We start from the raw sequence: 115,343 nt of genomic DNA on the forward strand, positions 1-115,343 counted from the left end.
GACCTCGGCGCTGCGCCCGCTATTGCCCACCACCTCGATAGGAGGATACCAGCTGGCCTTGCAAACCCGTGCTGCCACCGTGGGGGGCGGGGACTTTTTGCTGGTCAAGGAGCGGGTGTTGTGGCTCGGGGATGTGATGGGCCACGATGCAGAAGCCAAGTTTTTTGCTCATGCCTATGCCGGTTATCTGCGTGGCTTGCTGACTGCGCACGATCTGGAGCGCGCGCCCGCCCGCTTATTGACCATCTTGTCCAATGCGGTTCACAGTGATCCGCTCCTCGGGGCCACCCTGCTCACCACCCTCTGCATTGAACTCGGCAACGAGGGGCGGGTGCAGTGGGCCAGCGCGGGCCACCCGGCGCCCTGGCTGGTCGGACCCGGTACCATCCGTCAGGTCGGCGTCACCGGCCCCTTGCCAGGTTTGCGTCCGGATCCCCATTTCGTGACCAATGAGCGTCAGCTCAAGCCCGGCGAGATCCTGCTGTTCTGGACCGACGGCCTGCTCGATAGCCGTGATGCCGCAGAGCGCCAGCGTTGGGAGTCGCAGCTCAAGGAGATCTGCCTGACCTCGGGGCCCGGTCTTGAACAGCTGGCTCATCGCATCGCCCGCTGGTTTGATGAACGCATCAATGATGCCGCCCTCGATGACATGACCCTCTTGCTGGTCGCTTGTCCCGGAGCCTGATCCTGCCCCTCTTTGTCTGACTGGCCCGCTCTATGCAACGCCTCATTTCAGGTGGCATGGAGCCACGGGAGGAGGTGCCTATGTTACCCATGCAGCAGATCTGGCTGGCCATCGATGCGCGTCAGGTCGGTGGAATTGAAGTTCACATTATCCATCTGGCCAACGATCTGCTGGCCAGGGGTTTTCGCCCCACCATAGTGCTGGTGAGCAACCACGGCATGACCCCGTTTACGGCCCTGCTCAAACAACAGGGCTTGCCCTATGAGGTGTGCCAAAACAGCCGCGATTTTATGCGCCGTCTGGCCCGTCAGCCTGCCTCAGTGCTGATCCACACCCACGGCTATAAGGCCGGGGTGCTGGGGCGGCTGACGGCCTGGTTCACCGGTAAATCGGTGGTGTCGACCTTTCACAGCGGGGATGACGGGGAAGGCTTGTTGAAGTTTTACAGCTGGTTGGATCGCACTACCGCGCGTTTTGCGAAGTGTATTGCAGTGAGCGAGCCCATCGCTCGCAAATTGCCTGTGCCGAGCACGGTGATCAGCAACTTTGTCCCCATGCCTGCGACGCCGGCTGCGGTGGCTGGCAACCGGATTGCCTTTGTCGGTCGCCTCTCGCCGGAAAAGGGGCCGGAGGCGTTCTGTCAGCTGGCCGCCTTCTGCCCGGAGGGAGCGTTTCATCTCTACGGGGATGGCCCCATGAAAAGCGCCTTGTGGCAGCAGTATGGGGATCGCGTCCAGCTTCATGGTTTCAAGAACATGGCCAATGAGTGGCACAACATCGACCTGCTCTGCATCACTTCCCGCTTTGAAGGGTTGCCGCTGGTGGCCCTTGAGGCGATGGCCCACGGCATACCGGTCTGTACCTTTGCGGTGGGCGGCCTGGTCAACCTGATCGACCATAAATCCAATGGCTGGCTGGTGGAGCCCGGCCATGTGCGGGATATGGCAGAGCTGGTCAACTATTGGCTGCGCAGCGATGAGGTGGTACGCAGCAAAATGAGCCAGGCTGCCCGCAACACCATCGCCCGAGGTTACAGCGTCAACAACCGAGTGACCGATATTCTGGCCGTCTACGGCGCCTGAATCACGGAGAAACCTGTCAAAACGAGTGGCCGCTGGCCACTCGTTTTTTTATGTGTCGGTGTTATGGGGAGCGGGGGGCGGATTGCTTCTGTGATCACGCAATGCTTGGATTTCTGCGGTTGGTCAAGCGGACATCAGACCTGTGGATGGGGCCAGATGATGGCGATCAGATCGCTGACTTCTCTGTGATCACCGCTGATACGCCACAAAGATGCGCCATAAAAAAGGCCATTGCAGTGGCAATGGCCTGATGGGCGTTGAGATGAGGTTGAGGTTGGCGCGGCGGGATTAGCGCCCCTTCTTGCCGACCATGATGGCGATCGTCTTGCCGATGATATGCACATCCTGCACCAGCCAGCGCCAGGGGTGGAGCAGGGCGACCGAGTAGGCCAGATCGAACGCCAGCTTGCTTCGTACATCATCCAGCGACTCGTCGTAGCCCTGATTGACCTGCGCCAGACCGGTGATGCCGGGGGCCACTTCATAGGTGCGTTCGATAAAGAAGGGCACCGCAGCTTCCAGCCGGTTGGCGATCCCGGGTCGCTCCGGGCGGGGGCCGATCAGCGACATCTCCCCCTTGAGCACATTGATAAACTGCGGCAGCTCATCGAGTCTGGTTTTGCGCAGGAAGTCACCGCTGCGGGTGATCCGGCTGTCCCCCTTGCCGCACCAGACCGGCCCGGTGGCCGCCTCGGCGTCGGCGCGCATGGTGCGAAACTTGATCATGAAAAAGAGCTCGGTATGGGTGGCGTGGCTGCGCCCGATCCGCAGCTGACGAAAGAACACCGGCCCCGGGCTGTCGAGCCGGATGGCCAGCATGATCAAAGGCCACAGTGGCAGCGTCAGCAGCAGGCCAAGAGTGGCACCGAGCAGATCCATGCTGCGTTTGACCACCAGGGTCAATCTTGGAATGGGGTGTGTCATACGGCTTTCTCCTGTGACATGAAGCGAATGGGGGCTCGCAGGCAGTAGCGCAGGGTGCCCATGCCGTTGTACCAGTGTCCGAGTACCAGATAGTGGATTTTGCGAAACAGATTGGGCCAAGGGTGCAAGGGGGTCAGCTGGATCAAGATGACCAGCAGATACCCCAGCAGTTGCAGCGCCAGCAGCAGCTGAAACAGCAGGGATTGGGTGGCCAGCGGGATGGCGCAGAGCCACAACAGGGTCAGGCAGAGCGGCATCAACACCCGAAGCCCCTTGCCACTGGCAAAGTTGAAGGCAACCCAGCCGAATTTGGGGTGCAGCAGGGGCAGCAACCGCAGCAACTGCTGGGTGTTGCCAGCCCCGATCCGCTTGCGCCGTGTCGCCTCCAGCGCGGCATCCGAAATTTCCAGCTCCAGTGCGGCGCAGCGATTGTCATAGACCGCCCGATACCCCTTGGCGATGGCCTGCATCGGCAGGATGAAATCGTCGTTGATGGTATCGGCGGCCAGCGGGGTGAGGCACTCCCGGCGCATCATGTAAAACGCCCCGTGGGCACCCAGCATGCCGCCAAGGGCCGACTCGCAGAGCTTGATCTGGCTTTGATACTGCCAATAACTCTCCTCGCCCTGGGAGCCCGGTTGCCAGAAGCGGTAAGCTTCCCCGACCACCCCTACCTTGGGATCGGCAAAATGGGCGACCGCCAGCAGCAGGCTGTCGATGGGCAGCAGGGCCGAGACATCGGTGAGAGCTACCAGATCGCTGTGAACCTGAGTCATGGCCTCGTTGAGCACGGCGACCTTGCCGCGATTGCGGGGGTGATCAAACAGCCTGATCTGCAACTGCTGCAGGGCGGGATCACCGAGCTGGCTCAGCGCAATAGGGTAACTGTTGTCGCTGCAGCCATCGAAGTGCACATGCACCCACAGCTTGTCGGCGGGGTAATCGAGGCTGGCGAGGTTTTGCAGCTTGGCCGCGATGGTCGCCGCCTCGTTATAGACCGGCATCAGCAGGGTGATGGTCGGCAGCGCCTCATCGGCTGCGTCTGCTTTGAATCCCCGAGCCATGGGGCAGGGCGGATTGGCCACCTTGCGTGCCTGCCGACCGCTGAATTTGAGCAGCAGGGGATAGCCGACATGGTGGTAGACCACCAGTACAGCGCACAGCCAGAACACGATCATGATCCACTCCATGGGATGCTCCTCTGGTCATCGGGTCGCTTGATCAGCGGCTGTAAAGCTGCTGATAGGCCTGAGCCATCCGGCTCAAGCTGCTTTGCTGGCACACAAACTCTCGGGTGACGGCACGCAGGCTATGGCACTGCAGCAACCCTTGTGCCAGAAGCTGGGCAAGGCGGCCGGGATCCCGTCCCGACAGGATATGGCCGCTGGCCTGGCAGACGATCTCTCTGGCCGCCCCCACATCGCTCATCACCACCGGCACCCCGCAGGCCTGCGCTTCCAGCACGCAAAGCGGCATCCCCTCCGCCAGCGAGGGGAGGCAGAAAAGATCCAGCCCCTGATAGAAGCGCGGCATGTTTTCGACCAGCCCCAGAAAATGGACCCGATGGGCGATCCCCAGTTGCTGACTCTGTTGTTGCAACGCATTTTGCAAACTGCCGACCCCTGCCAACGCAAGATGCACCTCCTCCGGCAGGGCGCGGATCGCCTCCAGCAGCAAGTTATGCCCCTTGACCGATTCAAGGCGGGCGGCGCAGCCAATCAACTTGACCCCTTGCGGCAATCCCATCTGCTGACGGGCGAGGGCGGCGGCGCCCAGGGCAAAACGCTGCTCATCGATGCCGTTGGGGATCACGGTTGGCGACAGCTGGCCCAGCTTGGCCAGCAGCTGGTTGGCCACCGGCGTGGCATCGGCCACCAGAATGGGTTTGAAGGCGCGCAGCCCCCACAGGGCCAGCGTGCGCTGATGGGGATCATCGAGATACCAGGCATCGTGCTCTGTGTGTACCAGAGTGGACACCCGGGCCAGCCGACTGGCCAGACCGCCATAGAGCATGGGCCCCAGATGGTGGGTATGTACCGCGACGGGCTTGAGTTGGCGCAGCAGTCGGGTGAGCCGCCAGAGGGTCGTAAGCGACCAGCCTGCGGGCTTTTCCAGACAGTGAATATTGCCCGCGAAGGGATGCAGGGCGGGCCATGCCCTTAGCACATCCCCTTTGCGCCCTTCGAGGGAGATGATATGCACCGGCTGCTCGGCAGGGCTCGCCTGCGTGAGGTTGAGCACCATGGTCTCCAGCCCGCCGGGCTGCAGGTGCTGCACGATTTGTACGACAGGTTGCAGGGCAGGTTGCACGATGGGCTTGGCGCTGGCGCTCCCGCGGGGATGGGGTCTGTGCGACGGGGTTGATGACAACATGGTTCGCGCTCCGGCAAGGGAAGGGGTAACACCCCGGATAGCGGGAGAATGCGAATCTTGTACCACTCTTGCGATCTGCCCACAGAGGCATTCTGCTCCTCTGGTGGCACTGCCTTTGCATCATGCGGGGGAGGGCTTTTCTCAGGGAGTGATGCCATGCCTGTCCAGTTCTATTACAACCTCTACATCATTCTCTTTGCCGCCTGGCGTCGTCGCTATCTGCTGGTGATCCCGGTGCTGGTGATGCCGCTGGTGGGCGTGACGGTCGGCCTGCTCACCCCCAAGGAGTATGAGAGCCGCACCACCTTTATGGTGCCGCAAGATGCCAACCAGACTCCGACCCTCAAGGATCTGATCACCCAGGAGAGTCTCAAGGATCGCTTTGCGGTGCTCGAAGCCCTGCTGCGCAGCCGCTATGTGCTGGACGGGGTGGCGCGGGATCGTGGTCTGGTCAATGACGAGACCCCACCGGCCAAGCGCGATGCCATCATGGACTGGCTCTCGAGTGCCGTCTCGCTGCGGTTGATCGGCGATGAGGTGATCGAGATAAAGGTAAAAGCGGATTCGGCGGCCAACAGCGCCGGTTTGCTTGAAGCCATTTCGCGGCGCTTCTTCTTCAATCTGCTCAGCAAGGGGCGCCAGTCGGCGGAGTCGTCCGAGCGTTTTCTGCAAAGCCAACTCGATAGCCGCCGCAGCGAACTGCAAGCGGCCGAGCAGTTGCTCGCCGACTTCAAACGGGAGCATGCCAGCGCCTTGCCCCAGCAGCAAAGTACCAACGTCGCCCGTCTCTATGGCTTGAAGGAGCGCTATGCCGAGAGCCAGATCGCCTTGCAGCAGGCCAAGGCTCGGCTCGATCAGCTATCACAGGGTCAGGAGAGCCAGCTCGCTCGCCAACTGGATGAGAAGCTGCAACTGATGCGCACCGAGCTGGTGTTGCTGCGGGCCCGCTACAGCGACGAGCACAGCAAGGTGCAGAGTCTGCGCTATCAGATTGACCAGTTGCAGCAGGAGTTCGAGCAGCTCAAATCCCAGCCGGATATGGCGCGCGGGCCCGAGTGGCAGCTGGCCCAAACGCAGCTGACGGAGGCGGAGCAAAACGCCGCTGGCTTGAAGACCCAGCTCGATGGGCTGGACAAGGTGGTCGACTCCCAGGGGGATACCGAGCGCCAACTCGCCGAGCTGGAGCGGGATCTGGCGGTAAAGCGCACCCTCTATCAGGACCTGCTGCTGCGCTATGAGAAGGCCAAGGTGACCGGCGATCTGGGCAACTTCGAGCAGGGGGAGCGGATCAAGGTGATCGACAAACCCTTTGCCCCCAGCAAGCCGAGCAACTACCCGCTCTGGCTGTTTTTGCTGGCGGGCATTGTCGGCGGGTTTGGGCTCGGCTGCGGTCTGGCGCTGGTGGCCGAACTGGCGGATGCCAGCCTGCGCCGCTCCGATCAGCTGGCCGCCCTGGTCAAGGCGCCGGTGCTAAGCCGCATTCCCTACTGCGAGCCGGTGCCGGACTATCCATCCAACAGTTATCAGGCGCTGAATGGCCAGGTGCTGCCCCTGGCTCCCGAGCCGGGTTGATTACCACAAAGCTTGCTGCCAGCCGGAACTTGGATATTTCTGAAAAGGCCTTGTGATAAGGCCTTTTTTATATGATGCAGGTTGTGGAGTAAAAATCGTATCAAGCCAATAAAAGAGGATAGAGGCTGCATTTTCTATTTCCGTTTCTTGACTGTGGTTTTACCAAGTGATACAAGTGGAGCCGGCATAAGGCGTTAATAATACACTTATGAATTAGAAGTTGGTTGGTCATATAATGACTTATAAAATTATTTCTGGGTTGTAGTGACATGTGATAGGGCGGAGATAGATGGAAGGTACTATTAATTTGTTGGTGACGCTTTCCATCTAATTACTGTTAGGCTAATAAATTATGGCATGCATCTTTGAGATTAAATTGGGCACACCAGAAGTTATCGCAATTCTGGCTCTGCTCGTAGCTGGCCTATCTGCGCTGTATGCTCGCTGGTCATGGCGCGAGGCTATAAGGGCTAATCAAATAAGTTTACTTGGCCATAAAAAAGAAATTTACGATGCTTTTTTCGAACTAAAAATGCACATGACACAAAAAGCGGAGTATGCCGAACCAGGGCGAGATCGTGAACATTTTGTTAAAAATTAAAAATAGTTTTTTGCCTACAAAACAAATACTTATAGGCCTGTGATATGCAGTTAACTTTATAGTCAGGATCGCCTTCACACTTTTTAATCGTCACTGCACGTCATTTCAGCTCAAAAAATGCGCATGAAATCCAAAAAATGATAATTTCCATGATTTCCATAGTTAACAATTTGCTCACATCCTCACCCTGAAATTTGACCTGGTGATCCGGCTGTGATCTCATGCTCCTTTTCAGGAGTGCTCTCATGTCTATTGATGCCGTTTTCGCTCAGTTCTTCGACAATATTCACGACCCTCGCCAGCATGCCAAGATTTATTATCCCTTCTACGATGTCCTGTTTCTCACCGTCTGTGCCGTGATCGGCGGGGCTGAGGGCTGGGAAGATATTGAGGATTTCGGCGAGGTTCATCTTCCCTGGTTTCAATCCAAGGGACTGTTTAAAAACGGCATTCCTGTCCATGACACCATTGCCAGGATCATCTCCGGCATCAAACCAGAGCCGTTTCAGGCCGCCTTTGTGCGGTGGACTCAAGCCATTAACCAGCACACCGATGGCGCCCTGGTCGCTATCGATGGCAAAACCCTGCGCAGTTCCTATGACCGTGAGGATCGAACGTCGACCATTCACATGGTCAGTGCCTATGCCGCCGCCAATAAGCTGGTGCTCGGACAGATAAAAACCGACGCCAAGTCCAATGAAATTACCGCTATTCCCGAGTTGCTGGCGCTGCTCGACATCAAAGGCTGCCTGGTATCCATCGATGCGATGGGGTGCCAGACCGAGATCGCCGAGACCATCCTTCAGCAAGGTGGCGATTACTTATTGGCCGTCAAAGGCAACCAACCCAAGTTGTTCGAGGCGGTTCGACAGGCCCTCGCCCCGCTGGCGGCCACCCCGTTATGCGCAGAGACGATGACGCTTGAGAAGGCTCATGGCCGCATCGATGGTCGTGAGTACCATGTCATGGCGGCGGGCGAGTTGGCCGCCCAGTTTCCTCATTGGAAACAGTTGCACAGCATTGGCGTGGCCATCTCCTATCGCGTTGAAAATATGCAAAAAATTACCATAGAGCAGCGTTATTTCATCAGTTCCAAAGCGTTGGTGCAGGATGAGTTTGCGCGAGCGGTGCGTGGGCACTGGGCCATCGAAAATAGCCTGCACTGGGTGCTGGACGTCACGATGGGCGAGGATGATTGCCCGATTTATCGCGGTGATGCCGCAGAGATTTTGGCGTGCATCCGGCACATGGGGCTGAACATGCTCAGGGCCGAGACTTCACGCAAGGCGAGCGTAAGACGGAAGCAAAAAATCGCAGGAATGAGCAGTGAATATCTGGAAACGGTACTCAATGCGGGTCTCAAAAAACTGGGTGAAATTTAACAAAATGTTCACGCTCTCACCCTGTATGCCGAACTGAGTGAAGTATCTAAGTTTTACTATCATTCGAAAAATTCCAAAGTTTATCTCCCAAATGATTTAGCTAAAAATATTGAAAAGTACTACGATGCATGCTTCCGGATCGCAGATATTCATCGAAAACATGGTGGCATATCAATAGAAAATATCGGTGAGTTCAAGCAACACATAGATGCAGAGAAAGAGCTCTCACCAAGGATCGAAAAAGAGATAATTAAACTACTTAAAGAAGTACAGCTTTAATGCTCACTTCGTTCGTTGGACACGTAAAGGATCCGCTTTTTCGTATAGGTTAGCTCAGCGTTATTAATTTCCTTGCCATAGGAGTAATGCATGAATGAGTTTATACAAAAACTAAGTGCTTATGCTCGTGGATTGAATGAAGTAATGAACGACCCTAAGTTCATAGATGGTATTAAGAAACTTCATAATGAAATGAGCTATCTCGTTAATGATCTTCCCGGTGATATAGCTGAAGTTTCCGTCGAATTGATGGGGCGAGGATGGTTCATTTACTTTCTTGACGATGACACTGATCATTTCCAAGAGAAGCGAACTGCTCTTATTAATCAATCTGAAGCAAGTCAAGAGAATTACCTTACATAATATATTAGACGTTATGGTGGTAAGATCAGGCAGTTTTTAATTGAAGAGTTTCCCAATAGAACAGCACAAATAAATGATGCTTTTAAGGCTCATGACTCGGGCTTGTATTATTGCTCAATACCGACATTGTTAGCTTTGTCTGAAGGGATCGGAAGAGATCTTTATGGGGTAGGCTTATATGCAAAGGTTAATATGCAGCCTGCATTTAATAAGGTTATAGAACAAGTGGATGGTTTGGAGGTTTTCCATGAAATGGTGTTAAAGCCGCTTGCTGTAAAGAGTAAATTGACCGAGGCAATTAATGAGCCAACAGATGAAGATAAACGTTTTTTGAACCGTCATTTGATTATTCATGGTAGCTCAGACAAATATGGTAGTGAATTGAATAGTCTCAAGTCTATTAGCCTTGTTTATTACGTTGCATGTTCCTTGCTCCATTTGCGAGAACAAGATACAGCTCGTAGGTTCGACTAGCCGGTAGGCGTAATCGGATGCTCGCGATGAAACTCCACGTCAATATGGCAATAGAGTTACGACCGGTGCCAGTTCGATAGAGAGTTTTTTGGTGGCGGAGGGAAAATGGCAAGATGGGAGATTTTTGGCGAGTTAAATAGAAATATTGCAGAAAGACCGCGAACGTCCGATTACGCTTCGCTAATCGAACCTACTGCCCTTAAAAAACCGTAATGAGGAGAGGCTGTTTTGATAAATCATCTGTTGTCACGCTCTGCTGAACTTGAAAGAAATTTACTGGAATTTTTAGTACTGCCTCCCTTCGATGATTCACAAAGGCTCATGGTGAGCAGAGTCATGTGTAGTATTGCTTTCGAGCATGCTGAAAGTGCCAAAATTCTTATATCAGCAGGTAATCTAACCTCGGCTACGGGGCTTGTTCGTCTTCAATATGAAGCACTGGTTCGGGCAATGTGGCTGCTCTACGCTGCAACCGATACAGAAGTTTTAAAGTTAACCAGCGAGCTGACGCAGGAGACGGCAGATAAGGCAAATAAGCTTCCTATGCTCAGCGAAATGTTAGAAAAACTACAAGGAAAGTCCCCTCAAGAACCGTTGGATATGCTGCGAGAGTTCAAAGAGTATTCTTGGAAACCTCTTAGTTCGTTCATCCACGGTGGACTTCATGCAATCCACCGCCACAGTAAGGGTTATCCACTTCCTTTACTTGAACAGATGGTCAGGATATCCAACGGGGTGTCGTTAATGGTGGGCATGCTGTTAGTTATATTGCATAGTGGTGGTGAGCAGGTAGGTAAAATCCCACGTATTCAAAGAGAGTTTGCTGATTGTCTACCTGATACCAAGTTGTAAATTTCAATAAGAAGTGTCGTAAAGAGCCGCCAGCCCCATGTTTTAGTCGAGTAGCCTGCCTCAGCCCAATCATGAGCACAACTGCTGTATATGCTCAGCCACTTATCCTTGTTTCCAGATAAAAATCAGGGAGCCATGGCTCCCTAATCGCGACACACGGGGTGATTAACTAGCCGATGGCGGGGGTCTGCTGCCAGTTGGCTTGCTGCGGACGGCCTTGAGTCCGGCGTTGATAGCGCCAGGCCAGCAGTAGCGGCATACCGAGCAGCAGCTGGGCGGCCAGCGGGATCTCCTCGATGGGGGCTGCCAGTGCACCTTCCGGAATAATGCCCCCCTCAATTTCGGCTGCCAGTTTGAGCTCCAGCGCATTGCCAAAGTCGGCGAAGGTAGTGGCGTTGATCACAAACGCATCCTGACCACCGGCGATGTTGTTGAGATACCAATCTTGCAGTACCCCATCGGGATAGTCCTGTCCGATGGTGATGCCGTTGATGGTATCAATGCCGGAGGCGAGCAGTTGATCCCGCACGGTAGAGGTATCCAGCCCGTTGTTCTGGATCCCGTCACCTGACACATCCATCACCTGGCGGGCGGCGGTGAAGTTGTTGGTATCAAACTGCTGGGCACCAAAGGCCATGGCCGAACCGGGGGCCGTCATCCCCGCATAGGGGCGGACCAGGGCATCCAGGGTGGCGGCGAAGTTGTTGATGGAGGTCATGTCGTAGAGGTGGAACCAGTCAGTCATCACGCTCTGCTGGTTGCTGCTGCTCCACATAATCATCTGTACGGCGATGGACCCGAGTTTGCCGCCACTGGTGTCGAGGATGGCGCTCTGTACATCCTGACTGTAAAAGGCGTCCACATACCCCTGTAATTGCAGATTGAATTCCGATGAACTGACGCTGCCCGACACATCCATCAGCAGTTGCAGTTCGGTATCGACTTCGGTCAAGGCGTATGCGGGGGAGGTTACCAACAACATCCCCAGCAGCCCTGCCAACGGTTTGAGTTTCATTGCTCACTCCTTCTCCCTGGCTGTAGTGCCAGCAGGGGGAATGAATAAAGCGTGCCAGCTTTGTTGCATCCTCTGACTTGGCTTGGTCCGGGTGAGGCCGGGCAGGCATGGAACTTGCGACAGCGGTCAAAAGCGCTGATAACCGGCAGGAGTTGCGATGGAGATCCGTCCCTGGCAGTGGGCACCCAACTGGCTGCTACTTGGTTTGGCCAATCAGTGGGGCATGGTGTGGCTCAATATGGGCCACTTCAACCTGCTGGTGGTGTTGCTGATTGCTATCTGGTGGCAAATTGCATCGCGGGTTGCACCGAGCTGGCGCCCGCATCCACTGGCGCTCGCCCTCTTTATCCTGCTGATCCTGATCCCCAGCGCCAGCTGCAAGGCGCTGGCCTGTCTGTTGCTGGTGGCCTCGCTATGGCGCCGTCATCAGAGTGGCGATGAGCGGGCGGTGTTGCAGATTGTGCTCGCCTTTACCGTGGCAGTGTTGTGGGGGCAGCAGGTGTTTGCGTTGCTCTCCGGCCCTGTGTTGGCCCTCGATGCCTGGGGGGTGGGCCAGTGGTTGCAGCTGCTGGGCTGGGAGACTCGCCTTGATGGCAATCGCATCGAGCGGCTGGGGGGCCATGCCCTGATTGTGCTCAAGGGGTGCTCTTCGTTTTCTCAACTCTATCTGGTGGTGCTCTCCTGGCTGGTCTCCTGCTGCTGGCTGGCGCCGGAGCGCCCCCTCTACCGGCAGTGGCCCATGTTGCTGCTGGTCTGCCTGCTCTATATCGGGGCCAATCAGCTGCGGTTGGTGCTGATGAGCCTGGATCTGCGCTGGTATGGCTGGCTGCATACCGGCTCGCTGGCCCAGCTCTACCAGTGGGCCATTATGTTGCTGGTGATGACCATCCTCTTTATCCGGGGGCGCCGTGATGCGTCTGTCTAAGGGATATCTGCTGCTGTTGCTGGTGGCGCTGCTCAGTGCTGCTGCCATGGGGTGGCGTTATCACAACCGGGCGCTCAATGAGGGAGCCAAGCCCATGTTGCTGGAGCTGGTCCAGTTGGGATGGCGCTTGCGGGTGGCTACGCCGGTACTAGGCGGCACTTATGTCAGCTATCAGCTGGCCCATCCTCGTTGTGATGGTCTGCTGCAGGCCATGCTGGTGGCGCCGGATCGGGAGGCGATGTCAGTGACGCTGGCGGGTGAAGGGATGAGTCAGGGGGTGATGTTTTTAGGTGAGCTGCACCAGAGTCCGCCGCTGCTCTCTTACCGTCTCAGCCAGGGTTGGCGCAAATTGTGGGGGCTGACCCCTTATCCCCTCTATCGGGTTGCTTTGCCTAGCACCTGCCTCGGCCTTATTGCGCCGCCGTTGGCGTGACTGACCCCGATTCGCCGTTTGGCAGAATGCGGATCAGCAAGGTATTGGGGGCCAGCATGGGGTCATAGCGGGGCTCCAGCTCAATGGCGCGAGAGCCCAGCAAACGGGTGAGGGCCGTCAGTCGCAGGCTTGCCATTCGCGCACTCTCCAGCATATCGGTTTGCAGCCCGGGGCCGCTTATCAGCGCAATTCGGGCCGGATCCTTGCGTCCCAAAAACTGATGCAACTGCTGCTCCTGCTCCGTCGGCAGTTGTGTCTCCGCTTGCTGGTACTGTAGTTGCAGCTGGGGCTGTTCGGCCATTTGCTGTTCCCGCAACTGGTTGAGGATTGGCAGGGTCTCATTGACCGGCTCCTGACGGGCGCAACCGGTGAGGAGCAGTAGCGGCAGCATCAGGGGCAACAGGCGGCGCAGGGCGCAGTCTTTGGCTGTGGAGCGGGGAGTCTGGTTGGCCATACGCAGTCACTTCAGGAGGATGATTTGGCTCCAGTTTGCAATGTTTTCAATCCCTTGGCCAGTTGTTCAATCTCGCGGCGCCACTGGATCCAGGCGGCAGAGGGCAGTTGCTCTGCCACCTGCCAGCGGGTCGGCAGCTGTTCGCGCAGGCGCTCCAGTAGCAGGGCGGCCTCTACCTGATAGCGGGCCTCCTGCTCCAGCCAGGCGAGCCAGCGCAGATCCTCGATGGCTTGCTGCAACAGCAACAGATCGTGGGAGAGGCGGTGCGCCTCGCAGGCTTGCGGGCCGAGCAGCATAAAGTCGCTCTCCCGCCCGTCGGTGGGGTCGTAGGGCAGGGCGGTGGGCATGCGGCCATGCCACTGCAAATAGCCCTCGGCGCCGCTTTGCCACAGATAGAATCCGGCGGCTCTCGGGGTGCCCAGATTGTAAAACCAGGGGGTGACCTTGTGCTGGCGCACCCGCGCCACATCGGCCTTGTCGGCGCCAAAGCCTGCGTTGATGAGGGCTATCTCCACCTCTGCCAGCAGACCAACCTGACCCGGATGATTGAAGTGGCCTGCGCGGATCACCGCCGGATCCCGCCGTTTCATCTCCCGCGCCAGGGTGGTGATGGCGGGCAGGGTGGCGAGATCGGGCTCATCAAACAGGCTCCATGCCAGCGGCGGCAAGCCGCTGGCGGTCAGCCCCTGTTGCCGCGTCTGCCATTGATCAAGCTGGCTGGCAGGGTCGCCCCCCCAGCGTTTGAGCGGGGTATAGGCCAGCAGCGGCGGCACAAAACCGAGCCCCATCGCCTCTCCCATGATCTCCCGCATCCCCGCTTCATCTTGTGGCAGGGCGGGCGAGAGGCCGCTGATCCCGAGCTTGGCGAGCCGCTCCAGATCGCAGCGACTGGCCGCGGCGATCTGCTCTTTTAGCGCCTCGGGGTTGGGGCTCAGCCAGTTGAGATAGGGAGGCGCTTCGACATAGATGCCGACCGGTTTGCTGGCCGCGGGCAGGGTCAGCGGCAGCACCTCGATAGTCAGTGGCAACTGCACCAGTTGCTGCTGGCTGAGTAGCTGAATATTGCCGAGATAGCGACCGGCAGGCGCATCGCGAGGGACTGTGATCTGCAGCACCAGACGCCGAGGTACGCCTGCCAGCAGGGTGAGCCCGGCGATCCCCTCGACCAGTTCCTGATCCGAGGGGGCTAGCAGGGTTCCGCTCGCCTGCGGGCGAACCAGATGCCACTTGCCGTAATAGGGGGTCAACGCCAGCGGCGATCCTGCCTGCTCGGGGGGCTGGATCACCAGCAAGGGGGCCGGATCGTCGGTGGCGGTGTGGATGGCAAACTCCAGCAACAGCTGGCTGCCACGGGCCGCCAGCACGGGTTGCGCAGCCTGCTGCAGTGCATCTGCCGCAGATAGCGGGGCGATCTGCAGGGTGGGGGCGGCATCCGTAATCGGCGTGAGGCTCAGTTGCTGCGAAGTTGGGGCTGGGGAATAGGGGGCCAGAGTCCACTTTTCCAAAAACAGCTGGCGCTGCTTGGTCAGTACGATTGCGGTCGCATCGGCCAGCCTCTGTGTGTCAGCCTCGGTCTGTAGGCCGTGGCCTTTATCACCATTCGAGGGTGCTGTCTTGTCGGTGCTGTCTGGATAGGGGGCAAGCAGCAGCCCTGCCAGGTATTTGGCATCCGGTGAGTGGCCCACCAAGGTTATGGTGAGCGGGCCGCCGGGGTGGTTCAGGGTGACATGGACTGGGCCGCCCTGTCGTGCCCCGAACAGCTTCCAGGGATCCGGATTTGGCAGTACCTCGCGGGATTGTCCCGCCAGATAGCGCTGCGTTAGCCACTCCTGCGGTTGCCACTGCTCGGCCCAGATGGGCTCGCCATTGACCAGCACGCTGCGCTCGAAGGGGTGGGGTAGATACTCCCACTCGCCGGGGTCATCGAGCCAGAGGGTGAGCTGGTAGCGCCCCTTGGCCAGGTTCAGCCGTACTCCGTCGAGATTGCGCAGTCCATCGCGAACCAGAGCATTGCCGGAGGGACGCAAGATGGGGGTGGGGTGGCCAATTAGTCGGGGATCCCCCAGGCTCAGGGCCTCAAAGCCGGTAAAGCGGGGCGAAGCCGCCGCCCCCAGATCCAGCGCAATGGTGCCCTCAGGCAGAGTCAGACCGGGCTCCCAGTACCAGCGGTGAATGGTCATTGAGGGGGCGTTATCGGCCATAAAGAGATAGAGCTTGGTGAGCTTTTCCAGCGCCAGCGCTCTGGGCTGGCTGGTGCGCCACTCGCTTAAGGAGAAGCGCTGGGTAAAGGGGCCGGGCGCGACAATTCGCTCCAGATTGACCCGGCTGCGGTAGTTGACCGACGCGTCATCGTCGATACGCAGGATCAGGGTTTGCGGGCGGGTGCTGGGGTTATTGCCCTCGATCACCAGTTCATCGTCGCTGCCCACCGGCCAGCTGTGGGTGCTCAGATCGAGCCGCTGGGGTGTCTGGTTGCCCGTCAGGGGTAGCGGGGTCTGCCCCTCCAGCCGGGTCGCGGCCATTGCTGCATGGCAGCAGAGCAGGATAGCCAGCCAGAGCCCTCTGCTCATCCGGGCAGCCCCTTCAACCAGTTGCTCAGTTCGGCAGCCTTGTGATCCCAGCTTTGCAGGGTAACCTGCTGTTGGCGAGTGTGGCGCCCTTCGCTGCGGGTGAGCCCCTCCCAGCCACTCTCCTGAAACCAGCCCGGATTGGGTTGATCAAAGGCGGCCCGATTGATGGCCTCGGCCAGGCTCTCCCCGCAGCGGGGGAGCTGGATCTGATCCCGATAGCCATCGAGCGCCGGAAAATCGGTGCTGACGATGGGTCGCCCTGCAGCCAGATACTCGCGCAATTTCAACGGATTGCAGGCGCGGATCTGGGCGTTGTCGACAAAGGGCAGCAGGCTCACCTGCCAGTGCTGGGCATAGGCCGCCAGCGTGTGGTGGGGACGGGGCCCCAGCAGATGGATATTGGGGAGCCCCTTGAGGGGGGAGATATCGGTCTGGACCGGGCCAATCAGCACCAGATCCCAGTGGGGCAGGGCGGTGGCCGTCTCTGCCAGCAGGGGGATATCAATCCAGTCGCTCAGACTGCCGTAAAATCCGGCAATGGGGCGACCGGAGGGGAGATCAGCCGGGCGCTCTCGGGGGGGCATAAACAGCTCGAGATCCACGCCGTGGCTGAGAAGCCGGGTCTTATGGGGGGGAAAGCGGCTGGCCAGCGCGGGGCTGGCGGCCAGAATGAGATCCGCTTTCTCCACCAGTCGGGCCTCGCTGCGGGCGATGGCCTGATGATCCACCCCCGCCAGCGCCGAGAAGTCATCGCCGCAGTAGTAGATGACCGCCCGCTCTTCGAGCTTGCCAATCAGATCGACGGCGCTTGGCAGGGAGATCCAGAGCAAGGGTCGATCCAGCTCGGGCAACTGGCGCCGGATCTGCGCTGCCAGCCAGTGGCCATTGAGCTTGCCCGCCAACCGACTGCCGGGCAGTGGCAAGGCGAGCGGCGGCAGTACCTGGGGGCGGCTGGCGTCGGATGGCGCAACTGACTGGCCGCCAGAATGGCGCGCACCGCGCAGCACTGCCCCCAGTTTGCGGCCGATGCGGGTGAGGTCATGGAGGGTAAAACGGGGGCATCGCATGCCGATGGAATTGACCCAGAGCACCTGATAATCGGGCAACAGACGTTTAATCAGATGCTGGGTGCTGGAGGGGTGCTGGCCCCAATCCTCGCCCAGCACCACCAGTTGCGGCAGTGAGTGTGGTTTCATGCAAAGGTCTCCGAAGCGTGTGCGGGGTCGCTGTGATCCTGTGGTTGCAAGGGGCGCAGTACGGTGGCCGGTATACCCGCTGCCAGCACGCCTGCTGGCAGATCCCGGGTGACTATGCTCCCTGCGGCGACAATGGTGCCGGCGCCTATAGTGACACCGGCCATCACCATTACGCCGGTGCCGAGCCAGACATCCTGCTCCAGCACAATGGCCCCCACCTGTTCATCGCGATCCGGTTTGCCAAGAGCGCGATCGCGGGCATTGACGGGGTGCCCAGGGTAGCCCGCCAGAAAGGCACGGCCTGCAATTCGGACGTTATCCCCCAGTACTATCTTGCTGCCCACCGCCAGGGTGGTCTGCCAACCAATGCCGACATTGCGGCCAATCACCAGCCGTGCTGTCTGGCTCGATGCCCGGCCGCTGATGGTCATGGCGGCGCTGAGGCGGCAGTCGGCACCAATCTCGATGGCGACCGGACCGCTGATATAGGGGATACCGCCATAGAGATAGAGGCGCGGGGCGGGGGCCGTGAGGCGAGATTGAAACAAGGGGGTCCACCAGAGGGTGCGGGTCAGGGTCGCCAGCGCGTTGCTGCCCAGCAGATAGAGCCGATAAAGCAGCCGATGCAGGGGAGGGATAACGGGGAATGACCAGTGGCGGGCACTTTTGGCCAGCCGCCATACCCGGCGGGCCAGTGGCGTCTCCCCCTGTTTGGCCCAGCTTTTCATCCGGTGCAGGTTGATGGTGTTCATGGCGACCTCTCCCTCTGGTGCAGTCCGTTGCTCGCTAAGCAGAAAGCAGGGATCGGGCCAACAGGATGATCCCCGTGAGATCGGGCTTAGTGGGGCTAAGAGAGGGAGCAAATTGTGCCGGTCGGTGCAATTTGCAGCCAGCGTTGTGCAAAACGCAAATGCCAGTCTCATTCTGGGCTTGTTCTGGCCGGTTATGCCACACAGAGGGGCTATCGCTTCAGGCTAAGAGTAAATGGCGTGGGCTTTGCATTAGCGGTAGCTGACCCAGAGCGGGATGCTTCGGGTGGCTGGGAGGCCCTATGAAACTTGGTGTGAACCAGATTGCCATGCTCTATTACGCCGTCGGCTTGCTCTTGATGAAGGGGATCTCCCTGCTGATGCTGCCGGTGCTGACCCATCAGCTGCTGCCTCGCGAATACGGCCAGCTGGAAGTGCTGCTCACCCTGATCAATCTGGGCTCCCTCATTTTGGGTTTCGGGCTGGTGGATGCCCTCTACCGCTTTGCCGGACTGGCGAAAGATGAGCAAGAGCGCCAGCAGGTAGTGGCCCGCATGTTTGGTCTGGTCTGGCTGATCGCGCTGGCCAGTCTGGTGCTGCTCTGGCTGCTGGCGCCTGTGGTACAAGCCTGGCTGCCGGTTGAAACCCGCCTTGCGGATGTGCGCTGGGTGCTCTGCGCCCTGCCGTTTGAAGGGGTGATTGGCGTGCCACTGGCATGGCTGCGGATGCGCAATCAGGCGCGCCTCTTCTTTGCTGCGACCGCAGGCAAGGCGGTGATCCAGTCGCTGCTGACCGGCTGGTGGCTCTGGCTCGGCTGGGGGGTAAGCGGCGTGCTGGCCTCCGGCACCCTGACCTGCGTCGCACTGGCGCTGCTGCTGAGCTTGTGGCAGTGGCGAGATAGCGGGATCCGTTTTGACTGGCAACACTATCGGCCGCTACTACGCTATGGGCTGCCACTGGTGGTGAGTGGGCTGGCAGGGTTTGCCCTGAGCGGGCTGGATCGGCTGCTGCTGGCCGATGTAGTGGGGGAGGCGCTACTCGCCTACTACGCGGTGGCGGGCAAGCTGGCGCTGGCGGTAGGACTGCTGCTGCAACCCTTTGCCCTCTGGTGGTATCCCCGCCGTTTCATGCTGTTGCGCGAGCCGGATGGCTTGCGCCTCAATGCCCACTACAGCGTGATGGGGTCGGTGCTGGGGTTTGCCACCGCGGGCATCGTCGGGCTCACTGCCCCCTTGCTCATTCGCTGGCTGACCCCGGAGAGCTATCACGGGGCGATCGCCTATATTCCGCTGCTGGTGCTGGGCATGGCGGTGCGCAATGTTTCGGACTTGCTCAACGTCGGCTGCTTTAGCGGCGAGAAGAGCAATGCCCAGATGGTGATCAATCTGGGCTGCAGCGCCCTTGGCGTCGCAGGCTTTCTGCTTGCCATCCCGCCCTTCGGGGTTGCCGGAGTGATCTGGACTCTGCTTTTGGTCTATCTGGTGCGGGCGCTCGCCTTTTATCTGGTGAGCCAGCGGTTGCTGCCGCTGCCGTATCGCCTCTCGACCCTCTGGGCCAGTTCGCTCGGGGCGCTGGCGATGGTCTGGCTTGGCCAATGGTGGGCAGGATCATGGCTCGTCTAACGCCAGCCATTTGGGCAAGCGCCATCTGTCTGGTGCTGGCTCTGCTCTGGTGGCGGCTGCCCCATCCCTTGCTGCTGCCGGTGCTCGGTCTTGCCATTCCCGCCATCTGGTTTGCCCTGCGCTGGCCTTTCTTGATGGTGCTGGGGTTTGTCACCTTCTCCTTTTTTCGGCTGCATGAGGTGTTCCCTCAGCTCTATCCCCTCAAGATCCCGCTGCTCTTCTCGCTGGCCGCCATCGGCGCGCTGGTCTGGCACATTTTGCTGACTGGCCGGATCAAGCCTTACTGGAGCCAACCCCTGAGCTGGTTGACGGCCTTCTTTGTGATGGTCTCCATCGGTGTGCTGTTTGCCAGCAACCGGGGCGAGGCGATCGCCACTTGGACCGGCAGCTACAGCAAGATCTATCTGATGACCCTGGCGACAGCCTGGCTGGTGCGCACCCCGGGGGATTTTGCGCTGGCGGTGCGCACCTTTGTGGTAGCGGGCTGTCTGGTGGCAATGGTGGCCCTCTACAACAAGGCGAGCGGGATTGGGCTGGTGGAGGGGACCCGGGTGACCATAGGGCGCGAGCTGGGCTCTGTGCTGGGGGATCCCAACGATCTGGCGTTGGTGCTGCTCTTTCCTGCCGGCTTTTCCCTGAGCTTGTTGCTCAATCAGGGCAATGGGGTGGGGGGGCGTTTGCTGGGGGGACTTGGCTTTGCGCTGACTGCGGCCGCCATTATTGCCACCCAGAGCCGCGGTGGCTTGCTTGGCGTGTGTGCGGTCAGCGGCCTGTTTGCCTGGCAGCGGGTGAAGTCCAAAGTCTTGCTGATGATGGTGGGCGGGTTGGCACTTAGTGTGTTGTTTGTGGCGGCCGGGATCAGCGACCGGGCATCTGGCGGCGCCGCCGAGAGCGGGGTGGATGCCTCGGCCATGGGGCGGATCTACGCGTGGCAAGCGGCCTGGGGCATGGCACTAGGCCATCCGCTGGTGGGGGTGGGGTTGTCCAATTTCTATTACAACTACTTCTTCTACAGCCCCCATTGGGATGGGCTTAATCATGCGGTGCACTCCACCTGGTTCGGGGTGCTGGCTGAAACGGGATTTGTCGGATTAACCCTGTTTGTCTGCATGGTTGCGGTTACCTTGCGTCAGGTGTGGTGTTGCCAGCTGGCTGGCATGCCTCCTGCAGTGATCACGGCGATGCAGGGGGTGATGGCCAGCATGGTGGGGTTTGTGATTTCGGGATCCTTTCTGACCCAGGGCTTTACCTGGCCCATCTATCTGGAGCTGGCGCTGGCCGTCGCCGCCATCAAGTACGTGCAGCAGGCGGCCATAGAGTCGAAGGCCACTGCAGATGTTCACCAAGAGGCAACCCGGTTGCCGGTAGTGCCACCCAAGGGAGCAAGAGGATGAACGCAACCCCTGTTTTGCTGGTTCACTATGGAGAGGAGTGGATCCGCGGTAGCGAACGTTGCCTGCTGGATCTGCTGGCCCACCTCGATCGCAGCCGGTTTACGCCGTTGCTCTGGTGCAATAGCCCGACTCTGGCGGCAGAGGCCGCAACCCTCGGGGTTGAAACTATGGTTGAGCCGTTCACCCTGCTGTTGGGGTGGCAGGCGCCCCGTTTTGATCTTGCTGCCCATCGGCGCTTCTCCCGGCGAACCAGAGAGCTCATCACCGAGCGGCAGATTGGGCTGGTGCATGCCAACAGCGCGGCCCCTTGTCAGTGGCTGGCGGGGGTCTGTCGGGCGTTGCAGGTACCGCTGGTGTGCCACCTCCATGCCCGTTATCAGCCTAGAGACAGATTCAGCCTGCGGGTTCATCAGGCAAGCGTGTTGATCGGGGTGAGCGAGCCGGTGTTGACCGGTTGGCGCCAGGATGGCTGCGCGGCCGATCGGTTGATCCGGGTACCCAACGGGGTGGATGCCGCTCGGCTGAATGAAGGCTCTCACTGGCCGGTCGTCGGCATGCTGGGCTTGCCACCGGGGGATATGATCATCGCCACCGTCGGCTCATTGATCAAACGCAAGGGGATTGATCTGCTGATCCGCTCGCTGGCTGCCCTGATGGCATCGGGGGAGGAGACCCAGTTGCTGATCATTGGCAGCGGCCCGGAGCGGGAAGCATTGATGGCGTTGGCTGTCGAGCTCGGGGTGGCCGAGCGCGTCCACTTTCTCGGCGAGCGACCAGACAGTGCGGCTATCTTGCGGGGTGGGGTGGATCTGCTGGTCTCCGGAGCCCGTGAGGAGGTGTTTGGTCTGACGTTGGCGGAGGCGGGCATGTTGGGGCTCCCCGTCAGTGCCTATCGGGTGGGCGGCATCCCCGAAGTGGTGGAGGAGGGGGTGACCGGCTTGCTGGCAACCCCGGGGGATTGGGCCGAGATGGCTGATCACTGGCGGCAATTGAGTAATCCGCAGCGCCGATGTGCGATGGGGCGGGCAGCTCAGCTACGTGCCGCGCAGCTGTTCACGGTGGCGCGCTATGTCGACGGGGTAACGGCAGTGTGGGACGCCGCGCTGGCTGGTCGTTGGCACTCAACGGCCCCCGCTCCCTACCGCACACTCATTCACTGGGCGGGGCAACGACTCCTTGCCAGCGGGCGCAACACGCTGGCGAGTGGGATAGCAAAAGTGGCGCAAAAAGTGCAGATGGGGTTTGGCCGCCGCAAGGTGCCAGAGTAAGGGAGCAGCAAAATGAGCATGCAAACTGAGCCGGTGTTTGGAAAGGTCATCGTCGTGGATCCCATCCCGTTTCGCGGTGGCTCCAAGGTTGCGACCGAAGTGCTGCTCGATGAGTTGGCCAAGCGGATGCCCGAGCTCACATGTCATGTGCTGACCCAGGATCCCGACTCCTGGCCCCGTTGCCAGCATCATCCTCTTTGGCTGCCCCACATATTGAAGGGGCGGGAGTCCGGCATCGGTTATCTGCTCAAACAGGCGTGGCAGACCCTGCTGATCCTCTGGCTTGTGCTGCGCTTGGGGGAGGTGAAGTGCCTGGTTGCGGCGTCCGGGCCAGGGGTGGATCTCTGCTGTTACTGGGCTGCCCGCTGGTTGCGGTGCCGGGTGGTTCAGCTGATCCATGGCCCTGTGGGGTGCTCGGGGCTCTCTGCCAGGGCCTTGCAACGGGCGAGTTTTGTGTTTTATCTGGAATCGACGCGCAGCTCCCTGGCGGCATTGCTGGCCCGGCTTGGCGAGATCGAGTTCCCGTCACACTGGCAGCCATTTACCAATGGTTTGAGCGAGATTGATTGGCCCAAAGCGACCCTGGGTGGTACCCGTATTTTGTGGGCAGCCTCGTTGCTGCGCTGGAAGGGGCTGGAGACCATGCTTGCCGCCCATCAAATGATCCCTGATGCTCGCCCCGAGCTGATGGTTTGCTATCTGCAGCCCAAGGGCACGCTGCAACCCTGCAGCCAGCCTCAGCCACAGCTGCCAGACACGCACTGGTATACCAACCCCGCCAATCTTGACGAGATCCGATCTCAATGCGGCATTTTTGTCTCCACCAGTCATCAGGAACCGTTCGGTCTCTCCATTCTGGAGGCCATGGCGGCAGGATTATGCGTGGTGATCCCGGCCGATGGGGCCTGGTGGGACCGACACCTCACCGATGACGTGAATTGCCGCAAATATCAGCCAAACGATCCCGGCGATCTGGCGCGGTTGCTGGCAAGCCTTAATGCCACGCCAAATGTGGTCAAGCAACTTGGCCATCATGCCCGCCTGCATGCCATGGCCCATTACAACGCGGCGGATACCTACCAAAGCACGCTGGAACAGTGGGAAGATCTGTTGCGATGGGATGCATTGAGCCGTTCAGTGGATAGTTAGCTCGGAACGATCCGTTGCAGGGATGATAGGAAGCTCACTCCTACTATGGGGAGGCTTATGGGCAGGTTGGAAACGGGAGACTGGGTGGCTCAGCCAGCTCAGGCAGGTCAGCCACCCCCCAGTTGGTGCTGGATCATTAAAGTCTTCAGGACAGCAATACCCGGCTCCACGCCTGCTAAAGCCTTGTTGAAGTCGGCGAACTCGTCAGCCCGGTCTTCCCAGCGCTCGATACTGGTTGCAAGCAACTGAGTTAATTGCTTATTGGTTTCATAGTCATCGATCAGCTCGTCCATCAGCTTAAGAGCTCGTCCATAATCGTCCTGATTATTGATCTGGGCGATGTAAGGCACTTGAGCTAATGCTTCTCTAATCTGAAGCAGGGCAGGATCTAACATGATGGTTACTCCTTGTGTCTCCGGTACTTGCCGTGAATAGCGACTATCTGGAGCTGGTAATTCTGTCAGAAATGGGAGCGCTGAACAAATATTAGTACCTATGATCTCACTCTACTATGGGTACTTCTAAATATCGGATTACTGCTAAGGCTCATAAAAATTATTTTTTGACAAAATCAGCAAGCAAGCTATGTCTTCCCCAGCCCTAGCTACTACACTCGGAACCTTTTTTACTGACAAATACATCCAAAGGCAGGGGATTATTTTTATCTTATGAGTTTATTGATGGTCAGAAAATAATGGCCTTTAAGAACCCTGATTAACCGATGCCCGATAGAAGACGGCTCATCTCTGCTTCAGGATCATACTTTTTGGCGGATTCTTGGGTTTTTAGTGTGTGGTTTATTTTACGAGTTAGACCAAGATGCGTATTGTCAAAGTCTTGCTGGCAACGATCAAGAGCCCGCTCTATTGCGATCTGTGCCATTAGCAAGTCCTTGCCAGTTAGTATTTTCTCTACTTTCTTTAAGGCACCTTTATACATTACATCAAGGGTCTCTTCTGATTTAGCCCTTTTGAAACGAGTTACTAGTTCGTCATATTTAAACGATATGATACTTATTTCTTTGAGAGAAGCTACTTTGCTATTGCTGGTTTTGGGTGCTTTCATAGCTATAAAATCTTATATTTAGGGACTATAAACAACTGACTTATGTCTTCACGTTGAAATCGATAAAAATATAAAGATTGCATTGCGCTGACTCATTAGTGGTTCAAGTTAAAGAAATGGTACTTGTTATTCCTTCTGCAATTCATAGAGTATTTGTTTATGACGCTTACCTCATGAGTTTAGATTAAACATTTCAATCAGTTTTATTTATTTATTTATTTATTTATGAAATAACACCATTTTTAATTTGCCCGATAAGGTCCATAACAGCCTCAACTCCAGGAGGGGTGCTCAACATTAGCATGGGACTCTCATTTCCCAAGGTTTTTGAAGGCGACTTAAGCCACTGGATTGCAGTTAAAACATCTCCATCAAAAAGCTGCAAAGCCGCATCCAATGTTCTTATGAAGATGTATAGCCTCATGCTTTGGTCTGATGATAAAACGTTATTGCTCTGTACTTTTCTCTTGGTAAAGGTGGCATAGCTGATTTTCGTCAATTGGCAAATCGTTATTTCATCGATCTGTGTCATGATGGATAGTTTTTTCACGACATCATATGAAAATCCAGCTAGAGTCACTTTGTATGCATCAACAGGCTGCGTAGGCAATGATAAAGTTGCCAGAAGACCATCTGGCTTTCCAACAAATTTTTTAGGGGGGATGTAAGATGTCCCAATATTCATAGCTGCCTCGTGTGCATCACAAAATTCATATTATATAGAAGTGGATTTACCCATTCTATTCTAGACACACTTCCTGTTTAGGTTGTTTAAGCGACTTCCTCATCAGGTAATGTGCCACATTGAGCTTAGATGGCAACATTGCCAATATCCTATACGAAATATCAACCTAGAGAAGATTTTCCGTTGATATGAGCAAGGCGCAGCTCCTCGGCGTCGAGCACGAATTCTGGGTTGTCGGTGAGTCGCTCGACAGCCAGATCGATGAAACGTCGTACCCGGATGGGTTGTGCCGCGCGGCTGCCGTAGTAGAGAAACAGGCTGAATCGCCCCCAGCTCCCTAGACACCTCACAGCCTTAAAATGAGGCAACTATTGGAGGTGTTATGACCCGTCAGCGTTATCCAGAAACATTCAAAATCGAAGCCGTTAAACAAATCACCGAGCGCGGACGGCCGGTGGCTGACGTTGCACGAGCCCTTGGGGTATCCAGTCACAGTCTGTATGCCTGGCTCAGGCAGTACGGCAAGCCTGCTGACCAGCAGCGCGAAGAGTCTGCCTTGCAAGCCGAGATACGCCGCCTGAAAGCCGAACTGCGCCAGGTCACCGAGGAGCGCAATATCCTAAAGGAGGCCGCCGCGTACTTTGCCAGCGAGTCAAGGAAAGGTACGCGTTCATAACCTCCCGACTCGACCAGTACAGTGTCGTTACCCTGTGCCAGGCCCTGGGGGTTCACCGAAGTGGCTTCTACGCGTGGCTGAAACAGCCCACATCGCCACGCCATCAGGAGGACGAACGACTGACCGGATTGGTCAAACAATCCTGGCTGGAAAGTGGTGCTGTCTACGGTTATCGCAAGATCCATCGCGACCTTCGTGACGCAGGGGAGGCCTGCGGCAAGCACCGTGTGGCCAAATTAATGAGGCGGGAAGGGCTGCGTTCGCAAACGGGCTATCAACGCCGCAAGGGGCATTATGGAGGCAAGAGCCCGCAGGCTGCCCCAAACACGCTGGCACGTCAGTTTAAGGTGCCAGCCCCCAACATCTCCTGGGTGACTGACATTACCTACATCCGCACTCAAGAAGGATGGCTGTACCTGGCGGTGGTGCTCGACCTGTTCTCTCGCCAGATCGTCGGCTGGGCGATGAAGTCACGCATGACGGCAGACTTGGCGGTGGATGCGTTATTGATGGCCGTCTGGCGGCGCAAGCCCAAGCAGCCGGTACTGGTGCATTCGGATCAGGGCAGCCAGTTTACCGGTGGTGAATGGCAGGACTTTCTGAAGGCCCACAACCTGAGTTGCAGCATGAGCCGACGTGGCAACTGTCACGACAACGCTGTCGCCGAGAGCTTCTTTCAGTTGCTCAAACGTGAGCGGATCAAGCGCAGGATTTACGCGACAAGAGACGAAGCCCGCAGCGACGTATTTGATTATATCGAAATGTTTTACAACCCAATCAGGCGTCATGGTTCCAATGATGGGCTGTCGCCGGTAGAGTTTGAAAGGCAGTTTATTTTTCAGCAACAAAGTGTCTAGAAAACCAGGGGCGATTCAATCCTCAACAATAATGAACCCGCCTTTTACTGTGTGCCACCAAAACTCTTTGCCTACTATGTCGAGCTGGCCGAAGATGCGGAGCTAAACCGTATAGCTGATGAGCGAATAGCCTCACTCGACAGGGTCAGCATTTCGTTGGATGACCTATAATGTATGTCCTGTTCTTCGCCCGCTGGGCACAGAAGGTGACGAAACTGGCGCAACCTTAAAGTTAGGACAGGGAGCGATTCCAAAACCGGATATGGTAGCTTTGCTGGGATGCGAGGAATCCTGAAAAGGTACTAACCAAAATGCTGGCAAGCTCTTGAAGTTACGGAAGAAGGTCACGAATATCGCATTGCAGTATCTCGCAAAGCCGATAGGCTTTTTCAAGCGTGATATTAACCGTTCCTCGTTCGATACGTCCCACATAGCTCTGATCGATATCAGACATTAAGGCTAGCTGTTCTTGGGTGATGCCGAGGTCAGTTCGTTTTGCACGCAACTTATTCCCAAATTTCTTTGCTATATCATGCATTTATCGCCTCTCTTGAGGCGAAAACTATCTCTGGTTGCTGAACATATGTGAAGGGACTATAATCCCTATTTGTCAGTTATTAGTTTAATAATCATGCAAACAGATGGAGATAATCCATAACTATGTCGATCACTCATCTACCCACGCCTATTTACAATGCCTTGAAGAATAAAGGACTGAACGAGTTTACAGTGGTGGAATGTCTAAAGGCAGGATATGGTGAAGAAAATACCTCTTATAGCAATGCTGCTGGATATGGTTTTGTATATTTACAACTAATGAAGTTGGTTAATAAAGGATTACTTTCAAGAAAATCTGATGGGCGAAATTTAGTTTTTGCCAAGACAAGTAAATATTTTGATGAGACCATTGATAGTTGCAATTTACGAGAGGGTGAAATGTTACCATCAATGAATAATCCATTACGCCATCTAAATGAAAGATATAGCTACTATGAGAATCAAATAAAAATTCTTTCAGGAGAAAAGGAGGAATGCGATGAGTTAGCCCACATGTACCCACAGTTACAACATGTTATCAAAAATATATCAAGTCAAACAGATGAAAAAATAAACATTATTTTAGGGAGGATAAAGAGTGTTAAAGCAGTCATTGATGTAGTCTCATCATATCAGGAAGCAAAATAATAAAAGTCATGTGTGATTGTTATAGTGTGAATGCCATTTTACATATTAGTATCCTCTATTTTTTTTGAGGGGTGGTACGAAGTTCACGAATAAGAAATGGGCTAAGAATATCCTCTATCTTTATAGGTGTGCTAACTTGGATCTCTTTCACGAGATCTAACATTGCGAAAAGATTATCGTGATATTTCTGTTGCCAAATATCACGTTCACTTTCCATGCGAGCTGCTTTTTTTATATATGCCGCGCCAGTCCTCCTCCCGGTGACTAGGTCTATTTCCTGTTGATTTAAATCACTCAGGTTATGTTGGCGAGTTGCATATTTAACGATTAGATCTCTACGATGAGGTACCGATAGTGTACTCAAACCACCTGAAATTAGGCCTTTTGCCTTAAGGCGAGCATGCAGTGTAGAGGCTTTGATGGGGGCCCTATCAAGGCCTTCGCGCTCCATGGCCAATAATTCTGACTCAATCAACAGATCTAAGTCTTTGCCAGATACTCTGTGTTTACTTGTCATGTTTATATTCTCTCTGAATATCTAAAAAAATAACTATTTAAAGTACCCACAAAACGAACAATGTATGAGATTATTATTCATCTTCCGTAGTTAGCTTCCTTTTTTCGATTCTTAACTGCTCAATGTAAAATGCATCAGCAAGGGTTTTTGGCGTTTTACCAACTAGTTTTTGTGATTCAATTCTATTGACAATAGAAGCTAGAGGATTTGATTTATCCTGCGATATTAATGAAACTATTTCTCTATCAGAAAAAGATTTAATTACATTAGCTTGAAATGCTTCCAATAATAACAAAGCTTCACGTTGTTCTGAGAGCGCTAATTCGAAAGAGTTATCTTTTTCATTAAGTTGCTCTAATTGATAAACCTCGGCTCTTTTATTGGTAACTTTGATGTTTATAGCTTCATATTCATCCAGTCTGCCTGTCAGAGTGAAGTAACCACACGGACCTCCAGATTGGCATTTCATGCCAAATGGGCAGCCCCAGCGGGCAACATCTCGTGTACAGGCCCCAAGGGGGAGGGCATGTAACTGAGCATGCCGTTCAATGAGTTCTTTGGCTAACTCATTCCTCTTGACAGACAATAGCTTATCATGTGCCCGTTTTAAATCAGGCAAGAATTTGGATGAAAGAGTTTTCTCCAAATGGAGTGTGACCTCATCCCTCGACTCGCCGACTGTATGTAAATTAACTTTAAGATTATCTTCTGGGCTTAAATTTGGATCTACAACAATAGCCATGTATTTTTTAGCTGCATCTATACCAGAGTAAACAGTTTTAGACTTTGCTGCTTTGGCAAGTGCATTGATGCGTCGATCTCCAGATTCAGCAATTGCCGGTAATATTGATTGTGCTGTCACATTATCATTTTCATATGAAGCATTTCTATCATCACCGAAATTTTCACGAGTGGGGGATTTGAAAGACTCTGAGTTGTTATTAAGTGCCATAATCGCTAAGGATGAAGCTTTATAATTGAAAGATTCAACCCTATGCTGATAAAATTGATTTTGAGTTATATCAATTCGGCCCATCAACATAGCTTGTAAATGGTCAGTTAGTCCTGAAATTGCCAAAAATGTATTAATGTTGTGTCTTGGAATGTGGGGGTTTAATTCTATTCTTTCACCGTTATCCTCTGTTAGATTTAGCTTGTCAAAAATTGATATTCTTTGTTTGTTACCACCGAGTAAGCTTTGCAATATATCATGAGTAAGTGGTTCTGGATTGGTAATGGTAACAAGCGTATGATCCATTCCAAATGTACTTGTAGGTGAAATAAACAACAGATCTTCATAATTAAATTTTTGCTCAACCCCATTATCTCTTATGACCAGCGTACATTTGTAACCATCATGAAAACTCTTTGATTGCGCATATTTAAGTTCAACAAAATCGTTAATCTGTTTCTTTGTGAATAAAAATAGTTTTTCTCTACTTGTAACTGGATTGGATTTTGTTATTGGCTTAATGCCAATACCTTTTTGCAAAAAAGCATTTACCATACTCTTCCGCAAACCAGCATTTCCTCGTGTGCCACCAGAGCCAGAAAAAACAAGACCATTAAGCTCTGACACCTCAATTAAATCATGTGGCAACGCTCTTATTGACGGGGGAAGAAAATCTGTAAATCCAGAATTACGATATTGAATCAATATCTGTCTACTTTCATCAGTCAATGCCATTACAGCATCAAATATTGACTCAATTAGCTTAATTGTACTAGGCGCCGCCCAAAAAGTTCTCCAGCCAGATTTTTTTGCACCAAGATATTTAATGCCTAAGTTATATTCTGGTAGTTCATGTTCTTGGGCATATAGGAGTTTATCTCCTTTGAGGGACCGTTTTATTAGTGCATCGATTCTAATCGATTGCAATTCCTGAAATCGCCAGCCAGTAATGATGAGTAGCAGTATGCAATTATAAAAAATCTTTTCACCATTTGATTTGGCTAGATACAGTAGTTCAATGATACTAATGAAAGCACGAATGGAAATTAGCTTGTTATCATTCGTATCTTCTGGGTTACTGTCAGCAGCTTTTCTTTTTTTGGTATTGTTAGTATGGTTTCTACTGGGGAACTGATTTTGACATTCAATGTTAGAAAGTGTTAAGTTAAAGGGGCGAATTATCCTAGCTAAAGAGACGGCAATGTCACAGTAATCGCTGACATTGCTGCTACTAGCTGAGTTCTCGTTATGTCTCCTCATTGCACCGTGAATAATATCTGAATTTAAATACATCGGATGACTCTGCCCTGTCATCTTTACCATCTCATAATACCAGCGGCGAAGAATGTTCAATATTTTGTTCGTGGTTGCAACACTAGGTGGTCTGCTCCTACGAAAAGTTTCTAAAATTATGATGGCTTTCATAAACTGGGCATAGTTATCGTCAATATCAATGCGTTCAATCCCTTGCATTTCTGTATGAGAAAAAATCAACACCGCTCGCTTTGATTGCCGAAACCATGCAACGCCCTTGTCACCAGCAAGCCAAGATGGGTCATTCCAGGACATCAAATTAGTTGCCGCATATTCAGCAAGACGCTCATCAAAGACAGCTTGGTATGTTGCCACAAACTGCGTCAAATTCTCCATTTGTTCACGCATGACATTGCCCTACACGTTATTGATATATGAAATACGAGCCATAACAGCCTGAACATGTTGCTTACGACGACCTAGTTCCGGCAGGAGAGGGTGATGTTGGATAAACGAATCGTCAGTTAACTTAATGAGAGAAATGATTTCATTTTCAAAGCCCGCAAGAACATGCTGATGGTTACCATCTATGAATGGATGAAAATACAAGCAACCGTAGCAACAACGAACTTGTGCATACGGACACAAACCTTCCTCATAGCCACAACCACCGATGTGGTAGTGAGTCATATCACCCACAGAGCCTGCGGCCTTACGACCATGCCAGCAGTTGCTCTGGACTAAGTTACCTGTCAGCATCAATGTAATCATACTCTTAAAGGCCGGGTTTCGGCACAGCGCCTGTTCACGGATGCTAGCGAGATCTGGTGTTGATGCGATATAGCGATTCGCCACAACCGTACTGGAGTGGCCTAGTACGTAGGCGATTTCTTCAGCACTGACCCCACCCATAGCTAATGAGTGTCCAACATGGTGACGGAATTGAGTTGCTGTGTAGTGTGGTGCAAAAGCCTGACGTTTAGCTACTGCAGCCTGCATCTCCAGTGGGGAGAAACGTAGCAATTGACGTTTTATCGCATCATTGATCATAACAACAGCATTTCCGCATTGAGGTAATAGTGGGTCTCCATCATTCAGCCCTGAAATTCGCTTGTATAACTTAACTAACTTTCCGAGTTCTTCGGGTATTGCCACTATAACTCTTTGGGGATGGCTTTTGCTCTGCTTGGCGTAGGGAATAGCATATGAATACCTGATTAGATTGTCCCCCTCAGTATCAACAGCTATGTCTCCGACAGCCGTTCTAGCTAACTGCACTGGGCGAGCTCCAGTGGTCAATATAAGTCCGAGAATTACGCAATCGCGAAGCTCTTCGATGGAGACTAGGGAAGCAATATTTTCTATATGACGTTGCTTCGCTTCTTCCGTTGATAATCGAGGGGTCAGCTTGGCAGACCAAAGTTGTAGGCCATTATGAATCATCGAAACCATGGCATCTGGGAGCACATTATCTATTTCAGAATAAATAGACCATTTATCAGTAGCAGGGCGAGGAACTAGTAATAATTTATCCTCAAGGTCATCATTATGATTGGTGCTTTCAAAAAAACCTAAAACATCCAGTTTTCGAAGTACATATAGCGTTGAATAAAATCGACGGTGTGTGGCTTTACTTATGTATTGCTCGTGTAGTAGTGCAATAAATGTTTCATGATTTAGGCTAACAAGTCTGTTTATGGATTTTGCAATATCACAAGCAAACTCATATATCATCCTTGCATTGTTTTCAGATGTATACACTACGCATGCAAACTTAATTAATTTTGATATTTCTTCAGATAATGTGCAAAAATTTTTTCCGTTTTCAAAATCAATGGAACAATTTCGTCCCGAATGTCTAAACTTCCACACATCCGTACTCGTATCTAGATAGGTGTCATCAAACTCTGTGGCTGATTTCAAATATAATGGACATGGAATAACTTGATCGTTCAACCATCTAACCTGTGCGGCATTCAGTTGACTATCAGGCGAATGTTGAATGTCTTGCGGATTAGCTGAATTCATCGAAATCTCCATCGTCTAATAATGGGATGGGGAAGGGGGCCACTACATTTATTCCTGAAATTTCTTTCTCCTGTTGTATGCGCCTGATGTTGCTGTCATTGGCAAGTTTTTCTACAAAACGTCGTGCATATTTATAGGGCATGCGACTGCCGATTTCCCACCCCCCCAACAATCGCAACTGCTCAGCTGCAGCGTCTAACAGCCCTTTTATGCGACCGTCAAGGCCAAAGTCGCGAGAAAGTTGCAATTGTTCATCTAGTAACTCTTTATAAATATACTCCAATGTAAAATAAGCCCAGGTGTGGCGACCTACATGTGGAGTTAACTCCACCATGTCAGTGAATGGGTTGTTATTTCGAAAGGATGGATGTGTTTTTATATAAGCAGTATCGATGTAACGATAAACCTTTCTAATAGCAGCGTACCCTAATGGTTGGTAAGTGCCTCGGCTTGTCGTAAACATAAAGTCATGATTTAGTTTTTTAGAATATGGATTTCTGTATTGCTCTTTATAAATTTCCAGGTAATGGAAATCATTAACCTCTAACTTGATTGTACGACAAGAGCTTGGGGTTTTTAGAGTTAACGGTTTCCTCCTTGGATCATCAATTCCATCAGGAAGATTTTGCACCATCAACAGATACTCAACATTGCCATGGCTATCTGGCTGAGATAAACCAAATGAATCGACTGTCAGCAACAAAACTTCCCCTACACGAAGCCCATACTGGAACATAAGTCGATATATAAGGAAGTTGCGATATTGTAAACATTCAGTTTGAAATGGATTAATCGGGTTGATCACCTTTTCAAACATCTCCCCAGTATCTGGATCAACGACAGCGGGGGAGGAGGGTAACAGCATGTCGTTAAGCTCTAGATGCTGTTGGTACGTAATGCTCTTGTAGCGAGTTGCCGGTGTATGCTTTGCAGGTCCGAGTCTATTAAACTCCTTTACCTTGCTTTTGAGTCGCAGATCATTACTGCTGTAGTTTGTGTTGGCCTCAGCTAGAGACATGCTTTGATATTTTACACACATGTACCGCTGATTGAGATAATTCAGAAAACGGGCCACATTTTTAATATGTGTACAGCAAGTTGATTTATTAACTTGACTAACAGTATTGCTTACTGTGCTATCAGTAGGCGGTTCATTCTCCTTTTTGAGATGTTGTTTGCTGAGTAGATAGTGAAATAGGTTATCTAGCTCAGGGATGCAAGATGCGATATCAAAATTCGATCTATAAAAAAAATGGTCAAATGATTCTCCATGAGTTTTCAACCAAAAGCTGTAGAAAAATCGGAGCGAGATCAGGTCATTTCTCTGCGTACTAAATCTTGTCTTAGACAACTGATTGAGCAGGTAGAGCGTTCCAAACAACACAGGCAGAGTTGTTACATCATCGACCAGCACTGTGACATGTTGCCGATCACGCCTGATGTGGTAGTTGGTGTATGTCATCAGTTGCTCAGATCCAAAGTCGCTTTTCATGAAGTTAAGTTAAGTAGCAAAACTCAAAATCTGCAAGTGCTCTAGGATGTAGCTAAGTGATTGATCTGATCCAACTCATGAACTTATCTTAAGTTCAGTATATTTAACATAATATACATTATGCGCAATGAAGGGTGCAGGAGGACGGAATGAAGATAACTGAACAATAGAGCCGCTTTGATATGGCTGACGGCTTGGACACTGAGGCCGACATGGTTGCCTATCTGCAAGCAGCTCTTGAAGATGGTGATGGCGCTGCTGACAGCGGCGTTTGACGATGTGGAGCGTGCTCGCGCCAAACTGCGTGGCAAGCCGCGCTACACATTGGAAGAACTGTTGGCCCAGTGTGACCAAGTGTCAGTTATTACCGATAAAAAGCGGTAGAACCGCAACTATCAATGCAATTACAGCAATAACCATTGATACCACTGCTAACAAGAGACTGGCGGTAGTATTCATGCGAGCGTAGTAAAATTCTCGCATTTCCTTTATCAAGTCCTCCCTTTTTTCAGCTGACATTGAGTTACGGGCTTCCTCTGTGAACATGTCGTGGTAACCACGAAAGATCCTATCCTCAATGGCCTTATGGAAAAGGCTGTTCCATTCGTGAGTTACATCAACGAACTTAGTTACAAGTTTCTGCTTTAACGACATAAATTTTCCATCCAATAAACACATCTACTGGATATCAATCCAGCTACAGTATTTTGCAAGCACAGCAGTGGTGGCTATGCCGATAAATACGGTTATCGGCATCATTGCGAGAGATAACGAGGTGGTGTAATTATCTGTGGTACCAAACCCCTTATAAAGTCTGCTCATCCAAGATGAACCACCTTTACGGCCATTCTGCTTTGCAATGTTGCCCAAGTCACGACTCAAGTCGGTCAACCCAGCCATCCTGTTCCCCTGCCGCTTGATAATATAGAGGTCGGCCTGGCCAACTGATCCGGCAACGTCCCCTCGCCCACAATCGCTTTGCGCTCAACCAGAAAGTCAGGTGATGCCTGTTCCGGCTTGAAGTAATCATCCCGACGCTCAGTATGGGGCTGCGTATAAAACCTTCAGGCGCATCAGTAGTCATCGGGAGATGGGTGATATCCCCTCCCCCGGTTTGGACCTTGGTGTAAAGACGGGTCTATTTGAAACAATGCTGCCTGGCGAGCTGAGTCAATTCAGGCTCAAGGCCTGCTTGGCGATAGCCATAGTGGGAGGCTGGCAGGTTAAATAGAGGCTGGTATTGAATTGCTGCAAGATACGCTTGAGCTCGTTCATATCGTCGTGATGGAGGGTCAAGGACCAGAGTGCTCGCGGCTGACCGTGATGAAGGCCATTGGTATAGATAATGGTGCAATCTTCGATACGCAGCTGTTTGCAGTGGGCTTCCATCTGCAGTCCCACATCCGGAAACCAGATATGCAGCGTACCTGATGAGATAAAGGTGAACTGGGCTATTAGCGAACCTTTTCCGACGATCCTGAATGTCTTTTCCACCACTGCCACTTGCATACCTGCTCCTTGGTATCGGGTCATATTGATATCAATATCACCAATGATGAGTGGATATGCAAGGGCCATGTCAGTAATAAATATCAATGTTATTAAAGTGTTACATTTAGAGCGGCCAATCCGGATATTGCTGATCCCGCTACTCTGTTTGCTTTTCGACGCTGCGTCATGACGTGAAAAAGGCCGGTATCTTGCGATACCGGCCTTGCTGTTGATCCTTCAGGCGGTCAACCACCGTTTGCGTTTTGGCATGACGGTTGGTTGGTGCGCGGGTCGGCAATTATTGCACACCTCGATGATCAGTCTCTTCAGTTCACTCATATCGACACCATGAAGCGTTAGCGACCAGAATGCCCTCGCCTGGCTGTAGTGCATCCCATTGGTATAGAGCAGGGTGTCATTTTCAAAGCGAAGCTGACTGCAGGGGGCTTCCATTTGTAATCCGGTGTCGGGAAACCAGATGTTCAAGGTGCCTGAAGGGATCAGGGTAAATTGCGCCATCAGATCGCCTTGTCCGACAATCTTGTAGTTTTTTTTGATGATATCTAGCGGCATAGGGTGTCTCGGTATTTCAGCAAGCTATGTAGTTGTTTGTTTTCTCTCTGCTGCGGGATAACGGTTTATCCCGCTGATGGCAACGCACTCGTTCCTTACCGCCCCGTGTGAGCCACGAAAGTGTTCCCTGAACCGATTGCCATTTTGGAGAAGTGCAAAGTAACAGCTCCAGCTTGTATGAGACCTTAATGAACCACTCTTTGTGTCAAAAATAACCTGCAGAGAACAGGGCAATGTCACACTGGCCGTTGGTTTTTTATGGTTGTTATCTCTCACTTTTGCTGTTTAAGCGGTCCAGCGGTTTCTGCTGTGCACTCTCATGCCGTTCACTGTTGCTGGTGTGCAGATATTTCGAGGTGGTGTCGATGCTGTCATGCCCGGCATCGGCCTGTACGTGGGAGAGCGGCCGCCCGTGCAGGTTGATGTCATGGGTGATCCCGGTATGGCGAATGGCGTGGGGAGAGAGTTGCCGCATTTCGGCCGCATCCTGGGCAAAGCCATCCTGCTCGGCCAGCTCGGCCCCCTTGCCGATGATCACCATGATCAAATCCCGTAGCTGGCGAATGCCAAGGTTGGCATTGAGCTCGCCCTGCTCGCGGCCATGGGCGGCCGCTTTATGGCGAACGAATAGCGGCGTTTTCTCGTCCGGTGTCGGCAAGGGGGAGAGACCGAGGAAGTGGCGGTAGCGTTCGAGTGCGGCCAGCAGCGCCAGGGAGACCGCCACGGTACGCCGTTTGCCCCCTTTGCTCTGCGGGATGAAGTAGCCCCAGACGCCGGTTTTTCGATCCCGACGAAACTGTCCCATCACCGGCGTAAAGCCAGGCCTGGCGGCGACCTCCGAGATCCGCAGATAGCAGGCGTACATCAAAATGGTGAGAAAGCGGCTGCGTTCGTGTTGATCCGGGTGGTCGCTGGCCAGGGTATCAGCGGCCTGCATCACGTAGGACCATTGCAACTCGCTAAAGCATTGCACCTGCTCGCCCTCCTCCGGCTGCTGCGGTCGTTTGACACGTTGCAGAAGCAGGGCGGGATTGCGGTCCATGTACTCCTCCTGGATCAGGAACTGGAAGAAGGCCGACAAGATGGCGAGCTTGGTCTTCATTGCTTGCTCGCTCAGACGATAGGGCAAGGTGCGGCCCAGATCCCGCTTGCCGAGAAACGGTCGCCATTGCGGATTGGGCAATCGCTCTCCCCACTCCTTGTCGAGGACAAACTGCGCCACGTTGCGATAGGCGATCAACTCGTCAGGGGGTGACTGGCAGTAGTCGAGATAGTGGATCATGATGCGGCGAGTGAGATCTTTCGGGCTGATGGCTGCCTCGCGAAAGCACCAATGCAAAAAGGTGGTCAGCTCGCTGCGATAGGTTTTGTAGTTGTTTTCGCTGTTGCGCTGCTCCAGCAGCCAGTCGACCGCCAGTTCGTAAACCAGCCCAGCATCGGGCACATCGTTGAGGCTGAGGTTGGCAAGGTACTGATTGACCTGTGGGTTGCCTGCTTCCAGATAGATCAGGCTGTCAAACAGCGGCATGGCGGGCGGCAAAGATAGTGGGTGTTGAGTCATGGTGTTGCTTGTTGGTGATGAGATGAATCGATATGAGTCTGTGAGCCGAGACGATAGAAATGGGCTCGTAATGCATGAAGGCGACTTCTGTTGGTGTTTGTACTGTTCTTGTTGCTGCAGATTGAGGCTGTCTGGAGCGAGCAGGACGACTACCTCACTCTAGTTTGCTCGTTATTTTCTCGTTGATTTGGCTGACGTCGCTCATCGCCGCACGCTATTCAGTTATGCATGGGATATGCACGGTTGTTAAAAAATTCTCGGGGTAAATAGCCGTAAAAATGGTTTTAAATGCAAATCAAATGAATGGGGTGGGCTATCTACGCCGAGAAATTATGCCGAGAAATAGCAGGCCCGGGCAATCAGGCCACCTGTTTGAGTGGCTTCTCCTTGCGCTTAGCAGCTGGAGCCTCTTCCTCTTTCGCGCCAGCCTGAACCTTGCCGCCCCGCAGCAGGGTTTGCAGCACATCACGCTGCTCTGCCAGGTAGAATGCCAGACTCTCTTGCTGCTCTGGCGCCAGCTCGATCGGGGCGCCGGCCAACAGGGTCATCAACTCGTCGGCCGTATCCAGCAGCTTGTCATAGGCATCGGCCTCTTTTTTGCTGGCAAAGGTCATTTTTTCCACTCCCCCACGAACAACCACATATTTTATCTCGACAGCCATGATGGCCTCCTTTTGGTGATGATGGGTAGAGTGTATGTATGGATATACAGTATTGCAAGTAACCTCACCGGAAAAGAGTTCGCCGGGGTTTAGCGACAAAAGCGGCGCTGGATCAAGCTGTCTCAAAGTGCCATTTGACTTCCACGCATGACTGGTCGGATCATGGTCTTATGACGATCGTACGACACCTGTTTATCCTGCTGATGGTTGAGGTGCTGCTCCTCGGGAGCATCGCCCACTTGGTCGTGGGGCTCCCCTGGTTGATGACCCTGCTGTTTGTGGTGTTTGCCCTGTTGGGTCTGCGCTGTCTGGTGGTGCTCGGCAGCTGGCTGTTTACCCGCTTCTACCCCTCCCCGGCCATTGGCGCCTGGCGTAGGGTGAAGATGATGGCGCAGGAGATGCTGGCCTACCTCTACACCTTCACCTGGTTGCTGCCGTTCGAGCCTTTGCTGATGGCTCCCGATCGGCTCCGCCCATGCCCGCGCCCCATATTGCTGGTGCATGGCTACGGTTGCAGTCGCGGGATCTGGCGTACCCAGCGTGCCCGACTGGAAGCTGCAGGCCATGTGGTCGCCACCATTACCCTGATGCCGCCATTTGGTCATATCGACGAGATGGTGCCGCTGCTGGCCACCCGGATTGACGATGTGCTGGCGCAGACCGGCGCCGACCAGCTGGTGCTGGTCGGTCACAGCATGGGCGGGCTGGTCTGCCGCGACTATCTGGCTCTTCATGGCGGTGACAAGGTTGCGTGCCTGATCACCCTGGCCACCCCCCATCAGGGCAGTCAGCTGGCCGCCCTTGGACTGGGGGCCAACGCCCGCGAGATGGAGCCCGGGTCCGGCTGGTTGCAGCGTTTCGCCTCAGTGCCGCTTTGCGTGCCCGGCATCTCGGTGCGCACCAGCCATGACAACGTGGTGATGCCGCAGGAGCGGCAACGGTTGGCGGGGATGGACGATATCGAGTTGCCCGCCATCGGCCATCTTTCTCTGCTCTACTCCCGCCGCACCACCGATCTGCTGCTTGATCTGCTGGCTCGAGCCTGACCTTCCTTAATTGTTTTGCCAAATAAAACAGGGGCCTGATTGCTCAGGCCCCTGCTCATCTCTTTAGCGCATCATCCGGTTAGAAATGGATCCCCTTGATCAGGGTGGAGACGGCAACCTGATCGGCGGTGGCTTTGGATTTGTCGCCATCCTTGGGATCGGCAAAGGTGCGGAAACTGGTGTTCATGATCACTTGCGCGACCCGCGGCGCCAGCGCATGAACCACCTGACCGAACACCCCGAGGCGGGTTGCCAGCCGCACATGCTTGTTGATGATGGTATCGCACACCAAGTCTGCCGCCTCTTCTGGTGTCATCATCGGCACCTGCTCATAGACCTTGGTCGGGGCGACCATCGGCGTTTTCACCAGCGGCATATTGATGATGGAGAAGCTCACCCCCTTGTCGGCAAACTCGGAAGCCGCAGTTCGCACCCAGGCATCGAGGGCCGACTTGGAGGCAACATAGGCGGAGAAGCGCGGCGCATTGGTCAACACCCCGATGGAGGAGATGTTGATGATGTGCCCTTTCTTCTTCTCGATCATGGTGGGCAGCACCCCCATGATCACCTTGAGCGCCCCGAAGTAGTTGAGCTGCATGGTACGCTCCAGATCGTGGAAGCGCTCGAAGGAGTCCTCAATGGAGCGGCGGATGGATCGGCCGGCGTTGTTGATCAGGATATCCACCCCGCCGTGCTCCTCGACAATCTGCCGGGTGATCGCCTCACCCTGCGCCAGATCGGCCAGATCGCCCTGATAGACCTGCATGGTGAGCCCCAGTTCGGCAAACTCGGCCTGGGTTTCGGCAATTTTCTGCTCATCGCGGGCGATGGTCACCACGATGGCCCCCGCCCCCGCCAGCTTGCGTGCGGTGGCGCGGCCTATGCCGGAAGTGGCGCCGGTCACCAGCACCACTTTTCCTTCGACCCGACCGCGCAGGGAGCGATCGATAAAGAGCTCGGGGTCGAGATGGCGCTCCCAGTAATCCCACAGTCGCCAGGCATAGCTGTGCAGCGGCGGCACTTCGATGCCGGTGCCTTTCAGCAGCCGCTGGGTTTCCCGGCTGTCAAAACGGGTCGGGTAGTTGATGAGGCGGAAGATATCCTTGGGTAGCCCCAGATCGGCGATGGCGGCATCGCGAATGCGGCGCACCGGCGTCATGGTCATCAGCATCGCCGTCAGGTGGCGGGGAATGAAGCTGAACAGGGAGGCGTTGATGCGAATGGCCGGTTCCGGCGCATGGGCGGCACGGGAGAAGGTGCTGAGCATGTCGCCAACCCGCATCGGATTGGGATCGGTCAGGTGGAAGGTTTTGTTCTCCTCCCCGTCCTGATGGGCGATATGGGCCATGGCATCGACCACAAAGTTGACCGGCACGATATTGATGCGGCCCCCTTCCACCCCGATGGCGGGCATCCAGGGCGGCAGCAGACGGCGCAGCTTCTGAATGGTCTTGAAGAAGTAGTAAGGGCCGTCGATCTTGTCCATCTCGCCGGTATTGGCGTCACCGACGACGATGCCCGGCCGGTAGATGCGCCACGCAATGGTGCATTCGTTACGAACGATCCCTTCAGCTTCGTGTTTGGTCTGGAAATAGGGCATGTCGAGGTGTTCGGCCTCGTCGAACATGTCTTCCCGAAACAGACCGTCAAACAGGCCCGCTGCGGCGATGGAGCTGCAGTGGTGGAACTGCCCCGCCCCCAACCGCTCGGCAAGTTGCACCGCCTGGCGGGTTCCTTCGGTATTCACCTGTTGCTGGATGCCTGCCTTGGCGTTGAGATCGTAGATCGCCGCGAGATGGAAAAAGTGATCGATCTGGCCGCGGAGTTGTTCCTGCTCGACGGCTGAGACCCCCAGCAGTGGCAGCGTCATGTCGCCAATGATCGGAACGGCTCTTTGCTCATCCACATTCCAGAATGCAAACAACTCCGGCAATTTATCCTGATGAGAGGCGCGCATCAAAAAATAGACCCGATTCTCGGGCGCACGTTCCAGCAATTTTTTGATCAACCTGCGCCCGATAAAGCCACTTCCGCCTGTGATGAAATAGTTCATGTCATTGTTCCGCTACTGATTTGGCTGTTACTTACCGTTAGATATATCACGCTTCATATGGAAATCTGCAATTCGATTGCCGGTTCGTGAGCCATCCCTTATTTCCACCCATTCACTATTTCGTTATTAGGTAGAACCCTCTATTTTTTGTCCCTAGACTGGAGTTGAAAAATCAGTAATGCCACAACCGGATTGCAGTTGTCGTTGTCGCCATTACGTTTAACTGTCGTTATTCAAGGAGAAGATCATGGCTAAGAAATTGAAAGCACTGGCAGGGTCAGTGACCGACAACCAACTCACTTCCACCATCAAGGAGTCCACCCAGCAGATCTGGTTGGCGGGTCTGGGTGCCTATGCCAAAGCCCAGGAAGAGGGTGGCAAGATCTTTGAAGCCCTGGTGCAGGAAGGGGAAGCGCTGCAGGCCAAAACCCGTCAGAGCGCCGATGAGAAGATTGCCGCAGTGACCGACAAGACCGCCAATACCTGGGGCCGTCTGGAGCAGGTGTTTGAAGATCGCGTCGCCCGCGCCGTGGCCAGCCTTGGCATCCCCACCCGCAAGGATATCGACAAGCTCTCCAAGCGCATGGCCGAGCTGACCGATGTGGTGCAGCAACTGCTGGATGCCCAGGACGAAGAGGCCCCTGAAGCCGAAGCCAAGCCGGCAGCCGTCAAAAAGCCCGCCGCTCGCAAGCCGCCGGTAAAGAAAGCGCCGGTAGCCAAGGCTAAAGAGGCGGTAGTCGAGCAGGCCGCCGATCTGCTCTCCGCCGCCGAAGATGCGGTGAAAGAGGTGAAGGCCAAAGCGGAAAGCGTCCTGCCCTGATCCCTCACGGTGAAATAAGGTAGTTGATACCGGCCCATGCCCCTCGCTGGGCCGGTCTTGTCATGGAGAGAGTCATGGATAGGGAGGCGACGCTATGAGTACCATCGCAATTGCCCTTGCCGGCGGCGGGCCGCTCGGCGGCATCTACGAGATCGGTGCCTGTGCGGCGCTCTCCGACAGCATCAGCGGTCTGCGTCTCGACCATGCCGACATCTATGTTGGCGTGAGCTCGGGGGCCGTGGTGGCATCGGCACTGGCTAACGGCATCTCCCCGGCGAAGCTGGTGCGGATCCTGCTCAGCGATGATTCGGGTGAGATGTTTGACCCGGCTACCTTGCTGCGCCCCGCCTTTCGGGAATATGCCGAACGTCTGACCTCGATCCCGCCGCTGGCGTGGCAGAGTCTGACCTACTATCTGGCGGCCCCCTGGAAGCGCAGCCTGTTTGAGTCGTTGCAGGGACTTTCCAAGGCCATTCCGACCGGACTGTTTGACAACCGCGGGGTGGATCGCACCCTGACCCAGTTTTTCTCTCGCCCCGGCCGCAGCAACGATTTTCGCCAGCTGCGCAGCCGGCTGTTTGTGGTGGCCACCGAACTCGACACCGGTCATCCGGTTGCATTCGGCAGCCCAGGGCTCGATGACGTGCCCATCTCGGCGGCGGTACAGGCTTCGGCCGCCCTGCCCGGCCTCTTTCCCCCCTCGCTGATCAATGGCCGTTACTATGTGGACGGGGCGCTGATCAAGACTCTGCACGCCTCGGTGGCGCTGCAAGAGGGGGCGGATTTGGTGTTCTGCATCAATCCGCTGGTGCCCTATGATGCGGACATGGCCGCCGGCGCACCGACCAATCTGGTGGATAGCGGTCTGCCAGTGGTGCTGGCCCAGACTTTTCGCGCCATCATCCACTCCCGCATGCATGTGGGGATGGATCGTTACAAACATCAATATCCCGACGCTGACGCTCTGCTGTTTGAGCCATCCTCTGCCGATGGCGAGATGTTCTTTACCAATGTGTTCAGCTATCGGGATCGCCGCCGCCTCTGCGAGCACGCCTACCAGCACACCCGCCGCGATCTCTGGCAACGCCGTGACGAGCTGGCGCCGGTGCTGGCCAAGCATGGCCTGGAGCTCAATCTGGCGGCGCTGGCAGATGAACATCGTACCCTGCTGGCCCCCGGCAGTGGCTCGGTCGATGCGCTAGACAAGTCGCTGGAGCAGTTGCAGCACTGGCTTGCCAAACGCTATCGCCACGGCGTGCGTCGTTCACCCTCGAAGGAGTAGCATGGATCGCAAACCCAAACGCCGTACCCGGGAGCGGATCCTGACCACTGCCCTCGCCTGCTTCAACCTGCAGGGCGAACCCGGCGTCACCACCTCGGCCATTGCGGCCGAGATGGAAATCAGCCAGGGCAATCTCTACTACCACTTCCACAACAAGGAGGAGATCGTCAACGCCCTGTTCGGCGAATTCGAGCAGCAGATGGATCGCCTGCTGGATGCGGTCACGACCCCCTCCGATGAGGCGGAAGATATCTGGCTTTTCCTCCATCTGATGTTTGAGGCCATCTGGCAGTACCGTTTCCTCTACTACGATATCGCGACCCTGATGAGCGGTTATCATCAGGTTGAGCAGCGCTTTTCCGCCCTGCTGCGCCGCAAGGAGCAGACCGCAGCCGCCATTTGCAATCACCTGCAAACGGCCGGGCTGATGGAGGGCACGGCGCAACAGATGCGCACCCTGGCGGCCAATGTGGCGCTGGTGGGCACATTCTGGATCTCTTACCAGCGGGCACTGCACCCCAAGGCGGATGCCGATATCGCCCTCGGCGTCGTTCAGGTGATGCAGCTGGTCGCCCCCTATTTGCGGGCCGATGCCCGCGCTCATCTGGGCGCCCTCGCCCACCACTACACCGACAAGGTTTGATTCACATGCGACAGGGAGAATATGCATGACCACTTCACAACTCGAATTTGTCCCCTTCCCTTACGTGGACGCGGCCTATGACTATGCTGGCCAGAAGCTGGCGGACAACTGGGATCGCCTCCATCAGGGGGATGCCGAACCCTGGCCGGAAGACGAGCAGGTTCAGGATGCCTGGCGGGCCTATCATGCCGGCGATTTTGCCAAGGCCGTTGCCCTTGGCGAAGCGGCCACAGAGGCGGGCCTCAATGTGGCGAACAAGGCGCTGGTGATCCACGCCAGCTATCTGCTGGAGGACAAGTACGCCAAGCGCGCCGCCTTCGAGCGGGCGGCCAGCCATGCCGAGAAGCTGCAAAAGCGCCAGCCCGATAACGTCAATGCCTGGTATTTCCACGCCCTGGCGCTCGGTCGCTACAGTCAGGTCATCTCCATCACCAAGGCCCTCTCGCAGGGGATTGGCGACAAGATCAAGGCAAGCCTTGAGAAGGCGCTGGAGCTTGAGCCCGACCACGCCGAAGCCCATATCGCGTTCGGTGCCTGGCACGCCGAGATTGTCGACAAGCTGGGGGCCATGATTGGTGGCCTCACTTATGGCGCCAAGAAAGAGGAGTCAGAACGTCACTTCAAGGAGGCGCTGGCGCTCATCCCCGACTCCGCCATCGCCCGCATGGAGTACGCCAACGCCCAGGTGATGCTGCACGGCAAGAGCCGCCTGAAAGCCGCCGAAGCCCTCTATGCCGAAGCGGCCGAGTGTAAACCTGTGGATGCGATGGAGCGCCTCGATGTGGAGGCGGCGCGCGAGGAGCTGGAAGATTAACCGCCATCCCCGCCATTCATAGATAACAAAACAGAGGCCAACCCGCGGGTTGGCCTCTTTGCTGATGGTTGTTGAGTGTGGTTGAACGACTTGTCGCCAGTCGATTCAGCGTCAATCAACCGAGCAGGGCATCCAGTCCATGGGGATCGAACAGCAGATCCGGCTCCATCAGCACCAGCAACAACAGTTGTTCAAACTCCACCGCAAAACGCGCCACCACCCGATCCGGATCCGGCACCAGCTTCTTGTCGGTGATAAGGCCAAGCTGCACCTTGTGATCGTAAGAGAGGATGGAGACGCCGACGCCGATATCCCCCGATTGCGGCACCCAGAACAGCGGCTGGCGCAGCCGCGCCCCCGCCATATAGAGCGTCTGCTGCGGGCCGGGGACATTGGTGATCACCGCACTGGCCTTGGCCGTGAGCAGCTCGAGCGCCTGCTGCTGCACCGCATTGGGGGCCATACCAAGGGCATGCAACAGATTGAGCACCACCACGGGTTGCAGCGAGGTGCGCAGCGCCTGCATCCGATCTCGCACGGTATAGAGCCGTTGCAGTGGATGCTCGACATCCAGCGGCAAGTCCAGGGCCACCAGCCCGAAGCGGTTGCCCAGCGCCCCCTCGTCGTCCGGCGCACGCATGTTGACCGGCACCAGCGCGCGGATCTTGACCTTGTTGGCATCATCCCCCTTCTCTTGCAGGTAGTGGCGAAACGCCCCGGCGGTCGCGGCGATCAGCAGATCGTTGACCGAGCAGCCGAGCACCTTGCCCACCGCCTTGATATCCGGCAGATCAATTTGCTCCGACCAGGCTACCCGTTTGGTACTGGCGGTTTTGCCCCGCAAGCGGCAGGGCGAATCATCACTGAGGGTGGCGATATTGCACAGCTCGCTTGCCAGATCCCGCCCGGTCTTGAGGTAATCCACCGCCTTGGTGGGATGAGTGACCACCTCGACATATTTGGACCAGAGGGTGCCGGTCAGCTTGAGACCGGCCCGCACCAGTCGGCTGCCGTGGTGGCTGTCGTCTGCCTCCTCATCCTCACTGTCATCCAGTGGCTCAGGTGACGGTGGCCGTGGTGCGCCTTGCGGGGTGTTATCCATCATGGTCAGCATGGCCCGCACCAGCGAGAAACCGTCGCCCATGGCGTGGTGAATGCGTACCACCAGTGCTTGCCCGCCCAGCGAGGTGTCGGTCAGGTGCATGTCCCATAGAGGGCGCTGGTGGTTGAGCGGCGTGGAGGCGAGATCGGCCACCAGCTTCTCCAGCTCAAGCTTGCCTGCATTACCCGGTAGGATCACCCGCTTGAGGTGCTGATCGAGATCGAAATCGGGGTCATGGCGCCAGTAGTAGGAGCCCCCTTCCAGCACGGCCCGCTGGTGGAAGCGGGGTTGCACCGAAATGGTGTGGCGTAATCCGGCCCGCAACCGCGCCTCATCGAGCTCCCCTTCAAACATCAGGACGCCGATGATCTGCATCAGGTTGTTGGGTCTGTCCATGCGTAACCAGGCGGTATCGACGCAGGAGATAAATTCACTCGGTGGCATGGTTGTTTCCCTACAAAATGAATTTACCGAGGCGGCAAGTTGCTCATGCCCTCATATCCGGACGAGAGCATTGGGTAATCAAGATGACAATAGCGAGTGCCGACTCGAAATATGAAAATAGAAATGACGAATAACGTACAAAACAGAATTCGGATATCGCCGGTTAATCACGTTGGCAACCGATATGGCTTGCCTACTTATTTAAAACAGTCATCGTTCACCACAGGTTTATTTAATGCCAGTGCTACGAAAAGTTTTAAACACGTTTGGGACAAGGTAAGCGATTTTCCACATAATCGAGGATCTCCTGTTCCAGTACGCTGCGTACCGGTAACAGCATCAAGCCAAGATGCACTTCCAGTTCCAGGGTATCGTCGTCCAGGGTGAGAGTGCCATGTACCCCCGAGCCGCGAAAGCGCAGCTCGGTCTCATCTTCATCTGCCCATTCGCAGTCGAGTTGATAGCTCTCGCTCATATCCTGGGCGATGGCTTCGGCAGCGAGTCGGGCGGCGGCCAGTCCCAGCGGATGCTGACGACTGACCTGAATGGTGGAGAGTGCGCTGCTGCCAGCGAGGGAGTCGTAGAAGAACATGGTAGTTACTCTGGGTCATAAGATATTTATTGATATTAAACACATGTTCACAACAAGTGAAAGGATGGTTCACATAAATGGGACTCACTTAACAGAGTGGATGACGATGAACGCCCTCAATGGCGCACGGCATTTATTCCCTCCCCCTTGCACGCTACACTTGTCGCCAAACTGATAGAAAAAGCTGCTTGTTTTTCATTCACTTGTATCGCTATTTCTCAATTTTCCCATCAATGGGCCCAAGGCCGGAGAGCGGTAGATGACCCATCAAAAAGATGCCCACGATGACAATAGCACCCTGGGGCGGCTCTACCGCCAGCTCCATCGGGTCGCGGCCTTGCGCGAGCAGATGCGGGCTCACCCGGAAGACCAGCAGGATCGGGACCGGTTGCGCCAGTGGCAGGCCGACAGGTTGGGGCGTACCCATCGCGATCTGCTGGAGAGCGACCGCTACGGCCCTGCCGCCAAGTTTTTCCTGACCGATCTCTATGGCCCGGGGGATTGTGCCCGGCGCGATGCGGACGTGATGCGGGTGATGCCGACCGCCGAGCGACTGTTGCCTGAGTCCGGCCTCAAGGTGCTGGCACAGGCGATCGAGCTTGATGCCCTCTCCGAGGAGCTGGACTACCTGATGGTGGTGGCGCTGCGGCGCATTAACGGGCTCAACCCCATTACTGCGGAGCACTACGCTATCGCCTATCGCGCCGTGGGCGAGCAGGCGCGCCGCGAACATCAGATTGTGTTGGTAAGCGAGCTTGGCATGACGCTGGACAGGCTGGCGAGAAAGCCGCTGCTGGGCGCAACCCTCAAGCTGGTGTCAGGGCCCGCCCATCTGGCTGGGTTGGGCGAGCTCTTCTCCTTTGTCGAGCGGGGTTATCAGGTGTGTCACAAGATGGGGCGAGCTAACGAGTTTCTCGAGACCATCGCCAGTCGTGAGACAGCGATCATGACGGCGCTCTTTAACGGCGACAGCAGTGTGCTGGCCTAGTGTTGCGGTGAAGGATTAATCGCCAGAATGACAAAGCGGGCCGATGGGCCCGCTGTTCGTTTATAGCTGTTTGCCGTGGCCGATATGAGATCGGTCAGATCACCAGCAGATCCATAAAGGCATGCACCGGGGTGGCGGCAAGGCGCGGCCCGTCCTGACAGAGGGCGAGAATGTCTCTGACCCGTTTGGTCGGGAAGCGGGTGGCCAGATTGTGCTGGAATTTTTCCACCAGCAGCGGGATCCCCTCCTCCCGGCGGCGACGATGGCCGACCGGGTACTCCACCTCGACCTTGGCAGTGTGAGAGCCGTCCTTGAAGAAGATCTGGATGGCATTGGCAATGGAGCGCTTGTCTGCCTCCAGATATTCGCGGCTGTAGCGTTTGTCCTCCTGCACCACCATCTTGCCACGCAGCGCGTCGATGCGGGGATCGGCGGCCACATCATCCTCGTAATCCTCGGCGATCAGGCGCCCAAAGATCAGCGGCACCGCCACCATATATTGCAGGCAGTGATCCCGATCGGCGGGGTTGTTGAGGGCACCGACCTTGCTGATGATGCGAATGGCCGACTCATGGGTGGTGAGCTCGATGCGGTCGATCTCGTCCAGCCGTCCCTTCACCTGCTCGTGCAGCTTCATGGCGCACTCCACCGCTGTCTGGGCATGGAACTCGGCGGGATAGGAGATCTTGAACAGCACGTTCTCCATCACATAGCTGCCATACCCCTGATGCAGAGCGAACTGATTGCCCTTGAACAGCACGTCGTAGAAACCCCACTTGGGGGCGCTCAGTACGCCGGGATACCCCATCTCGCCGCTCATGGTGATAAGGGCGAGGCGCACTGCGCGGGAGGTAGCATCCCCCGCCGCCCAGCTCTTGCGCGACCCCGCATTGGGGGCATGGCGGTAGGTACGCAGGCTCTGGCCATCGACCCAGGCCTGGGAGACCGCATCGATCACCTGATCGCGGGTTCCCCCTAGCATATGAGTCACCACGGCGGTGCTGGCAACCTTGACCAGAACCACGTGATCGAGACCGACCCGGTTGAAAGAGTTCTCCAGCGCCAGCACCCCCTGAATTTCATGGGCTTTGACCATGGCCACCAGCACATCGCTCATGGTGAGCGGCGCCTTGCCTTCGGCCACGCGGGTACGGGAGAGCCAGTCGGCGGTGGCGAGAATGCCGCCCAGATTGTCTGAGGGGTGACCCCACTCGGCGGCCAGCCAGGTATCGTTGTAATCGAGCCAGCGGATGATGGCGCCGATATCCCATGCCGCTTTAACCGGATCGAGGCAAAGTTGGGTACCGGGCACCCGGGCGCCATGGGGTACCAGCGTGCCCGGCACAATGGGGCCAAGGTGCTTGGTGCACTCGGGGAAGCGCAGGGCCAGCAGGCCGCAGCCCAGGGTATCCATCAGGCAGTAGCGGGCGGTGTCGAGAGCCGCCAGGTTGGTGATGGGGTGGTTGCAGACATAATCGGCAATATCGACCAGCACCTGATCGGGCTCGGGTCTGTGGTTGACGTCGACGTTGGCGGACATCGTGACTTCCTTATCGTTGTTGTAGGGAGACAAAATGACGGGGGGCCGGGCCGACATAATCGGCGCTCGGGCGAATGATCCGGTTGTGCTCGCGCTGCTCCATCACGTGGGCGCACCAGCCGGTGACCCGCGAGCAGACGAAGATGGGGGTGAACAACTTGGTCGGGATCCCCATGTAGTGATAGGCGCTGGCATGGAAAAAGTCGGCGTTGGGAAAGAGCTCTTTCTCTTCCCACATCACCTTCTCCGCCTCGCAGGAGACGCGATAGAGGCGATTATCCCCTACCGCTTCGGCAAGTTTGGCCGACCACGCCTTGATGATAACGTTGCGTGGATCCGAGGAGCGGTAGATGGCGTGGCCAAAGCCCATGATCTTCTCCTTGGCCGCCAACTTGGCCAGCAGTTCGCGCCTTGCCTGGGCCTCATCCTGCCAGGGCTCGATCATCGCCATGGCTGCCTCGTTGGCGCCGCCATGGAGCGGGCCGCGCAGAGTGCCGATGGCGGCGGTGATGCAGGAGAACATGTCGGAAAGGGTCGAGGCGCAAACCCGCGCCGCAAAGGTGGAGGCGTTGAACTCATGCTCGGCGTAGAGGATAAGGGAGACATGCATCACCCGGCGCTCCAGCTCGCTCGGCGCTTTCTGGTGCAGCAGCGCCAGAAAGTGGCCACCGATACACTCTTCATCGGTATCGAGGGCGATGCGGACCCCTTCATGGCTGAATTTGTACCAGTAGATCAGAATGCCCGGGAAAGCAGCCAGCAGCCGATCCGCCACTTCATGCTCATGCTCGAAACCCTCTTCCGGCTCCAGATCGCCGAGCATGGAGCAGCCGGTGCGCAGCACATCCATGGGATGGGCATCGGCGGGAATACGCTCCAGCACCTCCAGCAGCGGCTGGGGCAAGGTGCGCAGGCGACGCAGCTCGCGCTTGTAGGCGTCAAGCTGCTGCTCACCGGGCAACTCCCTCTTGAGCAGCAGATAGGCGACCTCCTCGAACTGGGCGCTATCGGCCAGCTCCTTGATGTCGTAGCCGCGATAGGTAAGACCGGTACCGCTCTTGCCCACGGTGCAGATGCTGGTCTCCCCCGCACTCTGCCCGCGCAGACCTGCCCCGCCCAACGGTTTTTGCTGTCCCATAAGCTGCCTCCTATTCCTTGGCTGTAAACAGACGATCCAGTGTCTGCTCGTAGTGGTGATATCCGAGGAAGTCGTAGAGCGACTCCCGGGTCTGCATTGTCGCCACGACGGCTCGCTGATGGCCATCCTGGCGAATATGTTGATAGACGTTGAGGGCGGCCTGATTGGCGGCGCGGTTGGCACTCAAGGGGTAGAGCACCATGTCGACGCCGTGGGCAGCGAGCAGTTCCTTGTCAAACAGCTCGGTTTTGCCGAACTCGGTCATGTTGGCGAGGATCGGCACTCCAGCCGCCTGCCTGAACTGGTCATACTGGGCAAGCTCGGTCACCGCCTCGGCGAAGATCATGTCGGCCCCGGCGGCCACATAGGCGGCGGTGCGCTCAAGAGCCGACGCCATCCCTTCCACCGCCAGCGCATCTGTACGCGCCATGATGACAAACTCACTATTCTCGCGGGCATCCACTGCTGCTTTTATCCGATCACACATCTCCTCCAACGACACCACCGCCTTGTTGGGGCGATGACCACAACGCTTCTGAGCCACCTGATCTTCCATATGAACGGCGGCAACCCCGGCCCGCTCGAACGCGCGAATGGTGCGGGCGATATTGAATGCCCCACCCCAGCCGGTGTCGATATCGACCAGCAGCGGCACCCGGGTGGCCGCGGTGATCCGTTCTGCATCGATCAGCACATCGTTGAGGGAGGTCATGCCGAGATCCGGCAAGCCGTAGGAGGCGTTAGCCACCCCGGCACCGGAGAGATAGAGGGCTTGAAAACCGCTGCGCTCGGCCATCAGCGCCATATAGGCATTGATGGTGCCGACGATCTGCAGGGGCCGTTCATTGGCGAGGGCGGTGCGAAAGCGCAGGCCTGCCGAGGGGGACAAACTGGACATCATGACTCCTTTCACCTGTCTAGTCTGGCTATCTAATATCACGTTTACGTTAACGTCAATTATACTTTCGTAACATTCCGGCCGCAGGCAAGACAGGAAACCGGTTTTAGGGTAAATTTCACCAATTCCTTCAACAGGTTGAATTGTATGATGGAGCCCGGTTCCGTGATTGTCTGTCCGGCGTGCGACTTGCTGATCCAGCGCAAGGCGCTGCCGTTGCGTCGTCATGCCCACTGCCCACGTTGTCACCAGCATCTCTATGGCCGTTATGCCTTTCGTCCCTCCCAGTTGATGGCGCTGACCATCACCGGTTTTTTGTTGCTGCCCTCCGCGTTTTTTGAGCCGCTGATCTATCTGCGGCTGGCGGGGGTCAACTCCGATGCCGATCTGCTGCGCGGGATCCTGGTGCTTTTTGGCGAAGGGGAGTTTTGGGTGGCCTCTTTGGTGCTCTGGTGCGCCGTTCTGGCGCCGGTAGGATTGTTGGCGGGGATCTTTGCGCTGGCATCTGGCATGGCCAAGCGTTGGCATATCCTTGCGCCCACCTTGAAGATGGTCGAGGTGTTTCGCCACTGGGCCATGCTGGAGGTCTATATCGTCAGCCTGCTGGTCGCCCTGTTCAAACTGATCGATATCGCCGATGTGCGCCTCGGTGGCGGGCTGCTCAGCCTCGGCATTCTGATGCTGCTTAACATGACCCTGCTGATCCTGTTTGACCCCGCCCCCTACTGGGCGCGGATCCCGTTAAAGGAGCCGGAACATGACCAGCGCCCGTGAGATGGGGCTGTGCGGCTGCCAAACTTGCGGCCTGCTGGTCCGTTATCGGTTCCACGCCGTTTGTCCCCGCTGCGGCAGCAAGCTGCAGGTGCGCATCCCCCGCTCCCTTGCCTGGTCATGGGGCTTGCTGGCTCTCGCCACCTTCATGTTGCTGCCTGCCAACCTGCTGCCCATTACCCACTTCTATAACAAGGGGCTGCTGCAATCCGATACCATCTTCAGCGGTATCATGATGCTCTATCGCAGCAAAATGAGCGGGATTGCCACTATCGTCCTCACCGCCAGCATACTGGTGCCGGTGGGCAAGATATTGGGGCTGGGCTGGATCTGCTGGCAACTGCAGCGGACCAAACCGGTGCGGCGCAAGCGCCAGCTGGTGATGTACCGGGTGATCGATTTTATCGGCCGCTGGTCGATGCTGGACCTGTTCGTGATCTCGCTGATGGTGGCGCTGGTCGATCGGGGCGTCCTGCTGAGTGTTCGCGCAGGCCCCGGTGCCACCGCCTTTGCCGGTGTGGTGGTGTTGACCATGATGTCGGCCCGCATGCTCGATACCCGTTTACTGTGGGACAAGGCGGCCCGTTGATGAATTCTCTGTTTTTGTGTGATGTGCTGTTTAATCCAGCCAATAAGGAGTCGGTATGATCGGGGCTGAACCCGTCATTGAAAAGCGTCGCTGGTTATCGCCGGTCTGGCTGTTACCCCTGATTGCCCTGCTGCTGGCAGGTGGCTTTCTCTATCAGCAGGTATTGAGCCGTGGCCAGCTTATCCAGATCAACTTCGCGCAAGGCAACGGCATCTTGCCGGGCAAAACCCAGATTCGTTATCAGGGGGTGGCCATCGGCGTGGTGCAGGAGCTGGAGCTGGCCGAAGATGGTCGCAAGATTGCGGTCATGGCCAAGATTGACAGCCGTGCCAGACCGCTGATCCGCAAGGGATCCGATTTCTGGCTGGTGAGCCCCAAGGCATCGCTGACCGAGATCTCCGGCCTCGATACCCTGGTCTCCGGCAACTACATCAACCTGCAGCCGGGGCGTGAAAGCAATCCGCTGGAGGAGACCTTCGATGCGCTGGAGGGTCCTCCCCCCGGCTATCAGGCTCAAGGGCGGATGCTGCACCTGACTGCCGATTCGCTGGGCTCGGTGGGGATTGGCGCCAAGCTCTATTTCCGCGGCATCGAGGTGGGCAGCGTCATCAATACCCGCCTTGGTCAGGACAACCAGAACGTCATTCTGGATCTGGTGATCGAGCCGCGTTTCGAACATCTGGTCAAAGCCGACACCCGCTTCTGGAACATCAGCGGCATCAAGGGCTCCTTCAGTCTGGCCGGGGTGAGCGTGGAGGCTGGCAGCCTCACCTCCATCCTGAGCGGTGGCATCGCCTTTGATTCGCCCAAGGATTCACCAGAGCCGGAAAAAGGGCAGCTGTTCACTCTCTACAAAGGGCTGGCGGAAGCGGCGCGCGGCGAGCGCATCGAGATAGCTGCAGGCGATCTCCCGATCAAGGAGGGGATGCCCATCCTCTACGAGGGGATCGAGATTGGTCGTATCGACCCCATTCGTCTCACCGACAAGGGACGGGTGGTAACGGCGCTGATCAACCCGGAGCAGGCTTACCGCATTACCGACAAGAGCCAGTTGGTGTGGGAGAGTGTCGCCCTCTCCGCGACCGGCGTGCAGCATGCGGATCGCCTGCTCTCCGGCCCGGCCATTCGCCTTGACTATGTGGCGGGCAAACCGGCACACCAGATGACCCTGACCGATCGCGCCCCCCAGAGTGGCACCAAGGTGACGCTGCAGGCTGACGATCTGGCGGGGCTCAATCAGGATGCGCCGGTCTGGTACAAGGGATTGCAAGTGGGCCGCATCAGCCAGCTCACTCTGGATGCGCGCGGCAATGCCAGTGTCGAGCTGGTGATGGCGCCGAACTACGGCCATCTGCTCAACCGTGCCCGCTTCTATCGCGCGGCCCCGCTGCAGATCGATGCCGATCTGAGCGGTATCAAGGTAGAAACCAGTCCGGCCAGTGCCTGGCTGGGAGGCGGGATCAAGCTGCTCCAGGCCAGCAGTGGCGAGCGGATTAATCGTCTCTACCCGAGTCAGGAGCTGGCTCTGCTTGGTACCCGTGATGCCAAGCCCCAGCGCTGGTTGCTCAAGGCAGATCAGGCCGATGGCATCGGCATTGGCTCACCCGTGCTCTATCTGGGGCTGGAAGCGGGCAAGGTCAAACAGCTGCGCGCCGCCAAAGAGGGGGTCGAGATCGAGCTAGAAATTGATGGCGTGTATGCCCCCCTCCTCGCCCAACAACCGCAATTCTGGAAGAAAGCGGCCATCGATACCCGGGTCGGGATTGATGGCGTCAAGGTCAAGGTCGGTAATCTGGCGACCCTGTTGCGCGGTGCCATCGAGTTCGACCGGCTGGTCAATGGCCGTAGCAGCCATCAGCTGTTTGACAGTAAAGAGCAGGCCCGTGCGAAAGTACGCACCCTCTCTCTGGTCGCTGATAACAACCCGGGGCTCGGGATTGGCAGCCCGATCCGCTATCGCGGGGTCGATATCGGCAAAATTGAAGAGATTGAGCTGGAGCCGTCATTGGGCCAGGTGATCTTCAAGGCGGAGCTCGATGGTCACTACGCCGAGCGCTTCCTGCAATCCGGCGCCCGCTTTACCCTGGTGCAAGCCAAGTTGGGGCTGGGCGGTGTTGCGCACCTCGATACCCTGATCAAGGGGGCGTTCGTAGAAGCACAACCCGGTAAAGGCGCTGGCAAAGATCGCTTCCCCTTGAGTCAGGTTGGCCCGGTGGGTCTGGCCCTGACCCTCAAGAGCCCCTCCGTCAATGGCCTGAGCGTCGGTAGCCCGCTGCTGTTTCGCAAGATGGTGGTCGGCAGTGTCACCCAGGTGGCGCTGGCTCGGGATGGCAGCGAGGTGGTGATCGACGTCAGCGTGGAGAAAGAGTACGCCCATCTGGTGCGGGCCAACTCCCGTTTCTGGAATGTCTCCGGGGTCAAGGCGGATATCGGCCTGACCGGCGGCACCATCGAAGTGGAAACCGTGCAGAGCCTGCTGGCTGGCGGCATCGCCTTCAATACCCCGGAGAAAGAGATGGGACCGACCGTCAAGGCGGGCCACAGCTATCCGCTCTACGGCAAAGCCGAGAAAGAGTGGCTGGAGTGGAGCCCGCGCATCCAGCCCTGATCCCTCCCCTTTGCGTATATCCTCCAAGCCCGGCCTCGCGCCGGGCTTTTTTATATTCCGAGGCCTGTTGACGGTGTTCAGATTCAGAATATTCCTAGCCTTGTGGTAGGATATCGCCCCTCATTTTCGGTCAACGAGACGGCACCGTGCACGACAACACCTTCCTTCCCGACTACTTTTTACGCCACATTGCGGCCATCATGCCGGCCCATCTCTCGATGGATGAGTTTGTGGCCAGTTGTCGACGTCCGCTGCGCCGCAGCATTCGGGTCAATACCTTGAAGATCGCCGTCTCCGACTTCGTCGCGCTGATGCAGCCACTGGGCTGGCAGCTCGACCCGGTGCCCTGGTGTGACACCGGCTTCTGGTTGACCCGCAGCGATGAAACCGTCCCCCTTGGCAACACCGCCGAGCATCTGAGCGGGCTGTTCTACATTCAGGAAGCGAGCTCCATGCTGCCGGTGACGGCGCTCTTTGCCAGCGACAAGATCAAAGCGGACGGCATGTTGCTGGATGCGGCGGCGGCCCCCGGCTCCAAGACCACCCAGATCGCCGCCCTGATGAACAATCAGGGGATGCTGGTTGCCAACGAGTTTTCCAGCAGCCGGCTCAAGGTGCTGAGCGCCAACATCCAGCGTTGCGGTGTGACCAATGTGGGCATGACCCATTTTGATGCCAAGGTGTTTGGCCAGTGGTTGCCGGAGACCTTCGACGCCATCCTGCTCGACGCACCCTGCTCCGGCGAAGGGACGGTGCGCAAGGATGAAGATGCCCTGCGCAACTGGAGCATCGAGAGCATCGACGAAATCGCGGCGGTGCAGCAAGGGTTGCTGGAGAGCGCCTTCCATGCCTTGAAACCGGGCGGCGTACTGGTCTACTCCACCTGCACCTTGAGTCAGCAGGAGAATCAGGCGGTCTGCCAATCCCTGCTGGACAAGTTTGGCGATGCCTTGAGTTTTGACTCGCTGGCCGACCTGTTCCCTCATGCAGAGCTGGCCTGCACATCCGAAGGATACCTGCACGTTTGGCCCCAGATCTTCGACAGTGAAGGCTTTTTCGTCGCCAGATTGCGCAAGCATCACTCGGTGCCCAACACCATGTTCAAGCCGGGCAAGCTCGGCAAATTCCCCTTTGCGCCGCTACCGGCCAAAGAGGCGGAACCCATGTTGCGCGACATTGAAGCCAACTTTGGTGTGACGCCTCAAGGGCAGCTGTTTGGTCGCAATGACGAGATCTGGCTCTTCCCCAAGCGGTTTGATCAGGTACAGGGCAAGCTGCGTTTCGATCGCATCGGCATCAAGCTGGCCGAGACCTTCAAGAAAGGCTATCGCCTCACTCATGAGTGGGCGCTGGCCTATGGTGATCAAGCGAGCAAGGGCGTGGTCGAACTGGACAGCGCCAATGCGCGGGAATTCATGATGGGGCGGGATGTCTGGCCAGAGCAGGATGCTGGCGCTGGCGAGGTGATCGTCCGCTATCAGGGGCATACCCTGGGAATGGGGAAATGGGTTGGCAGTCGGGTCAAGAATGCCCTCCCCCGCGAGCTGGTGCGTGACAACAATCTGTTCAATGCATAGTGGGTTGTTCGGTGCATAAGCACTTGAACGAGTCTGGATACCCACACTGCGGTTGAACTTTTATCGGGATCTTGAAAAGCCTTGAGCCTTGTCTAAGCTTAAGGCAATCCGAACACCAGTTAGCGCACGGCTCTGCAAGGAGCCAATTCCCCTATGCCAGGTACAAGGAATTCGTACCTGGCTTTTTTTATCTCTTATCAAATGGCCGTTGCTTCACTCTTGGCTCTATTCAACAGTCTCTTCGACCTGTGTGGACACTCTGTTTTCAAACAGGGGTTCCCTGCCCAGCTCATGTTGATAGAGCAGATCGATCGCCTGTTCGACCAGTGATGCCTGACTATCTTCGAGATGGATACCCAGAGCAGCCAATCGCTCGGCATGGCGATTGCTGATCCAGCATTGCAATCGGGTGTGGGTCTCCTGCTTGCGTTTTACATGCTGGCGCTGCCGTTCGGCATTGTTTTGTGGGGCCGCTTCTTGCTCTTCACGCACTGTCATTTCCTGGCTCATATGTCCTTGCGATATCCAAATTCCGGATTTGTTATCTCTCATCACCTGCCCTTATTCATTGGAAGATGCCCCTTCCATCTTGGGCTGTTGGTTTGCGTGGCAAATATATCATCAGATCAACAAGATATCATTTAACATAAAAAATGAAGTGACGCAGTCGTGTTAAAGCAAGCCGTCGAGAGCATGATCGGAGAACTTATGGGCGTCATCGAAGTATTCTTGCAGGGTCCGCATATCCTTGTGGCGTGTCACCTCGATGATCTTGTTCATCGGTTTGCCAGCAGTGACTGCCGAGGTGATAAATCCGCGGCGCAGGCTGTGGCCACTGACGTAGAGATTGTCGATGGCTTGACCGGTTCGCCGCTTGATCATCAGATTGATGCCCTGGGGACCGAGTGGTTCGGCCATCAATTGGCCCCAGCGATTCATGCGCCGAAACAGCGGCCCCTCGCTGATCCGGCTTTTGTGCAGCCAGTTTTGCAGTGCCGATACGGGGCAGTAGTGCTTGCCCGGGATCAGGGCTATCTCGGTTTCATGCAGCTGATGCTTGCTCGGTTTGAGACGAAGACGGATCCCCTGCCCCACAAAATCGAGATCGCTCACTTCAATTCGCGCCGCTTCCGAGCGACGCAAGGCGCCACTGAACATCAGCAGTAGCAGGGTGTGATCGCGCAATCCCGCCAGATCGTGGGTGTCGATGCCATCGAGCACCTGGGTCAATGGTTGCAATGTCAGGGCACCTGTTTTGCGCTTGCGGTTATCTCCCAATCTGACAATTCCGCGCATCATCTCCTTGATTTCGGGATGTTCGGTGGGCATGGGATGAATGCCTTTCTGCTTGAAGGCATAACGGATCCCCGCCAGACGCCTTACCAGAGTTGCCGGTTTTCTAGGTTCACCGTTACGCAGCTCCCCCTTCCCCTCCTCTTTATCCAGCCATACCCAGTCGGCCAATACGCCATCGGCCTGATCTGCCAGAAAGTTCATGATGTCGTGATGGGTAGTTTGCAGCGGATCCAGCCCGTGCAATTGGCACCAGAAGACAAAAATACGGGTATCCGCCTGATAGGCATTGAGGGTGGAATCCGCTTTTGCACTGCGTAAAAAGCGGCGTGCCCGACTATTTAGCTGTGCATCGAAGACAGTCTGCAGTGACTGATGAGCCGGACTGGACAAGGTTGGATATGCCACGGAACACTATGATTCATATGAAGTTTGAGAGGATCTTACAGGATCCTTCATACACATCAAGTATCGATAATGAATATTATCGATACTTATAGCATGCTGTTTTAATACCCTTTGGCCACGGTGAATAGACGAAACATCGGAATATTATTCGACCCAGTTTTGTATGGATGAAGGAATTGAATTGGCTGAATATGTGAGAGATAACGTAGTGCGGAGTTGATATTCAGGTGGGTAATCAGCTTGGCATTTGAAATAAAAGAAGCCCCGGACAACGGGGCTTCTGTGTTATTTTTTCGCCAGCTTGAACAGTTCAAAGAAATTTCGGCTGGTCGCTTCTGCCAATTCGCTAAGCGGGATCTGACGCAGGTCGGCAATAAACTGGGCAACATCACGCACAAAGGCGGGTTCGTTCTCCCTCCCCCGATGCGGAACGGGAGCAAGATAGGGCGAGTCGGTCTCGACCAGCAATCGCTCGAGGGGCAGTGCCTTGACCACGGCTTGCAAGGCGGACGCATTTTTGAAGGTGGCGATCCCGGAGATGGAGATATAGAAGCCCATCGCCATCGCCGCTTGTGCCATCTCGAGGGATTCGGTGAAGCAGTGCAGCACACCGCCAACCTGATCAGCTCCCTCTTCACGCATGATCTGCAAGGTATCTTGCTGGGCATCGCGAGTGTGGATGATCAGCGGCTTGTTCAGGGCGCGGGCAACCCGGATATGCTCGCGGAAGGAAGCCTGCTGTACCTCTTTGTTCTCGGGGGAGTAGAAGTAGTCGAGACCGGTCTCGCCGATGGCGATCACTCTCTCATCTGCCGCCTGGGTCAGCAACAGGGCGGCATCCACACCGGGTTCCTGATTGAGCGGGTGTACCCCGCAAGAGGCAAACACCTGGGGATAGGGGGCAATCGCCTCGAGCATGGTCGGAAATTGTGCCTGAGTGACACTGACACAGAGAAAATATCCCACATCCAGTTTCGCGGCCTTGGCCAGTACATCGGCCATGCTGGTCTGCTTGCTGCCATAGCTGAGGCGATCGAGATGACAGTGGGAATCAACGAGTAACATATAAAACCTTTCTGCTTGTCGGTACTTATAACCAGCGACTGAGCCAGTTCATCAAATGGATGGTGGGATTGGAGAGCTGTCCCGGCTGGCAAGCGGCCTTGAGGGCAACCAACTGCTGCTCTGCTTCCAGCAGTTTTTCGCTGGAGTGCTGCTCCGCCAACCGCTGACTCAAGATTGCCAGATCCGGCATTGCCAGTTGATGGTGACCACATCCGGCCTGAGTTTTCAGGGCATCGCACAAGAAGAGCTGCAACCAGTGCAACCTGACCTGCGTCTCCTGACCCAGCTGGCTGCACAGTGCCGTCGCCTTGACCGGACTTTGACTCAGGGCGACAAACTGTTCCAGCAGTTCGCGGCGAGTACCGTCCTGTTGCTGCTCGATATAGTCGAGTACCCGCAGCGGGGCCCCCTGACAGATCCGCACCTGAGCCAACGTGGCCTGATGACCCTGCTCGGCCAGCCAGCGTACCGTTTCCCCTTCCGCAGGCAACTGACAGACATGTTTATGACAGCGACTGAGAATGGTGGGGAGCAGCCGCGAAACCTGGGAGGCAATCAGCAACAGCAAGCTGTCCCCGGCCGGCTCTTCCAGGGTTTTCAGCAAGGCGTTGGCCGCCGATTCGGTCATCCGCTCTGCATCAGGAATGATCACCACCTTGCCGCGGCCGAGCTGGGCAGAGCCCTGCAGCCGGGTGCAGATCTCGCGAATGGCCTCGACCCCGATGGTCTTGCTGTCGCGAGCGATGGTGCCGAGATCCGGGTGGTTACCCTTGTCAAACAGCTGGCAAGAGTGGCAGTGACCGCAGGGTTCTCCGCGATCGGGGTGTTGGCAAAGGTGCAAACGCGCCAGCCGCTCGGCCAGCTGCTCCTTGCCAAGACCGGGATCGCCGAGCAGCAACCAGGCGTGGCCGAGACGACCTGACTGGGCCGTCAGGCTCAGGGCATGCCAGTCGGGGATCAGCCAGGGATACATAGCGGCTCGTTCGACAGATAGTGATCCAATGCACGCTCGATGGCTGTTTTGACCAGATCCGGCGTTTGCGCCGCATCGATCACCACAATGGAATCATCCTTGGCGGCCAGTTCGAGATAACGCGCTCGGGTACGCTCGAAGAAGCTCAGTTGCTCCAGTTCGATGCGATCCAGCTCGCCACGATGGCGAGCGCGCTGCAAGCCAAGGGCGGGATCGATATCGAGATAGAGGGTGAGATCCGGCTTGAAGTTGCCGAGCACTGCCTGCTTGATGGCACCGATGAGCTGGGCATCGATACCGCGACCACCGCCCTGATAAGCCTGGGAGGAGAGATCGTGGCGATCTCCCACCACCCAGACACCATCGGCCAGCGCGGGCTTGATGCGGGTCTCCACCAGTTGTACCCGGGAGGCATACATCAGTAGCAGCTCGGCTTCGATGGTGAGACGCTCGTCGTGCACCTCTTTGACGATGGCACGCATCCGCTCGGCCAGCGGCGTACCACCCGGCTCGCGGGTGCACTCGATCCGGTCGATGCCGTGGTGTTGCAGATAGTCTGTGACGTAACGTACGGCAGAGCTCTTCCCTGCCCCTTCCAAACCTTCAATAACAATAAATTTAGACATCAGGATTTCTTCAATATGTATTCGCGAACCGCCCGATTGTGTTCATCGAGGGTCTTGGAGAAATAGTGGGCACCGCCCCCCTTGGCGACAAAGTAGAGATAGTCAGTCGATTTGGGGTTGAGCGCTGCTTCGATGGAGGCCTTGCCCGGCATGGCGATAGGCGTGGGCGGCAGACCGTCGATCACATAGGTGTTGTAGGGATTCTTGTCGGTCAGATCACTGCGGCGAATGTTGCCATCGTAGCGATCCTTCACCCCGTAAATGACGGTTGGATCAGTCTGCAACTTCATGCCCAGACGCAGACGGTTGACGAATACGGAGGCGATCTGCGCCCGCTCATCCGGCTGGCCGGTCTCTTTCTCGATGATGGAGGCCATGATCAGCGCCTCATAGGGCGTTTTGTAAGGCAGGTTGGCCTGACGTTTCTCCCAGCTCTGCTGCAGGAAGGTCTCCATATCCTGATGGGCGCGGCGCAAGATCGAGAGATCGCTGGCATGGGTGGTATAAGCGTAAGTTTCCGGCAGGAACCACCCCTCCAGCTTGCCATTCTCGATGCCGAGCTCCTGCGCCAGATCGGCTTCGGATTGCTCAACGGTCAACCGCTCGAGATAAGGAGCGCTGGCGAGCTGCTTCTGCCAATCCTCGAAACGGGAGCCTTCAACGAAAGTGAGGCTGAAGTGAAACTCCTTGCCCGATGCAAACAGAGAGAGGGTCTCCTTGAGAGGTGCCCCTTCCTTGATCTCGTAGGTGCCCGATTTGATGGCCACCAGTTCGGGATGGCCGCGCAGCCAGAGCCGCACCGCCCACGGGCTGGTTTCCCCCTCCCCCAGTTCGGCGATCAGGCGCGCCGCATGGGCGCCTTTCTCCACCGTATAGAGCCGGGTCGGCCCCTTGTTGGTGAGCGTCTCCACCTGTTGCCATTTGTGATATACATAGCCCCCGGCGACGGCCACAGTCAGTGCCGCCCCCGCGAGCAGGGTGTAAAGCCGATTAAACTTCAATGACCAAACGCTCCTGTAAACGGCGACTCAATACCGCTGCGGGATAATGAATATCCTCGATGCCGTTGACCGGCACCACCCCCATCAGGGTATTGGTGAGCCACACCTCTTCCGCCTGCCATAGTGACTCCAGCGGAGCCTCTACCACACGCAACTCAATACTCATCTGTTTCAGCATCGCCATCACCTGGCGGCGCATGATGCCATCGACACCACCGCGGGCCAGATCCGGCGTAAACACCGTCTTGCCCCGACGCCAAAACAGATTGGCACTGACCCCTTCGGTCAGAAAACCGCGGCTGTTAAGCACTATCCCTTCGACTGCATCACGGCTGACAAGTTCGCTTTTCAGCAACACCTGCTCCAGACGATTCAAGGTTTTAAGCCCGGCCAGCATGGGCGCATCGCCGATCCGCTGGCGGCACACCACCATCTCAATCCCCTGCTGTTGCCACTGGCCATAGTGGGTAGGAAATGGCGCCAGGCTGACAATGCGGGTCGAGTGCTGACATCCGCTGCCATCATAGCCCCTGCCACCCTCGCCGCGGGTCAGGATCACCTTGGCCACGCATTGTGGCTGGTTGGCCACCATCTCTTCAACCTCCTGGCTCAACAGACCCCAGTCAGGATCAGCCAATCCCAGCCAGTTGTTGGCCTGCTGCAGCCGTGCAAGATGGGCAGGCCACTGCAACACACGACCATCCCTGACCGCCATGGTGGTGAAATGACCGTCACCATAGGCCAGCCCCCGATCATGGGCCGAGATGGTATCAAGCTTCATTCCATTGATAAGCAAAGGGATCCCTCCGATAAAAAAGGCCCGATACCGGCAGTATCGGGCCTGTGTCTTTGCCCTGCGGCAAATTATACGCGTTTGAAGATCAGCGAGCCATTGGTGCCGCCAAATCCAAACGAGTTGGAGAGGGCGTACTCGAAGCTGCCTGACTTGGCCACGTGGGGCACCAGATCCAGATCGCACTCTTCATCCGGGTTGTCCAGGTTGATGGTGGGTGGCGCCACCTGATCACGCAGAGCCAACACTGTGATGATCGCCTCGATGGCACCGGCTGCGCCCAGCAGGTGACCGGTCATGGACTTGGTGGAGCTGATCATCAGGGATGTGGCATGCTCGCCAAACACCGACTTCATGCCACGCAGCTCGGCAACGTCACCCAGCGGGGTGGAGGTGCCGTGGGCGTTGATGTAACCAATCTGCTCGGGAACAATGCCTGCATCCTTGATGGCATTTTTCATGGCGCGGGCGCCACCGTTGCCATCAGCGGGAGGCGCAGTCATGTGGTAGGCATCGCCGCTCATGCCAAAACCGACCAGCTCGGCGTAAATCTTGGCGCCACGAGCCTTGGCGTGTTCGTACTCTTCCAGCACCAGCACACCGGCACCGTCACCCAGCACAAAACCGTCGCGATCCTTGTCCCACGGACGGCTCGCCTTTTGCGGCTCGTCATTGCGGTTGGAGAGCGCCTTGGCCGCCGCGAAACCGCCCATCCCCATCGGGGTGGAGGCTTTCTCAGTGCCGCCGGCCACCATCACGTCCGCATCACCGTAAGCGATCATCCGACCCGCCATGCCGATGGCATGGGTACCGGTGGTACAGGCGGTGGTCACGGCAATGTTCGGCCCTTGCAGACCTTTCATGATGGAGAGATGACCGGACACCATATTGATGATGGTGGACGGTACGAAGAAGGGGCTCAGCTTGCGCGGGCCACCGTTGATCAGGCTGCTGTGGTTCTGTTCAATCAGACCCAGACCGCCGATACCGGAGCCAATCGCCACGCCGACACGCTCGGCATTCTCTTCATTGATGATCAGGCCGGAATCATCCAGCGCCTGGATCCCCGCCGCCACGCCGTACTGGATAAAGAGATCCATCTTGCGGGCTTCTTTGCGGTTGATGCCGTATTGCTCGGGATCGAAATCTTTGACCAGACCTGCGAAGCGGGTTGCGAACTCGCTGGCATCAAAGTGATCGATAAGGGAAATGCCGCTCTGCCCGTTGAGCAGTGCTTGCCAGCTGGATTCGGCAGTGTTACCCACCGGGGAAAGCATCCCCAAGCCGGTCACCACGACTCTGCGTTTTGACACTGAGGTAGTCTCCGAGAGGTGATTTGAAAGGAAACAAATACAAAAGAAGCGGCCCTTGGGCCGCTTCTTTCAGAACAGGAACTTATTCCTGATTAGCGGTGATGTAATCGATAGCCGCTTGAACAGTGGTGATCTTCTCGGCTTCTTCATCAGGAATTTCGGTATCGAATTCTTCTTCCAGCGCCATTACCAGTTCAACGGTATCCAAAGAGTCAGCGCCCAGGTCGTCGACGAAGGAGGCAGCGTTCTTGACGTCTTCTTCTTTAACACCCAGTTGTTCGATGATGATTTTCTTTACGCGTTCTTCGATGTTGCTCATGACCTGAATTTTCCTTTAAAAATACGCTATTTGCGTCTGGTTGGGGTAGTTTATTCAATTGACGTGAGTTTGCAAGTAGCTTGCCGCTGGTCAAACCACGAAATGTGCCAAACTTCGGCGTACTATCGCAAATTTGAACAGATCTCACGACAAATTGATTACACCATGTACATCCCGCCATTAACATGCAGGGTTTCGCCGGTGATATAGGCTGCTTCATCAGAAGCCAAGAATACCACAGCTGCGGCAATTTCTTTTGGATCACCCAAACGGGCGGCAGGCACCTGACTCATGATGCCGGCACGTTGATCGTCATTCAGGGCACGGGTCATGTCGGTTTCGATGAAACCGGGGGCAACCGCGTTCACTGTGATACCACGGGATGCCACTTCCCGCGCCAACGATTTGGTAAAACCAACCAGACCCGCCTTGGCGGCAGCATAGTTGACCTGACCCGCATTGCCCATGGTGCCGACCACGGAACCAATGCTGATGATGCGACCGTGACGTTTCTTCATCATGGCACGCAACACCGGTTTGCTCAGACGGTAGAGCGAGGTCAGATTGGTATCGATGATCTCGTTCCACTCGTCATCTTTCATCCGCATCAACAGGTTGTCACGGGTGATGCCCGCGTTGTTGATCAGAATGTCGATGTCGCCAAAGCGCGCCTTGATGGCGGCAAAGACGGCTTCGATGGATTCCTGGCTGGTCACGTTAAGCGCCATGCCGCAACCATGGTCGCCCAGATAGGCGCTGATCGCCTCGGCACCGCTTTCGCTGGTCGCCGTGCCAACCACTTTTGCGCCACGGGCCGCAAATGTTTCGGCAATCGCACGGCCGATGCCACGACTGGCACCGGTCACCAACACAACCTTATCGGTAAAACTCATCACTTGCTCCTGTTTACTTGATCTGGGCCAGCGCCTGCTCGAAAGAGGTGGCATCGTTGGCGTGAATACCTTCCACACGCTTGTCGATGCGCTTGGCGAGCCCGGTCAGCACTTTGCCCGGTCCCATCTCGATCTCGAGGGTTACGCCCTCATTGGCCATCCGCTCGACAGTCTCGGTCCAACGAACCGGGCTGAACAGCTGACGCACCAGCGCTTGCTTGATGGCGGCCGGATCCTGTTCACAGGATACGTCGACATTATTGATGACCGCGATGGTTGGAACCTTGATCTCGATCCCGTCCAGCGCAGCTGCCAGTTTTTCTGCGGCAGGTTTCATCAGCGCGCAGTGAGATGGCACGGAGACCGGCAGCGGCAGCGCACGCTTGGCGCCTGACTCTTTCATCAGCACATTGGCGCGTTCGACCGCTTCCTTGTGACCGGCGATAACCACCTGGCCCGGGGAGTTGAAGTTGACCGGAGAGACCACCTGCCCTTGTGCTGCTTTTTCGCAGTTAGCCGCGATGGAGTCGTTGTCCAGACCGATGATGGCGGCCATGGCGCCGGTGCCTTCCGGTACCGCTTCCTGCATGGCCAGGCCACGCAGCTCGACCAGTTTTACCGCATCGGCAAAATCGAGTGCGCCGCTGCAAACCAGCGCGGAGTACTCACCCAGGCTGTGGCCCGCCATCACGGCAGGCGTTGCCCCACCCTGCTGTTGCCACAGACGCCACAGGGCGACAGAGGCGGTCAGCAGCGCCGGCTGGGTGCGCCAGGTTTTGTTCAGATCTTCAACCGGACCATCCATCACCAGGGCAAACAGGTCATAACCCAGCACCTGGCTCGCCTCGGCGAAGGTCTCCTTGATCACGGCATGTTTTTCGGCCAGCTCGGCCAGCATGCCAACGGACTGGGAACCTTGTCCCGGGAAGGCAATGGCAAATTGGGTCATCATTGATTCCTTTTAGATAAGACAAAAATGAAATCGGTGACGGGATGATGAATACACCATCCCGCCGAAGATCAGAGGCGAACCAGCGCCGAGCCCCAGGCAAAACCGCCGCCAAAGGCTTCCAGCAGTACCAGCTGGCCCGGTTTGATCCGGCCATCCCGAACCCCTTCGTCGAAGGCAACCGGAACGGAAGCGGCAGAGGTATTGCCGTGCTTGTCGAGGGTCAGCACCACTTTATCGAGGCTCATGCCGAGCTTCTTGGCGGTGGCACTGATGATGCGGAAGTTGGCCTGATGAGGCACCAGCCAATCCAGCTCGCTCGGTTCGATACCGGCAGCGGCCAACGTTTCGGTGACGATCTCGCTCAGACGGGTGACTGCTACCTTGAAGACATCGTTGCCCTTCATATACATGTAGGCTTCGAGCTCGGCACCCGGCATACCGCGGCGAGGGTGCGGCAGCTTGAGTAGCTCGCCATAACGGCCATCGGCATGGAGATGGGTAGAGAGGATGCCCGGCGTCTCGCTGGCACCGACAATCACAGCCCCTGCCCCGTCACCAAACAGGATGATGGTGCCGCGATCTTGCGGATCGCACATGCGGGAGAGCACATCGGCCCCGACGACCAGCACATGGCGGGCGGCGCCAGATTTGACAAACTGATCGGCAATAGAGAGTGCGTAGGTGAAACCGGCACAGGCCGCAGCCACGTCAAAGGCAGGAATGCCCGGTACGCCGAGCAGCCCCTGCAGCTCGCAGGCAGCAGCCGGGAAGGCATTTTCAGCACTGGTGGTGGCCAGCACTATCATATCGAGATCGGCAGCGGTCAGACCGGCTGCTTCCAGGGCCCGCAGGGCGGCCTGGTAAGAGAGGGTGGCAACGGTTTCGTCAGCCCCGGCAATACGGCGCTCACGGATACCGGTGCGTTCCACGATCCACTCATCACTGGTCTCAACCATCTGCTCGAGATCGGCGTTGGTACGCACTGAACTCGGCAGGTAGCTGCCAGTACCCAGAATTTTGCTATGCATAGAGTTCTTATAGATCCCTGTCAGAGAAGACAGCTTCAAGGCGATCTGCTATTTGCAGTGGAAGTTGATGTTTGGCCTCTTGTGCGGCCAGCAGGATCGCATTACACAGGGCGCGCCGTTCGGCCCGCCCATGACTTTTTACCACAATGCCGCGCAATCCTAACAGACTTGCCCCGTTATACTGGTCGGGGTTCAGGTAAGAAAAACGCCGTTTGAACATAAATCCGGCGATCCGGCCAAGAAAACTGCGTTTCTTGCGGGGATATCCGGCCAGCTGGGCCATCATCCGCACCACCCCTTCTGCCGTTTTGAGGGCGACATTGCCGACAAAACCGTCACAGACAATCACGTCACTGTCACCGCTGAAGATGCGATCCCCTTCGACGAACCCGACATAATTGAGCGCGTGGCACTGGCGCAACAATTCGGCGCTGTGACGCACCAGATCGTTGCCCTTGATCTCCTCCTCGCCGATGTTGAGCAAGGCAACACGGGGTGACGCAATCCCTTCGACCTTTTCGGCCACGACGGAGCCCATCACCGCAAACTGCAGCAAGGTATCGGCATCGCAACTGACATTGGCGCCGAGATCCAGCATCACGGTGCGTTTGCCGCTCAAGGTCGGTAACGCCTTGATGAGGGCGGGTCTGTCTACCCCGGGCAGGGATTTGAGCACGCACTTGGCCATCGCCATCAGGGCGCCGGTATTGCCAGCACTGACGCAGGCATCGGCCTCACCGGCTTTCACCAGATTGAGTACCACCCGCATGGAGGAGTCTTTCAGAGTACGCAACGCCACGATCGGTTTATCGCCCATGCCAACCACCTGGGATGCATGTACGAAACGAACGCGGGGATGATTCAGCAAGCCATGTTGCTGCAGCAAAGAAGAGGTCTGGTGCTGGTCGCCGACCAGGAGCAGTTTTAGCTGGGGTAAAAGAGACAGTGCCTGCACGGCGGCAGGCACTGTTTCCGAGGGGCCAATATCTCCCCCCATGATGTCTAGCGCGACAGTTTGCGTAGACAAAGGCAATCCTTAAGCGATTACCTTTTTACCGCGGTAGAAACCATCGGCAGTCACGTGGTGACGACGATGAATTTCGCCACTGGTCTGATCAACAGTCAGGGCAGCGGTGGTCAGCGCATCGTGGGAACGACGCATGCCACGCTTGGCACGGGTTTTACGGTTCTGTTGTACGGCCATTGTAGGCTAACTCCTAAATTCACTTACGTTTAAGCTCTTCAAGAACTGCAAAGGGATTCGGCCGCTCATCAGCAGGTTCGATTTCACCCCAGGTCATCTCCATGTTTCCTCTCGGGCAGGCATCCATAGGATGCATTGCGACTTGAGGCAACGAGAGGATAAGTTCATCCTCCAAGATTTTATGAAGATCTATCTCGCCGTTTTCGTCCAACTCAATGGGCTCATAAGCTTCCGGCAGTTCTTCCTCGTTTGTTCTTTCGAACAGCGGAGTGTATATAAATTCAGCTTCACAGAGGTGTTCGAATGTCTCTCCGCAACGTTGGCAAACCAGGTCAACCTTGGCATGGGCAGTGCCTTTCATAACGGTCAACTTCTGGACATCTTTGCCAAAGTGCAGTGATACATCGATATCACTCTGCAAGCCAGCGGTTGATTCCTCCAGCCTGGGCATCTGCGACTTTTCCACTATCCCGATGTAATCGAGCAGCTTCAAGGCACTACGGACTGGATCAACCTTAACGGGCAACTTCACCTTTTGCATAGGGCGCGAATAATATAGGTCCAACAACTGATAGTCAAAGGAAAAAGTCCTTACCGCCGATGATTTTAACGTCACAAGTCCCTAGAATGCCGGTACTCGCTTTCATCGGTACCTGATTATGCCACAGAATCTGATCCTCGCCTCAACTTCTCGCTATCGCAAAGCCCTGCTGGAGAAGCTCGGCCTCCCCTTTGAATGTGCCTCGCCCGAGGTGGATGAACGCCCGCTGGCTGGCGAATCTGCTGAAACGCTGGTGGCCAGACTGGCCCGTGCCAAGGCTGATGCCATCGCCGGGCAACGTGATCACGGCTTGATCATCGGTTCTGATCAGGTGTGTGTTTGCGATGGTCGCATCCTCGGCAAACCGGGCACCATCGACAATGCCATCGCCCAGCTGATGGCGGCCCAAGGTCGCAGCGTCACCTTCTATACCGGCCTGTGCGTGGTGAATGCCGCAACCGGTGAGGCTCATCAACTGGTGGAACCCTTCACCGTCCATTTTCGCAACCTCGATGGAGCCGCCATTCGCCGCTATGTAGAAGCAGAATTGCCCCTCGATTGTGCCGGCAGCTTCAAATGTGAAGGGATGGGGATCGTGCTGTTCAAAGGGCTGGAGGGGCGCGACCCCAATGCCTTGATTGGCTTGCCGCTGATCGGTCTGATCGAGCTGCTGGATCGCCACGGTATCGCCCTGCCCTGATGTTCGGTGTGGCGACAACCCGCGTGCCTGCTGGACAAGTGCTTATGACGGGTGGCGCACTGGTGCGCCGCTTCAACCCTATCAACCAGGATCCGGATTGTGCGTATAGATGATTTGAGGCTTTTTCTCTCTGTGGTCGAACTGGGCAACTTTGCCGCCGTGGCACACTCCCTCGATGTGCCACGGGCCCAGGTCAGCCGACGCATTGGCGATCTGGAACATGCGCTGGGCTGCAAGCTGTTTACCCGCACTACCCGCAAGCTAACCCTGACGCCGGCCGGCACCGACTATTTTATGCAGTTGCAGGAGATCATTCCGCGACTAGAGACTCTTAACCAGAGCATCAAGAACCAGAGTTCGGCCCCTACCGGTTCGGTCAAGCTGGGGCTGATCGGGGATGCCGACATACTGGCCCACGACTTGCTGGTCAATTTTCTCGACAAGTATCCCCTCATCACCCTGGAGACCCACGTCAGCAACCTCGGTTATCACGACATCATGAACTACGGGCTCGATGCCTGCGTCCATATTGGCGAGATGAAAGAGAGCTCGTTTGTCGCCCGTCCTCTAACCACGGTCTCGCGCAAACTCTACGCCAGCCCGGCCTATGTGGCCGCCCACGGCATGCCGCAACAACTTGACGATCTTCATCAACACGCCCTGCTGATCCATCGCCTGGCCAGCGGAGAGCTGGAGGATTGCTGGAACTTCAATACCGGCCCGCTCAAGGTCAGCAGCCGGCTCATCTCCAACAGCAGCCACTATATCCGTTACGCGGTGCTCAAGGGGGCCGGGATCAGCCTGCTGCCCGAACTGAGTGTCAAGGCACAGGTCGCCAGTGGCGAATTGCTGGAGATCCTGCCGACCCACAAGGTCTATCTCGATGATGCCTGGCTGGTGTATCCCAGCCGCAAGGGAATGACCCATGCCGCCCGTCTGCTGATAGAGAGTCTGTTGGCAGAATCGGCGTTGTTACTCGGCTGATTGTCACGGATTACGAGACATAGAAGCATAGATAGACGGGATTAATCACAAGGAGTGATTCAATTAGACTGGCGCCATTTGATGACACTTGTCTAAAGGAATCCTCTGATGACACCTCCCCGCTTCAAAACAACACTGCTCGGCAGCGCTATCCTGCTGCTGTTGAGCGGTTGTGGCGCCGACGCCACCACGCCAGCTGCGCCGCAACCACCGCAACTGCGCGCCGTCCAGGTCATGACCCTGAAAGCCCCCGTCGCCACCCGCCAGCACACCTTCAGCGGCGTGCTGAAATCGGCCCGCACCACCGATCTGTCGTTCCGGGTACATGGAATGTTGCAGGAGCTGGTGGTGACCGAGGGGACACGGGTCAACAAGGGGGCGTTGCTTGCCCGCCTCGATCCCCACGATTTCCAGGTCTCTGTCAGTCAGGGACAGGCCCAGCTGGCCGAAGCCCGTGCGGCCCATCGGCTGGCGCGAATTGAGCTGCAGCGGATCAGGCAGGCCACCGCCGACAACGCCATCGCCGATGTCAATCTTGATCGGGCCATCAGTGCCGAAGCCCGCGCCGGCGCGGCGGTCGAGATGGCCAGCCAGGGGCTGCAAAAAGCCCGCGATGCGCTGACCTACAGCGAGCTGCGCGCTCCCTTTGACGGAGTGATCGGCAAGCGACACATCGACAACCACGAATTTGTGCTGCCCGGCGTCAAGGTGCTGACCCTGCACCAGCCGGAGCGGCTCAATGTGGTGATCGACGTACCGGAGCGCCAGGTTGCCAGGATCACGCCCGGCCTGCCAGGCCACCTCGCCTGGGGTCAGCGCCAGCAAAATATCGCGGTGACGGTGACCGATATCGCCTCCATCCCCGCCCCGCTCAAACGTACCTACGAGGTGACGCTCTCCCTGCCGCGGGATCAGCGCAATCTGGTGGCGGGCAAGTCGGTCAATGTCACCCTCGACCTGCCGCAGCAAGCGGATACCCGCCTCTTCTGTCTGCCCGCCATGGCGGTCAACAGTCAGGATCGCCAGTGGCATGTCTGGCGGGTGGATGCGGATCGGGTGGTCCGGGTGCCGGTGTCGCTTCATGGCCAGCAGCGGGATGCCCTCTGTGTCAGCGGTGAGCTGGCGACGGGTGATCAGCTGGTGGTGGCAGGCAGCGCTTTTGTCAGCGAGGGTGAACAGGTCGCCATCATGGCAGACCCGTCGCTGGAACGGGTGGCTAAATCATGAATCTCTCAACCTTTGTACTGCGCCAGAAGACCTTCGTGATCTTCTTCACCCTGCTCTGCACCCTGGTCGGGCTGGTCTCCTACTTCCAGCTCGGCAAGCTGGAAGATCCCGCCTTCACGGTCAAGAGTGCGGTGATCGTGACCCTCTATCCCGGCGCCGATGCCGGTGAGGTGGAGCGGCTGGTCACCGATCCCATCGAAACCAAGTTGCAGGAGATGGAGCATCTGTGGAAGCTGCGCTCTCTCTCCCGTCCCGGCAGTTCGATGATCTTTGTCGATCTGCAGGAGCAGGTGAACTCGGCCGAACTGCCCCAGCAGTGGGACCTGCTGCGCCGCAAGGTCAATGACGTCAAGCTCTCGCTGCCTCCCCAGGCCCAGCTCACCATAGTGCAGGACGAATTTTCCGAAGTGTATGGCATGCTCTTCTCCCTCTATGGTGACAGTGTCGCCATGGCCGATCTCAAGGATCACGCCCGCGAGCTGCAACGCCGGCTCAAGGCCATCGAGGGAGTGAAAAAGATACAACTGCACGGTATTCATGAGCAGGTGCTCAACATCGATGTCGATGATGAGCGGCTGGCGCAGGCCAACCTGACCACCCTGCAGTTGTTCGAACAGCTGGGTAGCCAGAACCTGCCACTGCAGAGCGGCGATTTCACCATGGGCATCGAGCAGATCCGCGTCGAACAGGCCGGGGCATTCGGTAGTGTGGAGGATATCCAGAACCTCAGCATCAAGACCGGCATTAATGGTCTGGAAAGCGCCACCGTGCGGCTGGGTGATATCGCCAACGTCTACCTCGACTATCAGGATCCCGCCATGACCCTGAGCCGTTTCAACGGCCAGCAGGCGATCACCCTGGCAGTCAGCCCGGTCAACGGCATCAACGTGGTCAGCATTGGCGATACCCTCCGCCAGGAGTTGACACAATTCGAAGCCACTCTCCCGGAAGGGGTTCATGTCGGCGTCGTCGCCTATCAGCCGGAGGAGGTAGCCAAGTCCGTCAACAACTTCATTATCAACCTGGCCGAGAGCGTGATCATCGTGGTGATCGTGCTGCTGATCTTCATGGGTTGGCGCAGTGCCGCCATCGTCGGGGCCAGCCTGTTGCTGACCATCCTCTTTACCCTGATCTACCTCAACCTGACCCAGGTTGATCTGCAGCGGGTCTCGCTCGGTTCATTTATCCTGGCGCTGGGAATGCTGGTGGATAACGCCATCGTCATCGTCGATCTCGTTGAGGCCAAAGTGCGTCAGGGGATTACCCGCAATCAGGCGGTGAGCGACAGCATCCGCGAAATGGCACTGCCGCTGTTGGCGGCGACACTGATCGCCGCGCTGGGTACGGCGCCCGTGCTCTTCTCCCAGACCGATGCGGCCGAGTTCGCCCTCTCCATCGTGCAGGTGCTGTGCAGCTCCCTGCTGCTCTCCTGGCTCATCGCCATGACGGTCACCCCGCTGCTCTGCTGGTATTTCATTCCCGCACCGACCCAAACGGATGAGCCGATCCCGCCTTCACGGCTGGCAGCGCTCTACCAAAAAGCCGTGTGCTGGTCGGTGGATAACCCGCTCAAACTGCTGCTCGGGGTCGCCCCGGTATTGCTGCTGACCCTGGCGATCATCCCATTGCTGCAGGTCAACTTCATGCCCTCCTCCGATCGCCCCATGCTGTTTCTCGACTACTGGCTGCCCAACGGCGGGCGGATTGCCCAGACCTCGGCCGACATGCACAAGATTGAGCAGTGGTTGCTGCGCCAGCCACAGGTGACCAGCCTCTCCAGCCATATCGGCGAGAGTGCCCCCCGTTTCTCGGTCACGGTTGAGCCTGAGCCCTTCGACAGCAGTTATGGCCAGATCCTGATCAACACCCGCAGCTATGAGGATATTGCCACCCTGACGGCGGCAGGCGATGCCTGGTTGCAGGCCGAATTTCCCTACGCCGAGCCCAGATTCCGCCCACTCAAACTGGCCACCAAGGACAAATTTGCCATCGAGGCACGCTTCGTCGGACCGGATCCGCAACAGCTGCACCGGCTCGCCAATGAGGCCAAACGGCGGCTGGCCGCCAACCCTCACCTCATCTATATCCGGGATAACTGGCGCCAGGAGAGCAAGGTGCTGGTGCCCCTCATCAATCAGGATGCGGCGAGGATCGCCGGCATCAATCGCGCCGACATCGCCAATGCCATTACCCGGGCAACCGATGGCAGCCTGATTGGCCAGATGCGCCGTGATGATGACCTCATCCCCATCAAGCTGCGCAGCAGCAATGCCAGCCTGGCCCAGTTTGACAATATTCCGGTGCGCTCCCTGCTCGGCAGCCACAGCGTGCCGATGGGACAGGTGGTCGATGGTATCGAGTTCAAGGGGGAAGAGAGCATGCGTTGGCGCTACAACCGCCAGCCTGCCATCACGGTGCAAGCGGACGTGAGGGGCGATACCCCCTCCAATGTGCGCAAGGCGATTGCCCGCGAACTGGAGGCGATTCCCCTGCCCCCCGGCTACACCATGGCGTGGGGCGGTGAATATTATGACGAGAAGCGCTCGGTCGATGATCTGATGACCCAGACCCCCAAGGCGATGGTGCTGATGACCATCATTCTGGTCGCCATGTTCAGTGCCTACCGTCAGCCGTTTATCATTCTGGTGACGCTGCCGCTGGCCTCCATCGGCATTGTCTGGAGCCTGTTGCTGCTGGACAAACCGTTCGGCTTTATGGCGATTGTCGGCATGATCTGCCTCAGTGGCATGATCATCAAAAACGGCATCGTGCTGATCGACCAAATCGAACTGGAGCGCAAGGGGGGCCGGGCACTGGCTGACGCGGTCAAGAGAGCGACCCTCAACCGTACCATGGCTATCTCGATGGCGGCGCTCACGACAGTGCTCGGGATGATCCCGCTGCTGACCGACCGGCTGTTTGATCAGATGGCCGCGACCATTGTTGGCGGGCTCTCGGCCGCCTCCTTCCTCTCCCTTTTCGTGATGCCGGCGCTCTATCAGCTGCTCTATCGGCACGAAGCGCAAGGCGCACTCATCCCTTCCCGCAGCAAGGAGCCATGCCATGACTGATCTTCGACTCACCCTGGTGGCCACGGCTCTGCTGCTGGCCGGTTGCAGCATGACCCCTGACTATGAGGTGCCACAGGTGGCCGTGGGGAGTGTCTATCTCAACGCCAGCCTTGCCGAGGGGATCAGTGAGGCCAAACCGGAGCCCGGACGACTCTGGTGGCAACAGTTCAATGATCCGCAGCTCGATCGGCTGGTCATGGCAGCCCAGCAGCAGAATATCCCCATCAGGATGGCCAGCGAACGCATCAAAGCGGCGCAATCCTACCAGGCCGCGGTCTCCTCGCTGAAGGTACCCACCATCGCCCTCAACGCGGGTTATGTGGATATGCGGCTGAGCAAAAATGGCCCGCTAAGCGGCCCCGCCGTTGCCGAGTTCACCCTGCCGCCCCAACTCGGGGGGAGCAGCCTCAGTGTGCTGGATCGTGATAACCAAACCCATCTGGCCAGTGCCACCATCGGCTGGGAGGCGGATCTGTTTGGCCGGATCGATGCCCTGAGTCAGGCGGCCAGCATCCGGGTCGAGCAAGCCGAACTGCTGCAGCGTAATCTCACTACCCTGATGACCGCCGAGGTGATCAACAACTATCTGCAATACCGCGCCGCCGGGGAGCGCGTCGCCATCACCAGACAGATCATCGCCGAGCAGCAACAGGTGTTGACGCTGGTGCAGTCGCTGCATCGTCATGGCTATGGCTCCGAGCTGGATCTGGCCAATGCCCGCGCCGCCCAGGCCGCGACAGAGGCCATGCTGCCGATGCTCGACAGTGCGCGCGCCGCCCATCTCGGCCGGCTGGCCATCCTGCTCGGAGAGACCACGACGCAGACCCGCAACCGGCTCGGCGAAGGCGCGTTGCCACAGATGTCGGGCCTGATCCCGGTGGGGTTGCCTTCTGAACTGCTGAACCGGCGCTTTGATATCGCGCTGGCCGAGCGGGAGATGGCGGCACGCAACCAGCAACTGGGCGCTGCCATCGCCAACCGCTATCCGAAGTTGGTATTGACCGGTACCCCCGGCGTGTCGGCCAGCGATCTCGACGATCTGCTCTCCTCCGGTTCAGTTGGCTGGTCCCTCGGCGCAGGCATAAGCTGGAACCTGTTCGATGGTGGGCGGGGAGCCGCCATGGTGGATCTGCAACAAGCGGGGTTCAGGGAGTCGGCCCTCGCCTACCAGCAGGTGGTGAATGGCGCCTTCAACGAGGTCGATACGGTGTTGAGAGCCTATGCAAACAGCCAGCAGTATCAACAGTTGATCGCCCGGGCCGACGATCAGGCTCAGATAGCCGTCGACAAGGCGACCAGCCTCTACCGGGCGGGGCTCGAAAACCACCTTAGCGTGCTCAATGCCCAGCGTGTCAGCAACAACCTGCAGGATGCCCGGGTACAGGCCCGCCTCAGTACCGCCACCACAGTGGTGCTGCTGCACAAGGCGCTGGGTGGCGAGTGGCGAGTGCCACAGGACGCCCCTCCAGAAGATGAGGCGTTAACCGGAGAGGCAACATAGCAATGAGCCCGGCCAATTGGCCGGGCTCATTTTTTCAATCAGCACCCTGTTGCTCGTAAGGATAGGGTCACAACAGCGCTCTGAGCGCCGCCATGGAGTCCACCACCGCCACAGGCCCGTGACGACCGAGGGCATCACGACTATCCACCCCCCAAGTGACGCCAATGCGCGGCATGGCGATCGCCTCGGCCATCGCCATATCGTGCACGGAGTCACCGATCATCACCGCCTGCCGGGGTGACAGCCCCAGCTCGGCCAGGATCTGCTCAAGCATCAACGGATCGGGTTTGGAGTTGGCCTCATCGGCGCCGCGACTGGTGACAAACAGCGGGCGCAGCCCGGTCTCATCCAATACCCGATCCAGCCCTCGGCGTGATTTTCCGGTGGCGACAGCCAGTTGCAGCCCCTGTGACTGCCAGTCATGCAACAACTCCCCTGCCCCGGCGAACAGCGGGCTGGGGGTAGCATCGTGCAGATAGTGATGACGATAGCGATCGATGAGTGCGGCAATCTGGCGCTCATCGCTGGTGGCGCCACTGTCACTGCATAAGGGAAACAGACGGGACATGGCGACATCGAGGCTCAATCCGATGATCTGCCGGATCCGGGCTGGCGTAGGCACCGCCAGTTCACAATCTCTGGCGGCTCCTTGCACACAAGCAACGATCCGGCCCACCGAATCCATCAGGGTACCGTCCCAATCGAAAATGGCGAGCCGGATATCTTGCATTAGTGCGCCAACTTTTCCAGGAAACCGTCAAGCTCGGGTGCAAGGGGGGCTTCCACCTGCATCTCGCGACCATCGGCCGGATGAGTGAAGCTGAGCTTCCAGGCATGCAAAAAGAGCCGTTTCAGTCCTTGGCTGCGCATTTTCTCGTCAAACGCCGCTTCACCGTACTTATCGTCACAGGCGATCGGGTGACCGGCATGCAGGGTATGCACACGGATCTGGTGGGTACGGCCGGTGATGGGGCTGCACTCGACCAGGGTCGCTTCGGCAAATTGACGCACGATGCGGAACCGGGTTTCGGAGGGCTTGCCATCGGCACTGACCCGCACCACCCGTTCACCGGATTGCAGATCGTTCTTGCGCAGCGGGGCGTTGACCACCTTGACGTGGGCCTGCCACTTGCCACGCACCAGCGCCAGATACTGCTTGCGCATGGTCTTGACGCGCAGCTGCTCATGCAGGCTGCGCAGGGCGCTGCGCTTCTTGGCAACCAGCAGTACGCCGGAGGTATCGCGGTCGAGGCGGTGCACCAGTTCGAGGAAGCGGGCTTCCGGACGCAGGGCGCGCAGTCCTTCGATGACGCCAAAGCTCAACCCGCTGCCACCGTGCACGGCCATGCCGGAGGGCTTGTTCAGCACGATCATTGCATCGTCTTCAAACAGGATCTGGCTCTCCAGACGCTGGATAACACCGAGGTTGGCCGATGGCAGCTCATTCTTCTCGGCAACGCGCACGGGGGGGACCCGCACCTCGTCACCCGCGCAGAGTTTGTACTCCGGTTTGATGCGCTTTTTGTTTACCCGCACTTCGCCTTTGCGAAGGATGCGATAGATCAGGCTCTTGGGGACGCCCTTTAGCTGAGTCTTGAGAAAATTGTCGATGCGCTGCCCTTCATGCTCAGCTTCGATGGTGAGCAGCTGCACTTGTTGTTGTATCTGTGTCATGGCGCGGATTTTAACACTGCCAGCGCCCCTTGGCTGCATGGTTTGTTGAAAAATGGCGCCTTGCTATAAAAGAGGTTTAAATGGGATAATAAACAAGGTTTTGTCATTGTGTTCAAGCCTTGTACTAAGTGGCCAAAAAGTATGCCACCCAATCCCGAAACACCGTGTATACAAGAACATGACGGTTCCCGGGTGCGAGGTACAACGCATGGAGAACACAAACATTACCGTTTATTTGTCTCCATTTCGGCATCCTTATTCATCCCTTCTCGAGAAGTGATGACCAGAGCGCCCTTAGTTTGCGCCTCATGCATACCCCAACCGGGAGGTTGCCCCAGTATGCTGAAGACCCGAGGCCGGCGCCGGCAGGACCCCAGATGGAGGAAATCAAAATGACACAATAATGAGAACTCAATGAAAAGAATGCTTATCAACGCAACTCAAGAAGAGGAGTTGCGCGTAGCGCTGGTTGACGGACAACAGCTCTACGATTTGGATATTGAAAGTCCGGGACACGAGCAGAAGAAAGCGAACATTTACAAGGGTAAGATCACCCGCGTAGAACCCAGCCTTGAAGCTGCTTTTGTTGACTACGGCGCCGAGCGCCACGGTTTCCTGCCGTTGAAGGAGATCGCCCGCAATTACTTCCCCTCCGGTTACTCCTATCAGGGTCGTCCCAACATCAAAGAAGTGGTCCGCGAAGGTCAGGAAGTTATCGTCCAGATCGACAAGGAAGAGCGTGGCACCAAGGGTGCAGCCCTCACCACCTTTATCAGCCTGGCCGGTAGCTACCTGGTGCTGATGCCCAACAACCCCCGTGCCGGTGGTATCTCCCGCCGTATCGAGGGTGATGAGCGGACCGAACTGAAAGAAGCCCTGAGCGGATTGACCGTGCCTGAAGGCATGGGCCTGATCGTGCGTACTGCCGGTGTGGGCAAGTCTCCGGAAGAGCTTGAGTGGGATCTGAACGTTCTGCTCAACCACTGGGACTCCATCCACAAGGCGTCACAAGAGCGTACCGCTCCCGTGCTGATCCACCAGGAAAGCAACGTGATCGTGCGCGCTATCCGTGACTATCTGCGTCGCGATGTGGGCGAGATCCTGATCGACGATCCGGTGATTTTCGAACGCGCCAGAGCCCATATCGAGCTGGTTCGCCCCGATTTCCTCAACCGTGTGAAGCTGTACAAGGGTGAAGTTGCCCTGTTCAACCACTTCCAGATTGAGAGCCAAATCGAGTCTGCCTTCCAGCGTGAAGTGCGCCTCCCCTCCGGCGGCAGCATCGTTATCGATCCGACCGAAGCCTTGACCTCCATCGATATCAACTCCTCCCGCGCCACCAAGGGCGGCGATATCGAAGAGACTGCGCTGCAAACCAACCTGGAAGCGGCCGACGAAATTGCCCGTCAATTGCGTCTGCGCGACTTGGGCGGCCTGATCGTTATCGACTTCATCGACATGACCCCGGTTCGCCATCAGCGCGAAGTGGAAAACCGTCTGCGTGAAGCGGTGCATCAGGACCGAGCCCGCATTCAGCTGGGCCGGATCTCCCGTTTCGGTCTGCTGGAGATGTCTCGCCAACGTCTGCGTCCCTCCCTCAACGAGTCCAGTAGTCATATCTGCCCCCGTTGCCAGGGTCAAGGGGTTATCCGTGACAACGAATCTCTCGCCCTGTCCATCCTGCGTCTCATCGAAGAAGAGGCCATGAAGGACAACACCGAGCAGGTTCACGGCCAGGTGCCTGTGGATGTTGCCGCCTATCTGCTTAACGAGAAGCGTGCCGCCATCGCCAGTCTGGAACAGCGCAATGATGTCCGTGTTTACATCATTCCGAACCAGCATCTGGAAACCCCGCACTACGAAGTAACCCGCATTCGTCAGAACGAGATCCCGGAAGCGGCCAGCTACGAGCTGAAAACCGAAATTGCCAAGCCGACCTACCAGCCGAAACAGGCCCAGGTGATCGAGCGTGAGCAACCGCTGCTGCAAGGCTTTGCCCAACCGGTACAACCGGCCCCTGTTGCCCCGCAACAGCCGGTGGCGCCCGTTGCTGCAGCTCCTGCCGAAGCCGGTTTCTTCAGCAAGCTGATCAAAGGCATTAGCGGCCTGTTCAGCAGTGATAGCGCCCCTGCCGAAGTGAAAGCGCCCGCCGAGAAACCGGCAGCGCGGGAAGCTCGCAAGGATGAAGGTCATCGTCACCAGCGTGATGAGACCCGCGCCCGCGGCCAGCGTCCCCGTCGTGACGACAATCGCAACAACCGCAACAATGCGGAAGCTGGCGAGAAGCGTGAAGGTGGCAACCGCGAAGCCGGTGAAAACCGCAATCGCCGTCCCCGCAAAGAGCGTGAGCCCCGTCAGGAACGTGAAGCCCGTAGCGAGACCCGTGGTGAAGTGCGCAGCGAACAGCGCATGGAACGTGAACCTCGTCAGGAGCGCGAGCCTCGCGAACCTCGTCAAGAGCGTGCCCCACGTCCGGCCCGTGAACCGCGTGCTCCCCGTGAGGCGCGCGCCGAGGTCGTTGTTGAAGCGGTAGAAGCCGTTGATGCAGTCGCCATCGAGCCGCGTCAGGAGAAAGAGCTGAAAGTGGCCGAGCGCCGCGAACGTCGCCAACTGCGCAAGCAGATCCGCGTCGATGTCGCCGCTGCTGACACCCCTGCCCTGCCGGTTGACGATGCAGCAGTGCAAGCTGAGGTGATCGATGCAGTGGGTAACGAGCAGGAAGAGCAGAGTGAAGGGCAACGCCGTTCACGTCGCACTCCGCGTACCCAGCGTATCGAAGGCCAGCGTCGCAAGCGCATCAACGAAGATGCCCGCAGCCAGCGTGATGAAGAGCAACCAGCAACAGAGAGCCAGCTCACTACCGCTGCCCAGGCTGATGCTGCCAAGGTAAAAGCCGAAGAGCCGGTAGTACCCGTGGTCACCATCCCGAGCGCGGAAGCCATTGCTGCCGCCCTGCAGGCCTCTTCCGCGCTGACCGAGCACGTCGTTGCTGAGGCCATTGCCGAAGAAGCTGCCGAGCAGGCCACTGCCCAGGTTGCAGCAACTCAAGCCGATGTTGCTACCAGCCCGGTTGTTGAAACTGTCGCTGAGGTTGTCGTTGCCGCAGAGCCAGAAGTAGCCGTTGTCGCTGCGCCGGTTGCCGAAGTGGTCACCGCCACCGAGGTGGAAACTGCACACGTTGTTGAAACTGCTCCGGTTATTGAAGAAGCACCGGCCGTAACAGCTCCTGTTGTGGAAGCCGCACCTGTCGCCGCTGTTGTCGAAACACCAGCACCTGCTGCTGTCGTCGAAACCCCGGCTGCCGTGGCTACGGTAGTGGTGGAAGAGGCACCGGTCGTCGCCAAACAGGTAGTTCACGGTGCCGGCTTGCTGGCTCGTGCTCGCAAGGCATCAGCGCCGATGGCAACCCCTGCCGAAGCGCCAGCCCTGCCTGCTCGTGAGCCGGTTAACCACCCGCCGCTGGTACGCAACGAGGTGAGCACATCCGGTCGTCATGGTGGTAGCACAGCTGCCGTCAACGTGGCTACCAGCCCTGCTGGTCGTCCGTAACCGATCCGGGTTAGTCCGTTAATCAAAGCCACACCAATCGGTGTGGCTTTTTTATTGCTCAGTCCCAATTACGTGTTGAAAGGCTGATCTTGAAGTAGGCCATCACCTTGAGGTCTACCATCATGGATACTCCAGCCTTTCAACACCTCTTGTCTCTCTTTCCCCAGTTAACCCTGCGCCAGCGCCGTGTTGCTCAGCAGGAACTCATGCACCCCACACCATTACCTCACCATTTCTTGCGCGCGATGGCACCCCATCAGGCCACCCGGGAAGAGGGCATCGTTGAGGTAGACGAGACCTTCTTCCTCGAATCGTTCAAGGGGCAACGGGGACGGCCACGTCCGCCAAGACATCGTGGTAGCAAGGGGCAAACCCGTGAAACCGGGCCGGATTACATTCCGGTGATGGTGGTGCAAGACCGTGCAGGACACCATGCGGATTTTCAGCTAGAGAAGATAAATGCCGAGGTGGTCATCGCGGTCTTGAAGCCGTTGGTGTCACCGGATGCAGTGCTGTGTAGCGATGGAGCGGGTGTGTATGCCTGTTTCAGCAAAGAGCAGGGCGTAACCCATCAGGTAGTGCACAATCGCCAAGGCATCACATCCAGCACGTGAACGGGTATCACCATCGGTTGAAAGAGTGGATGGAGCGGTTCCATGGCGTGGCGACGCACAACCTGAAGAATTACCTGGGTTGGCGCAGGATGCTGGAGCGTTACGGGAGTGGCGTAAATATCAAAGCGTGTTTGCATGAGGCGCTGGGGCCCCCAATGCAACACGTTATTCGGGCACAGTCATAAAAAAACGCCCTCCGAAGAGGGCGCAACATTATCGTGATGTAAACCGCTACCGGCTCACGCCTCGCTGCTGGGCAGCGCGGAAGGTTCCAGCAGGGTTTCATCTTCGGCCATGCAAGCTGCCGCGGTGAACAGCACGTCGGTGGAGCTGTTAAGGGCTGTCTCGGCAGAATCCTGCAACACGCCGATGATAAAGCCGACAGCAACTACCTGCATGGCGATGTCGTTGCTGATGCCAAACAGACTGCACGCCAGCGGGATCAGCAGCAAGGAACCACCGGCCACGCCGGACGCACCACAGGCGCTGACCGTTGCCACCACGGAGAGCAGCACAGCCGTTGCCATGTCCACTTCCATCCCCAGGGTATGTACCGCCGCCATGGCCAGCACAGTGATGGTGATGGCGGCACCCGCCATATTGATGGTGGCACCCAGCGGGATGGAGACCGCGTAGGTATCTTCCGGCAGACGCAGTTTTTCACACAGCGTCATGTTGACCGGAATGTTGGCGGCAGAGCTGCGGGTGAAGAAGGCGGTCACACCACTCTCTTTGAGGCAGGTCAGCACCAGCGGATAGGGGTTGCGCTTGATCTTCCAGAACACGATCAGCGGGTTGACCACGAAGGCGATAAACAGCATGCAGCCGATCAGCACCACCAGCAGTTGGGCATAACCAAACAGCGCATCGAAGCCGGTCTCGGCCAGGGTCGAGGCAACCAAACCCAGAATACCGAGCGGGGCGCAGCGGATCACCGCTTTCACTATGGTGGAGACACCGTGAGAGAGATCGGTGATCAGCGCCTTGGTGCTCTCGTTGGCATGGCGCATGGCGATACCCAGACCAATGGCCCACGCCAGGATCCCGATATAGTTGGCATCCATCAGCGCCTTGACCGGGTTGGTCACCACGTTGAACAGCAGAGCCTGTAGCACCTCGGTGATCCCGCCCGGCGGGGTGATCTCGGCAGTATTGGCGACCAGATGGAGGTTGGAGGGGAACAGGAAGCTGGCAACCACCGCGACCACGGCCGCAGAGAAGGTACCAAACAGATAGAGCAGCAGGATCGGTCGCATGTTGGTCTTCTGACCCTGCTTGTGACCAATAATTGCCGCCATGACCAGTACGAAGACCAGCAGCGGCGCCACCGCTTTCAGTGCGCCAACAAACAGGCTGCCGAGCAGACCTGCCGTTTTCGCCCACTCGGGCGCAAACAGTGCCAGCAAGATACCGAATACCAGACCAACCAGGATCTGGCTGACCAGACTGGTGCTATTGACCAGCCGAAGGAGGGGGTGTTGTTGTGTCATCAAAAAGTCCCTAGGCACCGTAGTGCATGAATCATGAGTCCTGTCAGCAATCTTGCACCCGAGCAACCCCTGTCGCCCGAGTGTGGTGTCTGTGGCCAACCTTCTGTCGGGCCGATCCGCCAGTCACCGGATTGCATGACGGAATATCCCATTCGCCATCATTTTTTTCCAGCGGCTCACCAAAAAATATCCCGTTTCCATCACAAAAAACCGCAACAAAACCTTAACTGCAGTGCAACCACCCATTTTTGTACGTTTTATCGGCACACTCACCCTGCGCCATGGGTCGCCATCCGTGACCGGTGTCACTGTGCTATCATCCCCCATTTGCTGCGGAGCCTTGCCATGATCCCATCCCTGCTCAACCAATACTTTGGTTTCTCCACACTCAGGCCAGGCCAGGAGGCGGTGATCAGCCGGGTGCTGGCTGGCCAGAGTGCCGCCGCAATCTTTCCCACCGGCTCCGGCAAGTCCCTCTGCTATCAGCTGCCTGCCCTCGCCATGCCCCACCTGACCCTGGTGATCTCGCCGCTGCTGGCGCTGATGCACGATCAGCTCGCCTTCCTCAAAAGCAAGGGAATAAGCGCCGCCACCCTCGACTCGAGCCAAAGTCCGGAGGAGAGCCGCAGAGTGATGCAGCAAGCGCTGGATGGGCAGCTCAAAATCCTGATGATCTCGGTGGAGCGGCTCAAGAACGAGCGCTTTCGCCGCCTTATCGAACAAGTGCCGCTCTCGCTGCTGGTGGTGGATGAGGCGCACTGTATTTCGGAGTGGGGCCACAACTTTCGCCCCGACTACCTCAAACTGCCGAGCTATCGCCATGACCTGAAGATCCCGCAGGTGTTGCTGCTGACCGCTACCGCCACACCCGCGGTTATTCAGGATATGCAGACCAAATTCGGCATCGAGCCTGAAGGAGTTGTAGTCACCGGTTTCTACCGTTCCAATCTTGATCTGGCGGTTATCCCCCTGGCGCCCGACGCGCGGGACGGCTGGCTCGCACGAACGCTAACGCAAGAGCCGGCGGCCCCCACCATCGTCTACGTCACCTTGCAGCACACCGCCGAAGCCTGCGCCGAGCAGCTTATTGGGCAAGGGATCAATGCCCGCGCCTACCATGCCGGACTCGACTCGGCGCTGCGCAGCCAGATCCAGCACGACTTCATGGCTGGCAAGGTGGATTGCATCGTCGCCACCATCGCCTTTGGCATGGGGATCGACAAAGCGGATATCCGGCGGGTCATTCACTACGATCTGCCCAAATCCATCGAGAACTACAGCCAGGAGATTGGCCGCGCCGGGCGGGATGGTCAGCCCTCGCGCTGTATCGTGCTGGCAAACCAGAGCCAACTGCCGGTGCTGGAGAACTTCGTCTACGGCGATACCCCGGATTTGAGTGCCATCCTCCAGCTGCTTGCCATCATCGGGCAGAGCGGGGCCGAGTGGGAATTCACCCTGCTGCGCCTCTCCAACGACACCAATATCCGTCAGTTACCGCTGAAAACCCTGCTGGTCTATCTGGAGATGGCGGGCATCATCACCCCGGCCTACAGCTACTACGCCGACTACCGCTTCAAGTTTGTGCTGGATAAAGGCGAGATAGTGAGTCGCTTCAATCCGGATCGTCGCCAGTTTCTGGAGCAACTGTTCGCCTGCGCCCCGCAAGCACGCAGCTGGTGCACCATGGACTTTGACGCCCTCTGGCAGGGCTATCAGGGAGAGCGGCAGCGGGCGGTTGCGGCGCTCGATTACCTGCAACAGCAAGGCTGGATAGAGCTCGAAAGCAAGCAGATGACCGAGGTCTACCGGATCACCCGTCAGGGGTGGGACTGCGAGCAGGAGGCTAACGCTCTCCATGCCCTGTTCCTGCAAAAAGAGCAGAGCGAGCTGGCCAGACTGCAAGCCATGCTCGACTTTTTCACCTCGGATGAGTGCCTGAGTCACCGCCTCGCCCGCTATTTTGCCGATGAGGTGGCGCCGGTTCATTGTGGCCACTGTTCGGTCTGTCGCGGCGAGGTGGCGCATCTCCCGCCCCTGCCCTCACTGACCATGCCAAACGAGGCGGGGATCCGTGCCTGGTGTGACCCGCTGATTGCCAAGACTGGTTCAGTGGATGCGCGTGTCCTGGCCCGTTTCTTGTGCGGTATCGCCACACCGCTGACCAGCCGGGTCAAGGCCAAATCGCTGGCGGGTGCAGGCCAACTGGCCGCCCACCCGTTTGCACGCGTCCTGACGGCAGTGCAACAAGCCTACCCTTGATCGGTGATTGCTATGATCGGGTGATCATGCGCGGCCTCTACATCCCCAGCAGCGATCCGCGTCTGCGGGTGCTGAAAAAAGAAGACCCTCGCGGTTGCGAGGGTCAAGCCAACGGAAACGTGCTTAAACAGAGCTTGGTGAGGTAACAGTCAACTCTCTTGCTAAAGCGTCATGCTGCTCACACATCGCCAATCTAGGGCACCCGAAATGTAGCGTCAATGTAAAAATTAGAGCCAAAACTCCAAACAAGCGCATTTACGTTGACGTACACGTAATGATATTTTCATCCATAGCCCCGCCAGCCCGTCCCCCTGTTGCCTTTCATCGAAAGCCTTAATCTTTTCGCAATAAGTTCCCCGTTTCCCATAAACATTTATTTTTTATGTCTTTGACATTTACCTCACTATCGTGGCAAAAATAATTTAACAGTCAGTAACATAGCGGTGTTGTTGACTGACCCTTCCCGCACAAGGATCGGGCAGGATTCTTCAGAATTTAACCAATCAACCGTGATGGATTACTGGAGGCTGTTGACTAGGCTTTAAAAGCGCACAACACAAAAGCAGTCATCCACTTTTTTCAGGGTAAGCGACTATAACGAGGGCAAAGTTATGGGCATATTCGAGCATTACCAACAGCGATATGAGAAAGCGAGAGAAGAGGAATATACCATCCAGGAGTTCCTGGATATGTGTAAGCAGGACAAAGCCTGCTATGCCTCCGCAGCCGAACGTCTGCTAACCGCCATCGGTGAGCCGGAGATGGTAGACACCTCTGCCAACCCCAGACTGAGCCGACTCTTCTCCAACCGCGTCGTGGCACGCTATCCCGCCTTCAAGGATTTCTACGGGATGGAAGAGGCCATCGAACAGATCGTCTCCTACCTCAAACACTCCGCCCAAGGGCTGGAGGAGAAGAAACAGATCCTCTATCTGCTGGGCCCCGTTGGCGGCGGTAAATCCTCGCTGGCAGAAAAACTCAAATCCCTGATGCAAAAGGTACCCATCTATCGCATCAAGGGCTCACCGGTCAACGATCACCCCTTCTGCCTGTTCGATATCGAAGAGGACGGGGAGATCCTGGAGAAAGAGTACGGCATCCCGCGCCGCTACCTGCGCCCCATCATGTCCCCTTGGGTGGCCAAGCGCCTGCACGAGTTTGGCGGTGACATCAGCAAGTTCAAGGTGGAGAAGGTCAATCCCTCCATCCTCGATCAAATCGCCATCGCCAAAACCGAACCGGGCGATGACAACAACCAGGATATCTCCTCGCTGGTCGGCAAGGTCGACATCCGTATGCTGGAGCACTTCGCCCAGGATGACGCCGATGCTTATTCCTACTCCGGTGCGCTGTGCAAGGCGAACCAGGGTGTGATGGAGTTTGTCGAGATGTTCAAGGCGCCCATCAAGGTGCTGCACCCACTGTTGACGGCAACCCAGGAGGGGAACTACAACGGCACTGAAGGGCTCTCCGCCCTCCCCTTTGACGGCATCCTGCTGGCCCACTCCAACGAATCCGAGTGGCAGCAGTTCCGTAACAACAAGAACAACGAGGCCTTCCTAGACCGGGTTTACATCGTCAAGGTGCCTTACTGCCTGCGCGTCTCGGAAGAGGTGAAGATCTACGAAAAACTGCTGATCAACAGTGAACTGACCGACGCCAAATGCGCGCCGGGCACTCTCGAGCTGCTGGGTCAGTTCTCGGTGCTGTCACGGTTGAAAGAGCCGGAAAACTCCAGCATCTACTCCAAGATGCGGGTCTATGATGGCGAGAGCCTCAAAGACACCGATCCCAAGGCGAAGAGCTATCAGGAGTATCGCGACTACGCCGGTGTAGACGAGGGGATGAATGGTCTCTCTACCCGTTTTGCGTTCAAGATCCTCTCCCGCGTCTTCAACTTCGACCACGCGGAAGTGGCCGCCAACCCGGTGCACCTCTTCTATGTGCTGGAGCAGCAGATCGAGCGCGAGCAGTTCCCGCAAGAGCTGCACGATCGCTACCTTGAGTTCATCAAGGGCTATCTGACCCCGCGCTATGTGGAGTTCATCGGCAAGGAGATCCAGACCGCCTATCTCGAGTCCTACTCCGAGTACGGCCAGAACATCTTCGATCGCTACGTCACCTACGCCGACTTCTGGATCCAGGATCAGGAGTACCGTGACCCCGAGACCGGCCAGCTGTTTGACAGAGCATCCCTCAACAGCGAGCTGGAGAAAATTGAAAAACCCGCCGGGATCAGCAACCCGAAAGATTTCCGCAACGAAATCGTCAACTTCGTGCTGCGTGCCCGGGCCAATAATGCAGGCCGTAACCCCAACTGGACCAGTTACGAGAAGCTGCGCACCGTGATCGAGAAGAAGATGTTCTCCAACACGGAAGAGCTGCTGCCGGTTATCTCCTTCAACAGCAAAACCTCGGCCGAGGAGCAGAAGAAGCACGATAACTTTGTCGAACGGATGATGGAGAAAGGCTACACCCGCAAACAGGTGCGACTGCTCTCCGAATGGTATCTCAGGGTACGCAAGTCATCCTGACCCTGACTGTTCAAGGGGGAGTTATGGCGCATTTTATCGACCGCAGGCTCAACGGCAAAAACAAAAGCGCTGTCAATCGGCAGCGCTTCATCCGCCGCTACAAGAAGCAGATAAAACAAGCGGTCTCGGATGCTGTCTCCAAGCGCAGCATTCAGGACGTAGACAAGGGCGAGAACATCAGCATCCCGACCAAGGATATCGGCGAACCCCATTTTCATCAGGGACAAGGCGGTAAACGGGAGATGGTGCATCCCGGTAATGATCAATTCGTCTCCGGCGACAAGATTGACCGCCCCAAAGGAGGGGGCGGAGGACAGGGTTCCGGCGAGGGACAGGCATCCAATCAGGGTGAAGGGGCCGATGATTTCGTGTTCCAGATCTCCAAGGATGAGTATCTCGATCTGCTGTTTGAGGATCTGGAGCTGCCCAGGCTGCAGAAAACCCAGCTCAACCAGCTGATGGAGATGAAAACCTACCGGGCGGGCTACACCTCCAACGGGGTGCCCGCCAACATTAACGTGGTGCGCTCGCTGCAAAATTCGCTGGCGCGGCGCATGGCGCTGCAGGCGGGCAAGAAACGCCAGCTGCATGAACTGGAAGATAGGCTGACCCTGCTGGCCGCCGATCCCAACGAACACTTTGCCGAAATCGCGCTGCTCGAGAAGGAGATCCGGGAGCTGAAACGGCGGATCGATGCGGTGCCGTTTATCGACACCTTCGATCTCAAGTTCAACAACTTCGTCAAGCGGCCCGTCCCCTCCAGCCAGGCGGTGATGTTCTGTCTGATGGACGTCTCGGGCTCCATGGATCAGGCCACCAAGGAGATGGCCAAGCGTTTCTATATCCTGCTCTATCTGTTCCTGAGCCGGACTTACAAGAACGTCGAGGTGGTCTATATCCGCCACCACACCCAGGCCAAAGAGGTGGATGAACACGAGTTCTTCTACTCCCAGGAGACCGGCGGCACCATCGTCTCCAGCGCGCTCAAGATGATGAACGACATCATCAACGAGCGTTATCCCGCCAACCAGTGGAACATCTATGCGGCGCAGGCATCGGACGGTGACAACTGGGCCGATGACTCACCGCAGTGCAGGGAGATCCTGGCGCGGGACATCATGCCAAGGGTGCGCTACTACTCCTACATCGAGATCACTACCCGTGCCCACCAGACTCTGTGGCACGAATATGAGTCGGTAGCCAGCCAGTTCCCCCACTTTGCGATGGAACACATTCGCAAGGTCGAGGATATCTATCCGGTGTTCCGCGAGCTGTTCAAGAAACAAGCGGCGTGAGGAGGTCACATGATCGAAACTGAAAAACGTGTAGCGCCACTGGATGACGGACCAGACTGGAACTTCGATCTGCTGGAGACTTATCATCAGGAGATCGCCCGGGTCGCCCGTTTCTACAAGCTGGACACCTACCCCAACCAGATCGAGGTGATCACCGCCGAGCAGATGATGGATGCTTACTCCAGTGTCGGCATGCCCATCGGCTATCAACACTGGTCGTTCGGCAAGCGCTTTATCCATACCGAACGCAACTACAAGCGCGGCCAGATGGGACTGGCCTACGAGATCGTCATCAACTCGGACCCTTGCATCGCCTACCTGATGGAGGAGAACACCATGCCGATGCAGGCGCTGGTGATGGCCCACGCCTGCTACGGTCATAACTCCTTCTTCAAGAACAACTACCTGTTCAAGGCGTGGACCGATGCGTCCTCGATCATCGACTACCTGCTGTTTGCCAAGAAATACATCACCGAATGTGAAGAAAAACACGGTATTGAAGCAGTAGAACGATTACTGGACTCCTGTCATGCGCTGATGAACTACGGGGTAGATCGTTACAAGCGGCCCCAGAAGATCTCGATGGCCGAGGAGAAGCGGCGTCAGAAGGCGCGGGAAGATTATCTGCAGACTCAGGTCAACGAGCTGTGGCGTACCCTGCCCAAGCAGCATAAAGCCGCGGGGGTGGAGGACAGACGCTACCCCGCCGAGCCCCAGGAGAACATTCTCTACTTCATCGAGAAGAATGCCCCCTTGCTGGAGCCCTGGCAGCGGGAAGTGGTGCGTATCGTGCGCAAGATCAGCCAGTATTTCTATCCACAAAAGCAGACCCAGGTGATGAACGAGGGGTGGGCCACGTTCTGGCACTACACCATCCTCAATCACCTCTATGACGAGGGCAAGCTGAGCGATCGCTTCATGATGGAGGTGCTGCACAGCCACACCAACGTGGTCTATCAACCGGCCTACAACAGTCGCTACTACTCGGGGATTAACCCCTATGCGCTGGGGTTTGCCATGTTTACCGACCTGCGCCGCATCTGCGAGAACCCGACCGAGGAGGACAGACAGTGGTTCCCCGATTACGCTGGCAGCAACTGGGTCGAAACCCTCCACTTTGCCATGCAGAACTTCAAGGACGAGAGCTTTATCAGCCAGTTCCTCAGTCCTAAAGTGATGCGGGATATGAAGCTATTCGCCATCGATGACGACGATCTGAAGAACTATCTGAAGGTCTCCGCCATCCACAATGACGAAGGCTATCGTCAGGTGCGCAATACCCTGTCGGCCCAGTACAACCTGAGCAATCTGGAGCCCAACATTCAGGTCTACAACGTAGCGGTAAAAGGGGATCGCTCCCTCACCCTGCGCTATGTGCCCCACAACCGCATCCCCCTTGGCGACTCGCGCCATGAGGTGCTCAAGCACCTGCATCAACTGTGGGGATTCGACGTGGTGCTGGAGCAGGATAACGGCGATCTGCCACCCGATATCATCGGCCGCTGTCCGGAGCGCAAACCGGGGATCTGACCCGTGACCCGATACCTCGGCGGCCCACTTCGGTGGGCCGTTTCTTTATCGGCATTTAACCCTGCCAGCATGAGCGCTTCCCAAGCCATACAACCCGAACAAACCACCACATAGAAAGAGGCCCGCATGGTGTGCGGGCCTCTTTGCCTTGCGGTCAATCTGCAGCGGTTATCAGTAGAAGGTCTGCTGCTCTGCGGCCATCGCCTTGAGACGGGCACAGGGGGCAAACCGGTCGCCGTGGCGCTTCTGGTAATACTCCAGACGGCCAACCAGATGATCGATCCCCAACGTGTCCATGTAGCGGAACGGGCCGCCGAGGAAAGGCGGGAAGCCGATGCCGAAGATGGCCCCGATATCGCCATCACGGGCCGAGGCCACCACACCGCTATCCAGCGCCATGGCCGCTTCGTTGAGCATCAGCAGCACGCAACGCTCGGCGATCTCCTGACGGGCCAGCTTGGCAGAAGGCTTGATGCCGAGCACGCCATAGACGCTCTCGTCCACCGTCTTCTTGCCCTCTTTGCCGGTCAGCTTGTTACGCGGTGCCGCCTTGCCATAGAGGTAGAAGCCCTTGCCGTTCTTGCGTCCCTTGCGATCGTTTTGCAGCAGCTTGTCGAACGCCTTGGGCGCCTGGAACTGCTCGCCGCCCAGCTCTTTCTCAAGGATGGGAGAGATCTTGGCGCCCACGTCGATACCGACCTCATCAAGCAAGGTGATGGGGCCAACCGGGAAGCCAAAGTCCAGCAGCGCGCTGTCCAGCACCTCCACCGGCTCACCTTCCAGTACCAGTCTTGCCGCCTCGTTCATATAGGGAGCGAGGATGCGGTTGACGTAAAAACCGGCTTCGTCCTTCACCACGATGGGGGTTTTGCCCTGGGCACGGGCAAAAGCCAGGGCGGTGGCGACCGTCTCGGCACTGGTGCCAGCGTGGGGGATGATCTCCGCCAGCGGCATCTTGTCGACCGGGCTGAAGTAGTGCAGCCCCACGATCCGCTCCGGATGCGCCGCCTCTGCCGCAATCTGGTTGATGGGCAGGGAGGAGGTGTTGGAGGCAAACACGGTGTGCTCACCGCACTCACGCTCCACGTCTTTCACCATCTGGTGCTTGAGATTGAGATCCTCAAACACCGCCTCCACTACCATGTCGACCCGGTGGAAACCGGAGTAGTCGAGGGTACCGGTCAGCAGGCTCATCTGCTTTTCCAGCTCGCTGCGCAGGATGTGACGACGCTTGAGCTTCTTGGCCAGAATGTCGTAGCTGTAGCGCATGGCATTACCGATGCCACTGCTGGCTACATCCTTGATCCGCACCGGTACGCCCGCCTTGGTGGCGGTGACGAACGCGATGCCGCCGCCCATCAGACCACCGCCCAGCACGGCAGCATGGGCCACCTTGCGCGGCTCGGCCCCCTGATAGGTGACCTCTTTCTTCATCTCGGTGGTGGCAAAGAAGATAGAGCGCAGGGCGGCAGACTCAGCCGTCATCACCAGCTCGCCAAAGTGGCGGGATTCGGCGGCCAGACCGGCTTTCATCCCCTCCTCTACACCGATGCGCACAACGTCCAGGATCCGCTCCGGCGCCGGGTAGTTGCCACGGGTCTTGGCTTTCACCCCCTTGCTGGCCTGATCGAACAGCACCTTGCGACCCAGCTTGTTGGTCTCCAGCACCTTGCCCTGCAGATCCCGTTTCAACTGATGGCGCGGTTTACCCTTCTTGGCCAGCTTGATAGCGGCATCCAGCAAGATGGAGGGCGGCACCACATCGTCCACCAGCCCCAATTTCTTGGCTTGTTTGGCCCGCACCTGCTTGCCGGTCAGCATCAGATCCAGCGCCTTGGCCACCCCGATGAGGCGCGGCAGACGCTGGGTACCGCCAGAGCCCGGCAGCAGGCCGAGCTGCACTTCCGGCAATCCCAGCACGGTTTTACCGTGCTCGGTCACCACCCGGCCATGACAGGCCAGCGCCAACTCCAGCCCGCCACCGAGGCAGGGGCCGTGAATGGCGGCGATCACCGGAATGGTCAGCCCCTCGATCTCGGCAAAGATCTCCTGCCCTTCCCGCGACAGGGTCTCGGCATCCTTGGCACTGGTGCAGGCGGCCAGCATGGTGATATCGGCACCGGCGATGAAGGAGTCCTTCTTGCCGGAGGTGATCACCAGACCGATCAAATCCTTGTTGCGTTTGACCTCGGCCAGTACGGTGCGGATCTCCTCCACAAAGGCAGCCTTGAGGGTATTCATGCTCTCGCCCGGCACATCCATGGTGAGGATGCCGATGCCATCTTTGCGAACATCCAGGGAAAAAGTCTTAGCGCTCATCATTCAACCTCCAACACCATAGCCACGCCCAATCCACCCGCCGCACAGGCGGTGTTGAGCCCCAATCCCCCACCGCGACGACGCAACTCGTGCAGGGTCTGGGTGATCATCCGCGCACCGGTCGCGGCAAAGGGGTGGCCGTAGGCCAGCGAACCGCCGAGGACGTTGAACTTGTCCATGTCTACCTCGCCGATGGCCTGATCGCGGCCCAGCTTGTCACGGGCAAACTCGTGGCTGGCAAACATCTTGAGGTTGGCCAGAGTCTGGGCGGCAAAGGCTTCGTGCATGTCGATCAGGGTCAGATCGCTGAGCGTGATACCGGCTCTGTCCAGCGCCAGCGGCGTGGCATAGGAGGGCGCCATCAGCATGTCTTGCCATACATCGATGGCCGAAAAAGCGAAACTGCGGATATAGCCCAGCGGTTCGAGGCCCAACTCCTTCGCCCGACCTTCGCGCATCAGCAGGACGGCGGCGGCGCCGTCGGTGAGCGGGGTGGCGTTGGCGGCAGTCACTGTGCCATGGACCCGGTCAAACACCGGCTTGAGCTTGGCGTAGCTCGCGAGATCCGAGCTTTCACGGATGTTGTTGTCCCGCTCCAGCGGTGACTTGTAGGGCGGCACGTGAGCAGTAAACACCTCGCCATTGAGCTTGCCATCGGCCCAGGCCTGCGCGGCCAGGGTGTGGGAGCGGTGAGCCAGCGCATCTTGCGCCTCGCGGCTGATCTGGTGGCTCTTGGCCATCTGCTCGGCCGTCTGCCCCATGGAGAGGCCGGTGGAGTATTCCGCCACCGCAGGCGGCACCGGCAGCAGATCCTTGACCCGCAATTGACGCAGAATATTGAAGCGCTGCTGCAAATTGCGCGCCTTGTTGAGATCCACCAAGGCGCGCGCCAGCGTCTTGCTCACCCCGATGGGCAGCACGGAAGAGGAGTCGGCGCCGCCAGCGATGGCGATATCCACAGTACCGGCCATGATGGATTCGGTGACGTTGGCCACCGCCTGAAAACTGGTGGCGCAGGCGCGGGAGACACTATAGGCATCGGTGGTGACGCTCATGCCGGTACCGAGCACGATCTCGCGGGCAATGTTGGGGGCTTCCGGCATCTGCACCACCTGGCCAAACACCAGCTGATCGATCAGCATGGGATCGAGATCGGTGCGGGCGAGCAACTCGCTCACCACCAGTTTGCCTAGATCGACTGCTGGCACGCCATGAAAGGCGGTGGCCTGCTTGGCAAAGGGGGTACGCAGCCCCGCCACGACGGCAATCCGTTCGCCCTGGCGAGTCGTCAGTTTCAATGGCTGTTTCATCCTGGCTCCTTGGTTTAAAAGGCAGAGGTCTGACCTCATTGCGCCACATCTTAACAATCCAATCACAAGTTTCATACAGCTGATTGAAACTAAATTAAGCACGGCAAGGCCCCTTTGCTCGCCCTTGGGGAGCAACTGGAGTATAAAAAGATCAACTTCCATAAAAACAACGGGTTTATCGCATGGCAGCGGCCGAATTCAGCGCGCTTAGGGACTATCTTGGCAGTCAGATCCTGGGACAGGAGGAGCTTGTCGAAGGACTCTTGATCGCCCTGTTATGTGAAGGACATGTGTTAATCGAAGGGGCCCCCGGTCTTGCCAAAACCCGCGCCGTCAAGGCGCTCGCGGGAGCCGTCGAGGGGCGCTTTGCCCGTATCCAGTTTACCCCCGACCTGCTCCCCGCCGATCTCACCGGCAGCGAGGTGTTTCACCCGCAGGATGCCAGTTTTGTTTTCCAGCCAGGTCCCCTCTTCAACCATCTGGTGCTGGCGGACGAGATCAACCGGGCACCGGCCAAGGTGCAATCAGCGCTGCTGGAGGCCATGGCCGAACACCAGATCACCGTGGGCAAAAAGAGCTGGCGACTGCCGCCTCTCTTTATGGTGGCAGCCACCCAGAACCCCATCGAGCAGGAGGGTACCTATCCCCTGCCGGAAGCCCAGCTAGACCGCTTTCTGCTCAAGCTGATGGTGGATTACCCGAGCCCCACCATGGAGCTCGCCATCTTGCAGCTCAACGCCAGCGGCGAACAGCTTGGCGCGGTACCAGTGACTCTGAGCCAGACCACCTTGCAAGGTGCTCGCAGCGAAGTGCTGGCGGTCACCATGCAAAGCAGACTGGAGCACTATCTGGTGGAGCTGGTCTGCGCTACCCGCCCGGGCAGTGGTCTTTGCCCTGCCCTCGAGCCGCTGATTGCCGTGGGGGCTAGCCCTCGGGCTACGCTGGGACTGGCTCGCTCCGCCCGCGCCCGAGCCTGGCTCGCCGGACGTGATTATGTGCTGCCGGAAGATATTCAGCTGCAAGCCTATCCTGTGCTGCGCCACCGCCTTATTCCCAGCTATCAGGCACTGGCCGACAATCTGGATAACGATATCCTGATCGCCCAACTGCTGGATCAGGTGCCATGTCCCTAACACCGGACCTCCATCCCGATATCGCCCTGTCGCTGCCACGGCTGCTCAATATCCGGCTCTGGGCCAAGGCCAGGAAGCCACCTCACGCAGGCAGAAGCAGCAGCGAACGCGGCAAACCGAGCCGCTCTCCCGGACTCACGTTTCAGGAGCTGCGCGCCTATCAGGCTGGTGACGAGGTACGCCATATCGACTGGCGAGTGACCGCACGCCTCGGTCGTCCCTATACCCGCCTCTATAGCGAGGAGCTGGATCAGGCGCACTGGCTGCTGCTCGATCTCTCTCCTGCCATGTATTTCGGCTCCACGCTGCAACTCAAGGCGCGTCTGGGGTGCGAGCTGGCAGCAGCCTTGATCTGGCAAGGGGGGAAGCAGCACAACACCCTGATCTGCCACGGGCTTATCCCCCATCACCAGAGCCAGCGGGGCAGCGTGCTGCCCCTGCTCGAATCCCTCTGCCATCACTATCAGCAAGGGCTGGCACGACGTGCGCTCTCTCACTCGCTGGGCGACACCTTGTCCGGCGTGAAGCTGCCTCACGGTGCCAAGCTGACGATCATCACCGATCACAGACCCTGCGAGTCGGTGCTCTGTCAGCAATTGCAACTGCTCTCCCGGCGCCACGATATTCACTATTGGCAGATCCGTGACCCCCTCGAGGCAGCCCTTCCCCCTGACGGCCAGCTGCCAGTGGCCATCGATCGGCCTGGGCAGCACTATCAGGGCTGGCTGGATGGGAGCCATGCCGGTTTCTCCCGCCGCTACCGGCATGTCGCCGAGCAGCAACTGGCCCACGGCAAACAGTTGCTGTTGCCATTGGTGCAGCGCCTCTATCTGCTCGATAACGGCCAGACGCTGCAACAACAGTGGCAGGAGGGGTTATGTCATCAGGGATGATCTCCCCCGCCGAACTCGACAGCGCCAGTCCCGCCTCCGACGCCATCACTCCGCCGCTGGCCGCCCTGATGCGCGACATTCACCCGGGAGCGAATCTGATTGAACAGAGTCTTGACCCCAGAGTGCAGGCGCTATTGTGGCTATTGATCACAGCGTTATTGCTGCTACTGATCGTCCTGATTGCCCGCAGGGTGATACGTTACCGCCGCTGGTGTCGTCAGCTGGAGGGAGATCCCGCACTGCTGGTGGCACGCATACAGGAGGCCCTGCGTCATGAATCACTGCAACGCTGGCCCGAGGCGCGCCAGCTGCAGGGAGAGGCGTGGCTCGCCTTCGTCGATCGTCACGGGGGCAGCAATTTCAGCCAGTTCTCGTCTCACTGGAGCAGTTGGCTCTATGGCAGCCAGAACCCGACTCGCGAGCAGTGCGAACAGCTTCGGCAACATTATCGCCGTTGGGGTCAAACCCTCTTCTTGCAGCTCTCCCCCCGCCCAAGACGCAAAGCCGCGCGGAGGCATCCATGATCCTGGCCTGGCCCTGGTTTGCGCTGGCGCTGGTGCTGCCCTTGCTGGTGCGCTTCGGCTTGCCGCCCCTGCGCCACGGCTATCTGGCTCACCCCGGGTTTGCGCTGCTGCGTCCCCACGCCGGATTGCCGCTCTGGCGCGCCATGCTGCTCTGGGGTGCCCTCATCCTCGCCCTCTGCCGCCCCCAGTGGTGGGGAGAACCGGTGATCCAATATGAAGGGAGTCGGGATCTGCTGCTGGCGGTAGATCTGTCAGACAGCATGCGCACCCCTGATATGCTCGATAACGGCGAGCAGCAAGCACGGCTGACGGCGGTGCGCCAGCAGATCAAGGCGCTGATCGCCAAACGGGCCGGAGACAGGGTGGGCCTCATTGTCTTTGCCGATCACGCCTACCTGCTCTCTCCCCTCACTCAGGAGATCCCGGCGCTGTTGACCTTGAGCGACGAGCTCGATTTTGATCTGGTCGGCCGAACCACCGCCCTTGGCGAAGCAATCCAGCTGGCACGTCAGCATGGGGATCCTGGTCGCCCCACCGCCCTGCTGCTGGTCACCGATGGCCGCAATACCGCAGGCAATGCCGACCCGCTGCAGGAGGCCAAACTCGCCGCGGCGCAGGGAATACGGATCTATACGCTGGGAGTCGGGGCCGATCCCGATACCTTTATTCAACCCTACGATGAGGCTGGCAGCAGTCAGGCCGATCCCAGCAGCGAACTGGACGAGCCGCTTCTTCAAGCGCTGGCGCAGACAGGCCAGGGACGCTACTTTCGGGCACGTACCCAGAGCGATCTCGATGCCATCAACGCGACCCTCAATGCCCTTGAACCAGCTCCCATGCCGGTTGCCCACTACCAGCCGGTGATCGAGCTCTACCCCTGGCCGTTGGCACTGCTTTGTGGTTTGCTGCTTCTGCCATCAGGGCGCGGCAGGCTGGAGTTTCGCAAGGTGCGTAGCTGGTTGGCACGAGGCGCGCGCAGATGGAGCTGATCTTGCTCCGACCCCTGTGGCTGATTGCACTCATTCCCTGGCTCTGGCAAGGGTGGATTCGTCGTCGCCAGCCCCCGCTGCTCGCACCAGCCATGCAGGCTTATCTGCTGCCCGCATCCCGCCCTCAGCGCCCCTGGCTCTGGCTGGCAACCCTGCCCGTGATTTTGGCCCTGAGCGGGCCAGCCCTTCGCGGTGAGCTGCAACAGCAGCCTGCGGCGCCGCTCGATATCTGGCTGCTGGACTTGTCACGCTCGATGACCGCCACCGATCTCAAACCGGATCGGGCGACCCGGGTAAGATGGCAGTTGCAGCAACTGCTGAGCCGCGCCAAGGGGGAGCGCATCGCGCTGATCCTCTACGCGGGCGATGCCTATCTCGCCATGCCGCCAACCCGGGATCATCAGGCCCTTTCGCTGCTGCTGCCCGACTTGCGCCCCGATATCATGCCGCTGCAGGGCAGCAACCCGGCACGGGCCGTTGAACTTGCCATGAAGCAGATTGCTCCCGGTGAACAGGCGCGTCTGCTGCTGATCACCGACGACCTCACCACGAACCAGATGACCCAAATCGCCGCACTCTGGCCCTGCCAGCAGCGCCTTCTTTGCCGCGGCACCCAGTCGGCTCGACTCGATATTCTGCTCGCCAGCAGCGGTCAACCGGCCCCCATGCCCGCCATCCCGGCCAATGAGTTGGGGTTTGCCACCCGCATGCCCGCGCAGTTACCCGCCCCCGATAGTCAGGCTATTGCCGCCCTAGCCAATCGTCTTGGCGGTGAGCTGCAGTGGCTTGGCAACGACGTTCCTCGCTTTGCACCGCTCCCCACCACTACCTCGGCCCTCACCCCGGCGCCACTGGATCTTGGCCCTTGGTTGCTGATCCCCTTGTTACCGCTCGCCTTGCTGGCCAGAGTCGGCGCACGGCTGATGGTGGTGGCGCTGATGGTGGGAGCGCAGCTGCTTGCGCCACAAGATCTGCAAGCGGCAGAGAGGGGGGATCTACAGGCGATGCAGGCTTATCAACAGGGAGATTTTGAGCAGGCAGCCCGCACCTTCAACGACCCAGTCTGGCGCGGCAACGCCTGGTATCGGGCCGGCGCCTACCGGCAAGCCATCGCAGTTTATCAGGAGGCATCGAGCGCCACCGCCCACTACAATCGCGGCAATGCCCTGCTGCAACTGGGGGAGTTTGCGGCAGCCAAGGAGGCCTATCTGGCCGCACTGGCGCTGGAGCCCAGCCATGAAGATGCGCTCTATAACCTCTCTCTGTTACAAGGCGGTGCGGCGGCCGCTCCCGATACCAGCAACAGCAAGCAGCCCGAACCATCGGCTGATCAGCAGGCGACGGCAATGCCCCTGCCACCCTCTCCCCCGGTGTTGCTGTTGGAGCAGCGACTGCGCAAAGAGGCGCTGCGCCGGGATCTGATCAAGGTGGAGGAGCCCTGGTGACGCGGGCAGGATGGGGGCTGTTGCTCGCACTGGCGAGTCCATTTTGCTGGGCCTTGCCTCCTCGCGCAGAGTTGCTGCCTGGGGCCGACCCCAGCGATTGGCTGCTGATCATCGAAGCGGATGGCGAGCGCCAGAGCAGCGAGCTGGAGATCACCCCCCTACTGCGCCAGTTTGCAGTGGGCAGAGTGACCATGAGCAGGGTCACCACCCCGGTACAACAACTGACTCGCTGGCAGATCCCGCTGCACCAGAGCAATTCACCCACTGATACAGAGGTGGTGATTGCCCCGCTAAAGCTGGAAAATGAGTTCACCCCCTCGCTCACCTTGTCGATACGACAGGCAAGTACAGCCGCGCTGCCACAGCCCGCAGCCCCCTCGCCCCTCGAGATGCAGGCAAGCCTTGATCATCAGGGCCCGCTCTATCCCGGCCAGCCGGTGATCTACCGACTGACCCTGTGGCTGCCCACCAGTATGCAAAACCCGGCGCTGAGCGAGCTCAGCTCTGCCCACTTCACCATCCGTCGCCTCGGTAACGATGAGTGGATCGCCCCTGCGCAATCAGGGCTGCCCGGCAGGCTCACCCGCAGCTGGCTCGTTCAGGCAAAGGCACCGGGGCTCTGGCACCTTGACTCCCCCCGCTTGCAGGGGCAGCTCACGCAGCAAGGGGGCAAGGCACAACGACTCTCGGCCCGCGCGGCACCACTCGAGATTCGAGTAGACAAGGCCCCCGCCACGCCGGTGGCCACCCGGCTGACCCTGAGCCAACGGCTTGAACCGGCCACCACGGGCGAAGTGGGTGAACCGCTGATCCGGATCCTCACTCTGACCATGGAAAATGGTGACAGCGGCCAGATCCAGCTTGCCCCCCTGATGGCCTATCAACTGCCCACGGGTGTGCAGGCCCATCCCGATGGTGAGCAACAGCAGGAGCGTTACCGCGAAGGCAAACTGCTGTTTGAGCGACAGTGGCGCCAGACTCTGGTTGCGGAGCAGAGCGGCGACTATCAGCTGCCCCCCATTGACCTGCCCTGGTTTGATACCCAAAGTGGCCGGATTGAGCAGGCCAGCCTGCCCGCCATCACGCTGACATTTCAGCCAGCGACACGTTCGCAACCTGGTGATCAGCGCCCGCAGATGGCGCTGCGAGAGAGCCTTTGGTGGGTCGTACTGGCCCTGGCACTGCGTGCACTATGGCGCCACGGGCCTCGCTGGTGCGCCTTCTATCGACTGCAGCGCGCCCTTGGCCAACATCAGCCGGATGCCAGTCGCAAGGCGCTGATCCAGTGGGCGAGTTTGCGCTGGCAAGTCCCCTGTTATCATTCAGGCCAGTTGCCTAGCGCTGGGCATAATCGGACCGGCAACGCGCTCGCCGCACTCGAGCGAGCCTGTTTTGCCCGGCCCTCTGCTGGCCCGCCCATCGAGTGGCGCACTCTGGCGCGAACCCTCAGGGCCGATGAAACCGCCGGTATTGCGTACCTGATTTACCTGCTGGCGCACGGGAGCTCCCGCTCCCGCCGCCACGCTCCCTGACAAGGATTGCCCTATGGCACTGCTGTTTTTTAGAAAAAAACGTGCTCGGCAGCATATTGGTGGAAATGATCCGGCCACTTCGCCGGTCTCTGATCCCATGGCTGACAAACAAACCAAATTTGAAGCACTGGTTCATGCGCTGCACGGCGATCTCTACCGCTATGCCTACTGGCTGGCCCGGGATCCCAACGTGGCGGAAGATCTGGTGCAAGAGACCTTCCTGCGTGCATGGAAGGCGATCGATACCCTGCAAGATGACAAGGCGGCCAAGGGGTGGCTCATCACCATCCTCAGACGGGAGAACGCCCGCCGCTTCGAACGCAAACAGCTGGAGCTGGTGGATCTCGACGATCACCCTCAGCCCCAGCACGACACGCTGCACAGCGAACAGCAGATGGAGCACGAATGGTTGCACCGTCACATCGCCAGGCTGCCCGAGGAGTATCAGGAGCCACTGCTGCTGCAAGTCGTGGCAGGATTCAGTGGTGAAGAGATCGCCGAGATGCTCGGCCTCAACAAGAACACCGTCATGACCCGACTGTTTCGCGCCCGCAACCAGATCAAGGAGGCGATGGAGCAGAAGAACCAAGCAAGAGGACACGGACATGGATGAACTCGAATTTCGCCGCAACGCCATGATCCAGCCCAACGATCAACAGCCGGACTTTCTCAAAGCCGCTGAAGCCAGCCAGGCCAATCGGAACTGCCTCGACGAGATGAAGCAGTTCGACAGAAGCTTCAAGCGCGCCATGCAGGTAGAGGTCCCCGCCGGACTGGCTGAGCGGATCCTGCTCAGGCAAGCCATGCTGCAAGACAGTGACACGCAAGATGATATGCCGCCATCCCGCCCCCTTGGTACGGCGCCGGTCAAGAGCCGGGCCTCGACATCCTGGCGCCAGATCGCTATGGCCGCATCGGTCGCCTTCCTGCTGGGGATGAGCACCCGCTGGATCTCGCTGCCAGAGACAACGCCCACGGCTCTTTCCCTCGCACAAGTGGCCATGGCCCACGTCTATGGCGAAGCGCCCTTTATCCAGGGTATCGACGAACGGGTCAATTTACAGAGCATCAATGCCAAGCTGGAGATGTACGGAGCAACCCTGAAGGAGATGGATGGACTGAAGGTGACCTATGTCAATCACTGCTCGTTTTATCAGGGGCCAGCTTTGCATATGGTGATCAGGGGAGAGATGGGGCCAGTCACCCTCTTTATCGTGCCCAAACATGTCCCGCTAACCCTGCAACAGGCCAACTTTGAAGATGGCACCCTCAAAGGGGAGATAGTCCGGCTAAAAGGGGCCAATATGGTGCTGATTGGCGAGATGAAAGAGCCACTTGCACCCGTTGCCAGCGCACTACAGTCACAGCTGCAGTGGGCCATTTAACAAAGCCTGACCAGACCTGAATGACAGGCAGCCGTCACGAGTGGCTGCCTGTTTCCCACCGTTTCCCCCGCGTTGTCGCTCATTTGCCTCAAAATATCGAAAAATCGGCAAAATTATTTTTGTGACCTGGATCGGCAATCCAGGTCAATAATCCGCCGTTACCCTATGAAACTGATGAATTAAACAGCAAGTTAAAACAAATGATTAACACATCGATCACTTTTATGTATTCTGCTGTCACTGGTCTGATTTCTTACCTCCTACCAGATCCATAGAATCACGCCAGAATTGATTGGGAAGAAGCTGAAATAAAAACGGATTTTGTCGAGGTTTGCATTGAACGTGCAGCCAATATCGGCAAAAAAATCTGCCTACAAGAGAGAAAACCATGACGACAACTATTTTCAAGAAGAGCCTGATTGCCGCCACCATCGCGCTGGCCACCGGTCAAGTCCATGCTGCGGCATTCCAGTTGAACGAGCACTCGGCCTCCGGTCTGGGTCGCGCCTATGCCGGTGAAGCGGCTATCGCCGACAACGCCTCCGTACTGGCCCGTAACCCCGCAGCCATGACCACCTTCGACAAGATGGCGGTCTCTGTCTCCGGCACCTACATCAAACCGGATGTGGATGTGGAGGGTAAGCTTTCATCTCCAAGCCCCCTTCTAAACGGTAAGGATGCCAGTCAAAGTGGCATTGCTCCCGCAGCATTCGTACCTGCCTCCTATTTTATCCAACCATTGAATGACCAATGGGCTTGGGGCATCGGTCTGTTCTCAAACTACGGTTTGTCTACCGAATATGATAAGAGCTTTATTGCAGGTCTCGGTGCTGGTGACACTGAATTGATGACTTTGAATATCAATCCAAACATTGCCTATCGTATAAACGAACATTTCAGCATCGGTGCTGGCGTCAATGCCGTATACGGAGCAGCTGAGTTGAACCGTTATGCCGGATTTGCAAGCCCAACGGCTCCAAATACTCGAGTAGCACACCTTAAAGGTGATACTTGGGGTTTCGGTTGGAACGTTGGTTCCTTGTATGAAGTCAATGAAAATCATCGCTTCGCACTGACTTATCGTTCGCAAGTAGATATGAGCTTTGATGGTGATTTCCAAGGATCAACGTCAGGTAACAAAATTGTTGACGGCAATTTGAAGTTAGATCTGCCTGCTCAAGCAGAATTTGCCGGTTACCACCGTTTGAACCAACAATTTGCAGTTCATTACTCCGTCAACTGGACTGACTGGAGCGCGTTCCAAGAATTAAAGGCGACCAGCTCAGGCTGTAATACCCCGGGCCAACCAGGCGTGTGTCTCAATAAACCCGAGAAATTTAAAGACTCCACTCGCTACTCCATCGGCGGTACCTGGTATATCAATCCAGCTTGGGAAGCGCGTCTGGGCTTTGCCTATGACAACAGCCCGATCGAAGCCGAATACCGTAGTCTGAGTATCCCCGACTCGGACCGTATCTGGTATAGCGCTGGTGCCACTTACCATATCAACACCGATATGAGCGTTGACTTTGGTATGGCATATCTGGACGGCAAGAAAGTCGACGTGAATGAAGGTCTGCCAGATCATACTAGTGCAACTCGCTGGCAAGGCACTTCCCACGGCAACGCCTTCCTGGCCTCTGCCCAGTTCAACATGAAGTTCTGATTCTTGATAGAATGGAAAGAGCGCCACCAGGCGCTCTTTTTTTGTCCATAAAACCCATTTCAGCGCACAGATGTAGCACACACGTGTTTATTTTTCTTTTTTAATCAAACTATTAGAATGCCTCCCCCCAGCATTAAATCTTGTTTTGTCCTCAGACCCACCATGTCCGTTGCCTTACTGGTCATACCATATAAAATCCTGCCTCCATTCATATGACCTATTTAACCTTCGGGTAACAGCAAGGATTTTGTCATGCATCCCATCATCAAACCGTCCGCCATCGCTCTGCTGGTGATCGCGGGTCAGACCCATGCCGCCGGGTTCCAGCTGGCTGAACAGTCCGCTACAGGCCTGGGACGCGCCTTTGCCGGTGAGGCCGCCATCGCGGATAACGCCAGCGTGCTCTCCCGCAATGCGGCTGCCATGACTCGCTTCGATCAGATGGCGCTCTCTGGCGGCGCCATCTATGTCAGTCCTGACGTCAATATCGAAGGAAAAACGGCCGGTTTACTGACTCATGCTGATGCTACAGCATACGATATTGCAGCCGCGGCCTGGGTACCCAATGCCTATCTCATCATTCCACTCAATGAGCAGTGGCGCCTCGGCTTCTCTGCAACCTCTTACTACGGTCTTGGCGTCAAGATGCCGGATAACTACAGCGCCGGCCACTTTGGCAATGTCTCCGATATCAAGACCATGGATCTGGGCACCTCACTCGCCTATCGGATCAATGAGATGTGGTCAATCGGTGCAGGGATCTCCGCTATTCAGGGTGAAGGCGAGGTCGGCGGTGTATTTAATGTCGGCCCACATAAGATAGTGAAACATCTGGAAGGTGATGGATGGGCTTTAGGCTGGAATGCGGGGGTGCTGCTAACTCCATCGCAAAGTACACGGGTAGGGCTGTCATATCGCCACGATACAACACTGACGCTCGAAGGTAATGCTCAAGGAGCAAACGGCTTGACCCCATACGAGGATACAGGACGCCTTGATTTACCATTGCCAGCAACCGCTGAATTGGCTCTCTTCCATCAGTTGACCGACAAACTCGCACTCCATGGCAGCCTGAACTGGACCAACTGGAGTAAATTTGTGCAACTGGAAGCAGAGCTGGATCACCAAGGCTCAATGCATATCAAGGATGAGCACTGGGAAGATAGCTGGCGCTATGCCGTCGGTATGACCTATCAGGTCACTCCCCAGTGGCAACTGCGCTCCGGAGTGGCCTATGACGCAAGTCCGGTACCAGCCGATCGTCGTACCATCTCCATCCCGGATGCCGATCGACTCTGGTACAGCCTGGGGATGGGGTATCAGTTCACGCCCAACCTGACCGTGGATCTGGGGCTGACCCTGATCGATGGCAAAAAGGTGGATGTCACCGAAAAAATGGATCTGCTACCAGGTATCACCTCCACCTTCCAGGGCACCTCTGAAGGGGATGCTTGGCTGGCTGGTGCACAATTGAGCTATTTCTTCTAACTTCCTTCCCTGCAAAAAACGCTATGCCAATTATTGCCTTACTCAATAAGGTGAATACTGGCATAGTGTTCTGCAACACCATAAAATCAACCCAGTACCCATACTGGAGCAAGGCATGTATTCCTACGTAGCAAGACAGCCGATCCTCGACAGAGACCTCAATACCCATGCCTATGAGCTGCTCTTTCGCGATAGTCTGAATAATGTCTTCCCGAGTATCTCCTCCCAGCAGGCGACATCACGCCTGGTGGTCGAACAGTTCCTGCAACAGAATATCGATCAGCTGTTGGGGGGCCGCCCCTGCTTTATCAATTTCCCCCACTCACTGCTGCTGGAGGGATTGGCAGAGTGCCTGCCGCCCGAAAAAGTGGTGATCGAAATTCTGGAAGATTCCCCACCAGATGATGCCCTGCTGGAAAAGGTGAAGCAGTTGCACACGCTGGGTTATCAGCTGGCACTCGATGACTTCACCATGTCACCGGATTGGGAACGCTTCCTCCCCTTTATCCACATCATCAAGTTTGATCTGCGCGCCACCACCCTGCTGCAGATCAAGGTGTTTATCCAGCGGCATCAGACGCTGGGGCTCACCTATCTGGCGGAAAAAGTGGAGGACAAGGCAGAGTTCGAGCGAGTCAAACAGCTGGGGATCCAGCTGTTCCAGGGTTTTTTCTTCAGCCGACCCGAGATGGTCAAGCAAGCGACCATGGAGCCGGCGCAAGTCGTGGTGATGCAGTTGCTAAATGTGGTCAACGAGACAGAGCCTGATATCAACAAGATTGAGCAGCTACTCGGTCAGGATATCTCCCTCTCGCTCAAGCTGCTGCGCTACGTCAACCACCTCAAAAGCCATACCAATCCCATCTCGTCATTTCGCCAGGCAGCCATTTATCTGGGCAACACCCAGCTAAAGCGTTTTGTCTCGCTGGTGGCGGCAACCAGTGCAGGCAAGGGCAAGAGCGCCGAGCTCTACCAGATGTCGATGATCCGAGCCCGATTCTGTGAGCTGCTGGCCCATGCTCACGCCCCGACCCAACAGGCACAACAGGCCTTTATCACCGGTCTCTTCTCCCTGCTGGATGTGCTGATGGAGCAACCGATGGACAAGCTGCTGGGCACTATCCCCCTTATCGAGGATATTCGGCTGGCGCTGCTGGAACGCAAAGGCAATCTCGGTTTCTACCTCGCGTTTTGTGAAGATTACGAAAATGCCAACTGGTCAAGAGTCACGGCCAGAACCGCAAAGTTAGGGCTCAACGAGGATAAGGTGAGTCACCTCTATCTGGCCGCAACCACCTGGGTCAACGAACAGCTGCTGGCGATGGAAGCCACCGACTAATTCGTCTCGTCATTCACCTCGACCGCGATGGCGGTCGCCTCCCCGCCTCCGATACAGAGTGCGGCCACGCCCCGCCGCAAACCCCGTTGCCGCTGCGCGGCGATCAGCGTCACCAGAATGCGCGCGCCACTCGCCCCCAGCGGATGACCGAGCGCACAGGCCCCACCATGCACATTGACCTTGTGATGAGGGATGCCGACCCCGCTCATGGCCAGCATAGTGACCATGGCGAAGGCCTCGTTGATCTCGAACAGATCCACCTCCTCCACCGACCATGCCAGACGCGCCAGCAGCCGTGAAATGGCGCCAATGGGTGCGGAGGTAAATTCGGCGGGCAATGCCGCGTGGCTCTGATAACCGACTATCCGTGCCAGCACAGGTACCTGCCAGGCTTGCGCCGTGGCACCATCCATCAATATCAGCGCCGCCGCACCGTCCGAGATGGAGCTCGAATTGGCCGCCGTTATGGTACCCTCCTTGCCAAACGCAGGCTTCAGGGTCGGGATCTTCTCCGGTCTGCCCTTGCCCGGTTGTTCGTCCTCAGCCAGCAACACGCGATCACCGCGATAGACGCTTGTCAGCTCGGACAAAAACGCACCGGCTTGCTGTGCATCGCGGGCACGCTGCAATGACGCAAGGGCAAACTCATCCATGACACTGCGGGTCAAACCGGCCTGATCGGCGCTGCGCTGGGCATGTATCCCCATCAACTGGCCGTCATAGGCATCTTGCAAACCGTCGAGGAAGAGGTGATCCAGCACCTTTTGATGCCCCATCCGAAAGCCGCTGCGGGCATTATCCAGCAGATAGGGGGCACGACTCATGCTTTCCATCCCCCCCGCCACCACCACCCGGTTATCCCCCAGACGAATGGTATCCGCCGCCAGCATCACCGCCTTCATGCCGGAGCCGCACACCTTGTTGATCGTGGTAGCGGGCACACCATCTGGCAGCCCCGCTTTCAACAGCGCCTGTCTGGCAGGCGCTTGCCCCACGCCCGCCGCCAGCACATTGCCCATAAACACTTCATCGACCTGCTCCGGACGCAGCCCGCTTTGCTGCAGTGCCGCCTCGATGGCACAGGCTCCCAACTCAGGCGCCGTTACCTCAGCCAATGCCCCCTGAAATGCCCCCATCGGAGTCCGTTTCGCCGCCACAATTGCAATATCCATTTGCCAGCCTCTGTTTGTTACATGGCCATAACATAGGGGTTCTGACGCGATGGAACAAGAGTTGCAGTGCAGTTTACGTTTAGGTAAGGTGCAGACAGGATTTAGTTCGCCAAGAAGTCTGTATGAACAACAAGGATGAAGGACGGCGCTTCAGCATCAGTGAGCTGGCCCGGGAATTTGATATTACGACGCGCAGTATCCGTTTCTACGAGGATCAGGGGTTGCTCAATCCCGCCAGAGAGGGACAGACCCGCATTTACAGCAAGCAGGATCGGGTTCGCCTCAAGCTCACCCTGCGCGGCAAGCGGCTCGGGTTCAGCCTCGCCGAGATCCGCGAGCTGTTCGATCTCTATGATGCCGACAAGAGCAGCCGCACCCAGCTGCAGACCATGCTGGGACTGGTTGAGGAGAAACGGGAGACACTGCAACAGCAGATGGAAGATATCAGGATGGTACTGCTGGAGCTGGATGCCGCCGAGCAGCGCTGCCAACAGGCGCTGAGCCAGCTGGGATAACCGGCTTGCGGTGGCGGATCAGGTAGCCCTTTCAGCCCGCTCACCAGATGCCAGATAGCAAAAAGCCACTCCTGAGAGTGGCTTTTCTTCAACCTGACGGTTCGCTATTAAACGCGAACGAAGTCCAGGTGGATCAGCTTGTAACGTACCGGGTGACGCTGGATGGCTTTCACTTTTACGTTAACTTCTTCACCGTTGATAACCAGAGTCAGTACAGACTCATAGAATTCCGGCTTCTCTTGAGCCAGAACCATTTTCTTGTGGTCAACAGTGATGGACAGGGCTTCTTTGCCTGCACCGTAAACGATGGCAGGAACTTGGTCAGCTTGACGCAGGCGGCGGCTCGCACCTTTCCCCAGGTCAGAACGGACTTCAGCTTGGAATACGAAAGACATAGTGTGTATCTCTTTTGGATGAATTTATGGTGCTAACTGCGACCGGTCAGCACCTCGCAAAACGAGCGCGAATACTACCACGGGCCAAATTCGGATACAAGGTACCGACTCTGCATTTAGCGCCCCTGCTCCAGCCGGGCAAATTGCTGCTGACGCTGGGCCGGGCTCAGGGCATCAAACTGCGCCAGGGTCTCGGCGCGCGGGCAGTAAAGACCCTCCCCCGTTCTGACCCGAATGCTCTTGCCAAGCCGCGGTTGATTCTCCGCTACCAGCGCCAGCAAATAGCTGTAAGTATCGACCCCATGGGCGCTGGAGAGCTGATTGGCAATGCGCCACAGGGTCTCCCCTGCCGCGACCTGATGACACACGGTTTGTGGGCCGCCGGCTGCCGGATCCGAGAGGGTGAGCATGGCGTCACTGCCTGCGGATAAGCTGGCCGTGCTGCTGGCGAGCGCCATTCCCCCCCCAATCAACGCATCTGCGCCAGTCATCCCCGCGGTGCGAAACGTCACGCCTAGCTGAGCCAGCAGAGGTTCGCTCTCGTCGGTGTCGGTGGGAATATCGACACCACCGAACGCGGCTTGGGGAGTACGGAATTCGGCAATAAAAGGCGCGATGGATTGCGCGCTATAACGAGGGAAACCACTCCCCTGCTGCACGATTGCACCAGCCGCAACCGCCTGGCCCGGGGCGACCCCGTAAGCCATCTCGTCGATGCGCCGCAGCCTTGCCAGATAGGTTTTGGAGAGCTGCGCCTCCCCCTCGAACAGATCGAAGGGAGGCACCAGCCGGGCGGGAAAGAGGATCTGCCAGCGACCATGCTTCTGCTTCTGGGCCAGCGGCGGGAACTGATTGCCACGCCAGGCCACAAACATCGCAGGCGGAGTACGCGCCAGCGGGTAATATTCCGGGTTCAACTGCACCCAGGTTTGTTCCGCGATGGGTTGATAACCGCTGATCACCACCTGCGCCACACTCAACCAGATCCCCAGCATCCTTGCCTCCCTGACTTGCGGTTTGAAAGGCGCCAGCTGCCTGGCAACCCCTTCTCATCACGCGCTATCGTGCTGTTAAAACAGTTAGATAGCAGCTTAGCACTGAGCGATGGCGTTAAGCACCCGTTTATCGGAGACCGGATACGGAGTCCCCAGATTCTGGGCAAAGAACGACACCCGCAGCTCCTCAATCATCCAGCGGATATTGGCTACTTCGGCCGGGATCAGCTGGGATTTGGGGATCTTGGCCAGCAGCGCCTTGTACTCGGACTCCACACTCTGCACCTTGAGCATGTAGACCCGATCCCGATTGGGATCGATGGCCAGCTTCTCCAGACGTCGCTCGATGGCACGCAGATAGCGCAGCAAGTCAGGCAGTCGCTGCCAACCAGTCTCTGTGACGAAGCCCTTGTGGATCAAATTGCTCAGCTGCAGCTGGATATCCGACATGGCAAAGGCGGTGTCGAGCTGCATCTTGCCCTTGAGCCGCTTCTTGATCTCATGGGAGAGGGTCAGTACGGCTTCCACCTGCTTGGCCACCTCTACCACCGCATCGTTGAGCTCGGCGCGAACGTACTCCTTGAGCGCCTCGAAACCGGCTTCGTCCCAGGCCAGCCCGCCATGCTGCTCGATCAGCTTGTCGCAGCCACAGGCGATACAATCGTCAATCAATTCGGCCACCTTGCCAAAGGGGTTGAAATAGAGCCCCAGCTTGGCCTTGTTGGGCAACTTCTCCTGCAGGTATTTAATGGGAGATGGCACATTGAGCAGCACCAGTCGGCGCTGGCCGGCCCACATCAGCTGTTGCTGGGCCACCGGGCTTTCTACCAACTGGATGGAGACCGAATCTTTCTCATCCACCAGCGCCGGATAGGCTTTCACTTCAAAACCACCGCGCTTCTGGCTGTACTCTTGCGGTAACTCGCCAAAGCTCCACAGGGTGAGGCCGGACTGCTCGATATCGTCGTCAGCCACCTGGGAGAGGGTCTCCTGCACCTTGCCGCGCAGGGATTCTTTCAGCGCCTCCAGATCTTTGCCTTCCGCCACCTTCTTGTGCTTGTCATCGACCACCCGGAAGGTGAGTTTCAGGTGATCAGGCACCGCATTCCAGTCCCAGGATTCGCGAGGTACAGTGACACCGGTCATGCGTCGTAGCTGGCGCTCCATCTCGTCCAGCAGCGGCCCCTGCTCGGGGTTGAGGGTGGCGAGCAGCGCGTCGGCGTAGTTCGGTGCCGGCACGAAGTTCTTGCGCATCGGCTTGGGCATCGACTTGATGAGGGCGACCAGCAGCTCATGGCGCAGCCCGGGGATCAGCCACTCAAACCCTTTCACTTCCACCTGATTGAGCAGCGGCAGCGGAATATGCAGGGTTACGCCATCGGCGGCCTCCCCCGGTTCAAACTGGTAGCTCAGCTTGAGCTTGAGTCGCCCCTGCTGCCAGAAGTTGGGGTAGTCGAGATCGCTGATATGGGCGGCATCCCCCTTCATCAGCATCTCTTTTTCGAAGTTGAGTAGCTCGGGATCCTGCTTTTGCGCCTCTTTCCACCACTTATCGAAGTGGCGGGCGGAGATCACCTCCTCCGGCAAACGGGCATCGTAGAAGCGGAACAGATCCTCGTCATCCACCAGGATGTCGCGCCGCCGGGATTTGTGCTCCAGCGCTTCCACCTCGGCCAACAGCTTGCGGTTATCGCTGAAGAAGCGGTGGCGGGTCTCGAAATCCCCCTCCACCAGAGCGCGGCGAATAAACAGCTCGCGGCATAGGGCCGGATCGAGGCGGCTGAAGTTGATGGTGCGCTCATTGACCAGCGTCAGGCCATAAAGCGTCACCTTCTCCTTGGCCATCACTGCGCCATTTTTCTTCGACCAGTGGGGGTCGCTGTGATGCAGCTTGATGAGGTGACCCGCCAGCGGCTCCACCCATTCCGGCTCAATCCGAGCGTTGATGCGGGCGTAGAGACGCGAGGTCTCTACCAATTCTGCGGCCATCACCCACTTGGGCGGCTTCTTGAACAGACCCGATGCCGGGAACAGGTGGAAGCGGCCGTTGCGGGCGCCAAGGAACTCGGGCTTTTCCAGATCCTTGTTGCCGATGTGGCTCAAGAGGCCGGTCAGCAGCGCGCAATGTACCGTCTTGAAATCCGCCGGTTCATGGTTGGCTTTAAAACCCAGCTCTTTGACCGTCTGGCGCAGCTGGAAATGAATGTCCTGCCATTCGCGCACCCGCAGGTAGGAGAGGAACTCCTTCTGGCACATGCGGCGGAACGGGTTGCTGCCGAGCAGATCTTGCTGCTCTTTCAGGTAGTTCCAGAGGTTAACGAAGGCGAAGAAGTCGGAATCCTTGTCTTCAAAGCGTCTGTGTTGCTCGTCGGCGGCCTGCTTTTTCTCCATGGGCCGCTCGCGGGGATCCTGAATACTGAGGCCCGCAGTGATCACCATCACTTCGCTCAGACAGCCGGTTTGCGCCGCCGTGATCACCATCTTGGCAAGCCGTGGATCAAGGGGGATACGCGAGAGCTGGCGACCGGTTTCGGTCAACTGCAGTTTCGGCTCCTGATCCCGGGTGGCGGGCAGCTCTTTGACCGCCTCCAGCTCTTTCAACAGGGTCAGGCCATCCTTGATATGGCGTGACTCCGGCGGCTCGACGAACGGGAAGGCCTCCATATTGCCAAGGCCAAGCGCCAGCATCTGCAGGATGACCGATGCCAGGTTGGTGCGCAGGATCTCGGGGTCGGTAAAGGCCGGGCGGTTGTTGAAATCCTCCTCGGAGTAGAGGCGGATACAGATACCGTCCGCCACCCGGCCGCAACGCCCTTTACGCTGGTTGGCACTGGCCTGGGAGACCGGCTCGATAGGCAGGCGCTGCACCTTGGTGCGCCATGAGTAGCGGCTGATACGGGCGGTACCCGGATCGATGACGTAACGAATGCCCGGCACCGTCAGCGAGGTCTCCGCCACGTTGGTGGCCAGCACGATGCGCCGACCGGCATGTTGCTGGAACACCTTGTTCTGCTCGGCGTTGGAGAGTCTGGCGTAGAGCGGCAGCACCTCGGTATCGCGCAGGTTGAGCTTGCGCAGGGCATCGGCAGTATCACGGATCTCCCGCTCGCCATTCATGAAGATGAGGATATCCCCCAACCCTTCGCGGGCCAGCTCTTCCACCGCATCGAAGATCCCCTGCAGCTCGTCGCGCTCCTCCAGCGCCTCACTCTTGTCTGCGCTCTTGTCGCCGCTCTTTTTATCAGCAAACAGCGGACGATAGCGCACCTCGACCGGATAAGTGCGACCGGAGACCTCGATCACCGGCGCCTTGTTGAAATGACGGGAGAAACGCTGCGGGTCTATGGTGGCCGAGGTGATGATCACCTTGAGATCGGGGCGCCGTGGCAGCAGTTGCTTGAGGTAGCCCAGAATGAAGTCGATGTTGAGGCTGCGTTCGTGGGCCTCATCGATGATGATGGTGTCGTACTGGGTGAGCATCCGGTCATTCTGGATCTCGGCCAGCAGAATACCGTCAGTCATCAGCTTGATGTGGGTCTGCTCGCTCACCTGATCGGTAAAGCGCACCTTGTAACCCACGTAGTGGCCGAGTTCGGACTCCATTTCCTCGGCAATACGGGCCGCCACGGTGCGGGCTGCCAGACGACGCGGCTGGGTGTGGCCGATAAAGCCCTTCACCCCGCGCCCCAGCGCCAGACAGATCTTGGGGATCTGGGTGGTTTTGCCCGAGCCGGTTTCGCCCGCAATGATCACCACCTGATGCTCACTGATCGCCTTGGCGATCTCCGCCTGCTTCTGGCTGACCGGCAGGTTGTCCGGATAGGTGACCCTGGGTACACCGGCCAGACGGGCTTGATACCGCGCTTGCGCGGCATCCAGATCGGCGGCGATGGTCTCCAGCACGGCGGCCTGTTTGCCTTCAGGTAGCTTCTTGACCCCGTGCAGACGGCTGGAGAGGCGGCGGGCGTCGAGATTCATGCAGGCAGAGAGACGGCGGCGCAGCGCCTCGATAGAGAGAGACAAGGTACGAATTCCTTAATTGGTGCCCAGAGGGGCCATATCGATAAGCTGGGAGCGATCCTAAAGAGCGAGTGGGGACGGTGCAAGCCTTAACGTAGTGCAAGGCATGGGAATACAGAGC

100 protein-coding genes and 1 pseudogene (1 of these 101 only partly in view) are annotated in these 115,343 nt (G+C 57.3%); 49 read left to right on the top strand and 52 right to left on the bottom strand.

Annotated features, from left to right (window positions below; all coding sequences use genetic code 11):
• Both I6G90_RS05030 and I6G90_RS05035 read left to right on the top strand, forming a co-directional pair.
• Positions 1-685 carry the end of a SpoIIE family protein phosphatase gene (locus I6G90_RS05030; protein WP_197930019.1) on the top strand. Its footprint begins 806 nt before the window's first position, so the window shows 685 of its 1,491 coding nt (coding positions 807-1,491); its start codon lies off the left edge, out of view; it ends in the stop codon at positions 683-685.
• Positions 686-765: 80 nt separating this feature from the next.
• Positions 766-1,767, top strand: a complete 1,002-nt coding sequence (locus I6G90_RS05035) for a glycosyltransferase family 4 protein (protein WP_197930021.1) — start codon at positions 766-768, stop codon at positions 1,765-1,767.
• Positions 1,768-2,055: 288 nt separating this feature from the next.
• Here I6G90_RS05035 and I6G90_RS05040 read toward each other — a convergent pair whose 3' ends face one another.
• From I6G90_RS05040 to I6G90_RS05050, 3 genes are read right to left on the bottom strand one after another with little or no spacing between them, the layout of a single operon-like run.
• Positions 2,056-2,691: a sugar transferase gene (locus I6G90_RS05040; protein WP_139405565.1), complete on the bottom strand. Its 636-nt coding sequence runs from the start codon at positions 2,689-2,691 to the stop codon at positions 2,056-2,058.
• A complete protein-coding gene (locus I6G90_RS05045) occupies positions 2,688-3,881 on the bottom strand; it encodes a glycosyltransferase family 2 protein (protein ID WP_197930023.1) in 1,194 nt (397 codons plus the stop codon). The genes I6G90_RS05040 and I6G90_RS05045 overlap by 4 nt, the downstream gene beginning before the upstream one ends.
• A 31-nt stretch (positions 3,882-3,912) precedes the next feature.
• Entirely contained in the window at positions 3,913-5,064 is a 1,152-nt protein-coding gene (locus I6G90_RS05050; RefSeq protein WP_197930025.1) for a glycosyltransferase, read from the bottom strand.
• Positions 5,065-5,220: 156 nt separating this feature from the next.
• Between I6G90_RS05050 and I6G90_RS05055 the strand changes: the two genes are divergently transcribed.
• The 6 genes from I6G90_RS05055 (at position 5,221) to I6G90_RS05080 (ending at position 10,587) form a co-directional block, all read left to right on the top strand.
• Complete coding sequence (locus tag I6G90_RS05055; RefSeq protein WP_197930028.1) at positions 5,221-6,636, top strand: GumC family protein; 1,416 nt, start codon at positions 5,221-5,223, stop codon at positions 6,634-6,636.
• Between the two features lie 352 nt (positions 6,637-6,988).
• On the top strand, positions 6,989-7,237 hold the full coding sequence (locus I6G90_RS05060) for a hypothetical protein (protein ID WP_197930030.1): 249 nt from the start codon (positions 6,989-6,991) through the stop codon (positions 7,235-7,237).
• A 245-nt stretch (positions 7,238-7,482) separates the two neighbouring features.
• Positions 7,483-8,619, top strand: a complete 1,137-nt coding sequence (locus I6G90_RS05065) for an ISAs1-like element ISAs12 family transposase (RefSeq protein ID WP_021141311.1) — start codon at positions 7,483-7,485, stop codon at positions 8,617-8,619.
• A 369-nt stretch (positions 8,620-8,988) separates the two neighbouring features.
• A complete protein-coding gene (locus I6G90_RS05070) occupies positions 8,989-9,261 on the top strand; it encodes a hypothetical protein (protein ID WP_197930032.1) in 273 nt (90 codons plus the stop codon).
• A gap of 135 nt (positions 9,262-9,396) precedes the next feature.
• The gene (locus tag I6G90_RS05075; protein WP_232254411.1) at positions 9,397-9,735 is read left to right on the top strand and encodes a hypothetical protein; all 339 of its coding nucleotides are present in this window, start codon (positions 9,397-9,399) and stop codon (positions 9,733-9,735) included.
• A 228-nt stretch (positions 9,736-9,963) separates the two neighbouring features.
• A complete protein-coding gene (locus tag I6G90_RS05080; protein ID WP_197930036.1) occupies positions 9,964-10,587 on the top strand; it encodes a DUF6988 family protein in 624 nt (207 codons plus the stop codon).
• Positions 10,588-10,756: 169 nt separating this feature from the next.
• Here the strand turns inward: I6G90_RS05080 and I6G90_RS05085 are convergent, their stop codons facing one another.
• Positions 10,757-11,602, bottom strand: coding sequence for a DUF1194 domain-containing protein (locus I6G90_RS05085; protein WP_197930038.1), 846 nt, complete (start codon positions 11,600-11,602; stop codon positions 10,757-10,759).
• A gap of 157 nt (positions 11,603-11,759) precedes the next feature.
• Here I6G90_RS05085 and I6G90_RS05090 point away from each other — a divergent pair, with 157 nt between their 5' ends.
• Both I6G90_RS05090 and I6G90_RS05095 read left to right on the top strand, forming a co-directional pair.
• A complete protein-coding gene (locus I6G90_RS05090) occupies positions 11,760-12,527 on the top strand; it encodes a hypothetical protein (protein ID WP_123172955.1) in 768 nt (255 codons plus the stop codon).
• Positions 12,514-12,960 carry a hypothetical protein gene (locus I6G90_RS05095; RefSeq protein WP_197930040.1) on the top strand — a complete coding sequence of 149 codons (447 nt, stop codon included), beginning with the start codon at positions 12,514-12,516 and terminating at the stop codon, positions 12,958-12,960. Before I6G90_RS05090 ends, I6G90_RS05095 begins: the two co-directional genes overlap by 14 nt.
• Here I6G90_RS05095 and I6G90_RS05100 read toward each other — a convergent pair.
• From I6G90_RS05100 to I6G90_RS05115, 4 genes are read right to left on the bottom strand one after another with little or no spacing between them, the layout of a single operon-like run.
• A complete protein-coding gene (locus I6G90_RS05100) occupies positions 12,938-13,414 on the bottom strand; it encodes a hypothetical protein (protein WP_197930042.1) in 477 nt (158 codons plus the stop codon). The two genes, I6G90_RS05095 and I6G90_RS05100, sit on opposite strands and share 23 nt — an antisense overlap.
• An 11-nt stretch (positions 13,415-13,425) precedes the next feature.
• Positions 13,426-15,984: a hypothetical protein gene (locus tag I6G90_RS05105; protein WP_197930044.1), complete on the bottom strand. Its 2,559-nt coding sequence runs from the start codon at positions 15,982-15,984 to the stop codon at positions 13,426-13,428.
• Positions 15,981-17,180 (bottom strand): glycosyltransferase, encoded by a 1,200-nt coding sequence (locus I6G90_RS05110; protein ID WP_197930046.1) that lies wholly within the window; start codon positions 17,178-17,180, stop codon positions 15,981-15,983. The genes I6G90_RS05105 and I6G90_RS05110 overlap by 4 nt, the downstream gene beginning before the upstream one ends.
• On the bottom strand, positions 17,177-17,932 hold the full coding sequence (locus I6G90_RS05115; protein WP_139405542.1) for an acyltransferase: 756 nt from the start codon (positions 17,930-17,932) through the stop codon (positions 17,177-17,179). Before I6G90_RS05115 ends, I6G90_RS05110 begins: the two co-directional genes overlap by 4 nt.
• Positions 17,933-18,231: 299 nt before the next feature.
• Here I6G90_RS05115 and I6G90_RS05120 point away from each other — a divergent pair, with 299 nt between their 5' ends.
• From I6G90_RS05120 to I6G90_RS05135, 4 genes are read left to right on the top strand one after another with little or no spacing between them, the layout of a single operon-like run.
• Positions 18,232-19,551 carry a lipopolysaccharide biosynthesis protein gene (locus I6G90_RS05120; RefSeq protein WP_111806891.1) on the top strand — a complete coding sequence of 440 codons (1,320 nt, stop codon included), beginning with the start codon at positions 18,232-18,234 and terminating at the stop codon, positions 19,549-19,551.
• A complete protein-coding gene (locus I6G90_RS05125; RefSeq protein WP_197930048.1) occupies positions 19,539-20,945 on the top strand; it encodes an O-antigen ligase family protein in 1,407 nt (468 codons plus the stop codon). Before I6G90_RS05120 ends, I6G90_RS05125 begins: the two co-directional genes overlap by 13 nt.
• Positions 20,942-22,213: a glycosyltransferase family 4 protein gene (locus I6G90_RS05130; RefSeq protein ID WP_197930049.1), complete on the top strand. Its 1,272-nt coding sequence runs from the start codon at positions 20,942-20,944 to the stop codon at positions 22,211-22,213. Before I6G90_RS05125 ends, I6G90_RS05130 begins: the two co-directional genes overlap by 4 nt.
• Positions 22,214-22,225: 12 nt before the next feature.
• The gene (locus I6G90_RS05135) at positions 22,226-23,362 is read left to right on the top strand and encodes a glycosyltransferase family 4 protein (protein ID WP_197930050.1); all 1,137 of its coding nucleotides are present in this window, start codon (positions 22,226-22,228) and stop codon (positions 23,360-23,362) included.
• 107 nt (positions 23,363-23,469) lie between these two features.
• On the opposite strand, the gene I6G90_RS05140 is transcribed toward I6G90_RS05135, so the two are convergent.
• The 3 genes from I6G90_RS05140 to I6G90_RS05150 all read right to left on the bottom strand — a co-directional run bounded on the left by I6G90_RS05140 (position 23,470) and on the right by I6G90_RS05150 (position 25,112).
• The gene (locus I6G90_RS05140) at positions 23,470-23,757 is read right to left on the bottom strand and encodes a hypothetical protein (RefSeq protein WP_197930051.1); all 288 of its coding nucleotides are present in this window, start codon (positions 23,755-23,757) and stop codon (positions 23,470-23,472) included.
• A gap of 319 nt (positions 23,758-24,076) precedes the next feature.
• Positions 24,077-24,427, bottom strand: coding sequence for a hypothetical protein (locus I6G90_RS05145; RefSeq protein WP_197930052.1), 351 nt, complete (start codon positions 24,425-24,427; stop codon positions 24,077-24,079).
• 223 nt (positions 24,428-24,650) lie between these two features.
• Positions 24,651-25,112 carry an antitoxin Xre/MbcA/ParS toxin-binding domain-containing protein gene (locus I6G90_RS05150; RefSeq protein WP_197930053.1) on the bottom strand — a complete coding sequence of 154 codons (462 nt, stop codon included), beginning with the start codon at positions 25,110-25,112 and terminating at the stop codon, positions 24,651-24,653.
• Positions 25,113-25,494: 382 nt separating this feature from the next.
• On the opposite strand from I6G90_RS05150, the gene I6G90_RS05155 reads away from it, so the two are divergent.
• A protein-coding gene (locus tag I6G90_RS05155) for an IS3 family transposase (protein ID WP_197930054.1) occupies positions 25,495-26,645 on the top strand; the annotation gives its coding sequence in 2 pieces (ribosomal slippage) (positions 25,495-25,732 and positions 25,732-26,645; 1,152 coding nt in all).
• Positions 26,646-26,976: 331 nt separating this feature from the next.
• Here the strand turns inward: I6G90_RS05155 and I6G90_RS05160 are convergent.
• The gene (locus I6G90_RS05160; RefSeq protein ID WP_197930055.1) at positions 26,977-27,183 is read right to left on the bottom strand and encodes a helix-turn-helix domain-containing protein; all 207 of its coding nucleotides are present in this window, start codon (positions 27,181-27,183) and stop codon (positions 26,977-26,979) included.
• 122 nt (positions 27,184-27,305) lie between these two features.
• On the opposite strand from I6G90_RS05160, the gene I6G90_RS05165 reads away from it, so the two are divergent.
• Positions 27,306-27,830, top strand: a complete 525-nt coding sequence (locus I6G90_RS05165) for a hypothetical protein (RefSeq protein ID WP_232254412.1) — start codon at positions 27,306-27,308, stop codon at positions 27,828-27,830.
• A gap of 55 nt (positions 27,831-27,885) precedes the next feature.
• On the opposite strand, the gene I6G90_RS05170 is transcribed toward I6G90_RS05165, so the two are convergent.
• The 10 genes from I6G90_RS05170 to I6G90_RS05215 form a co-directional block, all read right to left on the bottom strand.
• Positions 27,886-28,347: a hypothetical protein gene (locus I6G90_RS05170; RefSeq protein ID WP_197930058.1), complete on the bottom strand. Its 462-nt coding sequence runs from the start codon at positions 28,345-28,347 to the stop codon at positions 27,886-27,888.
• A 73-nt stretch (positions 28,348-28,420) separates the two neighbouring features.
• Entirely contained in the window at positions 28,421-30,961 is a 2,541-nt protein-coding gene (locus I6G90_RS05175) for a hypothetical protein (RefSeq protein WP_197930060.1), read from the bottom strand.
• Positions 30,962-30,970: 9 nt separating this feature from the next.
• On the bottom strand, positions 30,971-32,581 hold the full coding sequence (locus I6G90_RS05180) for a site-specific integrase (RefSeq protein WP_197930061.1): 1,611 nt from the start codon (positions 32,579-32,581) through the stop codon (positions 30,971-30,973).
• Positions 32,568-34,043: a site-specific integrase gene (locus I6G90_RS05185; protein WP_197930062.1), complete on the bottom strand. Its 1,476-nt coding sequence runs from the start codon at positions 34,041-34,043 to the stop codon at positions 32,568-32,570. The genes I6G90_RS05180 and I6G90_RS05185 overlap by 14 nt, the downstream gene beginning before the upstream one ends.
• A gap of 387 nt (positions 34,044-34,430) precedes the next feature.
• The gene (locus I6G90_RS05190; RefSeq protein WP_197930063.1) at positions 34,431-34,727 is read right to left on the bottom strand and encodes a hypothetical protein; all 297 of its coding nucleotides are present in this window, start codon (positions 34,725-34,727) and stop codon (positions 34,431-34,433) included.
• Between the two features lie 24 nt (positions 34,728-34,751).
• Complete coding sequence (locus tag I6G90_RS05195; RefSeq protein ID WP_197930064.1) at positions 34,752-34,973, bottom strand: hypothetical protein; 222 nt, start codon at positions 34,971-34,973, stop codon at positions 34,752-34,754.
• A gap of 270 nt (positions 34,974-35,243) precedes the next feature.
• Positions 35,244-35,582, bottom strand: a complete 339-nt coding sequence (locus tag I6G90_RS05200; protein ID WP_075113614.1) for a hypothetical protein — start codon at positions 35,580-35,582, stop codon at positions 35,244-35,246.
• A gap of 219 nt (positions 35,583-35,801) precedes the next feature.
• Complete coding sequence (locus tag I6G90_RS05205) at positions 35,802-36,137, bottom strand: hypothetical protein (protein ID WP_197930065.1); 336 nt, start codon at positions 36,135-36,137, stop codon at positions 35,802-35,804.
• 265 nt (positions 36,138-36,402) lie between these two features.
• Positions 36,403-37,665, bottom strand: coding sequence for a tyrosine-type recombinase/integrase (locus I6G90_RS05210; protein ID WP_197931160.1), 1,263 nt, complete (start codon positions 37,663-37,665; stop codon positions 36,403-36,405).
• Positions 37,666-38,057: 392 nt separating this feature from the next.
• Complete coding sequence (locus tag I6G90_RS05215) at positions 38,058-38,360, bottom strand: YebG family protein (RefSeq protein ID WP_042655806.1); 303 nt, start codon at positions 38,358-38,360, stop codon at positions 38,058-38,060.
• Positions 38,361-38,530: 170 nt separating this feature from the next.
• Here I6G90_RS05215 and I6G90_RS05220 point away from each other — a divergent pair, with 170 nt between their 5' ends.
• Positions 38,531-39,406: an esterase/lipase family protein gene (locus I6G90_RS05220; RefSeq protein WP_182937434.1), complete on the top strand. Its 876-nt coding sequence runs from the start codon at positions 38,531-38,533 to the stop codon at positions 39,404-39,406.
• A gap of 79 nt (positions 39,407-39,485) precedes the next feature.
• Here the strand turns inward: I6G90_RS05220 and I6G90_RS05225 are convergent, their stop codons facing one another.
• Positions 39,486-41,459, bottom strand: a complete 1,974-nt coding sequence (locus I6G90_RS05225) for an SDR family oxidoreductase (protein ID WP_197930066.1) — start codon at positions 41,457-41,459, stop codon at positions 39,486-39,488.
• A 247-nt stretch (positions 41,460-41,706) separates the two neighbouring features.
• Here I6G90_RS05225 and I6G90_RS05230 point away from each other — a divergent pair, with 247 nt between their 5' ends.
• The 4 genes from I6G90_RS05230 (at position 41,707) to I6G90_RS05245 (ending at position 45,018) form a co-directional block, all read left to right on the top strand.
• A complete protein-coding gene (locus tag I6G90_RS05230) occupies positions 41,707-42,279 on the top strand; it encodes a phasin family protein (RefSeq protein ID WP_163128392.1) in 573 nt (190 codons plus the stop codon).
• A gap of 94 nt (positions 42,280-42,373) precedes the next feature.
• The gene (locus I6G90_RS05235; RefSeq protein WP_197930067.1) at positions 42,374-43,561 is read left to right on the top strand and encodes a patatin-like phospholipase family protein; all 1,188 of its coding nucleotides are present in this window, start codon (positions 42,374-42,376) and stop codon (positions 43,559-43,561) included.
• A 1-nt stretch (position 43,562) separates the two neighbouring features.
• Positions 43,563-44,204 (top strand): TetR/AcrR family transcriptional regulator, encoded by a 642-nt coding sequence (locus tag I6G90_RS05240; protein WP_197930068.1) that lies wholly within the window; start codon positions 43,563-43,565, stop codon positions 44,202-44,204.
• A gap of 25 nt (positions 44,205-44,229) precedes the next feature.
• Entirely contained in the window at positions 44,230-45,018 is a 789-nt protein-coding gene (locus tag I6G90_RS05245) for a tetratricopeptide repeat protein (RefSeq protein ID WP_139409124.1), read from the top strand.
• Between the two features lie 115 nt (positions 45,019-45,133).
• On the opposite strand, the gene I6G90_RS05250 is transcribed toward I6G90_RS05245, so the two are convergent.
• Both I6G90_RS05250 and I6G90_RS05255 read right to left on the bottom strand, forming a co-directional pair.
• Positions 45,134-46,564 (bottom strand): wax ester/triacylglycerol synthase family O-acyltransferase, encoded by a 1,431-nt coding sequence (locus I6G90_RS05250; RefSeq protein WP_197930070.1) that lies wholly within the window; start codon positions 46,562-46,564, stop codon positions 45,134-45,136.
• 256 nt (positions 46,565-46,820) lie between these two features.
• The gene (locus I6G90_RS05255) at positions 46,821-47,156 is read right to left on the bottom strand and encodes a polyhydroxyalkanoic acid system family protein (protein WP_182937426.1); all 336 of its coding nucleotides are present in this window, start codon (positions 47,154-47,156) and stop codon (positions 46,821-46,823) included.
• A gap of 259 nt (positions 47,157-47,415) precedes the next feature.
• Here I6G90_RS05255 and I6G90_RS05260 point away from each other — a divergent pair, with 259 nt between their 5' ends.
• On the top strand, positions 47,416-48,144 hold the full coding sequence (locus I6G90_RS05260) for an FFLEELY motif protein (protein WP_197930072.1): 729 nt from the start codon (positions 47,416-47,418) through the stop codon (positions 48,142-48,144).
• Between the two features lie 94 nt (positions 48,145-48,238).
• On the opposite strand, the gene I6G90_RS05265 is transcribed toward I6G90_RS05260, so the two are convergent.
• From I6G90_RS05265 to prpB, 3 genes are read right to left on the bottom strand one after another with little or no spacing between them, the layout of a single operon-like run.
• Positions 48,239-49,684 (bottom strand): bifunctional 2-methylcitrate dehydratase/aconitate hydratase, encoded by a 1,446-nt coding sequence (locus I6G90_RS05265; protein WP_197930074.1) that lies wholly within the window; start codon positions 49,682-49,684, stop codon positions 48,239-48,241.
• A gap of 10 nt (positions 49,685-49,694) precedes the next feature.
• Entirely contained in the window at positions 49,695-50,822 is a 1,128-nt protein-coding gene (gene prpC, locus I6G90_RS05270; RefSeq protein WP_197930076.1) for a bifunctional 2-methylcitrate synthase/citrate synthase, read from the bottom strand.
• Positions 50,823-50,832: 10 nt separating this feature from the next.
• The gene (gene prpB, locus I6G90_RS05275; protein WP_197930078.1) at positions 50,833-51,720 is read right to left on the bottom strand and encodes a methylisocitrate lyase; all 888 of its coding nucleotides are present in this window, start codon (positions 51,718-51,720) and stop codon (positions 50,833-50,835) included.
• Between the two features lie 147 nt (positions 51,721-51,867).
• Here prpB and I6G90_RS05280 point away from each other — a divergent pair, with 147 nt between their 5' ends.
• The 4 genes from I6G90_RS05280 to rsmF all read left to right on the top strand — a co-directional run bounded on the left by I6G90_RS05280 (position 51,868) and on the right by rsmF (position 57,265).
• Positions 51,868-52,494: a paraquat-inducible protein A gene (locus tag I6G90_RS05280; RefSeq protein ID WP_058051958.1), complete on the top strand. Its 627-nt coding sequence runs from the start codon at positions 51,868-51,870 to the stop codon at positions 52,492-52,494.
• Positions 52,478-53,080, top strand: a complete 603-nt coding sequence (locus tag I6G90_RS05285) for a paraquat-inducible protein A (protein WP_042655792.1) — start codon at positions 52,478-52,480, stop codon at positions 53,078-53,080. The genes I6G90_RS05280 and I6G90_RS05285 overlap by 17 nt, the downstream gene beginning before the upstream one ends.
• A 55-nt stretch (positions 53,081-53,135) precedes the next feature.
• Positions 53,136-55,688: an MlaD family protein gene (locus I6G90_RS05290; RefSeq protein ID WP_197930080.1), complete on the top strand. Its 2,553-nt coding sequence runs from the start codon at positions 53,136-53,138 to the stop codon at positions 55,686-55,688.
• A 146-nt stretch (positions 55,689-55,834) separates the two neighbouring features.
• Complete coding sequence (gene rsmF, locus I6G90_RS05295; RefSeq protein WP_197930082.1) at positions 55,835-57,265, top strand: 16S rRNA (cytosine(1407)-C(5))-methyltransferase RsmF; 1,431 nt, start codon at positions 55,835-55,837, stop codon at positions 57,263-57,265.
• Between the two features lie 225 nt (positions 57,266-57,490).
• On the opposite strand, the gene I6G90_RS05300 is transcribed toward rsmF, so the two are convergent.
• From I6G90_RS05300 to yceD, 15 genes are all read right to left on the bottom strand, one after another.
• Positions 57,491-57,775 (bottom strand): RepB family protein, encoded by a 285-nt coding sequence (locus I6G90_RS05300; protein ID WP_197931161.1) that lies wholly within the window; start codon positions 57,773-57,775, stop codon positions 57,491-57,493.
• Positions 57,776-57,937: 162 nt separating this feature from the next.
• Positions 57,938-58,966: a site-specific integrase gene (locus tag I6G90_RS05305; RefSeq protein ID WP_232254413.1), complete on the bottom strand. Its 1,029-nt coding sequence runs from the start codon at positions 58,964-58,966 to the stop codon at positions 57,938-57,940.
• 285 nt (positions 58,967-59,251) lie between these two features.
• Positions 59,252-60,031 (bottom strand): TatD family hydrolase, encoded by a 780-nt coding sequence (locus tag I6G90_RS05310; protein WP_042062902.1) that lies wholly within the window; start codon positions 60,029-60,031, stop codon positions 59,252-59,254.
• A gap of 25 nt (positions 60,032-60,056) precedes the next feature.
• Entirely contained in the window at positions 60,057-61,004 is a 948-nt protein-coding gene (gene holB / locus I6G90_RS05315; RefSeq protein WP_058051953.1) for a DNA polymerase III subunit delta', read from the bottom strand.
• Positions 60,989-61,630 (bottom strand): dTMP kinase, encoded by a 642-nt coding sequence (tmk, locus tag I6G90_RS05320; RefSeq protein ID WP_111809294.1) that lies wholly within the window; start codon positions 61,628-61,630, stop codon positions 60,989-60,991. Before tmk ends, holB begins: the two co-directional genes overlap by 16 nt.
• A complete protein-coding gene (mltG, locus tag I6G90_RS05325; protein WP_042062905.1) occupies positions 61,630-62,631 on the bottom strand; it encodes an endolytic transglycosylase MltG in 1,002 nt (333 codons plus the stop codon). Before mltG ends, tmk begins: the two co-directional genes overlap by 1 nt.
• Positions 62,621-63,427: an aminodeoxychorismate lyase gene (gene pabC, locus I6G90_RS05330; protein ID WP_197930084.1), complete on the bottom strand. Its 807-nt coding sequence runs from the start codon at positions 63,425-63,427 to the stop codon at positions 62,621-62,623. Before pabC ends, mltG begins: the two co-directional genes overlap by 11 nt.
• 68 nt (positions 63,428-63,495) lie before the next feature.
• Entirely contained in the window at positions 63,496-64,737 is a 1,242-nt protein-coding gene (gene fabF / locus I6G90_RS05335; RefSeq protein ID WP_197930086.1) for a beta-ketoacyl-ACP synthase II, read from the bottom strand.
• Between the two features lie 82 nt (positions 64,738-64,819).
• Positions 64,820-65,056, bottom strand: a complete 237-nt coding sequence (acpP, locus tag I6G90_RS05340) for an acyl carrier protein (RefSeq protein ID WP_005300909.1) — start codon at positions 65,054-65,056, stop codon at positions 64,820-64,822.
• Between the two features lie 158 nt (positions 65,057-65,214).
• Positions 65,215-65,949: a 3-oxoacyl-ACP reductase FabG gene (gene fabG, locus I6G90_RS05345; RefSeq protein WP_042062908.1), complete on the bottom strand. Its 735-nt coding sequence runs from the start codon at positions 65,947-65,949 to the stop codon at positions 65,215-65,217.
• Between the two features lie 13 nt (positions 65,950-65,962).
• Positions 65,963-66,898 carry an ACP S-malonyltransferase gene (gene fabD / locus I6G90_RS05350; protein ID WP_197930088.1) on the bottom strand — a complete coding sequence of 312 codons (936 nt, stop codon included), beginning with the start codon at positions 66,896-66,898 and terminating at the stop codon, positions 65,963-65,965.
• Between the two features lie 71 nt (positions 66,899-66,969).
• Positions 66,970-67,929 carry a beta-ketoacyl-ACP synthase III gene (locus I6G90_RS05355; protein WP_042655782.1) on the bottom strand — a complete coding sequence of 320 codons (960 nt, stop codon included), beginning with the start codon at positions 67,927-67,929 and terminating at the stop codon, positions 66,970-66,972.
• Between the two features lie 7 nt (positions 67,930-67,936).
• On the bottom strand, positions 67,937-68,956 hold the full coding sequence (gene plsX / locus I6G90_RS05360) for a phosphate acyltransferase PlsX (protein ID WP_197930090.1): 1,020 nt from the start codon (positions 68,954-68,956) through the stop codon (positions 67,937-67,939).
• Positions 68,957-68,965: 9 nt separating this feature from the next.
• The gene (gene rpmF, locus I6G90_RS05365) at positions 68,966-69,133 is read right to left on the bottom strand and encodes a 50S ribosomal protein L32 (RefSeq protein WP_005300935.1); all 168 of its coding nucleotides are present in this window, start codon (positions 69,131-69,133) and stop codon (positions 68,966-68,968) included.
• A gap of 19 nt (positions 69,134-69,152) precedes the next feature.
• Entirely contained in the window at positions 69,153-69,674 is a 522-nt protein-coding gene (yceD, locus tag I6G90_RS05370) for a 23S rRNA accumulation protein YceD (RefSeq protein ID WP_042655813.1), read from the bottom strand.
• 118 nt (positions 69,675-69,792) lie between these two features.
• Here yceD and I6G90_RS05375 point away from each other — a divergent pair, with 118 nt between their 5' ends.
• The 5 genes from I6G90_RS05375 (at position 69,793) to I6G90_RS05395 (ending at position 77,157) form a co-directional block, all read left to right on the top strand.
• Positions 69,793-70,374: a Maf family protein gene (locus tag I6G90_RS05375; RefSeq protein WP_197930092.1), complete on the top strand. Its 582-nt coding sequence runs from the start codon at positions 69,793-69,795 to the stop codon at positions 70,372-70,374.
• Between the two features lie 99 nt (positions 70,375-70,473).
• Positions 70,474-71,358, top strand: coding sequence for a LysR family transcriptional regulator (locus tag I6G90_RS05380; RefSeq protein WP_058051949.1), 885 nt, complete (start codon positions 70,474-70,476; stop codon positions 71,356-71,358).
• A 108-nt stretch (positions 71,359-71,466) separates the two neighbouring features.
• Positions 71,467-72,585 (top strand): efflux RND transporter periplasmic adaptor subunit, encoded by a 1,119-nt coding sequence (locus tag I6G90_RS05385; RefSeq protein WP_197930094.1) that lies wholly within the window; start codon positions 71,467-71,469, stop codon positions 72,583-72,585.
• Complete coding sequence (locus tag I6G90_RS05390; protein ID WP_197930096.1) at positions 72,582-75,656, top strand: efflux RND transporter permease subunit; 3,075 nt, start codon at positions 72,582-72,584, stop codon at positions 75,654-75,656. The genes I6G90_RS05385 and I6G90_RS05390 overlap by 4 nt, the downstream gene beginning before the upstream one ends.
• Positions 75,649-77,157, top strand: a complete 1,509-nt coding sequence (locus I6G90_RS05395) for an efflux transporter outer membrane subunit (protein ID WP_197930098.1) — start codon at positions 75,649-75,651, stop codon at positions 77,155-77,157. The genes I6G90_RS05390 and I6G90_RS05395 overlap by 8 nt, the downstream gene beginning before the upstream one ends.
• Positions 77,158-77,224: 67 nt before the next feature.
• Here the strand turns inward: I6G90_RS05395 and I6G90_RS05400 are convergent, their stop codons facing one another.
• Complete coding sequence (locus I6G90_RS05400; protein WP_197930099.1) at positions 77,225-77,887, bottom strand: HAD family hydrolase; 663 nt, start codon at positions 77,885-77,887, stop codon at positions 77,225-77,227.
• Positions 77,887-78,831, bottom strand: coding sequence for a 23S rRNA pseudouridine(955/2504/2580) synthase RluC (gene rluC, locus I6G90_RS05405; RefSeq protein WP_204356693.1), 945 nt, complete (start codon positions 78,829-78,831; stop codon positions 77,887-77,889). The genes I6G90_RS05400 and rluC overlap by 1 nt, the downstream gene beginning before the upstream one ends.
• A gap of 414 nt (positions 78,832-79,245) precedes the next feature.
• Between rluC and rne the strand changes: the two genes are divergently transcribed.
• Together rne and I6G90_RS05415 are read left to right on the top strand one after the other, a co-directional pair.
• A complete protein-coding gene (gene rne / locus I6G90_RS05410) occupies positions 79,246-82,380 on the top strand; it encodes a ribonuclease E (RefSeq protein ID WP_197930100.1) in 3,135 nt (1,044 codons plus the stop codon).
• Between the two features lie 122 nt (positions 82,381-82,502).
• Positions 82,503-83,179: pseudogene (locus tag I6G90_RS05415) on the top strand (IS1595 family transposase).
• 54 nt (positions 83,180-83,233) lie between these two features.
• Here the strand turns inward: I6G90_RS05415 and sstT are convergent.
• Positions 83,234-84,484, bottom strand: coding sequence for a serine/threonine transporter SstT (gene sstT / locus I6G90_RS05420; protein WP_197930101.1), 1,251 nt, complete (start codon positions 84,482-84,484; stop codon positions 83,234-83,236).
• A gap of 345 nt (positions 84,485-84,829) precedes the next feature.
• Between sstT and I6G90_RS05425 the strand changes: the two genes are divergently transcribed.
• The 4 genes from I6G90_RS05425 to I6G90_RS05440 all read left to right on the top strand — a co-directional run bounded on the left by I6G90_RS05425 (position 84,830) and on the right by I6G90_RS05440 (position 92,102).
• Positions 84,830-86,743 (top strand): RecQ family ATP-dependent DNA helicase, encoded by a 1,914-nt coding sequence (locus I6G90_RS05425; RefSeq protein ID WP_197930102.1) that lies wholly within the window; start codon positions 84,830-84,832, stop codon positions 86,741-86,743.
• Positions 86,744-87,354: 611 nt separating this feature from the next.
• On the top strand, positions 87,355-89,277 hold the full coding sequence (locus I6G90_RS05430; RefSeq protein WP_075113556.1) for a PrkA family serine protein kinase: 1,923 nt from the start codon (positions 87,355-87,357) through the stop codon (positions 89,275-89,277).
• Positions 89,278-89,300: 23 nt separating this feature from the next.
• Positions 89,301-90,572 (top strand): YeaH/YhbH family protein, encoded by a 1,272-nt coding sequence (locus I6G90_RS05435; RefSeq protein WP_197930103.1) that lies wholly within the window; start codon positions 89,301-89,303, stop codon positions 90,570-90,572.
• Positions 90,573-90,581: 9 nt separating this feature from the next.
• Positions 90,582-92,102, top strand: a complete 1,521-nt coding sequence (locus I6G90_RS05440; RefSeq protein ID WP_042060437.1) for a SpoVR family protein — start codon at positions 90,582-90,584, stop codon at positions 92,100-92,102.
• A gap of 171 nt (positions 92,103-92,273) precedes the next feature.
• On the opposite strand, the gene fadJ is transcribed toward I6G90_RS05440, so the two are convergent.
• A complete protein-coding gene (fadJ, locus tag I6G90_RS05445) occupies positions 92,274-94,421 on the bottom strand; it encodes a fatty acid oxidation complex subunit alpha FadJ (RefSeq protein WP_197930104.1) in 2,148 nt (715 codons plus the stop codon).
• Positions 94,421-95,731, bottom strand: coding sequence for an acetyl-CoA C-acyltransferase FadI (fadI, locus tag I6G90_RS05450; RefSeq protein WP_139408547.1), 1,311 nt, complete (start codon positions 95,729-95,731; stop codon positions 94,421-94,423). Before fadI ends, fadJ begins: the two co-directional genes overlap by 1 nt.
• A 182-nt stretch (positions 95,732-95,913) precedes the next feature.
• On the opposite strand from fadI, the gene I6G90_RS05455 reads away from it, so the two are divergent.
• The 11 genes from I6G90_RS05455 (at position 95,914) to I6G90_RS05505 (ending at position 108,125) form a co-directional block, all read left to right on the top strand.
• On the top strand, positions 95,914-96,864 hold the full coding sequence (locus I6G90_RS05455) for an AAA family ATPase (protein ID WP_197930105.1): 951 nt from the start codon (positions 95,914-95,916) through the stop codon (positions 96,862-96,864).
• Positions 96,855-97,757 carry a DUF58 domain-containing protein gene (locus I6G90_RS05460; RefSeq protein ID WP_197930106.1) on the top strand — a complete coding sequence of 301 codons (903 nt, stop codon included), beginning with the start codon at positions 96,855-96,857 and terminating at the stop codon, positions 97,755-97,757. The genes I6G90_RS05455 and I6G90_RS05460 overlap by 10 nt, the downstream gene beginning before the upstream one ends.
• Positions 97,742-98,281, top strand: coding sequence for a DUF4381 domain-containing protein (locus I6G90_RS05465; RefSeq protein WP_197930108.1), 540 nt, complete (start codon positions 97,742-97,744; stop codon positions 98,279-98,281). The genes I6G90_RS05460 and I6G90_RS05465 overlap by 16 nt, the downstream gene beginning before the upstream one ends.
• On the top strand, positions 98,278-99,270 hold the full coding sequence (locus I6G90_RS05470; RefSeq protein ID WP_111806941.1) for a VWA domain-containing protein: 993 nt from the start codon (positions 98,278-98,280) through the stop codon (positions 99,268-99,270). The genes I6G90_RS05465 and I6G90_RS05470 overlap by 4 nt, the downstream gene beginning before the upstream one ends.
• Positions 99,261-100,715: a VWA domain-containing protein gene (locus I6G90_RS05475; protein ID WP_197930110.1), complete on the top strand. Its 1,455-nt coding sequence runs from the start codon at positions 99,261-99,263 to the stop codon at positions 100,713-100,715. Before I6G90_RS05470 ends, I6G90_RS05475 begins: the two co-directional genes overlap by 10 nt.
• A gap of 20 nt (positions 100,716-100,735) precedes the next feature.
• Positions 100,736-102,247: a BatD family protein gene (locus I6G90_RS05480; protein ID WP_197931163.1), complete on the top strand. Its 1,512-nt coding sequence runs from the start codon at positions 100,736-100,738 to the stop codon at positions 102,245-102,247.
• Positions 102,248-102,260: 13 nt separating this feature from the next.
• Positions 102,261-102,860, top strand: coding sequence for a sigma-70 family RNA polymerase sigma factor (locus I6G90_RS05485; protein ID WP_197930112.1), 600 nt, complete (start codon positions 102,261-102,263; stop codon positions 102,858-102,860).
• Positions 102,853-103,632 carry a DUF3379 domain-containing protein gene (locus I6G90_RS05490; protein ID WP_197930113.1) on the top strand — a complete coding sequence of 260 codons (780 nt, stop codon included), beginning with the start codon at positions 102,853-102,855 and terminating at the stop codon, positions 103,630-103,632. Before I6G90_RS05485 ends, I6G90_RS05490 begins: the two co-directional genes overlap by 8 nt.
• A gap of 388 nt (positions 103,633-104,020) precedes the next feature.
• A complete protein-coding gene (locus I6G90_RS05495; protein WP_197930114.1) occupies positions 104,021-105,298 on the top strand; it encodes an outer membrane protein transport protein in 1,278 nt (425 codons plus the stop codon).
• Positions 105,299-105,550: 252 nt separating this feature from the next.
• Positions 105,551-106,786, top strand: a complete 1,236-nt coding sequence (locus I6G90_RS05500) for an OmpP1/FadL family transporter (protein WP_197930115.1) — start codon at positions 105,551-105,553, stop codon at positions 106,784-106,786.
• Positions 106,787-106,901: 115 nt separating this feature from the next.
• Entirely contained in the window at positions 106,902-108,125 is a 1,224-nt protein-coding gene (locus I6G90_RS05505) for an EAL and HDOD domain-containing protein (protein ID WP_197930116.1), read from the top strand.
• Here the strand turns inward: I6G90_RS05505 and I6G90_RS05510 are convergent.
• Positions 108,122-109,297 carry a thiolase family protein gene (locus tag I6G90_RS05510; RefSeq protein WP_197930117.1) on the bottom strand — a complete coding sequence of 392 codons (1,176 nt, stop codon included), beginning with the start codon at positions 109,295-109,297 and terminating at the stop codon, positions 108,122-108,124. The genes I6G90_RS05505 and I6G90_RS05510 overlap by 4 nt on opposite strands.
• Positions 109,298-109,419: 122 nt before the next feature.
• Between I6G90_RS05510 and I6G90_RS05515 the strand changes: the two genes are divergently transcribed.
• Positions 109,420-109,812: a MerR family transcriptional regulator gene (locus I6G90_RS05515; RefSeq protein ID WP_005360322.1), complete on the top strand. Its 393-nt coding sequence runs from the start codon at positions 109,420-109,422 to the stop codon at positions 109,810-109,812.
• A gap of 107 nt (positions 109,813-109,919) precedes the next feature.
• Here the strand turns inward: I6G90_RS05515 and rplY are convergent, their stop codons facing one another.
• The 3 genes from rplY to hrpA all read right to left on the bottom strand — a co-directional run bounded on the left by rplY (position 109,920) and on the right by hrpA (position 115,225).
• Positions 109,920-110,207, bottom strand: a complete 288-nt coding sequence (gene rplY / locus I6G90_RS05520; RefSeq protein ID WP_033136429.1) for a 50S ribosomal protein L25 — start codon at positions 110,205-110,207, stop codon at positions 109,920-109,922.
• Between the two features lie 116 nt (positions 110,208-110,323).
• Complete coding sequence (locus I6G90_RS05525) at positions 110,324-111,202, bottom strand: hypothetical protein (RefSeq protein ID WP_197930118.1); 879 nt, start codon at positions 111,200-111,202, stop codon at positions 110,324-110,326.
• A 96-nt stretch (positions 111,203-111,298) separates the two neighbouring features.
• The gene (hrpA, locus tag I6G90_RS05530) at positions 111,299-115,225 is read right to left on the bottom strand and encodes an ATP-dependent RNA helicase HrpA (RefSeq protein ID WP_197930120.1); all 3,927 of its coding nucleotides are present in this window, start codon (positions 115,223-115,225) and stop codon (positions 111,299-111,301) included.
• Positions 115,226-115,343: the final 118 nt, after the last annotated feature.

The sequence above is a fragment of the Aeromonas allosaccharophila genome, assembly GCF_016026615.1.
Taxonomy (GTDB): domain Bacteria; phylum Pseudomonadota; class Gammaproteobacteria; order Enterobacterales; family Aeromonadaceae; genus Aeromonas; species Aeromonas allosaccharophila.

Bases quoted from the DNA above. Each gene is read 5' to 3' on its own strand.
- I6G90_RS05290 (WP_197930080.1), top strand. From the start codon at position 53,136: ATGATCGGGGCTGAACCCGTCATTGAAAAGCGTCGCTGGTTATCGCCG.
- holB (WP_058051953.1), bottom strand. From the start codon at position 61,004: ATGTATCCCTGGCTGATCCCCGACTGGCATGCCCTGAGCCTGACGGCC.
- rpmF (WP_005300935.1), bottom strand. From the start codon at position 69,133: ATGGCCGTACAACAGAACCGTAAAACCCGTGCCAAGCGTGGCATGCGT.
- I6G90_RS05090 (WP_123172955.1), top strand. From the start codon at position 11,760: ATGGAGATCCGTCCCTGGCAGTGGGCACCCAACTGGCTGCTACTTGGT.
- I6G90_RS05395 (WP_197930098.1), top strand. From the start codon at position 75,649: ATGACTGATCTTCGACTCACCCTGGTGGCCACGGCTCTGCTGCTGGCC.
- fadJ (WP_197930104.1), bottom strand. From the start codon at position 94,421: ATGAGCGCTAAGACTTTTTCCCTGGATGTTCGCAAAGATGGCATCGGC.
- I6G90_RS05515 (WP_005360322.1), top strand. From the start codon at position 109,420: ATGAACAACAAGGATGAAGGACGGCGCTTCAGCATCAGTGAGCTGGCC.
- I6G90_RS05490 (WP_197930113.1), top strand. From the start codon at position 102,853: ATGGATGAACTCGAATTTCGCCGCAACGCCATGATCCAGCCCAACGAT.
- I6G90_RS05250 (WP_197930070.1), bottom strand. From the start codon at position 46,564: ATGCCACCGAGTGAATTTATCTCCTGCGTCGATACCGCCTGGTTACGC.
- I6G90_RS05185 (WP_197930062.1), bottom strand. From the start codon at position 34,043: ATGACATACACCAACTACCACATCAGGCGTGATCGGCAACATGTCACA.
- I6G90_RS05035 (WP_197930021.1), top strand. From the start codon at position 766: ATGTTACCCATGCAGCAGATCTGGCTGGCCATCGATGCGCGTCAGGTC.
- I6G90_RS05140 (WP_197930051.1), bottom strand. From the start codon at position 23,757: ATGTTAGATCCTGCCCTGCTTCAGATTAGAGAAGCATTAGCTCAAGTG.
- I6G90_RS05220 (WP_182937434.1), top strand. From the start codon at position 38,531: ATGACGATCGTACGACACCTGTTTATCCTGCTGATGGTTGAGGTGCTG.
- I6G90_RS05115 (WP_139405542.1), bottom strand. From the start codon at position 17,932: ATGAACACCATCAACCTGCACCGGATGAAAAGCTGGGCCAAACAGGGG.
- I6G90_RS05100 (WP_197930042.1), bottom strand. From the start codon at position 13,414: ATGGCCAACCAGACTCCCCGCTCCACAGCCAAAGACTGCGCCCTGCGC.
- I6G90_RS05510 (WP_197930117.1), bottom strand. From the start codon at position 109,297: ATGGATATTGCAATTGTGGCGGCGAAACGGACTCCGATGGGGGCATTT.
- I6G90_RS05505 (WP_197930116.1), top strand. From the start codon at position 106,902: ATGTATTCCTACGTAGCAAGACAGCCGATCCTCGACAGAGACCTCAAT.
- I6G90_RS05440 (WP_042060437.1), top strand. From the start codon at position 90,582: ATGATCGAAACTGAAAAACGTGTAGCGCCACTGGATGACGGACCAGAC.
- rplY (WP_033136429.1), bottom strand. From the start codon at position 110,207: ATGTCTTTCGTATTCCAAGCTGAAGTCCGTTCTGACCTGGGGAAAGGT.
- I6G90_RS05465 (WP_197930108.1), top strand. From the start codon at position 97,742: ATGTCATCAGGGATGATCTCCCCCGCCGAACTCGACAGCGCCAGTCCC.
- I6G90_RS05400 (WP_197930099.1), bottom strand. From the start codon at position 77,887: ATGCAAGATATCCGGCTCGCCATTTTCGATTGGGACGGTACCCTGATG.
- acpP (WP_005300909.1), bottom strand. From the start codon at position 65,056: ATGAGCAACATCGAAGAACGCGTAAAGAAAATCATCATCGAACAACTG.
- I6G90_RS05310 (WP_042062902.1), bottom strand. From the start codon at position 60,031: ATGTTACTCGTTGATTCCCACTGTCATCTCGATCGCCTCAGCTATGGC.
- I6G90_RS05045 (WP_197930023.1), bottom strand. From the start codon at position 3,881: ATGGAGTGGATCATGATCGTGTTCTGGCTGTGCGCTGTACTGGTGGTC.
- I6G90_RS05085 (WP_197930038.1), bottom strand. From the start codon at position 11,602: ATGAAACTCAAACCGTTGGCAGGGCTGCTGGGGATGTTGTTGGTAACC.
- prpC (WP_197930076.1), bottom strand. From the start codon at position 50,822: ATGGGACAGCAAAAACCGTTGGGCGGGGCAGGTCTGCGCGGGCAGAGT.
- I6G90_RS05215 (WP_042655806.1), bottom strand. From the start codon at position 38,360: ATGGCTGTCGAGATAAAATATGTGGTTGTTCGTGGGGGAGTGGAAAAA.
- I6G90_RS05205 (WP_197930065.1), bottom strand. From the start codon at position 36,137: ATGCCGCTAGATATCATCAAAAAAAACTACAAGATTGTCGGACAAGGC.
- I6G90_RS05095 (WP_197930040.1), top strand. From the start codon at position 12,514: ATGCGTCTGTCTAAGGGATATCTGCTGCTGTTGCTGGTGGCGCTGCTC.
- I6G90_RS05135 (WP_197930050.1), top strand. From the start codon at position 22,226: ATGAGCATGCAAACTGAGCCGGTGTTTGGAAAGGTCATCGTCGTGGAT.
- I6G90_RS05385 (WP_197930094.1), top strand. From the start codon at position 71,467: ATGACACCTCCCCGCTTCAAAACAACACTGCTCGGCAGCGCTATCCTG.
- I6G90_RS05055 (WP_197930028.1), top strand. From the start codon at position 5,221: ATGCCTGTCCAGTTCTATTACAACCTCTACATCATTCTCTTTGCCGCC.
- I6G90_RS05390 (WP_197930096.1), top strand. From the start codon at position 72,582: ATGAATCTCTCAACCTTTGTACTGCGCCAGAAGACCTTCGTGATCTTC.
- I6G90_RS05460 (WP_197930106.1), top strand. From the start codon at position 96,855: ATGTCCCTAACACCGGACCTCCATCCCGATATCGCCCTGTCGCTGCCA.
- I6G90_RS05235 (WP_197930067.1), top strand. From the start codon at position 42,374: ATGAGTACCATCGCAATTGCCCTTGCCGGCGGCGGGCCGCTCGGCGGC.
- I6G90_RS05130 (WP_197930049.1), top strand. From the start codon at position 20,942: ATGAACGCAACCCCTGTTTTGCTGGTTCACTATGGAGAGGAGTGGATC.
- I6G90_RS05110 (WP_197930046.1), bottom strand. From the start codon at position 17,180: ATGAAACCACACTCACTGCCGCAACTGGTGGTGCTGGGCGAGGATTGG.
- I6G90_RS05375 (WP_197930092.1), top strand. From the start codon at position 69,793: ATGCCACAGAATCTGATCCTCGCCTCAACTTCTCGCTATCGCAAAGCC.
- I6G90_RS05150 (WP_197930053.1), bottom strand. From the start codon at position 25,112: ATGAATATTGGGACATCTTACATCCCCCCTAAAAAATTTGTTGGAAAG.
- I6G90_RS05060 (WP_197930030.1), top strand. From the start codon at position 6,989: ATGGCATGCATCTTTGAGATTAAATTGGGCACACCAGAAGTTATCGCA.
- fabG (WP_042062908.1), bottom strand. From the start codon at position 65,949: ATGAGTTTTACCGATAAGGTTGTGTTGGTGACCGGTGCCAGTCGTGGC.
- I6G90_RS05190 (WP_197930063.1), bottom strand. From the start codon at position 34,727: ATGTCGTTAAAGCAGAAACTTGTAACTAAGTTCGTTGATGTAACTCAC.
- yceD (WP_042655813.1), bottom strand. From the start codon at position 69,674: ATGCAAAAGGTGAAGTTGCCCGTTAAGGTTGATCCAGTCCGTAGTGCC.
- I6G90_RS05285 (WP_042655792.1), top strand. From the start codon at position 52,478: ATGACCAGCGCCCGTGAGATGGGGCTGTGCGGCTGCCAAACTTGCGGC.
- I6G90_RS05430 (WP_075113556.1), top strand. From the start codon at position 87,355: ATGGGCATATTCGAGCATTACCAACAGCGATATGAGAAAGCGAGAGAA.
- I6G90_RS05070 (WP_197930032.1), top strand. From the start codon at position 8,989: ATGAATGAGTTTATACAAAAACTAAGTGCTTATGCTCGTGGATTGAAT.
- I6G90_RS05525 (WP_197930118.1), bottom strand. From the start codon at position 111,202: ATGCTGGGGATCTGGTTGAGTGTGGCGCAGGTGGTGATCAGCGGTTAT.
- rne (WP_197930100.1), top strand. From the start codon at position 79,246: ATGAAAAGAATGCTTATCAACGCAACTCAAGAAGAGGAGTTGCGCGTA.
- I6G90_RS05435 (WP_197930103.1), top strand. From the start codon at position 89,301: ATGGCGCATTTTATCGACCGCAGGCTCAACGGCAAAAACAAAAGCGCT.
- I6G90_RS05280 (WP_058051958.1), top strand. From the start codon at position 51,868: ATGATGGAGCCCGGTTCCGTGATTGTCTGTCCGGCGTGCGACTTGCTG.
- I6G90_RS05265 (WP_197930074.1), bottom strand. From the start codon at position 49,684: ATGTCCGCCAACGTCGACGTCAACCACAGACCCGAGCCCGATCAGGTG.
- I6G90_RS05225 (WP_197930066.1), bottom strand. From the start codon at position 41,459: ATGAACTATTTCATCACAGGCGGAAGTGGCTTTATCGGGCGCAGGTTG.
- sstT (WP_197930101.1), bottom strand. From the start codon at position 84,484: ATGACACAACAACACCCCCTCCTTCGGCTGGTCAATAGCACCAGTCTG.
- I6G90_RS05210 (WP_197931160.1), bottom strand. From the start codon at position 37,665: ATGCCGCTGTTTGACAGCCTGATCTATCTGGAAGCAGGCAACCCACAG.
- rluC (WP_204356693.1), bottom strand. From the start codon at position 78,831: ATGACACAGATACAACAACAAGTGCAGCTGCTCACCATCGAAGCTGAG.
- I6G90_RS05500 (WP_197930115.1), top strand. From the start codon at position 105,551: ATGCATCCCATCATCAAACCGTCCGCCATCGCTCTGCTGGTGATCGCG.
- prpB (WP_197930078.1), bottom strand. From the start codon at position 51,720: ATGTCCAGTTTGTCCCCCTCGGCAGGCCTGCGCTTTCGCACCGCCCTC.
- I6G90_RS05125 (WP_197930048.1), top strand. From the start codon at position 19,539: ATGGCTCGTCTAACGCCAGCCATTTGGGCAAGCGCCATCTGTCTGGTG.
- I6G90_RS05195 (WP_197930064.1), bottom strand. From the start codon at position 34,973: ATGGCTGGGTTGACCGACTTGAGTCGTGACTTGGGCAACATTGCAAAG.
- I6G90_RS05230 (WP_163128392.1), top strand. From the start codon at position 41,707: ATGGCTAAGAAATTGAAAGCACTGGCAGGGTCAGTGACCGACAACCAA.
- I6G90_RS05040 (WP_139405565.1), bottom strand. From the start codon at position 2,691: ATGACACACCCCATTCCAAGATTGACCCTGGTGGTCAAACGCAGCATG.
- I6G90_RS05050 (WP_197930025.1), bottom strand. From the start codon at position 5,064: ATGTTGTCATCAACCCCGTCGCACAGACCCCATCCCCGCGGGAGCGCC.
- I6G90_RS05455 (WP_197930105.1), top strand. From the start codon at position 95,914: ATGGCAGCGGCCGAATTCAGCGCGCTTAGGGACTATCTTGGCAGTCAG.
- I6G90_RS05240 (WP_197930068.1), top strand. From the start codon at position 43,563: ATGGATCGCAAACCCAAACGCCGTACCCGGGAGCGGATCCTGACCACT.
- I6G90_RS05255 (WP_182937426.1), bottom strand. From the start codon at position 47,156: ATGTTCTTCTACGACTCCCTCGCTGGCAGCAGCGCACTCTCCACCATT.
- I6G90_RS05485 (WP_197930112.1), top strand. From the start codon at position 102,261: ATGGCACTGCTGTTTTTTAGAAAAAAACGTGCTCGGCAGCATATTGGT.
- fabD (WP_197930088.1), bottom strand. From the start codon at position 66,898: ATGACCCAATTTGCCATTGCCTTCCCGGGACAAGGTTCCCAGTCCGTT.
- I6G90_RS05120 (WP_111806891.1), top strand. From the start codon at position 18,232: ATGAAACTTGGTGTGAACCAGATTGCCATGCTCTATTACGCCGTCGGC.
- I6G90_RS05495 (WP_197930114.1), top strand. From the start codon at position 104,021: ATGACGACAACTATTTTCAAGAAGAGCCTGATTGCCGCCACCATCGCG.
- I6G90_RS05065 (WP_021141311.1), top strand. From the start codon at position 7,483: ATGTCTATTGATGCCGTTTTCGCTCAGTTCTTCGACAATATTCACGAC.
- I6G90_RS05475 (WP_197930110.1), top strand. From the start codon at position 99,261: ATGGAGCTGATCTTGCTCCGACCCCTGTGGCTGATTGCACTCATTCCC.
- I6G90_RS05145 (WP_197930052.1), bottom strand. From the start codon at position 24,427: ATGAAAGCACCCAAAACCAGCAATAGCAAAGTAGCTTCTCTCAAAGAA.
- I6G90_RS05160 (WP_197930055.1), bottom strand. From the start codon at position 27,183: ATGCATGATATAGCAAAGAAATTTGGGAATAAGTTGCGTGCAAAACGA.
- I6G90_RS05470 (WP_111806941.1), top strand. From the start codon at position 98,278: ATGATCCTGGCCTGGCCCTGGTTTGCGCTGGCGCTGGTGCTGCCCTTG.
- I6G90_RS05245 (WP_139409124.1), top strand. From the start codon at position 44,230: ATGACCACTTCACAACTCGAATTTGTCCCCTTCCCTTACGTGGACGCG.
- fadI (WP_139408547.1), bottom strand. From the start codon at position 95,731: ATGAAACAGCCATTGAAACTGACGACTCGCCAGGGCGAACGGATTGCC.
- I6G90_RS05165 (WP_232254412.1), top strand. From the start codon at position 27,306: ATGTCGATCACTCATCTACCCACGCCTATTTACAATGCCTTGAAGAAT.
- I6G90_RS05105 (WP_197930044.1), bottom strand. From the start codon at position 15,984: ATGAGCAGAGGGCTCTGGCTGGCTATCCTGCTCTGCTGCCATGCAGCA.
- I6G90_RS05260 (WP_197930072.1), top strand. From the start codon at position 47,416: ATGACCCATCAAAAAGATGCCCACGATGACAATAGCACCCTGGGGCGG.
- I6G90_RS05425 (WP_197930102.1), top strand. From the start codon at position 84,830: ATGATCCCATCCCTGCTCAACCAATACTTTGGTTTCTCCACACTCAGG.
- I6G90_RS05355 (WP_042655782.1), bottom strand. From the start codon at position 67,929: ATGCATAGCAAAATTCTGGGTACTGGCAGCTACCTGCCGAGTTCAGTG.
- I6G90_RS05180 (WP_197930061.1), bottom strand. From the start codon at position 32,581: ATGAATTCAGCTAATCCGCAAGACATTCAACATTCGCCTGATAGTCAA.
- I6G90_RS05175 (WP_197930060.1), bottom strand. From the start codon at position 30,961: ATGCGTGAACAAATGGAGAATTTGACGCAGTTTGTGGCAACATACCAA.
- I6G90_RS05200 (WP_075113614.1), bottom strand. From the start codon at position 35,582: ATGCAAGTGGCAGTGGTGGAAAAGACATTCAGGATCGTCGGAAAAGGT.
- I6G90_RS05170 (WP_197930058.1), bottom strand. From the start codon at position 28,347: ATGACAAGTAAACACAGAGTATCTGGCAAAGACTTAGATCTGTTGATT.
- I6G90_RS05300 (WP_197931161.1), bottom strand. From the start codon at position 57,775: ATGAGCCAGGAAATGACAGTGCGTGAAGAGCAAGAAGCGGCCCCACAA.
- tmk (WP_111809294.1), bottom strand. From the start codon at position 61,630: ATGTCTAAATTTATTGTTATTGAAGGTTTGGAAGGGGCAGGGAAGAGC.